The sequence below is a fragment of the Nemorincola caseinilytica genome (assembly GCF_039540515.1).
GTDB lineage: Bacteria > Bacteroidota > Bacteroidia > Chitinophagales > Chitinophagaceae > Nemorincola > Nemorincola caseinilytica.
The window spans coordinates 1-115,343 of sequence record NZ_BAABFA010000005.1; the positions used below are offsets into that span (position 1 = coordinate 1).

The 115,343-nt window shown below is 51.5% G+C and carries 102 protein-coding genes and 2 riboswitches (1 of these 104 running past the window's edge); of the genes, 47 read left to right on the forward strand and 55 right to left on the reverse strand.

Annotated features, from left to right (window positions below; all coding sequences use genetic code 11):
• The coding region (locus tag ABD843_RS02325; protein ID WP_345077908.1) for a beta strand repeat-containing protein at window positions 1–5,025 on the reverse strand (5,025 nt) is incomplete at its 3' end.
• Window positions 5,026–5,325: 300 nt separating this feature from the next.
• Window positions 5,326–6,876, reverse strand: coding sequence for a GH3 family acyl-acid amido synthetase (locus ABD843_RS02330; RefSeq protein WP_345077912.1), 1,551 nt, complete (start codon window positions 6,874–6,876; stop codon window positions 5,326–5,328).
• 241 nt (window positions 6,877–7,117) lie between these two features.
• Between ABD843_RS02330 and ABD843_RS02335 the strand changes: the two genes are divergently transcribed.
• The 5 genes from ABD843_RS02335 to ABD843_RS02355 all read left to right on the forward strand — a co-directional run bounded on the left by ABD843_RS02335 (window position 7,118) and on the right by ABD843_RS02355 (window position 15,369).
• A complete protein-coding gene (locus tag ABD843_RS02335) occupies window positions 7,118–9,118 on the forward strand; it encodes a T9SS type A sorting domain-containing protein (protein ID WP_345077915.1) in 2,001 nt (666 codons plus the stop codon).
• A gap of 138 nt (window positions 9,119–9,256) precedes the next feature.
• Entirely contained in the window at window positions 9,257–10,843 is a 1,587-nt protein-coding gene (locus tag ABD843_RS02340; protein ID WP_345077918.1) for a hypothetical protein, read from the forward strand.
• 81 nt (window positions 10,844–10,924) lie between these two features.
• The gene (locus ABD843_RS02345; RefSeq protein WP_345077921.1) at window positions 10,925–12,190 is read left to right on the forward strand and encodes a DUF5723 family protein; all 1,266 of its coding nucleotides are present in this window, start codon (window positions 10,925–10,927) and stop codon (window positions 12,188–12,190) included.
• Between the two features lie 259 nt (window positions 12,191–12,449).
• Window positions 12,450–12,561, forward strand: a riboswitch (SAM riboswitch).
• Window positions 12,562–12,749: 188 nt separating this feature from the next.
• Window positions 12,750–13,952 (forward strand): trans-sulfuration enzyme family protein, encoded by a 1,203-nt coding sequence (locus ABD843_RS02350; RefSeq protein ID WP_345077924.1) that lies wholly within the window; start codon window positions 12,750–12,752, stop codon window positions 13,950–13,952.
• 154 nt (window positions 13,953–14,106) lie between these two features.
• Window positions 14,107–15,369, forward strand: coding sequence for a homoserine dehydrogenase (locus tag ABD843_RS02355; protein WP_345077929.1), 1,263 nt, complete (start codon window positions 14,107–14,109; stop codon window positions 15,367–15,369).
• Window positions 15,370–15,427: 58 nt separating this feature from the next.
• On the opposite strand, the gene ABD843_RS02360 is transcribed toward ABD843_RS02355, so the two are convergent.
• Both ABD843_RS02360 and ABD843_RS02365 read right to left on the reverse strand, forming a co-directional pair.
• Entirely contained in the window at window positions 15,428–15,751 is a 324-nt protein-coding gene (locus tag ABD843_RS02360; protein ID WP_345077932.1) for a DUF3098 domain-containing protein, read from the reverse strand.
• Between the two features lie 38 nt (window positions 15,752–15,789).
• Window positions 15,790–16,647: a cell division protein FtsX gene (locus tag ABD843_RS02365; RefSeq protein WP_345077935.1), complete on the reverse strand. Its 858-nt coding sequence runs from the start codon at window positions 16,645–16,647 to the stop codon at window positions 15,790–15,792.
• 234 nt (window positions 16,648–16,881) lie between these two features.
• Here ABD843_RS02365 and ABD843_RS02370 point away from each other — a divergent pair, with 234 nt between their 5' ends.
• From ABD843_RS02370 to ABD843_RS02385, 4 genes are all read left to right on the forward strand, one after another.
• A complete protein-coding gene (locus tag ABD843_RS02370; RefSeq protein WP_345077938.1) occupies window positions 16,882–18,018 on the forward strand; it encodes an arginase family protein in 1,137 nt (378 codons plus the stop codon).
• A gap of 54 nt (window positions 18,019–18,072) precedes the next feature.
• The gene (locus ABD843_RS02375) at window positions 18,073–18,549 is read left to right on the forward strand and encodes a hypothetical protein (RefSeq protein ID WP_345077941.1); all 477 of its coding nucleotides are present in this window, start codon (window positions 18,073–18,075) and stop codon (window positions 18,547–18,549) included.
• A gap of 99 nt (window positions 18,550–18,648) precedes the next feature.
• Entirely contained in the window at window positions 18,649–19,395 is a 747-nt protein-coding gene (gene fabG, locus ABD843_RS02380) for a 3-oxoacyl-[acyl-carrier-protein] reductase (RefSeq protein ID WP_345077944.1), read from the forward strand.
• A 147-nt stretch (window positions 19,396–19,542) separates the two neighbouring features.
• Window positions 19,543–19,923 carry a hypothetical protein gene (locus tag ABD843_RS02385; RefSeq protein ID WP_345077947.1) on the forward strand — a complete coding sequence of 127 codons (381 nt, stop codon included), beginning with the start codon at window positions 19,543–19,545 and terminating at the stop codon, window positions 19,921–19,923.
• A gap of 13 nt (window positions 19,924–19,936) precedes the next feature.
• Here the strand turns inward: ABD843_RS02385 and ABD843_RS02390 are convergent, their stop codons facing one another.
• The gene (locus ABD843_RS02390) at window positions 19,937–21,427 is read right to left on the reverse strand and encodes a carboxypeptidase M32 (RefSeq protein WP_345077950.1); all 1,491 of its coding nucleotides are present in this window, start codon (window positions 21,425–21,427) and stop codon (window positions 19,937–19,939) included.
• A gap of 121 nt (window positions 21,428–21,548) precedes the next feature.
• Window positions 21,549–22,724, reverse strand: a complete 1,176-nt coding sequence (locus ABD843_RS02395; protein ID WP_345077953.1) for a thiolase family protein — start codon at window positions 22,722–22,724, stop codon at window positions 21,549–21,551.
• A 161-nt stretch (window positions 22,725–22,885) separates the two neighbouring features.
• On the opposite strand from ABD843_RS02395, the gene ABD843_RS02400 reads away from it, so the two are divergent.
• Window positions 22,886–23,368: a DUF1905 domain-containing protein gene (locus ABD843_RS02400; protein ID WP_345077956.1), complete on the forward strand. Its 483-nt coding sequence runs from the start codon at window positions 22,886–22,888 to the stop codon at window positions 23,366–23,368.
• Here the strand turns inward: ABD843_RS02400 and ABD843_RS02405 are convergent.
• On the reverse strand, window positions 23,365–24,438 hold the full coding sequence (locus tag ABD843_RS02405; RefSeq protein ID WP_345077959.1) for a DUF3810 family protein: 1,074 nt from the start codon (window positions 24,436–24,438) through the stop codon (window positions 23,365–23,367). The two genes, ABD843_RS02400 and ABD843_RS02405, sit on opposite strands and share 4 nt — an antisense overlap.
• 358 nt (window positions 24,439–24,796) lie before the next feature.
• Between ABD843_RS02405 and ABD843_RS02410 the strand changes: the two genes are divergently transcribed.
• From ABD843_RS02410 to ABD843_RS02425, 4 genes are all read left to right on the forward strand, one after another.
• Entirely contained in the window at window positions 24,797–25,102 is a 306-nt protein-coding gene (locus tag ABD843_RS02410; protein ID WP_345077961.1) for a hypothetical protein, read from the forward strand.
• Between the two features lie 210 nt (window positions 25,103–25,312).
• Window positions 25,313–25,909, forward strand: a complete 597-nt coding sequence (locus ABD843_RS02415; protein ID WP_345077964.1) for an RNA polymerase sigma factor — start codon at window positions 25,313–25,315, stop codon at window positions 25,907–25,909.
• 2 nt (window positions 25,910–25,911) lie between these two features.
• Window positions 25,912–27,486 (forward strand): hypothetical protein, encoded by a 1,575-nt coding sequence (locus ABD843_RS02420; protein ID WP_345077967.1) that lies wholly within the window; start codon window positions 25,912–25,914, stop codon window positions 27,484–27,486.
• A 170-nt stretch (window positions 27,487–27,656) separates the two neighbouring features.
• A complete protein-coding gene (locus ABD843_RS02425; RefSeq protein ID WP_345077970.1) occupies window positions 27,657–30,137 on the forward strand; it encodes an NHL domain-containing protein in 2,481 nt (826 codons plus the stop codon).
• Between the two features lie 6 nt (window positions 30,138–30,143).
• Here the strand turns inward: ABD843_RS02425 and ABD843_RS02430 are convergent, their stop codons facing one another.
• From ABD843_RS02430 to ABD843_RS02440, 3 genes are all read right to left on the reverse strand, one after another.
• Window positions 30,144–30,341, reverse strand: coding sequence for a hypothetical protein (locus ABD843_RS02430; protein WP_345077973.1), 198 nt, complete (start codon window positions 30,339–30,341; stop codon window positions 30,144–30,146).
• A gap of 78 nt (window positions 30,342–30,419) precedes the next feature.
• Window positions 30,420–31,721: a TolC family protein gene (locus tag ABD843_RS02435; protein WP_345077976.1), complete on the reverse strand. Its 1,302-nt coding sequence runs from the start codon at window positions 31,719–31,721 to the stop codon at window positions 30,420–30,422.
• Between the two features lie 187 nt (window positions 31,722–31,908).
• A complete protein-coding gene (locus ABD843_RS02440; protein WP_345077979.1) occupies window positions 31,909–33,246 on the reverse strand; it encodes a sensor histidine kinase in 1,338 nt (445 codons plus the stop codon).
• 166 nt (window positions 33,247–33,412) lie between these two features.
• Between ABD843_RS02440 and ABD843_RS02445 the strand changes: the two genes are divergently transcribed.
• Window positions 33,413–34,921: a GWxTD domain-containing protein gene (locus ABD843_RS02445; protein WP_345077982.1), complete on the forward strand. Its 1,509-nt coding sequence runs from the start codon at window positions 33,413–33,415 to the stop codon at window positions 34,919–34,921.
• Between the two features lie 11 nt (window positions 34,922–34,932).
• Here ABD843_RS02445 and ABD843_RS02450 read toward each other — a convergent pair whose 3' ends face one another.
• Window positions 34,933–36,066: a DNA polymerase III subunit gene (locus ABD843_RS02450; RefSeq protein WP_345077984.1), complete on the reverse strand. Its 1,134-nt coding sequence runs from the start codon at window positions 36,064–36,066 to the stop codon at window positions 34,933–34,935.
• 138 nt (window positions 36,067–36,204) lie between these two features.
• On the opposite strand from ABD843_RS02450, the gene ABD843_RS02455 reads away from it, so the two are divergent.
• Window positions 36,205–37,263 (forward strand): hypothetical protein, encoded by a 1,059-nt coding sequence (locus tag ABD843_RS02455; protein WP_345077987.1) that lies wholly within the window; start codon window positions 36,205–36,207, stop codon window positions 37,261–37,263.
• Window positions 37,264–37,288: 25 nt separating this feature from the next.
• Here ABD843_RS02455 and ABD843_RS02460 read toward each other — a convergent pair whose 3' ends face one another.
• The 3 genes from ABD843_RS02460 to ABD843_RS02470 all read right to left on the reverse strand — a co-directional run bounded on the left by ABD843_RS02460 (window position 37,289) and on the right by ABD843_RS02470 (window position 39,801).
• Window positions 37,289–38,500 carry a transglutaminase domain-containing protein gene (locus ABD843_RS02460; protein ID WP_345077990.1) on the reverse strand — a complete coding sequence of 404 codons (1,212 nt, stop codon included), beginning with the start codon at window positions 38,498–38,500 and terminating at the stop codon, window positions 37,289–37,291.
• Window positions 38,501–38,638: 138 nt separating this feature from the next.
• Window positions 38,639–39,073 (reverse strand): FKBP-type peptidyl-prolyl cis-trans isomerase, encoded by a 435-nt coding sequence (locus tag ABD843_RS02465; protein ID WP_425575650.1) that lies wholly within the window; start codon window positions 39,071–39,073, stop codon window positions 38,639–38,641.
• 107 nt (window positions 39,074–39,180) lie between these two features.
• Window positions 39,181–39,801, reverse strand: coding sequence for an L-threonylcarbamoyladenylate synthase (locus ABD843_RS02470; RefSeq protein ID WP_345077993.1), 621 nt, complete (start codon window positions 39,799–39,801; stop codon window positions 39,181–39,183).
• A 107-nt stretch (window positions 39,802–39,908) separates the two neighbouring features.
• Here ABD843_RS02470 and ABD843_RS02475 point away from each other — a divergent pair, with 107 nt between their 5' ends.
• The gene (locus tag ABD843_RS02475) at window positions 39,909–40,736 is read left to right on the forward strand and encodes a glycosyltransferase family 2 protein (protein ID WP_345077996.1); all 828 of its coding nucleotides are present in this window, start codon (window positions 39,909–39,911) and stop codon (window positions 40,734–40,736) included.
• A gap of 142 nt (window positions 40,737–40,878) precedes the next feature.
• Here the strand turns inward: ABD843_RS02475 and ABD843_RS02480 are convergent, their stop codons facing one another.
• The 4 genes from ABD843_RS02480 to lysS all read right to left on the reverse strand — a co-directional run bounded on the left by ABD843_RS02480 (window position 40,879) and on the right by lysS (window position 43,920).
• A complete protein-coding gene (locus tag ABD843_RS02480; protein WP_345077999.1) occupies window positions 40,879–41,382 on the reverse strand; it encodes a hypothetical protein in 504 nt (167 codons plus the stop codon).
• Between the two features lie 37 nt (window positions 41,383–41,419).
• Entirely contained in the window at window positions 41,420–41,677 is a 258-nt protein-coding gene (locus tag ABD843_RS02485; RefSeq protein WP_345078002.1) for an acyl-CoA-binding protein, read from the reverse strand.
• 19 nt (window positions 41,678–41,696) lie between these two features.
• Entirely contained in the window at window positions 41,697–42,290 is a 594-nt protein-coding gene (locus ABD843_RS02490; protein WP_345078005.1) for a DUF1684 domain-containing protein, read from the reverse strand.
• Between the two features lie 91 nt (window positions 42,291–42,381).
• A complete protein-coding gene (lysS, locus tag ABD843_RS02495) occupies window positions 42,382–43,920 on the reverse strand; it encodes a lysine--tRNA ligase (RefSeq protein ID WP_345078008.1) in 1,539 nt (512 codons plus the stop codon).
• Window positions 43,921–44,097: 177 nt separating this feature from the next.
• Between lysS and hscA the strand changes: the two genes are divergently transcribed.
• From hscA to ABD843_RS02510, 3 genes are all read left to right on the forward strand, one after another.
• Window positions 44,098–45,945 carry a Fe-S protein assembly chaperone HscA gene (gene hscA / locus ABD843_RS02500; RefSeq protein WP_345078011.1) on the forward strand — a complete coding sequence of 616 codons (1,848 nt, stop codon included), beginning with the start codon at window positions 44,098–44,100 and terminating at the stop codon, window positions 45,943–45,945.
• Between the two features lie 236 nt (window positions 45,946–46,181).
• Window positions 46,182–47,447 carry an aspartate kinase gene (locus ABD843_RS02505; protein ID WP_345078014.1) on the forward strand — a complete coding sequence of 422 codons (1,266 nt, stop codon included), beginning with the start codon at window positions 46,182–46,184 and terminating at the stop codon, window positions 47,445–47,447.
• 202 nt (window positions 47,448–47,649) lie between these two features.
• Window positions 47,650–50,121, forward strand: a complete 2,472-nt coding sequence (locus ABD843_RS02510; protein ID WP_345078016.1) for an AsmA family protein — start codon at window positions 47,650–47,652, stop codon at window positions 50,119–50,121.
• A 7-nt stretch (window positions 50,122–50,128) separates the two neighbouring features.
• Here ABD843_RS02510 and ABD843_RS02515 read toward each other — a convergent pair whose 3' ends face one another.
• The gene (locus ABD843_RS02515; protein ID WP_345078019.1) at window positions 50,129–50,728 is read right to left on the reverse strand and encodes a hypothetical protein; all 600 of its coding nucleotides are present in this window, start codon (window positions 50,726–50,728) and stop codon (window positions 50,129–50,131) included.
• Between the two features lie 328 nt (window positions 50,729–51,056).
• Here ABD843_RS02515 and ABD843_RS02520 point away from each other — a divergent pair, with 328 nt between their 5' ends.
• The 7 genes from ABD843_RS02520 (at window position 51,057) to ABD843_RS02550 (ending at window position 59,644) form a co-directional block, all read left to right on the forward strand.
• Entirely contained in the window at window positions 51,057–52,055 is a 999-nt protein-coding gene (locus ABD843_RS02520; protein ID WP_345078022.1) for a DHH family phosphoesterase, read from the forward strand.
• Window positions 52,056–52,087: 32 nt separating this feature from the next.
• Window positions 52,088–53,056, forward strand: a complete 969-nt coding sequence (locus ABD843_RS02525) for an FKBP-type peptidyl-prolyl cis-trans isomerase (protein WP_345078026.1) — start codon at window positions 52,088–52,090, stop codon at window positions 53,054–53,056.
• 64 nt (window positions 53,057–53,120) lie between these two features.
• Window positions 53,121–54,428 (forward strand): FKBP-type peptidyl-prolyl cis-trans isomerase, encoded by a 1,308-nt coding sequence (locus tag ABD843_RS02530; RefSeq protein ID WP_345078029.1) that lies wholly within the window; start codon window positions 53,121–53,123, stop codon window positions 54,426–54,428.
• Between the two features lie 123 nt (window positions 54,429–54,551).
• On the forward strand, window positions 54,552–55,355 hold the full coding sequence (locus ABD843_RS02535) for an energy transducer TonB (RefSeq protein WP_345078031.1): 804 nt from the start codon (window positions 54,552–54,554) through the stop codon (window positions 55,353–55,355).
• Between the two features lie 77 nt (window positions 55,356–55,432).
• The gene (locus ABD843_RS02540; protein ID WP_345078034.1) at window positions 55,433–56,374 is read left to right on the forward strand and encodes an MBL fold metallo-hydrolase; all 942 of its coding nucleotides are present in this window, start codon (window positions 55,433–55,435) and stop codon (window positions 56,372–56,374) included.
• Between the two features lie 69 nt (window positions 56,375–56,443).
• The gene (locus ABD843_RS02545) at window positions 56,444–56,956 is read left to right on the forward strand and encodes a GtrA family protein (RefSeq protein ID WP_345078037.1); all 513 of its coding nucleotides are present in this window, start codon (window positions 56,444–56,446) and stop codon (window positions 56,954–56,956) included.
• Window positions 56,957–57,043: 87 nt separating this feature from the next.
• On the forward strand, window positions 57,044–59,644 hold the full coding sequence (locus ABD843_RS02550; protein ID WP_345078040.1) for a M1 family aminopeptidase: 2,601 nt from the start codon (window positions 57,044–57,046) through the stop codon (window positions 59,642–59,644).
• A gap of 140 nt (window positions 59,645–59,784) precedes the next feature.
• Here ABD843_RS02550 and ABD843_RS02555 read toward each other — a convergent pair whose 3' ends face one another.
• The 4 genes from ABD843_RS02555 to ABD843_RS02570 form a co-directional block, all read right to left on the reverse strand.
• Window positions 59,785–60,066 (reverse strand): hypothetical protein, encoded by a 282-nt coding sequence (locus ABD843_RS02555; protein WP_345078043.1) that lies wholly within the window; start codon window positions 60,064–60,066, stop codon window positions 59,785–59,787.
• Between the two features lie 152 nt (window positions 60,067–60,218).
• Entirely contained in the window at window positions 60,219–61,544 is a 1,326-nt protein-coding gene (locus ABD843_RS02560; protein ID WP_345078046.1) for a hypothetical protein, read from the reverse strand.
• A gap of 121 nt (window positions 61,545–61,665) precedes the next feature.
• Window positions 61,666–63,372 (reverse strand): tetratricopeptide repeat protein, encoded by a 1,707-nt coding sequence (locus ABD843_RS02565; protein WP_345078049.1) that lies wholly within the window; start codon window positions 63,370–63,372, stop codon window positions 61,666–61,668.
• 42 nt (window positions 63,373–63,414) lie between these two features.
• Window positions 63,415–65,811 carry an alpha-ketoacid dehydrogenase subunit alpha/beta gene (locus tag ABD843_RS02570; protein WP_345078052.1) on the reverse strand — a complete coding sequence of 799 codons (2,397 nt, stop codon included), beginning with the start codon at window positions 65,809–65,811 and terminating at the stop codon, window positions 63,415–63,417.
• A gap of 185 nt (window positions 65,812–65,996) precedes the next feature.
• Between ABD843_RS02570 and ABD843_RS02575 the strand changes: the two genes are divergently transcribed.
• A complete protein-coding gene (locus ABD843_RS02575) occupies window positions 65,997–66,635 on the forward strand; it encodes a 4'-phosphopantetheinyl transferase family protein (RefSeq protein ID WP_345078055.1) in 639 nt (212 codons plus the stop codon).
• On the opposite strand, the gene ABD843_RS02580 is transcribed toward ABD843_RS02575, so the two are convergent.
• The 7 genes from ABD843_RS02580 to thiS form a co-directional block, all read right to left on the reverse strand.
• Window positions 66,628–67,047, reverse strand: coding sequence for a response regulator (locus tag ABD843_RS02580; protein WP_345078058.1), 420 nt, complete (start codon window positions 67,045–67,047; stop codon window positions 66,628–66,630). The genes ABD843_RS02575 and ABD843_RS02580 overlap by 8 nt on opposite strands.
• Before the next feature lie 48 nt (window positions 67,048–67,095).
• Complete coding sequence (locus tag ABD843_RS02585) at window positions 67,096–67,866, reverse strand: thiazole synthase (protein ID WP_345078060.1); 771 nt, start codon at window positions 67,864–67,866, stop codon at window positions 67,096–67,098.
• Window positions 67,867–67,868: 2 nt separating this feature from the next.
• The gene (gene thiE / locus ABD843_RS02590; RefSeq protein WP_345078063.1) at window positions 67,869–68,588 is read right to left on the reverse strand and encodes a thiamine phosphate synthase; all 720 of its coding nucleotides are present in this window, start codon (window positions 68,586–68,588) and stop codon (window positions 67,869–67,871) included.
• On the reverse strand, window positions 68,585–69,370 hold the full coding sequence (locus tag ABD843_RS02595; protein WP_345078066.1) for a hydroxymethylpyrimidine/phosphomethylpyrimidine kinase: 786 nt from the start codon (window positions 69,368–69,370) through the stop codon (window positions 68,585–68,587). Before ABD843_RS02595 ends, thiE begins: the two co-directional genes overlap by 4 nt.
• Before the next feature lie 2 nt (window positions 69,371–69,372).
• Entirely contained in the window at window positions 69,373–69,750 is a 378-nt protein-coding gene (locus tag ABD843_RS02600) for a GxxExxY protein (RefSeq protein WP_345078069.1), read from the reverse strand.
• A 67-nt stretch (window positions 69,751–69,817) separates the two neighbouring features.
• Window positions 69,818–71,656: a phosphomethylpyrimidine synthase ThiC gene (thiC, locus tag ABD843_RS02605; RefSeq protein WP_345078072.1), complete on the reverse strand. Its 1,839-nt coding sequence runs from the start codon at window positions 71,654–71,656 to the stop codon at window positions 69,818–69,820.
• 137 nt (window positions 71,657–71,793) lie between these two features.
• Window positions 71,794–71,997 carry a sulfur carrier protein ThiS gene (thiS, locus tag ABD843_RS02610; protein ID WP_345078075.1) on the reverse strand — a complete coding sequence of 68 codons (204 nt, stop codon included), beginning with the start codon at window positions 71,995–71,997 and terminating at the stop codon, window positions 71,794–71,796.
• A 56-nt stretch (window positions 71,998–72,053) separates the two neighbouring features.
• Window positions 72,054–72,151, reverse strand: a riboswitch (TPP riboswitch).
• A 115-nt stretch (window positions 72,152–72,266) separates the two neighbouring features.
• On the opposite strand from thiS, the gene ABD843_RS02615 reads away from it, so the two are divergent.
• From ABD843_RS02615 to ABD843_RS02630, 4 genes are all read left to right on the forward strand, one after another.
• Window positions 72,267–72,773 carry an LptE family protein gene (locus ABD843_RS02615; RefSeq protein WP_345078078.1) on the forward strand — a complete coding sequence of 169 codons (507 nt, stop codon included), beginning with the start codon at window positions 72,267–72,269 and terminating at the stop codon, window positions 72,771–72,773.
• A 12-nt stretch (window positions 72,774–72,785) separates the two neighbouring features.
• A complete protein-coding gene (locus ABD843_RS02620; protein WP_345078081.1) occupies window positions 72,786–74,162 on the forward strand; it encodes a tetratricopeptide repeat protein in 1,377 nt (458 codons plus the stop codon).
• Window positions 74,159–74,449, forward strand: coding sequence for a preprotein translocase subunit SecG (secG, locus tag ABD843_RS02625; protein ID WP_345078084.1), 291 nt, complete (start codon window positions 74,159–74,161; stop codon window positions 74,447–74,449). Before ABD843_RS02620 ends, secG begins: the two co-directional genes overlap by 4 nt.
• A gap of 133 nt (window positions 74,450–74,582) precedes the next feature.
• A complete protein-coding gene (locus ABD843_RS02630; protein ID WP_345078087.1) occupies window positions 74,583–75,173 on the forward strand; it encodes a hypothetical protein in 591 nt (196 codons plus the stop codon).
• Here the strand turns inward: ABD843_RS02630 and ABD843_RS02635 are convergent.
• From ABD843_RS02635 to ABD843_RS02645, 3 genes are all read right to left on the reverse strand, one after another.
• Window positions 75,170–76,441, reverse strand: a complete 1,272-nt coding sequence (locus ABD843_RS02635) for a serine aminopeptidase domain-containing protein (RefSeq protein ID WP_345078090.1) — start codon at window positions 76,439–76,441, stop codon at window positions 75,170–75,172. The two genes, ABD843_RS02630 and ABD843_RS02635, sit on opposite strands and share 4 nt — an antisense overlap.
• Before the next feature lie 115 nt (window positions 76,442–76,556).
• Window positions 76,557–77,585, reverse strand: coding sequence for an ATP-binding protein (locus ABD843_RS02640; RefSeq protein ID WP_345078093.1), 1,029 nt, complete (start codon window positions 77,583–77,585; stop codon window positions 76,557–76,559).
• A 7-nt stretch (window positions 77,586–77,592) separates the two neighbouring features.
• Window positions 77,593–77,937: a hypothetical protein gene (locus ABD843_RS02645; RefSeq protein WP_345078096.1), complete on the reverse strand. Its 345-nt coding sequence runs from the start codon at window positions 77,935–77,937 to the stop codon at window positions 77,593–77,595.
• A 172-nt stretch (window positions 77,938–78,109) separates the two neighbouring features.
• Here ABD843_RS02645 and ABD843_RS02650 point away from each other — a divergent pair, with 172 nt between their 5' ends.
• Window positions 78,110–78,502, forward strand: a complete 393-nt coding sequence (locus ABD843_RS02650) for a response regulator (protein WP_345078098.1) — start codon at window positions 78,110–78,112, stop codon at window positions 78,500–78,502.
• Between the two features lie 57 nt (window positions 78,503–78,559).
• On the opposite strand, the gene ABD843_RS02655 is transcribed toward ABD843_RS02650, so the two are convergent.
• From ABD843_RS02655 to ABD843_RS02670, 4 genes are all read right to left on the reverse strand, one after another.
• A complete protein-coding gene (locus tag ABD843_RS02655) occupies window positions 78,560–80,137 on the reverse strand; it encodes a DHA2 family efflux MFS transporter permease subunit (protein WP_345078101.1) in 1,578 nt (525 codons plus the stop codon).
• A 135-nt stretch (window positions 80,138–80,272) separates the two neighbouring features.
• Window positions 80,273–81,370, reverse strand: coding sequence for an HlyD family secretion protein (locus ABD843_RS02660; RefSeq protein ID WP_345078104.1), 1,098 nt, complete (start codon window positions 81,368–81,370; stop codon window positions 80,273–80,275).
• Between the two features lie 61 nt (window positions 81,371–81,431).
• Entirely contained in the window at window positions 81,432–82,784 is a 1,353-nt protein-coding gene (locus ABD843_RS02665) for a TolC family protein (RefSeq protein WP_345078107.1), read from the reverse strand.
• The gene (locus ABD843_RS02670) at window positions 82,774–83,403 is read right to left on the reverse strand and encodes a TetR/AcrR family transcriptional regulator (RefSeq protein ID WP_345078110.1); all 630 of its coding nucleotides are present in this window, start codon (window positions 83,401–83,403) and stop codon (window positions 82,774–82,776) included. The genes ABD843_RS02665 and ABD843_RS02670 overlap by 11 nt, the downstream gene beginning before the upstream one ends.
• 219 nt (window positions 83,404–83,622) lie before the next feature.
• On the opposite strand from ABD843_RS02670, the gene ABD843_RS02675 reads away from it, so the two are divergent.
• A complete protein-coding gene (locus ABD843_RS02675; protein WP_345078113.1) occupies window positions 83,623–84,087 on the forward strand; it encodes a hypothetical protein in 465 nt (154 codons plus the stop codon).
• 79 nt (window positions 84,088–84,166) lie between these two features.
• A complete protein-coding gene (locus tag ABD843_RS02680) occupies window positions 84,167–84,649 on the forward strand; it encodes a hypothetical protein (protein ID WP_345078116.1) in 483 nt (160 codons plus the stop codon).
• On the opposite strand, the gene moeB is transcribed toward ABD843_RS02680, so the two are convergent.
• The 4 genes from moeB to ABD843_RS02700 form a co-directional block, all read right to left on the reverse strand.
• A complete protein-coding gene (gene moeB / locus ABD843_RS02685; protein WP_345078119.1) occupies window positions 84,646–85,704 on the reverse strand; it encodes a molybdopterin-synthase adenylyltransferase MoeB in 1,059 nt (352 codons plus the stop codon). The two genes, ABD843_RS02680 and moeB, sit on opposite strands and share 4 nt — an antisense overlap.
• Window positions 85,694–86,824, reverse strand: coding sequence for a 2-iminoacetate synthase ThiH (gene thiH, locus ABD843_RS02690; protein ID WP_345078122.1), 1,131 nt, complete (start codon window positions 86,822–86,824; stop codon window positions 85,694–85,696). Before thiH ends, moeB begins: the two co-directional genes overlap by 11 nt.
• A gap of 69 nt (window positions 86,825–86,893) precedes the next feature.
• On the reverse strand, window positions 86,894–87,757 hold the full coding sequence (locus tag ABD843_RS02695; RefSeq protein ID WP_345078125.1) for a hypothetical protein: 864 nt from the start codon (window positions 87,755–87,757) through the stop codon (window positions 86,894–86,896).
• 63 nt (window positions 87,758–87,820) lie between these two features.
• On the reverse strand, window positions 87,821–89,272 hold the full coding sequence (locus ABD843_RS02700; RefSeq protein ID WP_345078128.1) for a hybrid sensor histidine kinase/response regulator: 1,452 nt from the start codon (window positions 89,270–89,272) through the stop codon (window positions 87,821–87,823).
• 136 nt (window positions 89,273–89,408) lie between these two features.
• On the opposite strand from ABD843_RS02700, the gene ABD843_RS02705 reads away from it, so the two are divergent.
• Complete coding sequence (locus tag ABD843_RS02705) at window positions 89,409–89,717, forward strand: rhodanese-like domain-containing protein (protein WP_345078131.1); 309 nt, start codon at window positions 89,409–89,411, stop codon at window positions 89,715–89,717.
• A 35-nt stretch (window positions 89,718–89,752) separates the two neighbouring features.
• Complete coding sequence (gene trxA, locus ABD843_RS02710) at window positions 89,753–90,058, forward strand: thioredoxin (RefSeq protein WP_345078133.1); 306 nt, start codon at window positions 89,753–89,755, stop codon at window positions 90,056–90,058.
• A 175-nt stretch (window positions 90,059–90,233) separates the two neighbouring features.
• Here the strand turns inward: trxA and ABD843_RS02715 are convergent, their stop codons facing one another.
• The 3 genes from ABD843_RS02715 to ABD843_RS02725 form a co-directional block, all read right to left on the reverse strand.
• Window positions 90,234–91,934, reverse strand: coding sequence for an STN and carboxypeptidase regulatory-like domain-containing protein (locus tag ABD843_RS02715; protein ID WP_345078136.1), 1,701 nt, complete (start codon window positions 91,932–91,934; stop codon window positions 90,234–90,236).
• 160 nt (window positions 91,935–92,094) lie between these two features.
• Window positions 92,095–93,114 carry a FecR domain-containing protein gene (locus tag ABD843_RS02720; protein WP_345078140.1) on the reverse strand — a complete coding sequence of 340 codons (1,020 nt, stop codon included), beginning with the start codon at window positions 93,112–93,114 and terminating at the stop codon, window positions 92,095–92,097.
• Window positions 93,115–93,126: 12 nt separating this feature from the next.
• A complete protein-coding gene (locus ABD843_RS02725; protein ID WP_345078143.1) occupies window positions 93,127–93,687 on the reverse strand; it encodes an RNA polymerase sigma-70 factor in 561 nt (186 codons plus the stop codon).
• Between the two features lie 347 nt (window positions 93,688–94,034).
• On the opposite strand from ABD843_RS02725, the gene ABD843_RS02730 reads away from it, so the two are divergent.
• The 4 genes from ABD843_RS02730 to ABD843_RS02745 all read left to right on the forward strand — a co-directional run bounded on the left by ABD843_RS02730 (window position 94,035) and on the right by ABD843_RS02745 (window position 101,570).
• On the forward strand, window positions 94,035–94,547 hold the full coding sequence (locus ABD843_RS02730; RefSeq protein ID WP_345078146.1) for a DUF421 domain-containing protein: 513 nt from the start codon (window positions 94,035–94,037) through the stop codon (window positions 94,545–94,547).
• Entirely contained in the window at window positions 94,528–95,292 is a 765-nt protein-coding gene (locus tag ABD843_RS02735; protein ID WP_345078149.1) for a DUF72 domain-containing protein, read from the forward strand. Before ABD843_RS02730 ends, ABD843_RS02735 begins: the two co-directional genes overlap by 20 nt.
• Before the next feature lie 10 nt (window positions 95,293–95,302).
• Window positions 95,303–95,797 carry a CinA family protein gene (locus ABD843_RS02740; protein WP_345078152.1) on the forward strand — a complete coding sequence of 165 codons (495 nt, stop codon included), beginning with the start codon at window positions 95,303–95,305 and terminating at the stop codon, window positions 95,795–95,797.
• Window positions 95,798–95,939: 142 nt separating this feature from the next.
• Window positions 95,940–101,570 (forward strand): S8 family serine peptidase, encoded by a 5,631-nt coding sequence (locus ABD843_RS02745; RefSeq protein ID WP_345078154.1) that lies wholly within the window; start codon window positions 95,940–95,942, stop codon window positions 101,568–101,570.
• Between the two features lie 42 nt (window positions 101,571–101,612).
• Here the strand turns inward: ABD843_RS02745 and ABD843_RS02750 are convergent, their stop codons facing one another.
• The 6 genes from ABD843_RS02750 to ABD843_RS02775 form a co-directional block, all read right to left on the reverse strand.
• Window positions 101,613–102,443, reverse strand: coding sequence for a hypothetical protein (locus tag ABD843_RS02750; RefSeq protein WP_345078157.1), 831 nt, complete (start codon window positions 102,441–102,443; stop codon window positions 101,613–101,615).
• Window positions 102,430–102,969 (reverse strand): heavy-metal-associated domain-containing protein, encoded by a 540-nt coding sequence (locus tag ABD843_RS02755; RefSeq protein WP_345078160.1) that lies wholly within the window; start codon window positions 102,967–102,969, stop codon window positions 102,430–102,432. The genes ABD843_RS02750 and ABD843_RS02755 overlap by 14 nt, the downstream gene beginning before the upstream one ends.
• A gap of 105 nt (window positions 102,970–103,074) precedes the next feature.
• Window positions 103,075–103,407, reverse strand: a complete 333-nt coding sequence (locus tag ABD843_RS02760; RefSeq protein ID WP_345078163.1) for a heavy-metal-associated domain-containing protein — start codon at window positions 103,405–103,407, stop codon at window positions 103,075–103,077.
• 45 nt (window positions 103,408–103,452) lie between these two features.
• On the reverse strand, window positions 103,453–104,172 hold the full coding sequence (locus tag ABD843_RS02765) for a heavy-metal-associated domain-containing protein (RefSeq protein ID WP_345078167.1): 720 nt from the start codon (window positions 104,170–104,172) through the stop codon (window positions 103,453–103,455).
• 100 nt (window positions 104,173–104,272) lie between these two features.
• Complete coding sequence (locus ABD843_RS02770) at window positions 104,273–104,842, reverse strand: helix-turn-helix domain-containing protein (RefSeq protein ID WP_345078170.1); 570 nt, start codon at window positions 104,840–104,842, stop codon at window positions 104,273–104,275.
• Between the two features lie 129 nt (window positions 104,843–104,971).
• Complete coding sequence (locus tag ABD843_RS02775; RefSeq protein WP_345078172.1) at window positions 104,972–105,367, reverse strand: HYC_CC_PP family protein; 396 nt, start codon at window positions 105,365–105,367, stop codon at window positions 104,972–104,974.
• 169 nt (window positions 105,368–105,536) lie between these two features.
• On the opposite strand from ABD843_RS02775, the gene ABD843_RS02780 reads away from it, so the two are divergent.
• Complete coding sequence (locus ABD843_RS02780; protein ID WP_345078175.1) at window positions 105,537–106,064, forward strand: TlpA family protein disulfide reductase; 528 nt, start codon at window positions 105,537–105,539, stop codon at window positions 106,062–106,064.
• Window positions 106,065–106,333: 269 nt separating this feature from the next.
• Entirely contained in the window at window positions 106,334–106,981 is a 648-nt protein-coding gene (locus tag ABD843_RS02785; RefSeq protein ID WP_345078178.1) for a response regulator transcription factor, read from the forward strand.
• A 6-nt stretch (window positions 106,982–106,987) separates the two neighbouring features.
• On the opposite strand, the gene ABD843_RS02790 is transcribed toward ABD843_RS02785, so the two are convergent.
• Complete coding sequence (locus ABD843_RS02790; RefSeq protein WP_345078181.1) at window positions 106,988–107,671, reverse strand: porin family protein; 684 nt, start codon at window positions 107,669–107,671, stop codon at window positions 106,988–106,990.
• A gap of 88 nt (window positions 107,672–107,759) precedes the next feature.
• On the opposite strand from ABD843_RS02790, the gene rluF reads away from it, so the two are divergent.
• Window positions 107,760–108,554, forward strand: a complete 795-nt coding sequence (rluF, locus tag ABD843_RS02795; protein ID WP_345078184.1) for a 23S rRNA pseudouridine(2604) synthase RluF — start codon at window positions 107,760–107,762, stop codon at window positions 108,552–108,554.
• Window positions 108,555–108,602: 48 nt separating this feature from the next.
• Here the strand turns inward: rluF and ABD843_RS02800 are convergent, their stop codons facing one another.
• The 3 genes from ABD843_RS02800 to ABD843_RS02810 all read right to left on the reverse strand — a co-directional run bounded on the left by ABD843_RS02800 (window position 108,603) and on the right by ABD843_RS02810 (window position 110,600).
• Window positions 108,603–109,061 (reverse strand): DUF1573 domain-containing protein, encoded by a 459-nt coding sequence (locus ABD843_RS02800; protein WP_345078187.1) that lies wholly within the window; start codon window positions 109,059–109,061, stop codon window positions 108,603–108,605.
• Window positions 109,062–109,219: 158 nt separating this feature from the next.
• Entirely contained in the window at window positions 109,220–110,038 is an 819-nt protein-coding gene (locus tag ABD843_RS02805; protein ID WP_345078190.1) for a hypothetical protein, read from the reverse strand.
• Entirely contained in the window at window positions 110,019–110,600 is a 582-nt protein-coding gene (locus tag ABD843_RS02810) for an RNA polymerase sigma factor (RefSeq protein ID WP_345078193.1), read from the reverse strand. Before ABD843_RS02810 ends, ABD843_RS02805 begins: the two co-directional genes overlap by 20 nt.
• 204 nt (window positions 110,601–110,804) lie before the next feature.
• On the opposite strand from ABD843_RS02810, the gene ABD843_RS02815 reads away from it, so the two are divergent.
• The 3 genes from ABD843_RS02815 to ABD843_RS02825 are packed head-to-tail and all read left to right on the forward strand — an operon-like array spanning window position 110,805 to window position 114,356.
• Window positions 110,805–112,697: a hypothetical protein gene (locus ABD843_RS02815; RefSeq protein ID WP_345078196.1), complete on the forward strand. Its 1,893-nt coding sequence runs from the start codon at window positions 110,805–110,807 to the stop codon at window positions 112,695–112,697.
• A gap of 41 nt (window positions 112,698–112,738) precedes the next feature.
• Window positions 112,739–113,128: a hypothetical protein gene (locus ABD843_RS02820; RefSeq protein ID WP_345078199.1), complete on the forward strand. Its 390-nt coding sequence runs from the start codon at window positions 112,739–112,741 to the stop codon at window positions 113,126–113,128.
• Between the two features lie 25 nt (window positions 113,129–113,153).
• Window positions 113,154–114,356, forward strand: a complete 1,203-nt coding sequence (locus ABD843_RS02825) for a hypothetical protein (protein ID WP_345078202.1) — start codon at window positions 113,154–113,156, stop codon at window positions 114,354–114,356.
• A 9-nt stretch (window positions 114,357–114,365) separates the two neighbouring features.
• On the opposite strand, the gene abc-f is transcribed toward ABD843_RS02825, so the two are convergent.
• Window positions 114,366–115,343, reverse strand: the 3' portion of a protein-coding gene (abc-f, locus tag ABD843_RS02830) for a ribosomal protection-like ABC-F family protein (RefSeq protein WP_345078206.1). Its footprint extends 906 nt past the window's final position; only the last 978 of its 1,884 coding nucleotides appear in the window; its start codon lies beyond the right edge, outside the window; its stop codon occupies window positions 114,366–114,368.

Consider the following 115,343-nt stretch of genomic DNA (forward strand, 5'->3'; position numbering starts at 1 on the left):
CGAACCTGTTGCGGGGCTGCTGCTGCTCCATGTACCACCTGCTACTGTGTTGGCCAGTGTTGTAGTGGCGTTCTCACAAACGGCTGCTATGCCGGTGATGGGAGTAGGAGTGGTGTTCACGTTCACGGTATGAGTCACATAGCAGGTAGGGTTCACCATATAAGTGATGATGGCCGAACCTGTGCTCACACCCGTTACAAGCCCTGAAGCGTTGTTAACTGTAGCTTTTGCGGTAGCGCTTGAGCTCCAGAGGCTTCCGCTTTTTGGGTGGCTGAGCTGTATTGTATTGTCCACACAGGTGTTTGTAAGACCGGTGATGGCGGCCAGTGGTTCTACGGTCACTGTTTTGGTGACGTAACATCCGGAGCCTGGCATTGTATAGCTTACAGTTGCCGAACCGTTGGCTATGCCTGTTGTTCTGCCATAGTTGTAAGTATTGGGTATTACCTGTGCTACGGTAACGTAAGCAGTATTGCTGGAGCTCCATACGCCTCCCCATACTGTTTCAGAGATAATTATCGAAGAGTTAGGGCATACTGTATTAGGTCCTTCGAGGGAGTCAGGAGTAGGGTGAACGGTCTCTGTCCTTGTCCTGTAGCAACCGTTAGGCATGGTATAGGTGATGGGTATGTATGCCGGGTATGATACGGTCGTTATCTTGTGGTTGGCACTGATGAGTCCGTTCTGGTCCAGTACTATGTAAGTAGTATCAGGAGTAGACCATACACCGCCGGGAGTACCGTTATCGAGATCTACAGAGAAGTCTGTGCAGACAGCGGTGGCACCTGTGAAGTAGCCTATAGGCAATACGGTCACATCCACTGTATCAGGCTCACTGGGGCAACCAAAACCATTATAGCCTATGGCTTTGTAGTTTACGGTAACGGTGGGTATACCTGTAGATGGTGTAGCTGTTACAGGGCTAGAGCTTGTGATGGTAGAGATACCATTGTTGGCATACCAGGTGAAGGTACCAACGCCGCCGGTACCTGTAAGCGTCACCGACTCGCCATTACAGATGGTGTCATCCGATGTCGCGGTGCTGATATAGAATGGGTCGGGCTGAGTGAGTGAGCCTGAGGTAGAGTCGATACAGCCATGGCTGTCGGTAACAAAGAACTCGAAATCACCTGCGGTCATACCGCCGTGTACGCCGGTATTATAGTAAGGGGCCGTACCACCTGTTGCTGTCACATTGGTGCTGCCGGTAGCGCCCTTGTTGCAAAGCAGGTTGAAGCCTGAAGCAGCGATGGCAGGTATATTGGATGCAACGAGCAGAGCAGGCTCTGTTACCGTGGCTGATATATTAGAGGTACATCCGTGGTCATCGGTAACGGTATAGTTGTAAGTTGCGGGCGACAGTGAGCTGAAGGTACCTGTGCCTGAGTAGGGGGAAGTACCGCCAGTGGCGCCTATTATTACAATACCATTGTTCTCGTTCTTGCAACGTACGTTAGTCACTGTTTTGTTGGCCACCAGTTGTGTGGGCTGGCCTACAGTGCCTGTGGTAGTAGCCGTACAACCGTTACCATCGGTCACTGTATAGCTGTATGCTCCTGCTGTCTTGCCGCTGAAGGTACCTGTACCTTCATAGGGCGATACGCCGCCTTCAGCGATCACGGTAACACTACCTGTGTTGCCACCATAGCAAAGTACATTGCTCACGGTGCTGGACACTGTAAGGCCGCCTGCCGGCTGCGATACTGTGGCTGAGATACCGGCCGTACAGCCATGAGAATCGGTAACGGTATAGTTATAAGTACCTGCGATCTTGCTGCCATAGGTGCCCGTGCCCGAGTAGGGAGAAGTGCCGCCGCTGGCGCTCACTGTAACACTACCGGTATTGTTGCCGTAGCAGAGTACATCGGTAACGCTCTTCGACGCTGTCAGCAGGGTAGGCTCGCTTATGCTGCCTGAAGCCGTGGACGTACAGCCGTTCGCATCGGTAACGGTATAGCTGAACGGACCTGCTGCCAGGCCTGTCTTATTACCTGTACCTGAGTACGGAGTGGTACCGCCTGTAGCGCCTACCAGTACACTGCCATTGCTTTCGCCGTAGCAGTTGGCATCTGTTATCGACCTTGTAGCTATGAGCATTGCCGGTTCCGATACGGTACCTGTAGTAGTAGCTGTACAACCGTTGTTGTCGGTCACTGTATAGCTGAAAGGACCTGCTGCTTTGCCTGTGAAGTTGCCTGTGCCTGAGTAGGGTGATGTGCCGCCTGTAGCAGAAACTGAAACACTACCTGTGTTGCCGCCCTTACAAAGTACATTGCTCACAGTGTTGGATGCAGAGAGCGGAGATGCCGGCTGCGATACTGTGGCCGAGATATCGGCTGTACAGCCATGGTCATCGGTAACGGTATAATTATACGTGCCTGCTATCTTGCTGCCAAAAGTGCCTGTGCCCGAGTAGGGAGACGTACCGCCGCTGGCGCTCACTGTAACACTACCGGTATTGTTGCCATAGCAGAGTACATTGGTAATGCTCTTATATGCCATTAGCTCTGTAGGCTGACCCACGCTGCCTGTAACTGTAGCAGTACAACCGTGGGCATCTGTAACTGTATAGCTGAAAGGACCTGCTGCCAGGCCTGTCTTATTACCTGTGCCTGTATATGGTGGGGTGCCGCCGGTAGCGCTTACCAGCACACTGCCGTTGCTCTGTCCGAAGCAGTTGGCATCGGTGACGGTACCTGAAACTGTAAGCTGTGTAGGCTGGCCTACGCTGCCGGTAACTGTAGAGGTACAACCATTGGCATCTGTAACTGTATAGCTGAAAGGACCTGCTGCCAGGCCTGTTTTATCACCTGTGCCGGAGTATGGGGTGGTACCGCCGGTGGCGCTTACCAGTACACTACCATTGCTCTGTCCGAAGCAGTTGGCGTCGGTGATGGTCTTTGAAGCTGAGAGCGCTTCTGGTTCCGATACGGTACCTGTGGTGGTAGCTGTACAACCGTTGTTGTCGGTGACAGTATAGCTGAACTCGCCCGCTGTCAGCCCAGTGAACTCGCCTGTACCTGAGTAGGGCGATGTGCCGCCTGTAGCAGAAACGGAAACACTGCCTGTGATGCCGCCATTACAGAGTACATTGCTCACTATGCTGGACACAGAGAGCGGAGATGATGGCTGCTCTACGATGGCACTTACATCTACATAACAACCATTATTGTCGTAAACAGTAAAATAATATGAGTCTGCGGGTAAGCCCTCGAATGTGCCCGTGGGGTAATAAGGATATGTACCGCCTGATGCAGATATTTCCACACTGCCGGTATTACTACCATAGCAGAGCGCGTCGGTAACATATGCCGATGCCGAAAGAGGTGCTTCGGGGCCATGCACTGTCACTTCTTCCGTCACAGAACCACATTCATTGCTGGCTGTATATGTATACGTTCCTGCAGGCAGCCCCCATACATATGGAGTGGTATATCCATTGCTCCACTCCCACGATAGGTATTCGCCATTTACATTCGGATATATCGCTCCCGTGTTCTCTCCATAGCAATATACATCACTTACATAGGGCGCCCACATAATGCTGGGAGCTAAGCAGGAAAATTCTATCTCCAACGTGTGGTTGGCATTTACACCTGTCATTACATAGCGGGCATAGAATGGGTCAAAGTAGTAATCGATACCTGGCTCCAGGCTATGGCCATCCAACTTTATATCTGTAACACTGTAATGGGGGAGCGGAAACATTTCGATAACAAAGTCATGGCCTTCACAAATATCTTCAGCCGCATAGCTTAAGGTGCCTCCAGAGTTCGATGTTACGTTGATATGGTGCGTGCTAACAGATGGTACCATTTCATATGCTTCCACGCCGTACCCAGATGGGTCATTTCGCGATACCAAAGGCCTGTTATCGGCATTGAAGGCAAGACTGTAGCCGTTAGTATAAGTTATCCTCGGAATGTATGGGGTGCCTACTTCTTCCAGGTCGGTACCATTGAATTTGTATACCCTGGTACCTTCTGTTCCCCAGTTAAAAAAGCCGCTGGCCATGTAAGGGGTTCCCAGGTCATCCAGTTCCATTGTCAGGCTATACATATATGCCATGCCGGCAATAGAAGACCATTCACCATCAACCAGAGAAAAAAGGTGGCCATTAGTTATCGTCATCCAGAAAGCGCCGGTGTAGTTCGTAAAAGCTATATAGGGTACTCCGCTACTATTGAACCTGAATGCTATGTCGCCCTTTCGTCCATATTCCGGGTGCGTATACATTATTGCTGAAAAGCTCGTATCGCCAACATATGTCCAGGTGTCACCATCCAGTTTCTTTACAGATATCTCTCTGTCGGCTTCAAAATAAGCAACGTATGGGATGCCGCCATATGCCTGAATAACCGGGTTGCTATGCACATGGGCTGCTTGTACGCTGCCCAATGGTTCCCAACTGCCTTCGTTGTTGGTAACTGCCTGAAATCCGCTCGCCGTAGCATATGCTACATATATCCGTCCGGTAGCGTCAATGGTCATCGATGCCGGGGGATAGCTTCCGCCTTCGTTGTATGACAATGAGGAGTATGAGACGATCCCGCTTTCTGTTCCCACATCTTCCCAGCTGCCGGAGTTATAGCGCTTCATTTTCAGTGCGCCTTCTGTCTCACTTGAGTACATAACGTAGGGCGTACCATCGTATATCTCTATGCTTACGTTATCAACGGTCGATGAAGAGATCAGGCTGCCCACGTCCACCCACGAAGAACCATTGTATTTTCTTACGATAAGACCTGGAGAGGTAGTGTTAAAAACAGCTATGTATGGTGTATTGCTGACTCTGTCCATCTTCATCGGGCATGTGCGGTCAGACGTAAAGCCAAGGTCGCCTCTCTTGGACCAGCCGGGAGGGCATTCCGATGCAGCAGCATTTACCGATGCAGGTAAAAAGGCGGCGGTAAGAAGCAGTATCGTCACCAGGCAATACCGTTGCAAGCCGCTTGACAACTTGCGTGGCGCAGGTGTACCGCTGAGGATCGACAGATCCCATTTTTGTAATATTCCTTGTTTCATCAGGGGGTGATTTTGAGGGCAAATGTACATTCACGTTTTTACCTCTTATCAAGATCTAATAATAATTTATATTTACATATGTTATTCTATTTAATGAATAATGAATTGTTTTGTTATGTTCTATGCGCATATATTTTCAAATACTAAAAGATGTTTTATGTTTTAACATTATTTGATGGGTCTTTGTATAGTAATGTATAAAGTAAAAAGAGGCTGTTTCAAACGAAACAGCCTCTTATGTGTAATAAAAAATATTTCCAATGATCAATGAACAGGCCTTGATATGGCCGTTCGCTCAGCTTATGCCGTCACCGCCTCTTTCAGCTTTTGTTTGGTCAGGTACTGTTCCCAGTCCTGCAGTTGCTGCCCCTTCAGTACGCGGGGAAATTTGCTCATGGCTCCCAGTTTTCCTTTCGCTTGCAGATAGCCTATGAAAGCCTCGCTAGGCAGTATATGCACAAACACCTCCTTCAGCGCCGATGAGCGCTCTACCTCGTAGTCATCGTTCAGCTTGCACAGGGTCTCATCCAGCAGCTTGCGCAGTTGCACGGGGTTCACATCGTTGTCGCAGCCTATATACCACTGGTGGGCGAACAGGTTCTCGTACTTCATGCCTGCCACGGTGAACTCCCGTATCGTTATGTTCATTTGCTTCGATACCGTCTCTATGGCCTTGTTCATATTGTCTACCGACAGGTGCTCGCCACACAGGCTCAGGAACTGGCGGGTGCGGCCCGTTATGGCTATCTCGTATTCGGCCGCATTGGTAAAGCGTATCACATCGCCTATCAGGTAGCGCCATGCGCCTGCACATGTGCTCAGCAGCACGGCATAGTCCACTCCTTCTTTTACCTCGCTTATAGTATAGGCCTGTGCATTGGGTCTTACATTGCCATCCTCGTCAAAGTTCTCGCCGGTGAACGGTACGAACTCGAAGAACACGCCTGCGTTCAGCACCAGCTTTATGCCGCCGCCCGGCCTTGCCTGGAAACCGAACGAGCCCTCCGATGCCATATATGTTTCTATATATGTCACCGGCTTGCCGAATATCTTTTTGAAGCTCTGCTTGTATGGCTCCAGCGATACCCCGCCATGTATATATACGCTCAGGTTGGGCCATATCTCGTGTATGTTCTTGGCACCGTAGCGCTCCATTACGCGTTCCAGCACTATCTGCACCCATGCAGGTACACCGCATATGGTGCCTACGTCCCAGGTAGGTGCCTTTTCCACTATCATCTTTATGCGGTCCTCCCACTGCGGCCTGCGCGATATCTTCTGGCCCGGCTTGTACAGCAGGGACGATATCCACCTGGGCATGTTCTTGGCGCTTATGCCGCTCATGTCGCCCTCGTAGTATTCGCCCCGCTCAAAGAGCGATGTGGTACCGCCCAGCATCAGTACGCCTTTGCCAAAGGAAGCGGCCTTTATCTTGAAGTTGGCCATGCTGTACAGTTGCTTGAAGCCTACCTTCTTGATGGACCTTATCATATCCTGTGTCACAGGTATATGTTTGCTCGCCGATTCGGATGTGCCTGAGCTGAGCGCGAAGTACCGCACCTTTCCCGGCCACGATACGTTCTCCTCGCCCTTCTGGCAGCGGTGCCACCACTGGCTGTACATATCTGTATAGGCATGTACCGGTACCCGCTCGCGGAAGGCCTTTACCAGGTCTATCTCTTTGCTTAGTATATCGCCAAAGCCATAGTGCTTGCCGAAGGATGTATATTGGCCGCGCTCCAGCAGCTGGCGCAGTGTATGTTTTTGATATACCTGCGGCGGTGCCACAGGCAGGTTGAATTTCTTGCGGAGTTGTAAAGACCGGGCTATCAGATTGCCTAATATTGCCATTAGTGCTTATGTTGCTATTTATCTTTTTCTGAACTTGAACGGGCAAATTTACGTTTTACTTTGGTTATGGTATATATATAGGTCTTTCTCTCTCGTTCACTCTAGTTATGTGCTGGCCTTTTTTAACGAATGTTTATACCCATTGCCCGGTACAGCGTACAAACAAATATGAATTAAATGCTTCATTATGGTAGGTATACTGTATTTTTAAAGTAAAGAACCACATAGCTATCATCCACCCATGAGAACATTTTTTACTGTCCTTTCCTTTTTTTGCTGTTTGCTTGCTGCCCATGCGCAGGCCACCAAAGACCATGCGGTGCAGCTTACCGCTACCACGCAGCTCACTCCTCCGGCCATCAGGCTAAAATGGAGGACCATTCCCTATGGTACGCCTGTATATTATGTGTTCAAGAAGGCGGTCACAGCCACATCTTGGGGCAGTGCCATAGGCACCATCACCACCGGCGATACTACCTATACCGATAATGCGGTCATTGCCGATTCGGCCTACGAATACTCTGTAACGGCCAGCGGCACAGGTATATCTCCCTCTCCTGCGGGTTACATCTATGCAGGTATCCGCGCGCCGGCCATTCACAGCAGGGGTACGCTGGTGCTGCTTGTCGATACCACTTTTACCGACTCCTGTGCTGCCGAGCTTACCACCCTCATGCAAGACCTGAATGGTGATGGCTGGCAACTGGTGCGGCACGATGTGGGCCGCAGTGTGCCCGATACCGTGGTGAAGGCCATGATAAGGCAGCACTATACCGATATGCCCGATGTGAGGGCGGCGCTCATAGTGGGCCACATAGCCGTGCCCTATAGCGGAAACCTGAATCCCGACGGCCACCCCGACCATCTGGGCGCGTGGCCTGCCGATGTCTTTTATGGCAGCATGGCAGGGATATGGAACGATGTGAGCGTGAACAATGCTACCGCTGCCAGTCCCGTCAATCACAATATACCCGGCGATGGCAAGTGGGACGATGTGCTCATACCCACCGGCGGCGTGCAGCTGCAGGTAAGCCGCATAGATATGTGGAACATGCCCGCCTTTGCCGCTACCGAGGTGCAAATGATGCGCCGCTACCTGCGCAGGGCCCACATATACAAAATGGATTCCCTGCCTATGCGCAAGCGGGCGCTGATAGATGATAATTTCGGCGCTTTCAGCGGCGAGGCCTTCGCCGCCAATGGCTGGCGCATATTCGCACCCATGGTGGGGTACGATAGTATGGTCACCATACCGTTCATAGCCTCGCTGGCGGCAGGGCCTTACCAGTGGGCCTATGCATGTGGTCCCGGCTCCTACACCAGCGCGGGCGGTGTAGGTACCACTGCCGATATAGCTACCTCAGGCACTGTCAACGGTATTTTCACCGCGGTCTTCGGCAGCTACCTCGGCGACTGGAACACCGCCAATAATTTCATGCGTGCGCCCTTGTGCGCCACGGTGCCGGCCCTTACCAGTTGCTGGGCCGGCCGCCCCAATTGGTTCATGCACCATATGGCGCTGGGGCAGAACATAGGCTATGCCCTTCGCCTTACGCAGAACAATATGACCCCCTCCATCATGTACCAGCCCACAGGCGTAGGCGCGGGGTGGATACATGAGGCACTCATGGGCGATCTCTCCCTTCGTACCGACTACATAAAGCCTGTACCTGATGTTACGGCCACTGCTGTACCCCTGTATGGCGCCACCGTCACCTGGGCGGCCTCTCCCGATGCTGCTGTTCTGGGTTACTACGTTTACCGTGCCGATAGCCTGTGGGGGCATTACGCCCGCATATCGCCCATGGTATCCGGTCTTTCCTTCATCGATACTGTAGGCGTCAATGGCCTCAAATACTATATGGTGCGCCCCATAAAGCTGCAGGCCACAGCATCGGGCAGCTATTACAACCTGGGCCTCGGTGTTACCGATACTGCCATCGTTACTTACCCTGTACCTCCTACAGGTATCGCAGCAGTAGGGACAAAGCTCACCGCAGAGGTGTACCCCGATCCTGCATATACCTCGCTGAACGTAGCTATCGCTACCGATGTGGAAGGTATGGCCGATATGTGCATGGTCGGTATGTCTGGCCGGCGCTACCTGCCTGCCACACGCATGTTGAGGGTAGGGGAGAATATCTATAGTGTAGATGTGAGCGGCCTGCCTGCAGGTACATATATAGTACAGGTGCGCACCGCCAATGGCGTATACATCAATAAGGTGTGGGTAAAATTGTAGCGGTTCTTTTCTCTGAATGCAAACGTTTTTCTAAAAATATGCGCCATATGACTGTGTCGCTAGCTACATATGGTGTATTTTTAGCCCCGAACAAGATAGTTCGCACATATTACATTATTATAAACCACTGATGTTGTTATGAAAAAAATAGCAGGTCTGCTTGTGTTCGCGGGTATCATTGCCGCGGCAGGATGCATCAAAAAGAAGGACTTCGACTTCAAGAACCTCACCATAGATAACTGGCAGCCTGATTGGGCGCTTCCGCTCATCTATTCCGACCTCACGCTCAAGAACATCGTGCAGACAGGTACCACCATATCCGAGAACTCCGAAGGAACATATTCGCTTCATTACTCCGGCGATCTTTTCAGCGCCCGTGCTTCAGACTATATCCGCATACAGGACCAGTCCTATGCTACAAGCGGCATTACGCTCTCTATTCCGCAGAACCTGCCCTCTTTCTCGGGTAGTTTTTCCGATTCCACATCCGGCAACTTCAGCTTTGCCGATGACAATGGCTCACAACTGGCCCATGTCAATGTCAAGTCGGGTTCCATCACCCTCAATGTCACATCTACCTTCAGGCACAATGTGAACGCGGTGCTTACCTTCCCTACGGTAAAGAACAATGGTATGCCGCTGCAGGTAACGGTAGCCATAGGTTATCCTGCTACCAGCAATGCCACAACTATCAGCCTGGCGGGTTATTCCTTCGATCTTACCAATGGCGGTACCGCCAAGAACTACCTGCCCTACAAGGTGCGTTTCACACTTTCAGGTACAGGCCAGTCTATCAGTGGCACCGACAACCTATCGGCCTCTATCAGCATCAAGGATATACAGTATAGTTTCATCGATGGTTTCCTCGGCTCATACGATATACCCATACCTGCCGATACCATATATGTAGGTGTGTTCGATAATACACTGTCGGCCAATATCTACATCCGCAACCCTATGATACACCTGTCTTTCCACAATTCCATAGGCCTTGGTGTAGCAGCCAAATTCGATCAGCTCTTTGGCCGTACCAACAAGGGTACCAATGTCAATATGCTGTTGCCCGATATCGCTGTGCCCGGCGCCATAGTACCCGGAGAGACCGCTACTAAAACGCATACTATAGACAGTAACAACAGCTCTGTTCAGAACATGTTCAACCCTGCGCCCAACGAGGTGATATATGCCGGCCGTGTCCGCATCAACCCCGGTGGTACAGGCACCACTACCAGCTTTGTTACCGATAGCAGTAGGGTATCCCTGGTGGCCGAGGCCGAGCTGCCCGCATGGTTCCGCATCATCAACTTCGCCCTGCAGGATACCGTTAAGCTCACCCTGCCCGAGGATTCCAGCCTCGTTAGAACGGCACAGTTCAAGATGCTTATGGATAATGCGCTGCCGCTATATGGCGCCGTACAGGTATACTTTGCCGATGAGAATTATAACTTCGTCGATTCTCTCGTACCCACAACCAACGATATAATAGGTGAGGCTCCTGTAGATGCCAATGGCAAGGTCACAGGCAGGAAACAGGCCGTAACCACTTTCGAGATGACGCATGACGAATACAACGCTATGGCGCCAAAGGTGAGGTATGCTGTTCTGCGCGGCAGGCTCAAGACCAGTGGTGCAGGCGATGTGAAGATACAGTCGTCCAATAATTTGATAGTGAAACTTGCTTTCAGGTTCACACTCAATGTTTCATCTACAGACATAAAGAACTAACCTCACATGAAAAGAAGCATCTTAGCCTTACTCCTCGGTTCCTCCCTGGCTTCTCACGCACAGGATTCATATACCATGAAGTTGTTGCCACAGTTACACCAGTCGCAGTGGTTCAATGCGTCCAACCAGACCGATGTAAAGATATCTGTAGGTCTGCCTGTACTCTCAGGTACGTCCTTCTATATATTCAACTCAGGCTTCACCTACAACAGCCTTTTCCATAGGGTCAACGACTCTACCATGAGCATTCATCCTTCCAGCTTCATAGACAAGCTGAAGAACAGGAACATGGTGGCCTTTGGTGCCAATGTATCTATACTCTCTGCTAATGTAGCGTTCGAAAAGTATACCATCGGTTTCTCTGTTACCGATAGGGTAGATGCCCGCTTTACATATCCCAAGGACCTCTTCCGGTTCGCATGGTATGGCAATGGCGCCTACATAGGCGAGTCGCTCAATATCGGCAACTTCGGCCTCAATGCATCATGGTATCGCGAGTACGCCCTGCATGGTACCTACAACTATGGCAAGTGGGTATTCGGAGCCAGTCCCAAGCTGCTTTTCGGCAAGACCAACATCAACACCAAAGAGTCTTACCTGCAGGTATATACCGATGCCGACTACTATGCCATCACCGCCCAGACCGAGATGAACATACAGACCAGTGGCTTTGCAGATAGTGCCGATAGGGCCGAAGGCCGCATGGCATTCCCCGGTTATGCGTTCAATTCAAAGAACATGGGCCTGGGTATAGACCTCGGCGCCAGCTACCAGCTGAATGATAAGATAAAAATAGCAGGCGGTATCAACAACCTCGGCTACATCAAGTGGAAGAGCAATATCCATGGCTACAAGGCAGGGCCCAAGTCCATCACCTTCGAGGGCTTCGACCTTGCCAATATGCTGCAGGGCGATAGCTCTGAGTTCATATCTACTTCACAGTACCTCGATTCTGTGAAGAACATGCTCAAGTTCACCAAGAACACCGATCCCTACAAGACCTCGTTGCCTGTAGAGTTCTACGCTGTTGGTAGTTATGACATCAACAACAAGCATACCGTAGGTGCGCAACTAAGCATACAGAGCTTCAGCAAGAGGGCTCTCTTCGCTACCACGGTCTACTACAGGCTCAACCTCAGCAAGCATTTCTCGGGTGTGCTTACATACACGCTCAAGTCCGCCTCGCCCTTCAACCTGGGCGGCGCTATAGTGGCCCGTTTCGCGGGTATGCAATGGTACCTGTCCACCGATAATTGGTGGGCGTCCATCAGGCCACTCGATAGCAAGAACATGAATGTGAATCTTGGAGTGAACCTGGCCTTCGGCGACAGGACAAAAAAAAAATAAGATAGTTCCAGATGTCATGACACCCATCGATCACCGCCCCGCCGCAGAGCGCATGGGCCTCGGTGACGATGCCGAAGACGATACGAACATGAAGCCATCGAAGAGTGCAAGACCAGATGGCGAATGATATGCACGCAGTTTTTTGTGTGCTGAGATCTGCTACAGTAAAGGGTCTGAGCACTATCTGGAATTTTGTTCGCGAAAAAATATTTGGAAAGATCGCGAGGGCTCATATACCTTTGCACCAGTTCTTTAACATCACTTATCAAGAAAGGCAGAGGGTCATGGCCCGATGAAGCCTTAGCAACCTCCCCCCGCGGCAGCGGAGGAGCTGGTGCTAATTCCATCCCTGGAAAGGGGACAGATAAGTCAGACGCAAAAAGTAAAAGTCGATACCGCACCAGCGGGTCCACCATACACAAGCTCCTCTGATCTCTGTCGGCGGAGCTTTTTTATTTCCACTATCTCGAGCGTGTGGACATATGAAAGCACCACCGGCAGCGCTTTCTCGATAAGTGTTTTTTAAGAATGTTTTTTTCACCTTCTAAAAACACAAGACATGAGCAACGCAACACAACTCATCCACAGTATTCCCGTCGATAGCCTTACAGGTTCCATATCGGTACCCATATACCAGACATCCACCTTCGTACAGGATGCTCCCGGCCAGCACAAGGGCTACGACTATGCCCGCAGCAACAACCCCACCCGCGAGGTGCTGGAGCGCACCATCGCAACATTGGAAGGCGGTACCGCAGCATCGGCCTTTGCCAGTGGCCTGGCGGCTATAGATGCCGTGGTAAAACTGCTGCGCAGTGGCGACGAGATACTGGCCGTAGACGACATATACGGTGGCGCTTTCAGGCTGTTCACACACATTTACGAGGGCTTCGGTATCAAGGTCAATTATGTAGATACCACCGATGTGGCCAATGTCATAGATGCCTTTACCGATAAGACAAAGCTGGTATGGCTGGAGACCCCCACAAACCCTACGCTGAAGATAAGCGACATAGCTGCCATAGCAGCGGTGGCCCGCAGCAGGGGCGCCCTGCTGTGTGTGGATAACACCTTCGCATCGCCCGCCCTGCAGCAGCCCATAAAGCTGGGTGCCGATATAGTGGTACACAGCGCCACCAAGTATCTTGGCGGTCACAGCGATCTTATTGCAGGCATAGTGGTAGCCGCCGATGCCGAGGTAGGTGCACGCATAAGATTCATCCAGAACGCCAGTGGCGCCATACTGTCCCCGCATGATAGCTGGCTGGTGATACGCGGTGTGGAAACCATTTACCTGAGGGTAAAAGAGCACTCTGCCAATGCCCTGAAGGTGGCTCGTTTTCTCGAAGATCATCCTGCTGTAGATAAGGTCTACTACCCGGGCCTTACATCGCATCCCGGGCACAAGGTGGCCAGCCGCCAGCAGAGCGGTGGCTATGGTGGTGTAGTGTCTTTCACCCTGAGGGAAGATACAGGGGCCGCAGCCACGAAGGTGGTATGCGCTACGCGGCTCTTCAAGCTGGCAGAAAGCCTGGGTGGGGTAAAGAGCCTGCTGTGCCACCCCGCTACTATGACACACAAAAGCATACCTGCCGAAAAACGCCGCAGTGCAGGCGTTGCCGATAGCCTGGTACGGTTGAGTGTAGGTCTGGAAGATGCGCAGGACCTCATCAATGATATTGGCCAGGCGCTCGATCTGCTCATATATGGCCGTAAGAACGCAGCGGCCAAGGCCCCGGCTGCTGCTGCATTGTGGCTGTAACGAAACTAGAGTAAGTAAACTATTTCCATCATCAACAGACAACCCACCTCCTTCTCCTTGCACCACCGCTAAAGCTAAGGCAGCACACGGTTGGAGAGGCCTGCCTGCCGATAGGCAGGGGAGGGAAGATCTTTTCAAAAACAAACAACATACCATGTCTATACACAACAACGGAACAGAATTGACCATAGGCCTCTTCGGCTTCGGGGTAGTAGGCGCAAGCCTGTACCAGGTGCTGGCACATACACCTTCACTGAACGCCCGTATAAAAAAAGTGTGCATAAAGCATGCTGATAAAGAAAGAGCCGCACCCGCAGCGCTTTTTACCACCGATGCCGATGCATTGCTGAATGATGCCGATATCAATGTGATAGTAGAGCTCACCAGCGATTCCGATGTCGCCCATCATATCATATCCACCGCGCTCAGGAAGGGCAAGGCAGTGGTGACGGCTGGCAAGAGCGTCATTGCAAAGCATCTGCCCGAGTTCATAGCATTGCAACAACAGTATGGTACACCCTTGCTGTACGAGGCCGCCTGCTGTGCCAGCATACCCGTTATCCGCAACCTGGAAGAGTATTACGACAACGATCTGCTGCATAGTGTAAGCGGTATAGTGAATGGCTCTACCAACTACATACTCACTCGTATGGCCGAAGCAAAACTATCCTTCGGCGATGCACTTGCCGAGGCACAGCAGGCAGGCTTTGCCGAGGCAGATCCATCGCTGGATATATTGGGCGTAGATGCCGCCAATAAACTCACCATATTGCTCACGCATGCCTATGGTGCGCTGACGGCCACATCGCAACTGGTATATACCGGTATCACCGACCTCCATGAGGCCGACTCATTGTACGCCCGCGAAAAGGGGTATGAGATAAAGCTTGTGGCGCATGCAGGCAAGTTGCCTGATGGGCGCATAGCGGCCTTTGTACTGCCACAGTTCGTAGGGGAGGGGAGCCGGCTAAAGGGGGTGAAGAACGAATACAATGGGGTAGAGATAGAAAGCAGCCTCGCCGACAGGCAGTTCTTCTACGGCAAGGGCGCCGGGGGCTTTCCCACGGCATCGGCTGTCCTCAGCGACCTCTCTGCATTGCGCTACAATTACCGCTACGAATACAAGAAACTACAGCGCGGCGAACCCACCGCGCTCACTCACGACCTCTATTTCCATGTATGCATCAGTTTCCGTAGCCTGCTGCATGTGCGGCACGAGCAGTTCGCACGCATAGACGAATGGGTGAGCAAAGACCAGCGGTGCCACATATCGGGCATCATACACTGCAGCAAACTTGTGTCCTCAGACTGGTGGAAGCAGAACGGCACATCTCTTATACTGTATCCACAGGCCATACAGCATGGTTTTGTAGAGACCGCTAAAAAGGCAGAGATAAATGAACTATCGCTGGTATGATAAAAGAAAAGGGGATAGCCATTAGCTATCCCCTTGCATTTAGTGCCTATTCAGTATCTTATTGCTGCTCTTTAGGTTTCTTCATTATGGCATACGCCTCTATGCCAAAACCTACCAGCAGCAGTATGGGTGCCAGTGTTATGCGGCGAAAGCTGTATAACTCCTCGTAGTGGAACTCATTGGGGTTCGCGGCCTTTCCGCCCGCCATCAGTATGAACGACAGGAATATCACGGCCAGTCCTATCAGCATCCACTTATAGTTCTCCTTATCAAAAAGGAAAGGTTGCGCGGGTCGCCTGTTCTCCGTCTTGGCCGCAGAAGCTGCTGATGCAGGCGGAGCAGGACGTGGTGCAGGTGCATTCGTTTTGAGGGGTGTAGACATCAGTTATTTTTTATAAGAGGTCAAATATACGTTGTTTATCAATACAGATCGTCCACATGCATTTTCAGGTATTTCACCACCGACCTGTGGGTGCTCACCATGGTTATTATCACACCCAGTAGTATCATGCCGCTTATCAGCAGTGTCAGCAGTCCTGCATCGTTCAGCAGGTCCAGCACGGGTAGCTGTGCCTTGGCGAAAGACATTACCAGCCACAGCCCCAGTACCGCTATTACGCCACTGGTGAGGCCGTTCACCAGCGCCCTCAGGTCGAATGGTCGCGTAATGAACGATTGTGTGGCCCCCACCATCTGCATGGTCTTTATGATGAACCGGTTGCTGAACATGGCCAGTCGCACAGTATTATCTATCAGGAATATCACCACTATCAGCAGTATCACCGTTATACCGCCCAGTATTATCCCTATCTTCCTGAAGTTGCTGTGCATCTGGTCTACCACCATATTGGGCCATGTCACATCGCGCACCACATTGCTCTGCATTATGAACTGGCGTATCCTTTTCAGGCTGTCGGCGTTCACATATCCCTCCCTCAGCTTCAGCGATATAGATGTGAACAGGGGGTTATACCCCAGGAACTCTACTATATTGCTGCCCTCTACCTGGCTTTGCATGGCTGCGGCCTCATCCTTGCTTATGATGCGGGTCTTGCGCACAAAGGGCTGGTTCTCCAATATGGCGCGCATCTTGGCCACGTTCTCGTCGCTCACATTGTCATGAAAGTCCACGTTCACTTCCAGGTCTTCTTTGAATGCCCGTGTCAGGGCCCTGCCATTTATCACCAGCCAGCCCAGCACCCCCATCAGGAAGAGCACCAAGGCCACGCCCATTATGGCATTTATATATGTTGGTTTCGATCGTTTTCCTGTTGCCATACTGTATCGCTGCGCACAAAAGACACCTGCTATGGGCAAGTGCGCATACCTGCCAAAAATAGACAAAACGATGGTTATTTTTCCCAATAAAAGTAAGATGCCCCCATTTTTAACAATGAGTGGTCGCCTTTGAGGCACATACTTCTCACAGCATACCTCTCTCGTCCATATGTCTTGCTGCCGAACAGCAACATTTATGTATTTTTAGCGCACCATACCAACTATACCGATACAATGAACGACATACATATATTTCTCGAAGAGGAACATTTCATAGACTCAAGGCTGGAAGGCGTTTACGAGCCATCGCAGGTGGGTGGTTCTATCCTCCATCCCGGCATGCCCGATTTTGACGTTACCACTGCCGATGTAGTGCTGATAGGCTGTGCCGACTGGACCGGCGCCGATAAGAAGCGCGGGTATGGCAATGGCCCCGATACCATACGCGAGCATTTCTACAAGATGTATCACTGGCACGATAATGTGCGCATAGCCGACCTAGGCAATATTCGCCGGGGCGCCACATCGGCCGATACCCGTTCGGCCCTTGTGACCGTGCTACAGGAGCTGCACAGTGTGGGTAAGACCGCGCTGGTATTGGGTGGTGCGCACGACCTGATGCTGCAGCAGTACGAGGTATTTCGCCGGGCAGAGCAGACCGCCGTGGCCACGGTAGTAGACATGCTCATCGATCTGGATGAGACCGAAGGCCTGTCAGATAAGGGCTTCCTCATGGAAATGCTTACCGAGACCCCCAATTTCATATCGCATTACGATCACCTGGGCTTCCAGATATATTATTCGCACCCCCAAATGGTAGATACGCTCAATAAACTGAGCTTCGACCTGTACAGGCTGGCAAAGCTGCGTGAGGATTGGGAAGAGATAGAGCCCGTGGTAAGGCGCAGCAACCTTATGAGCTTCGATATGACGGCCGTAAGGTATAGCGATGCCCCAGCCAACAGGAACGGATCGCCCAATGGACTGAATGGAGAAGAGGCCTGCATGTTCGCCCAGTTCGCAGGCATGTGCGACAAGCTCTCTTCCTTTGGCATATATGGCTATGACGAGGCCAATGATGTGAACGATATGACGGCCCGCCTTATATCGCAAATGATATGGTACTATGCCGATGGCTGCCAGGTACGCAAAAAGGGCATCACGGCCGATAATACCGAGGATGTGTACATGGAGTTCAACCTGTCGCTGGATGAGGTGGAGACCGTTTTCCTGAAGAACAAGTACAATGGCCGATGGTCGGTGCGCCTGCCGCAGGGTACTATATTGCCCTGTTCCTACCGAGACTACCAGGTGGCCAGTACCGGCGAATTGCCCGAGCGCCTCCTGCGCGAGCTGGAACGCCTGGCATAGCGGCATCATTGAACTATATCATCGCCATTATTATCTTTGAGAAAATTACATTTTATGAAACATGTGTTACGATCGCTGGCGGTCATCTGTGGTTCCGTTTTTCTTTTCGGCTGCCCGTACACCAGTTCGGTGCCGGTAAGTATGCCCACCTCAGCCCCCGATCCGAAGTTCCATGGCATATGGATAGCCGATGATGGTGTACGCTATGTGGTGAAAACAAAGGACAAGATGTACGATATAATGGCCTACGACAGGGAGAACACCTCTTCAGAGCATCTGAAGGGTTATTTCTCTGTGATAAAGGGCGCAACATTCATGAACCTTACCAATGCCGACAAGCCAAATAGCTCTTACCTGATATTCAGGGTCGAATTCAAGGATGAGGATAACATAAAGCTCACCGAGATGTCGGAGGATATAAAGGACAAATTCACCAGCCCCGACGCCCTCAGGGATTACATAGAGAAGAATATGAACAACCCCACCTTTCACAAGGCAAGTGTGCCCCCTACATTGCTACAGAGAGAATAATGCATGAAGGGCCACAGATGCCGGAACGGCCATAGAGAACGTCAATATTTCACTACTTCGGCCGCAATCATTACTTTAGCCGCATAAACGAACAGAAAGATGAAACTACTGGAAAATAAAGTGGCGCTGATAACAGGCGCAAGCCGCGGAATAGGAGAGGCTATAGCGCTGAAATTTGCCGAACATGGCGCCAATATAGCGTTCACTTACCTGTCATCGGAAGAAAAGGCCAAAGCGCTGGAAGACAAACTGGCAGGTATGGGCGTGAAGGCCAAAGGCTACAAAAGCGATGCCGGCGACTACAAAGCCGCCGAGCAGCTTGCTGCCGATGTATCAAAAGAATTCGGTACTATAGATATATGTGTGAACAATGCAGGCATCAGCCGCGACAACCTGCTGCTGCGCCTCACCCCCGAGCAGTGGGACGAAGTGATGCAGGCCAACCTGAAGAGTATCTACAACCTTACCCGCCAGGTGATAAAACCCATGATGAAGAGCCGTGCAGGCAGCATCATCAACCTTAGCTCTATAGTAGGGGTAAAGGGCAATGCAGGCCAGAGCGCCTATGCGGCCAGCAAGGCGGGTATCATAGGTTTTACCAAAAGCATAGCAGCCGAGATAGGCAGCCGCAACATTCGCTGCAATGCCATTGCCCCCGGCTTTGTAGAGACCGATATGACCCACTACCTGAAGGATGGTGGCGCAGAGAAGTGGTTCGAGAAGATACCGCTGGGCCGTTTTGGTAAGACGGAAGACATAGCAAATGCCGCCCTCTTCCTGGCATCGGACATGAGCCAGTATGTGACCGGCCAGGTACTGAGCGTATGCGGCGGTATGAGCATGTAGTGAGTTCTAATTATACTGTCTTGATATTTATGTACCGCCCGGGCATCTGCTCCGGGAGGTATTGTCAATAAATACCTGCTATTGTCAAGAATATAACGCGTTCTATCCCAAAGCATTCGTATCATGCCGCTATAATTATCTATAGCCATGAGTATAGGAAAGGGAGTGATAAAAGTACTTTTGGGGCTTGCATGTATCACATTGGCGTCATGTATAGACCGTGGCCTGATATATACCTACCGTATCCATAACAATGCCGACACTACCATAAGTGTGCATGTAAAAGAGGGATCGACCATTGATACCACTTTTATAACACCAGGAGAACAAAAGGTAGTACATACGCATGGCTACCTGGTAGGTAAGAACGCCAGGTACACCCACCATGATGTGAGCCGGGATATGAAATACATGTTCGTCATAAAACGCGGTGATACATCGAAGCGCAACTACCTTGATAATAATTCGTGGAGCTTCGATGCCAATACTGGCACTTATTCTGCCACCGTTACGGCCACAGAGTTCTGATAGCTGTTACGGTTCAGAAGCGCACACCATATATACCTGTATACTTCTGCTTTATATAGTTCAGGAAGTATGTGGGGTCCAGCCTTTTCCCGGTCACCAGCTCGCATAGTTCATCAGAGTAATAGCGGCGGCCATGGCGGTGTATATTGGTGCGCAGCCATGCCAGCAGGTCGCTTGTTTTTCCGGCTGCTATGTCGGTAAGGAGGGTAGGTATGGCTTCCTGTGCTTTTATATAGAATTGGGCGGCATAAAAACTACCCAGCGTATAAGTAGGAAAGTAGCCAAAACTGCCATGGCTCCAGTGTACATCCTGCAGTACACCGGTCTTGTGGTCGGGAGGGGTGATGCCCAGGTATTTCTGGTAGGCCTCGTTCCATGCTGCCGGCAGGTCCGCTACCTGCAGTGTTCCTTCTATCAGTTGTTTTTCTATTTCGTACCGTATCAGTACATGAAAGTGGTATGTTACTTCATCGGCCTCGGTGCGTATGAGGGATGGCTCTACCTTGTTGCACGCCTTGTACAGGTCGGTAGCGGTCACATCGGCCAATTGCTGCGGGAACACCGCCTGCAACTGTGGATAGAAATATTGCCAGAACGCCTCGCTGCGGCCCACACAGTTCTCCCACAGGCGTGACTGTGATTCGTGTATGCCCAGCGATGCTGCTGCACCCAGCGGCAGGCCATATTGCTCTTCGGGCAGGCCCTGTTCGTAGAGGGCATGACCGCCCTCGTGTATGGTACTCCACAGCAGCGATGCATAGTTGTGTTCATCTACCCGCGTGGTCACCCGTACATCGGTAGGGGCAAAGGAGGTGCTGAACGGGTGTTCCGATATATCCTGCCTGCCTGCTTCCATATCGTAGCCCATGGTCTTCAGTACAGCTACCGAAAAGTCCCACTGCTGCTGGCGCGGGTAATGGCGGTAAAAGAGGTCATCATTCACCTGCGGCGCGGCCTTGATAGTGGCCAGTATGGGGGGCAACTGCTGTTTTATGCCATCGAACAGGCGGTCGAGCATGGCCACATTGGCGCCGGGCTCATATTCGTCCACAAGGGCATCGTATGGGTGGGCCTTATACCCATAAAGTTCTGCCTGCCGCCTTTTCAGCGCCACCATTTTGGTAAGCGATGGCGCGAATATGCCGAAGTCGTTCTGCCTGCGTGCCTCTATCCATGCGTTGAAGCACTCGCTTGTCAGCAGCGACAGTTCTTCTACGAAAGCGGGTGGGAGTTTGCTGTTCTTGTCATGGTCCTCATTGCTGCGTAGTACGTTGGCCTTTTGCAGTTCGTCAAGACCTTTATCTGTTCTTAGCTGGGCCAGTAATTCGCTCATGCGTGGGCTTGTTACCAACTCGTGCGACAGGGATGCCAGTGTGGCCAGTTGCCTGCCGCGAAAGGCAGCGCCCTTTGGTGGCATATAGGTCTCCTGGTCCCACCCCAATACCGCTGCTGCATTATTTATATCTGCTGCCTTTTGCAGCAATTGTACATATTCTTCGTACATGAAGTATGAGTTATGAAGTATGAGTTATGAAGTATGAAGTAGTGGGTATTGGGAATTAGGTCTTTAGCGTTTGGAATTTGGGGTCTGGGATCTGGAGTTTGGAATTTGATCTTTGGAATTTTTACACTCTTTCTATTATTCCCGCTATGCCCTGTCCGCCGCCTATGCAGGCGGTCACTATGCCATATCTTTTGTTCAGGCGCTTCATATCACTCAGCATTTGTATGGTCAGTTTAGCGCCGGTACAGCCCAGCGGATGCCCCAGCGCTATAGCGCCACCGTTCATGTTCACTATTTCGGGGTCAAGGCCCAGCTCCCTTATCACAGCCAGCGATTGCGATGCAAAAGCCTCGTTCAGCTCTATGAGGTCTATTTTGTCGAGCGTCATACCTGCCTGCTGCAGTACCTTGGGTACAGCCTTAATGGGGCCTATACCCATTATGCGCGGGTCTACACCTGCACTGGCACAGTTCACCAGTCGCCCTATGGGCGTCATGCCCAGGCTATTGGCCAGCCGCTCGCTCATCACTATAGTGAAGGCAGCTCCATCCGATGTTTGCGATGAGTTGCCGGCCGTTACCGAACCTCCCTGTGCGAACACGGCAGGCAGTTTTGCCAGGGCCTCTGGTGTAGTATCGGCGCGCGGGCCCTCATCGGTATCTATGGTCACTGTGCGTTCTGCACGTTTGTTCTTCTCATTCACATATACCTCTTTTACTGTTATGGGCAATATCCCGTCCTTGAAGTATCCCTCCTTTATAGCATTGAGCGCGCGCGCGTGCGACCGCAGTGCGAACGCATCCTGGTCCTCTCTCGACACCTTATACTCTTTTGCCACCTGCTCTGCCGTAAGGCCCATGCTCAGGTAATAGTCGCCATTGTCTTTGGTATACTCATAGTTGGGCATGGTGCGCCAGCCGGCCGTAGGTACCATGCTCATGCTTTCGGTGCCACCGGCAATGATGCATTCGGCCATGCCGCTCTGTATCTTGGCCGTGGCCATAGCTATGGCCTCCAGCCCCGATCCGCAGTAGCGGTTCAGGGTCACGCCGGGCGCCCATTCGCCTATGGCTCTGTTGGCTATGATACGGCCCACCTGCAGGCCTTGTTCGGCCTCAGGCACGGCATTGCCTACTATCACATCGTCTACCAGCTTGGGGTCCAGTTTCGGGTTGGCTGCAAGCAATCCTTTTATCACATCTACGGCCATGTCGTCGGGACGGTAGTTCCTGAAGCCTCCACGTTTCGACTTGCACACTGCCGTGCGCAGGCCTGCTACTATATATGCTGTCTGCATTTTTCTGTGTTTAAGAAGGTAAAGCGGTCCGTACAGACCATATACCCATAAAATTAGTGAAGGAAAGTGATAGTTGCAGGCCTCTTTTGCCATATGGCGGGGCAGTTTAACAAGATGATATTCTGCCGACGTAACTTTAGGGCCTTATCCATACACCGCATATGCAAGACCTGTTGCTGGATACCGAAGTGATACTGCAGAAAATGCAGATGAAAGGCGGCTGGACATATGCCCTGCTGCCACCTGTATTAAAGGTTGGTAAAAAGAACTTTGGCTGGACGCGCGTAGATGCCCTCATAGATGAGTGCGAGCTGAAGAACACCAGCCTGATGCCCATAAAGGGAGGCCAGCTCTTTATAGCCGTAAAGGCCGAGATACGGAAAAAAATAGGTAAGGAGGCCGGTGATACCGTGCGTATAAGACTATATGGCCAGAAACCTATAGAAGAAAGTGTTTCTGAGGATGACTTTCGTACAGCATTGGCCGATGACCCTGAGGCTTTGGCCAATTTCCAGCGTTTCCCGAGGAAAGAGCAGCAGGCATATATCACCTGGATATTCTCTGTTACCGATACCGACACGATAGTAGAACGTATGGCCACGGCCATAGGCGATATAGCCATGGGGAAGCGGTTCGGTCGCTAAAATATCCTTATTACTTTTTTCAAGCCTGTTTTGCGTGCCTGTTCCAGCGCCCAGGCCTCGCGTACCACATTGCCATAGCTGCTGATGCCCTCTTGCTGCTGCATACGCAGATAGCCGTCATATATATCGGATGTATAGGCCGACACCGCACCATGATACCTGCGGTATATCTCTTCCAGCGTATCTATATGCCTGCGGGTGATGGTGGGCAATGCCCCTTCCAGTTGCCGGGCCAGTACAGAGTCTTGCCGGTACAGGCGGTGGCTGGTATAGAGCCACAGGTTCAGGTAGGCCGAATAGCGGAAGGTGTGGTCGCTGACGGATGTACACAAAGCATAGGCCAGCAGGTTGGCATCGCCCTCGGCAGCTATGCCTGCCTGGTGGGCCATCTCGTGGCATACTATGAATGGCATAAGGAACAGCGGCTGGCGCATATTGGCCTGTCCCTCGCCGGTAAAGGGGTTGTAATAGCCATCTACCCCCATGCGCAGCATCAGCGGGGCAAAAAGGGTAGGCTTTATCCATACACCATTCTCCTTTACCTTGCTATCGGTGAACTCGCGATAATAGGCCAGTGCGCGCTCGTTGATGTAGGTGGGTGTGAGTGGCGTATACTCTGTAGCATAGGTGGCCAGCCTGCCTGCCAGGAACCGGGCAAAGTCCTTTACATCCTGCTTGTGCTTTGCGATTCGCACCTCTTTGGGTAGTTTTTTGCTTGTGGGCAGGCCCCAGCTTTTTGCCAGTGGGTCTTTGTAGTAGTTGCCACCCCATGCCAGCAGGAAGACAAGGTATATGCACAGCAGCACATTGAGGGTATTGAGCACAGAGCCCAGCAGGCGGTCTTTATGTATGCCGAAACGGCGCAGGTAATATACCCAGCGCAATAGAGTGAGCAACAGCCAGAGGCCGCCCAGTATGTACAGCACATCGCCCACACTGAATGGGATGATATGGAACAGTGTGCAGCGTGCCGATTGCACCAGGGGGTATACCCCATTGCTGTAGAACGATACGAACCCCCTGACCTGCGAAAAAAGAAAGATAAGCGACCACAAAAGAAGTACCTGCAAGACAAGTATCCATAGTTTCTTGCGGGGCGGCATCATATTTTTGCTAGGGTAGTGTTTTGGCTAAAATACGATATTCGCCATGAAGAATGTTAATATCAGCTCCTGCTGCGGCCATATGCCTTCCATTTTTTCCTGAAAGGCATTCTCTATGAACTTAAAATAATTATTTTTGAACATCATGAGCCGTATAGCCTGCCTAATATCGATATCGTTCTTGCTTTTGGGCTATTGTGCACAGGCGCAGCAGCCGAAAACGGATAGCAGACCGGCACCGCATAAAAAGCTGCTGGTACCACAGGCGTATATTGGCAATTCCGATTACAAAGGCGGCCCAATAAAAAAAGATGAGCTGCGGAATTTGTTACAGCAAGGCCTTACCGCACGCGACTCGACAGGTAATAAATACAAAGTAGCCGGTTTTGAACTGGGGTATGCAGAGAGAATGATATATGAAGATTCCCTGGGCAACCTTGTGACACTTATGGACCGCATGAGCCATTACTGCCTCGGCGATACGCTATCGGCAGGAGTATCTTCCAGTATCTACGAAAGGTTCAAATTGGGAGATACGCTCTACATAAACAGGGTGACCGTGCTGAAGCCTTCTGGCGCAACTACCACAGAGATAGCCGGAAAAGGTATGATATGCATTCTAACGAAATGATAAAATAGCATCTTCAGGTCGTTCTTCTTTACCTCGCAGTTGATAATATATTGTTATCCCTGATCATTTTCCGTAACTTTCCTAACATTCATTATGCGTTATACGCCTATTTTCCCAAGTGGGCAACTGGCTATTGTATAATGGATAGAATATAGTAGGCAGAGTTAGTAAGGTTGCTGTATCTGTCTTACCCGGATAAAACTTGTATGAGTGGCTAAAGCGATAGATGTGAGTGGTCATTTTCCTACTTCAGGGCATAGTTTGTCGGCACACGACGAACTGAGGTTACTGATAAAGGAATGTATTGCCCTGTCCAGACCATCGCAGAAAAAACTATATGAAAAATATTCGCCTGCAGCCTATGGTATCATCAGGAAGTATGTGAGCAATGATGAGGCGACCGCAAAAGAGATACTGAACGATGCGTTCTTTAAAGTGTTTCGCGATCTGCACCAGTATTCTTTTCAGGGGGCGTTCGAAGGGTGGATAAGGCGGATAGTGGTACATGCCATAAGCGACCATATGCGCAAGAATGTGAAGCCGGATAAGAATTTCAGGGAAGTAAAGGCCGAAGACGCCTATGTGAACAGCGAGCCGGTAGAGAATCTTTCGCATAAAGAGCTACTGACCATCATAGAGACATTGCCCGATGCGCAGAGAAACGTATTCAATTTGTTCGTATTTGAAAATTACTCGCACAAGGAAATAGCCAAAATGCTGAACATGCAGCAGAACAACTGCAGATGGCACCTGAACGATGCCCGCAGGAGGCTGAAAGAAAAGATAAACGCACTTATAAATAAATAAAGGTGGATAAGAAACAGAAACATATCGATGACCTCTTCCGCGACAAGCTGGGGACCTATACCGAGGCGCCACCCCCCGACGCCTGGTATGATATGGGGAAAAAGCTGGATACACTGGTGCCACATTCGCCTGTGCAGCCATACCGCTGGCTGGGTCATGTGGGTATAGCATCGCTCATAGTAGCGCTGGGTGTATCGGTAGTGAGCCGCTTTGTAGGAAATAATGAGGGTAGTGTAGCTGTAGCAGATAACAAGCAGGTTATCAGTAATATAGATAATGCTGCTACTGCAGATGTAAGTACTGCTGCATCTGCCTCGCCAGAGGCTGCAGTATCTGAAACGCCTGGCAACAAGAACGAAGGAGAGGATAAGTATATAGCCGTGAATGCAAGGACGGCCGATGCTTTAGGGTTTGGGGAGAGTTATTCTGAAAATGCTGATAATGAATATATTGAGGGTGTTACTGAAATAAAAAAAGAAAGCGCGCATGATGATATGAGCAGCCAGAGTGGTAATGGTACCGGGGCATACACCAGTGCCATTACCACTACCCGCAACGATACATATGGCAATGTTTATAACAGTACACATGGTACAGGTGGCAATGAGGATGCTGTGACAGGTAGTCTGTACAATACATCAAGTGAGCAACGCAAGTCATATGAAGATCAAGAATTTAATTCTAATAAAAACGAACTTACACCTTCAACGAAAGTAAATGATATAGTGAGTACAGACGACCATTTTATTGCACCGAAAAATGTGGCTGATATAGCCCGGAAAAATAAAATGGCCGGTATAGAAAGGTGGGAAATAGGGGTAAAGGCCGGTTATGAGCGCGGGTTCGATAATGTGGCCGCTACGGCCTATGTGGTGTCTCCCTATGTAAGCTACAAGGTTTCGCCAAAGGTGGCCATAATGGTGCAGCCCGCGGTGAAGATGGCACATGCCCGGGAGCATAATATAGGTAATACCCAGAGCTATTATAGGGTGAACAACGATACCCGGATAACGGCAGTGGAGAGTTTCACTACATCGCGGGTAGAGGGTACGAGTGTGGTATTTTACAACAATACCCGCTTCCGCTATACGCAGACGCACGATGAGGTGACAAAGGCCAACAGGACAGGAGGCAATTATATGCAGTACGAGCTGCCTGTACTGCTCAACTACAAGATCACCAGCAAGCTGAGCGTTTATGGTGGTGCCAATATGGTATACAGTAAATTACAAGGAGTTACAGAGCATACCTCAATGAACGCTGGCATTGTAAGAACGGTGGATACCCTCATTACTGCACGGAATACACCGGTAGCGCCTGACGCAGGTGATGTTATCACCTATACCGGAACACCCATTTCAGAATATGCCGGCCCCGTTTACCCTGCTACCCGAGAGAGCCAACTGAGAATAGGTGCAACAGTAGGTATAAGTTATGCATACAGCAACAGGTGGCTGGTAGATGCCATGGTGCAAAAGACCCCTGCCCCTGCTAATGTGAAGAATGGATACAATATCAATGCGCCGCTTTCGGCGCCCGGTTTCCGTGTCTCTATTGGTTATAAGATAAAAAAATGACCTGCCTGTGAACCTTATCTTTTTCCACATTGATACCGAAGCTGAATTTTACCGTTATGTAAATTCAGAGTAAATTTGATAGCAGAACATAACCGGACCCTTCCGGAGCGACGAATAAGAGAACCAGATAAACTATGAACAGATGTCTATACTGCCTGTATCGTATAGTTATGTTCATTGTCTTGCCGTTTGCCGCTCCTGCGCAGATCATTTCAAATGTGGCCGGTAACGGTACCGTAGGGTATTCAGGTAATGGGGGAGATGCCACAGTGGCCCGTCTCGATTCTCCTACATGTGTTGCCCTCGATGGATCGGGTAATGTATACATAAACGATCAGCTCAATCACAGTATACGCAAAGTAGACCCTGCCGGTGTCATTACGACACTTGCGGGGACAGGTTCATTTGGCTATGGCGGCGATGGCGGCCCGGCATCTGCCGCCCGCCTGAATGGTAACTGGGGCGTAGCTGCCGATGCCGCAGGCAATGTATACATCACCGACCAGTACAACTACCGAGTGCGCCGGGTGGGTACATCGGGCACCATCACTACTATAGCGGGTACGGGTGCCAATGGCTATTCGGGCGATGGTGGGCCGGCGGTGAGCGCTACCTTCCGCAAGCCCCTGGGCATAGCGGTAGATGATGAGGGCAATGTATATGTAGGCGATGCCGATAATTACCGCATCAGGCGCATATCTGTGGCAGGTAATATCACTACTTATGCAGGTACAGGTACATCGGGCAATAGTGGAGACGAAGGCCCTGCTACCGACGCCCGGCTGGGCTATGTGTGGGGATTGGCAACAGGCAAAGATGGCAGCCTGTATATATGCGATGGTACCTATCACAAGATCCGCAAAGTAACACCCGATGGCATTATACATACTTTTGCAGGTACGGGTACAGCAGGCATCAGCGGCGATAATGGCCCGGCCACAGCGGCCAGGTTCAACTTGCCGGTTGGCGTAAGTGTGTTGCCCAATGGCACCGTAGTGGTAACAGATTGCCGCAACGACCGCATACGCAAAATAGGTACCGATGGTATAGTGCGTACTATAGGTGGCACGGGTGTAGCAGGTTATAATGGCGACGGGATACCTGCCACAGCAGCACGGCTGCACAGCCCCGTTGGTATAGCTACCGACGCCAGTGAGAATATCTATTTTGCCGACATGGGCAATGTACGGGTGCGAAAGATCGCCAATGTGCTGTATTTCATAAAAGGCGATGATACCGTACTGGATGTTTGCCAGAACTCCATTCCTGTCTCCATAAACCATTTGCTTGCCGTTCGCGATATATATGTAGGCCTTACAGATGTATGGACCCTGCAGACAGCACCCGCGCATGGTACTGCTGTTGTAGGTCATTCAGCTACATCTACAGGTGGCATTACCACTCCTGCGGGTATTACCTATACCCCCGATGCCGGTTATAATGGCACCGACTCTTTCGAGATAAAGGTGGCGAATTCTATTACCAGTGATGTGATAAAGATATATGTGAATGTTGCCCCGTTGCTATCGCCCGGTACTATAGAAGGGCCGGATATGGTGTGCCTTGGCGAAACCGTATGGCTTTCGAATCCTACGGCAGGTGGCGGGGTATGGTCGGTAGTGGGTAGTAAGTTGAGTGTTGCGGTGGCGGGGGGCATATGTGTGGTAAGGGGCGAGGGTGAGGGCGTGGATACCGTACGGTACCAGGTGACCAATGCCTGTGGTGTAGCTACCACCACAAAGGCCATAACGGTGAACCCACTGCCCGATGCAGGTACACTTACAGGGCCTGCGGCATTTTGCAAAGGCAGCACGGTGGCCTTCATAGCCTCTGTGCCCGGTGGTATCTGGAGCACCAGTAACCCGAATACCGAAGTAAATGTGCTGGGCCAGGTAAAGGGCCTGCAGGGTGGGCCATCTACGGTTATATATACCGTCAGCAATGCATGGTGCCAGGCGGCGGCCATAAAAATGGTAGTAGTAGAGGTATTTCCTGAGGCCGGTGTGATAGAGGGGCCCATGGGGGTTTGTCTGCACAGCGAGGTATTGCTGAAAGACACCATAGAAGGTGGGGTATGGAGCAGCACCCTGGGCAATGTGTCTGTGAGCAATGGTAAAGTACGAGGCTTGGCCGTAGGGAACGATTTTGTGAACTATAGCATTACCAATACCTGTGGCACCGATGTGGCCTCCTTGCCCATAATGGTATACCCTGTACCCGCTGAGCCAGACGTAACAGTGATACAGGGCGTACTATATGCCACAAAAGGCTACCCCTCTTACCAATGGCGCATCAATACGACCGATATTCCCGGAGCTACGGCCGATACATTCTATGCGCAGGAGACGGGCATATACGAGGTAGTAGTGAAGAACACCAGCGGGTGCAGCGCCGTATCGGCAAAGCTGAACTATACCGGTTGTGATCCGGGAGATATGGAAGTGATGCCCAATCCTGTTACCGGCGAACTGACAGTGGTATGGTGCAAAAAAGTGACCGCCATATTGCTGACGATAGACGGCCGCTATGTGGGGCAGGCCGATGAGGTGAGGAAAATAATATTCAGAGACATACCATCGGGCACATACATACTGAATGTGTATGACAATGAGATGGAGAAAGTACGGTCGGTGAAGATAGTGAAGCTGTGACGGGCATCATTTCCAGATGCGCCTGTTGTACCAGTTCTTGCGGTACCATTTCCTTTTATACTGGTTGTAATGCTCGGTATGTGCCTTGCCGTCCTCGTCCCTGAAGGTAGAATAACGCCTGCGGTCGAGCGCGCAACTGGAATTGCTAATGATAATGACCACTATTATTGCTACCAAACACAGTAAAGTATTCTTGTTCTTCATGCACGAATGAGTTGTGAGCCCGGGAAAATACCGGGTAAATATACAAAAAGATCGGGTTTGCGGCTTATTAAGGCTTTATCAATTGGTCTGTACCAGTTTGTTCTCCAGTTCCAGCACCTGTGTCTCATTTACCTTCACATTGTATTCGGCTGTGTATAGCCTTATCAGGGCCAGCACATAGTCGTTCTCTGCCTGCCTCAGCTCCAGCGTGGTTCCGGCGCCCAGCTTGAAGCGGGCGCTCTGTATGTCCACTGCTTCTTTGGCATAGCCTATATTGTCATTGGCCAGCCGGTAGGCAGCTATAGAGAATGTGTAGCTGCGCCATGCGGTACGGTACTGGCGGCCTACAATGGTGTTCTGCCTTTCGTATAGTAGCTCATCGCGCATGGCCTGTAAAGAGGCTACCCTAGCCTGGCGGCGTATATTGCCACCCATGAACAGGGGAACACTGAGGTTAAGCGCACCATTGGCGCCATAGGTCTGCGAAAAAAGTGCGAAGCCCGTAGCGCTGGTACTGCGGCTGTATATATATCCTCCGTTGAAGGTGAGGGTAGGCAGGGCGTAGGTGCGGGCGATATCGGCAGAGATATGAGATATATCGGCGCTGCGCCTGAATGCGCTCAGCGAAAGGTTGATGTCGCGCAGCCTGTCCTTGTCGGTGGGTTGCAGGCGCATGTTTATCTGCAGGCTGTCATCTACCCTGTATAGTTTTCCTTCGTTGGTACCCATAAGCACGCTCAGCGAATCGCATGCCTGTGCGAACGTGGCCAGGTAGGTAAGAGAGTCGTCGCGGCGGGCGCTGAGGTCTACAAGGGCGGTCACATAGTCGAATTTCGCGCCTGCTCCTGTGCGGTATTTCAGGTCGGCCAGTTTCAGCCGCTCCTGCGAAAGGCGCAGTGCCGTATCTACCGCTATGAGGCGTTTTTGCTGCAGGGTCACCTGCGCATACATCTGTATGGTACGCGATACCATGGTCTGCATTTGTGTCTTTAGCTGTATATCGCCCAGCGCCTCCAGTTCATTCAGTTGCTTTTTTACCAGGAACATGCGGCCTCCATCGAATATCGTCCAGTTCACCGTCAGCACGGGGTTCACATTCGTGTTCACAGCGTTAGGGTTATTCTGCTTCGAGCCATTGGCAAGATCGCTCTGTACATTGTTGCGGCTGCCCGATACTGTGACGCCCGCAGCTACCGAGGGCGAGAACCCGGCATTTCCCAGTGTGTTGTTGCGAATGGCCTGTTCTTTGGCCACATTGGCTATCTGGATATCGAAATTATGCTGAAGGGTACGGGCTATAGCATCCTGCAGGGTGAGTCTTTCCTGTGCCTGTGCGCCACCTGCGACCAACATCGCCAGCAGCAATATGTACTTATTCATCAGGTTATGCTTTGAGCAGATCAATTATATCTTCCGAAGCCCGGTATTGTTGCTAAGAGATGTGACCGGGAGCGCATCTTTGGTGTAAAAAACTGCTTATCAAAAGTGACGATAATAGCGCAGAAAAGCAAAAAAGAGTACATACATACATTTTTAGAAGCGCAATTTTAACACTGCGCGTTGACAACTATACAGGGAAATAAAGCTTGAAGGTAGCGCCCTTATCGGGTACGCCTTCGCCCCTTATGTAGCCCTCGTGATTGGCCATTATACGCTGGCATATGGCCAGGCCCACACCCTTACCCTCGTACCTGGAGCCCTCTGTATGAAGGCGCCTGAACATTCGGAAGATATCGGATATGTGCCTGTTGTCGAACCCTATACCATTATCGGCAATGCTGATGCAGTGGAACTGCTGGTTGGGCATCGGCCGGCCGCCATCTGCTAGTTCGCTCTCGGGCACTATCCTGTAGCTCACATATATCTCGGGTTTCGTATCCTCTTTCACAAATTTCAGCGCATTGTCCATCAGCGCCCTGAAGAGTATGGTCATTTGCGAGCCATAGCATGTGATGGTAGGCAGGTCTTCTACCCGCACCACTGCATTATTTTCTTTTATGGTATCGTTCATGTCCGATACTACCTGTTCTATTATCGTATTCAGGTTCACCGATGCCTTTTGTTCATCGATGCGCGTAAGGTTGGTAAGGCTCTCAAGGTCGGCTATGAGCGATCGCATCCTGTTGGCAGAGCCATATATGCGTGTCAGTGTGTCCTTTGTGCCATCATCTTCGGCGCTATTGCTTTTGCGTACTATAAGCATGTTGCTGAACACCTGTATCTTCCGCAGGGGCTCCTGCAGGTCGTGAGAGATAGAGTAGGCTATATCCTGTAGTTCGCTGTGCGATCGTTCCAGATCTATGATCTTGGCTTGTAACCGTTCCTGGTATAGTATACCGGCCCGCATCAACCTCATAAGCAACAGGAACAGGAACAGGGTGATCATGCAGAAGATGGCGAGCAGTGTTTTTATGGTACTGGTGGTCAGCTTCTGGTAGAACACCTGTTTGTCCTGCCTTTCTTTCAGCAGTCTTATCTCTGTGGCATGCATCACGCGGAAGAGGCGGTTGGCATTGACGGTGAGTTTTCGTCCTTCAAAATAATAGGGCGAAGCCTCTTTTGCATGGCTGGTATCGATATAAGAGAAATTTTCGTGCAACGACCGTATCCTCGACCCTATGGTCTCCCGCAGGTCTATCATGTTCCGCGACTGGACCGCATTGTCCGACAATAGCGCATCCAGGGAGTCGAGCATTTGCACCAGGCTGTCCGATGCACCGTTTATGGCGCGTATATACCCGGTATCGTTGGCCAGTATATATCCCCGTTCCCAGCGGTCCACGTCTTTAAAATACACCTCGGCACGGTACAGGGTGCGTATCACCTTATTGCTGTGCGATACGGCATTGGAGTGGTTGGTAAGTGTGGTGAAGCGCCCGATGGAAAAAAGCGAGAGCGCTATCATGGATATGAAAGAAATACAGAAAGCTACGAAAGTTATTTTCAGTCGTTTCTTCATGGGGCTCCAAAACTACAGGTTGTAACGCTATTTTTTTGTCTTTTTATTTTAACATAGTGTACCTCTATAAGCTACAGGCCATTTTGTAATTTGCGCAAAACAGAGCGAACAGATGAACCCGAGGAACATAGTGTTCTTTTTACTGCTTTTTGCGGCATTGCCATCGCTGGCGCGTATCAATGCCACTGTAGGGCATACCATATACTACAAAAAGAGTGCCGCAGGTGTGTACCGGCCTGCTCCACAGGTATACTGGCAGGTAGATCCCGGCTCGTTGCGCTTCTTTACCAACGATAAAAAGCAGATAGTGGCACAGATGCGTACCGATATAGTGTTCTCTGATGCCGGTGGGATGCTGCATGAGGACCATTTCGTGCTGCGGACACCGCCACGCGCCGATGTGCAGGGCCTGAGTACTCTTAATATACTGGAACAGAGGCAATATGTACTGGAAAGGCCCATACAGGGAAAGGTGAGGATGTATATGGTCATAACAGACATGAGCGACACCTTTAATGCATATACTTTCACAGACAGTATGGATGTATCTGCCGATACCTCGCGCCCGTTCTTCAGCGGCCTTAAACTGCTGGCCATAAATGATAGTGCAGGACGTTCCATACCGCTGTGTGCCAACTTTCTGGACGATGCGCAACGTACCCTGTACTACAACGCAGAGCTATACAATGCCGGCGCCGATAAGATAAATGCATCGGCATACCCCATTGTCCGCAGGGTGCGCCTGAGCAAAAAGCCGAACGAGGTATTTCTGCCCGAGCTGATGGTGACAGACACTTTCACCGCCAATGTACCTGCCGCGGCATGGGGAGCCATACCGATAGGCAGGCTCACATCGGGCAATTATTATCTGAATATCAGCATTGAAGACAAGTACTCTGTCCCTATAGCCTCGCGCAGTATGTTCTTTCAGCGGATGAACACCCACCCCGACAAAGTAGAGGAGGTAGCTACCAGGAGCATGACCGAGATACTGAAGGACACAGGTATGGAGAAGGTAACGGTGCTGAACATGGAAAAGACCTTCCTTGCCAAATACAATATGCAGCAGCTACGATCTATACTGAAGATGCTGCTGCCGGTATGCGACGCCATGCAGACCAATACTATAAATGGCTTTCTGAAAAAGCCGGATGAGATGTATATGAAATATTTCATCTTCAACTACTTCCAGGATAAGGACCCGAAAGACCCGGCAAAGGCGTGGAAGGAGTATTCGGAAAGGGTGGTAGAGGTGAATAAAAAATTCAATGCGAACGGCAATGCAGGCTATGAGACCGACAGGGGCTTTATATACCTGCGCTATGGCAAGCCTACTGACGTAATAACTGTTACAGGCGAGTCGGGCTCGCTGCCATACGAGATATGGCAGTACAACAATCTTACTCAATTCGGTAACAAGAAGGAGCTGGCCAATTCGCTGTTCCTTTTCTACAAGCGCTCGCAAGCCATGACAGACTATATGCTGCTGCACTCTACGGTGCCGGGCGAAATGATGAACCCTGCGTGGCGCAATTATCTTTTCACCGGTAATGGTGCGTCCAATGCCGGTTTCAGCATGAACTCGCGTGCAGAGCAATACTTTGGCGCCACCACCAGGTAGCGTTCAGACGGTCATATGGGCATCTTTACACCCAGTACTATATGGTGCATTTTTATGAGCATGGCATGTAGCTGGGTCTTGCTATGGGCATTCCTTTCTATGTAGTAGATGGTATCGCCAAGTACTTTTGTCATATCGTTCATGCCTTCGAACGATAGTTTGGTGCCTGCGAGTTTCCTTACGAATTCGGCCTCGGCGGCCTGCAATGCTATGGGCGCATTGGGGGCATAGCGCGCCTTTATGGCATGTTCCAGCAGTTGTATGATGTAGTGCAGCAGATCTTTTTGCTGTTCCCTTCCGGCCTTAGACCAATCCTCTACGAATTTGGAGACACCGGCACCATTGTTGGTGAACAGGATGTTGAACATTTGCCTCACTTCGGGGAAAAGATCGTTCTCGCTATGGCGAATGAGGCGCAGGGCCTCAGTATAGCTACCCATGGCTATCTGGGCTACCTGTGCGGCTATGGAAGGATCGGTGGCGGTGCGTGCGGTAAGCGCATCGGCTATGTCTGTGGCAGGTATGGGTACCAGCCTTACCTCTTGCGTGCGCGACCGTATAGTGGCCAGTATATTCTCGCGCTGTTCGGCCACGAATATCATTATCGTGTCCTGCGGCGGCTCTTCTATCAGCTTCAGCAATATATTGCCCTCCTTGCCCAGGTATTCGGGCCGCCACATCAGCAATACCTTTTTACCCCCTTCGTATGAGCGCAGGTAGAGGGTCTCTATTATCTCGCGGCATTCGTCGGCGGTGATGTTGCCTTGCTTGTTCTCGGCGCCTATGAACTGCAGCCATTCGAAGGTGGTGCCATAGGGTGTCTGCTTCACAAATTCCCTGAACTCCTGCATATGCTGCTTGCTCATGGGTTTTACCCCCGGCCTGTGCGATATGGATGGGAAGCTGAGGTGAAGGTCGGCATGTTCCAGCCGGGCCACCTTGCTGCATCCGGGGCATTTGCCGCAAGAGTCGAATTCGCTCTTCTGCTCGCAGAAGATATACTGGGCCAGCGCCAGTGCCAGTGGCAGGCCGCCGGTACCTTCGGCGCCTGTGATAAGTAGTGCATGGGGGAAAGTATTGTTTCCCCACATTCTTAATAACCCGTTCTTTGCTGCCTGCTGGCCTACTACACTTGCGAAATTCAAAACAACATACTTGGTGTGAAATAGTAGGGCAAAGCTAATTAAAAAACGAGAGCACGGGTTCTAACACGGGTGCATAACTTAAAGTTCCGGATAAGGAGGAAACACTTATTTTTAAACACACAAGTACTTGACCATATCATGTTCCTGCAATTCGATATAAATAAGGATGCCAATGATGAGCTGGTGCACCAGAAGCTGGCACTGATAAACGAGGAAACATCGCCGCTGATGCGTATGATGTGGATATACAATGCCGACGAGCCCAACCGCCGCACATTTGAGAACAATATATGCACCTTTCATATAGGTAATGGCTACTTCCTGAGCGTGGCACACAACCTGAGGATGCAGGCAGGCTTTGTACGGTCGATAGATGCCGACCTGTACCGTGCCGAGATACTGCAGAAGCTGGACGGATCGCAGAACCGGCTGATGGAACAGCACTATTTTACCGATGAATATACCCGCAAGCGCTACCTGGCCAATAGCGATCCTGCGAACCTGCATACCATCACCAATATACTGAAGCAGAAACGCTTTGATACCCGGTGGGTGACACTTGCCCAGAAAGGCATATGTACGCCGCATGTGATATTCCAGTTTCGCGAGAACATGTTCTATAAGGATGCCGACATTACCCGCCAGTTCGACGCCAATATGCAACTGTACGATGCCGATGCGCATAAGTATACCTTTATGCTGCCTGTAGAACTGGTGGCCGCCTATTATACCGAGGATGTGGCGCTGTACCGCATAGTGGATACCCCGGCCGAAGTGATAGCAAAGATACCATCGCTACCGGTATGCTACGACCTGCTGGAAGAGGACAATGCAAAGCTATACTGCCTGCAGAGCTCGCCCGGTGGCGCAGTAGGGCGCCTGCTGAACATAGCACGCATAGAGGGCCTGCTGGACCATTTCGGGGTATTCCAGGACGATATAGGTGGTAATTATCTTTTTGAGCGATACCGCTACCTCATAAAGGGCTATTTCCGCTTCGGGTCGTCGGGCGCACCATACCTGTATTACAACAGCGCCCGCAATAGTTTTGTGATAAATGCCATACAGAGCGAGGCCAGCGGCGTGCAGCTATCTATAAAGAACGACCGCGAGGGCAACTACCAGTATGTGAACGCCATAGCCACACCCCTGCATGTACTGAAAGATAGCCTGCAAAGCCATATAGGCAGGGTATGACAATGCATAAAGTGTAAGAAGGATATCAGTTGAGCGGTATACCCATCCAGGTGTACTTGTAGAACATGCTTTTGCGACCGGTCTTGCCCTTGCTGAGGTATTTCTGCAAAAAGTCTTTCTGCTCTATAAGGGTTCGGTTCACTTCGTCCATATTCTTTTCCAATGGGCCTGCCAGCTCGTCTATTTTGACATCCTGCCCGCGTATGCTGTTCAGCTTTACCTGTACGCGCAGCATTTTGCGGTCCACGGTATCTAGCATGCCTTGTATCTCGGCATCTGTGCGGGCCGGTGTGAACTGCCTGTTGCGATAATTGATGAAATTGTTGAGGTCGCGTACGCCGCTGTTGAGGTCGGTAACGGCAGCATTGTATACATTCACCAGGCGGTTCTGCCGTTCTACATCTATATTGTGCTTCAGGTTAGAGAAATAATTGAACGCCATGGGTGTTTTTATGCCGTTCTGTTCCATACGGCGGGCCTCGGCCTCGTACTGCTGCAGGCGTGGCAGTTTCTCGTGAGCGGCTATGCTATCAGGGTAGCTGAAAAAGGGTTTTGATCTGTTCACTTCTGTTCTGCCCTCTGCAAATTCCTGGGTGGTGACAGGGTAATTGAGGAATTGCCACATGGGATCGAAGGGCATGTGCGTTCGAATGATGTCGGCAGGCAGGCTCATGAAGTAGGTATTGTCTATGCGCCGCGTGAATTTGTTGTTGCTGATGTAGCCCGAGCCCCAGGTGGGGTCGAAGATGTAGTACTGGCCATCTACCTGTGCAGCGCACCATTGATGCGGCAGATCGGAAGTTTGGCCATTGTGGCGGGTATAGCCGCCTATGAGCCATGATGTGAGCCCGCATTTCTGGCACAGATCGTGGAAGACGGCCGCATAGTTCTCGCAAATGCCTTTGCGCAGCCTCATTATCTTGTCTATCTTATCCTGCTCTTTCTCGTGAAAGTTGAGGGCGTACATGTTGTCTACATCATACTCGAAACTAGATGCCGTCCAGATGAATATGGCCCTTATCTTTTCCTTTTGCGTGCCGAAGCCGGAGTTTATATAGCGTGCGACACCCTGCGTGGTGGTGGCCTCGCCGGCAGGTATCTCCAGCGCTTTTTTGTCTATGGTCGCATATTCACTGGCCGCAGGCGTGGCAGAGGGCTTAGGGGGTGATGTCCTGGTCTGTCCATTGCCGGTATATGCCAGTACAAGCAGCAATAGCAAATTTATGGTCGTTCTCATGGGGTATTATCGCAGGTGGTAAAGTTACAGGCATATGGGCAATTACCCGAGGTACGAAATACAGATATTCCCAAGATAATAACACCCGCACGATTCGGGGACCGTGCGGGTGTGTTGTTTATTGAATGAGCGTGTTATTTAGTTGATGCTGATGAGCTCTACATCGAATACCAGTGTGCTGTTGGGGCCTATGACCGGGCCTACCTGGCGGTTGCCATAACCCAGGTGTGGCGGTATGAAGAAACGCCATTTGCTGCCGGTACCCATAAGCTGCAGGCCTTCGGTCCAGCCTTTGATGACCATGTTGAGCGGGAAGGAGGCAGGCTTGCCACGGTTCACAGAGCTATCGAACACGGTACCATCTATGAGTGTGCCATGGTAGTGGCAGGTAACGGTATTGAACTCGGTGGGCTTTGGGCCGCTGCCTTCGGTGAGTACTTCGTACTGCAGGCCGCTGGGCAGTTCTGTAACGCCCGGCTTTGCTTTGTTGGCAGCCAGGAATTCCTGGCCGGCCTTGAGGTTCTTTGCTTCTGTATCGCCCTTTAGCTGTGCGAGTCTGTCTGACAAGTTCATTGTAGATGTGTTTTGGCGCAAAAATAGGCAAAGAAGTCGTTAGTCGTTAGTAGATAGTCGTTAGTCGCGACCCGGCAGAGGTATTTCCGTCCTGAACTGTCAATAGCTTATCCCAGCAGGTGCTCCCACGGGCCGGCGCCCTCGCGTATGAGGGTAGGTGCGCCCTGCGTACAATCTATGACGGTAGATCCCAGTATATGTCCGGGACCGCCATCCACCACTATATCTACCAGGTGGCCGAAGAGGTCGTACATCACTTCAGGATCGGTATAGTACTCTACATGGCCATCCATGGGCAGAGAGGCGCTCATGATGGGGTGTCCCAGATCTTTTACTATGGCCTGGCAAATGCGGTTATCGGGTACGCGTATACCAACGGTGTCCTTTTTGGTCTTGAGGAGTTTGGGTACCTGCTTGCTGGCCTCTAGTATGAAGGTGTATGGGCCGGGCAGGGCGGCCTTCAGCATACGGAATATGGGGGTATCGACACTGCGGGCATAGTCTGACAGGTGGCTGAGATCGGCACAGATGAAGGAGAACTGGGCTTTTTTTACATCCACGTTCTTGATGCGGGCTATGCGGGTGATGGCATCGGCACTCTGTATAGAGCAGCCGATACCATAAATGGTATCGGTAGGGTAGATGATGACCCCGCCATTGCGCAGGCACTCTACCACGGTGGCCAGGTTGCGTGGCTGAGGGTTGTCGGGGTGGATATGCAGCCGCATAGGGATGGATATTTATATAAAGTTACGAACGATATGGCTAAGTAGGGTATTCGGTGCGGGTTTTCAGTGGCAACTTTATACTTTTGGTGTGTTAATAAATATTCGCTTTGCAGCTATCTATCATCATACCTACCTGGAACAACCTGGCCTTTGCACGACTGTGCGTGGAGAGCATAAGAAAGAATTCGGCATACCGGCACCAGGTGATACTGCACATAAATGATGGCAGTGACGGCACGCTGCAATGGGCGCAGCAGGAGGGTATAGACCATACCTATACGCCCGATAATGCGGGTATATGCATGGCGGTGAACGAGGCGGGCGGACTGGCAAAGCACGATCATATAGTATACATGAACGATGATATGTATGTGTGCCCCGAGTGGGATGTGCATATAGCGGACGAGATAAGGGCGGCGGGCACGGACTGTTTCATGTTCTCCAGCACTATGATAGAGCCCATAAACTACCACAACCCATGTGTGATACACCGCGACCATGGGCAGACGATAGAGACCTTTGACGAGGCGGGCCTACTGCGAGAATGCAATACCATACCCAAGGCCGACTGGACAGGCAGCACATGGCCGCCTACCATTGTACACCGCAAATACTGGCTGATAACGGGCGGCTACAGCATAGAGCTGAGTCCGGGTGTGAGCAGCGATGACGACTTTGCGATGAAGATGTGGGCCGCGGGCTGTCGCATATTCAAGGGCATAGGACGGAGCAGGGTGTATCATTTCCAATCGAAATCGACACTGCGGATAAAGAAGAACGATGGCCGCAAACAGTTCCTGATGAAGTGGGGGATGAACCAGTCGACCTTCAATAAGTACTATATAAGGCGGGGCACACCATATACCGGGCCGCTGAAGGAGCCGCAGGGGCTGGGCTGGGAGCGTTTCAGGGCGTGGGTGAAGCGGAAGTTGTGAACCTTTTCTGAACCTTGATTTGAAGGATGGAGGGATGAGCTTGATCGAGTGCTTGGCCGGTCTGGAGACCGGCTGATCTGTATAGACACGAGAGCGCTGCGCTAACTCTCGCGCCAGTGGTATCCAGGTTTTAGCAACGATGTTATGCCCAGCTTAGGAAATGGAAGGTGTTTCCTTTGAGGATGAGGTAGCCGAGGCGTTGGCGGATCATTACTTTGTTGTCGGGGGAATATGAAATTGAATAGTGGTCTTGCTGCGAACCGGTATTGTTGGAGAAGCATTGAAGGTCTACGACGCAACGTATACCACCTTCCTGTTTGAAAATGGCCACTCTTTTGACGCTATATGCCGATGCCCGTTCGCCATGTTCGATGTGGGAAATGATGGTGTCTGCCATCGCCATGCCGAGCTTTATCTTGTCTTTTGTGGGGATGGGCAGGCCTTTATCGATGGTGAAACTTGTGGTATCGATATGGATGGGATAGAGCCATTTGTTGTCGGCGAAAAGCTGCCGTACATGGTCGGGTGCGGTAGTGTCGGCGGTCTCTGCCTGTACCTCTGTGTTGTTGCCGGTAGCATTGCCATCCTTGCAGGCTATCGCAAATAGGGCTAATGCCAGGATAGATCCTTTTGTATATTTGTTCATAGTTCGTGATGGTAGTAATAGATGTAGTGATGGTATATCATCCCCTCAGCTTATTCACAACATCTATGTACTGCTGCATAGCCGTGTCGGCAGATGTGCCGTCGAGTGAGGCCCAGGCGTTGTACTTGGCTTTGGCTACGAAGTCGAAGGGGTTGGAGGGGCCATCGGCAGGAGCATCGCCCTCGGTGGCCTGCTTGTATAGGCTGTATAGCTGCAGCAGGGTATCGTTATCGGGGCGGGTGGTTATTAGCTTGCTGTTAGCAACGGCCTGTTCGAAAAGTTGTTTCAGTTCCATATATAAGTAGTGTGTGCTACTAATGTACGAATGTTTTTTCGCCCACGGGTATCTCTATGGGTAGTGTGTTCTCATTGGGTGGTATGGGGCAATTGAACCCTTCGGCATAGGCACAGTAGGGATTGTAGCTTTTATTGAGGTCTAGCAGAATGCGCCCTGCGCTGATGTCCTTTATGGAGAGGTCTATATAGCGACCACCGCCATAGGTCTGGTCGTAATTGGTACGGTCGCGGAAGGGGATGAAGAGGTGGTCTTTGTATACGGTGTCCTTCACAAGGTCTATACCCTGGTAGGCATGCAGGGTGTACTGCTGCCCCTTGACGGTAAAGGTGAGCGTACAGTATTCACGGAAGGGCTTCTGCTTACCACTGTGGGTGGGTATCATGAAGGGTGTGCTGCCGGGCGTTTCCCTCACTTCGGCGATAACACGATAGGTGACATCGGGCGGGAAAAAGCTGATCTTTCCTGCATCGGCCGGCTTTATGGGCTGGCGCTTTTCGGCCAGCAGCTCTTCTATGTACTTTTTGCGGTAGGTCACTATGCTATCGGAGTACGACTGCCCGAGGGCAGCCGTACCTGTTAATAGCGATATGATGAATAAGATGTTTTTCATGTTAAGGGATCTAACCACAAGGGGAGCCTCTCCCCAGCCCTCTCCGAAGGAGAGGGTGCTAATGTCCGCGCGGTCGCGCGGGTATTGCGGCTTAAGTAATACTTACATTTACAGCTGCCTGTTTTTCGGGGCGCATCTGCGGGAAGAAGAGTACATCCTGTATAGATACATTGCCGGTGAGAAGCATGGCCAGGCGCTCTATACCGAAGCCGATACCTGCCGTGGGTGGCATACCATACTCCAGGGCGCGCAGGAAGTCGTGATCGATGAACATGGCCTCGTCGTCGCCGCGCTCCATGAGGGCCACCTGGTCTTCGAAACGCTTACGCTGATCGATAGGGTCGTTGAGCTCGCTGTAGGCATTTGCTATCTCCTTACCGTTTATTATAAGCTCGAAACGCTCTACCAGGCCGGGTTTGCTGCGGTGCTTCTTGGTGAGGGGGCTCATCTCTACGGGGTAGTCGGTGATGAAGGTGGGCTGTATGTAGTGGTGCTCGCACATTTCGCCGAACAGCTCGTCTATGAGCTTACCACGACCCATAGATGCATCTACATCTATACGGTGTTTCTTGCAGAGGTCTCGAAGACCGTCTTCGTCCATATCACTAATATCGGTGCCGGTATGTTGCTTTATTGCATCGTATATGCTCACACGGGCATAGGGCGCTTTGAAGTCGATACTTGTACCATTGACCTCGGTCACAGAGGTGCCGTTGGTGGCTATGGCGGTCTGCTCCAGCAGTTGCTCGGTGGTCTCCATCATCCAGAGGTAGTCCTTATAGGCCACATAGAACTCCAGGATGGTGAACTCGGGGTTGTGGGTGCGGTCCATACCCTCGTTGCGGAAGTTGCGGCTGAACTCGTATACCCATTCGAAGCCACCTACTATGAGGCGTTTCAGGTAAAGCTCGTTAGCTATGCGCAGGTAGAGGGGCATATCGAGGGCATTGTGGTGGGTGATGAAGGGGCGTGCTGCCGCGCCACCCGGTATACTCTGCAGCACAGGGGTGTCCACTTCCAGCGCACCGCGCTCGTTGAGGAAGGTGCGGATGGCATTCTTCATCTTGGTTATCTTCACGAAGGTGTCGCGTACGCCGGGGTTAACGATGAGGTCGGCATAGCGCTGGCGGTACTTGAACTCGAGGTCGGTAACGGCATCGAACTGCTCACCATCTTTCTCTTTTACTACAGGTAGCGGATGCAAGCTCTTGGAAAGCAGCGTGAAAGACGTGGCATGTATAGATATCTCGCCTGTACGGGTGATGAAGACAAAACCCCTTACGCCTATGATATCGCCGATGTCGAGGAGTTTTTTCCAAAGCATATCGTAGGCCGTCTTGTCTTCGCCGGTGCATATCTCGTCGCGTTTTACATATACCTGTATGCGGCCGGTACTGTCCTGTAGCACAGCGAAATTGGCCTTGCCCATATCGCGGACGCTCATGATGCGTCCGGCAAATGATACTTCTTTATATTTATCTGCTGTCTCTTCGGTATAGTTCTCCTTTATCTCTTTGGCAGTATGTGTGATATGGAACAATGGGGCAGGATAGGGGTCTATACCCATGGCCTGTATCTCCGCCAGTTTTTCGCGGCGTACTATTTCCTGTTCGCTAAGTGTTGCTTGCATGATCGCAAAAATATAAGATAAAGACCTGACCACAAAGAGGCCTCTCTCCCAGCCCTCTCGCAAGGAGAGGGAGGTCTTACGTCCGCGCTGTCGCGCAGTTATATTAATGCCCCTATAAGCATACTCAATGGCAGTACGCAGGGGTTATAGTACCTTTGGCGCTTCAAAACAGAGATAATGGGCAAAGTAGCCATCAACATAGCGACCGGAAGTTTACAGACAGAAGAGATAATAGTAGGTATAGACCTGGGCACTACCAATAGCCTGATAGCCATAGTACGCAACGATACCCGCCAGCCACTGGCCCTGAAGGAGACCGATGGGCTGACACTGGTGCCATCGATAGTTCACTTTGATGAATATGGGAATACGACCGTGGGCAATGCCGCACGGGAAAAACTGGTGGCCGAGCCGGAACGTACCATATATTCGGTAAAGCGGCTGATGGGGAAGTCTTACAAGGATGTAAAGGGAGAGACGAATTTCTTTGCTTATAATGTGATAGATGATGATACCGATGCGCTGGTGAAGATACAGGTGGGGCAGAGGTTCTACTCGCCCATAGAGCTATCGTCTTATATACTAAAGGAACTGAAAGGAAGGGCAGAACATATACTGAAGACCACCATCACGAAGGCGGTGATAACGGTGCCTGCCTACTTTAACGATGCACAGCGGCAGGCCACCCGTGATGCCGGCCGACTGGCAGGGCTGGATGTACTGCGTATCATAAACGAGCCAACGGCGGCCAGCCTGGCCTATGGGCTGGGTACGGGCACCGGCAAAGAGCGTACCATAGCCGTATATGACCTTGGTGGCGGAACGTTCGATATATCGATACTGACGATAAGCAACGGGATATTCGAGGTGCTATCGACCAATGGCGATACCTACCTGGGAGGCGATGATATGGATAATACCCTGGCGCAATACTGGGCCGGGCAGATAGGCGCCGACAAGACCGACAAACAACTGATGCAGCTACTGCGTGTAACGGCAGAGGAGGCAAAAAAGCACCTTACAGATAATGATAGCTTTACCGGGGAGATAGCCGGGAAAGCGATGAGCGTGACCAAGGCACAGTTCAATGAACTGATACAGCCCCTTGTGGACCGTACCATGACGGCCTGCGCCAATGCGCTGCGCGATGCAGGTGTGCGTAAGGAACAGATAGATGCCGTAGTGATGGTAGGTGGCAGCACGCGTGTGCCGCTGGTAAAGGAGAGCGTGAAACAGTTCTTTGGGCAGGATGTGTATGACAAGCTGAACCCTGATGAGGTGGTAGCGCTGGGCGCGGCCGTACAGGCCGATATACTGGCCGGAAAGAATACCGATATGCTGCTGCTGGATGTGACGCCGCTATCGCTGGGGATAGAGACCATGGGCGGGCTGATGGATGTGCTGATGCCCCGCAACTCGAAGATACCTAACCGCGCCGGCCGCCAGTATACTACCCAGAAGGACGGGCAGAGCGGTATGCGGATATCGGTATACCAGGGCGAACGCGACCTGGTAAGGGACAACAGGAAGCTGGCAGAATTTAACCTGACGGGGATACCTGCCATGCCTGCGGGCCTGCCGAAGGTAGAGGTGAACTTCCTGATAGATGCAGATGGCATTTTGCGCGTGAGCGCGACCGAACTGCGCAGCGGTGTGGCACAGACGATAGAGGTAAAACCGCAATATGGCCTTACGGACGAGGAGGTGGAAAAGATGCTGCTGGACAGTCTGACCCATGCCAAGGAGGACATAAGCACCCGCGCACTGGTAGAGGCCACTACAGAAGCAGAGCAGATGCTGGAGACGACAGAGAAATTCATAGTGAAATACAGCGAGGCGCTGCAGCCGGAAGAGCTGACGGCCACCCGCGCACAGATGGAGGAACTGCGCAAGGCGATAGCTGCGGCTGATAAGGATGCCGTACAGCACCATACAGAACTGCTGAACGAGGTATCGCGGCCATATGCAGAGCGTGTGATGGAAGGTGCGCTAAAAGATGCTATGAAGGGGAAGAAGGTGATATAGAATTAGGAATTATGAATGGGTGTTGGGAATTAGGTATTAGGAATTAGGTATTAGGAATTGGAGGTATTGGGTAATTCAGGTTCCTGTCGTCTGTTTCATAAGTTGTTAGCATTTATATTCGCATTTCATATTCTTTTCTGCCTTACACATATTATTTCTATAGCTCGATCGATCTTGATTTTCCAATTCCCAATAACTAATACCTAATACCTAATAACCAATTCCTAATTCATAAAGTGAAAGTTTACAAATTCGGAGGGGCATCGATAGCAGATGCGGGCAGGATGACGGCCCTGTTGCCCATAGTACAGAATGAGAATGAACCATTGCTGATAGTGATGTCGGCATTGGGCAAGACCACCAATGCACTGGAAAATATACTGGCCCATGCCTGCAAGGGAGACATGAAGGCAGCACAGGCATTGGCAGATACCCTTATAGACCAGCATATGACCTATGCCCTTGCGCTGCTGGATGATATGCATTTTGAAATGGCTAAGAAGGCCCTGGCCACATTGGCCAATGAACTGAAGAAGGCGGTGGGTGATGCGGATGCAGCTTTTTATGATCAGTCTTATGACCAGGTGGTATGCATGGGCGAACTGCTGTCGACCTGCATGTTCCATCATTTTTTATTGCAAAATGGAATGGACGCGGAGTGGGTGGATGTGCGCAAGGTGATACGCACGGACGATACTTACCGCGATGCGGCCATAGACTGGAACTATACCAAGCTGGAGGCCGAGGCCATAATAGGTCGCAAGCTGCGGCAGGGTAAAATAGTAGTGGTACAGGGTTTTATAGGGTCTACAGAGGCAGGTGCATCGGTGACACTGGGCAGGGAAGGGTCGGACTATACGGCGGCCGTACTGGCGGCTATGCTGCGGGCCTCGTCGGTAACGATATGGAAGGATGTGGACGGCTTTCGCAATGCAGACCCCAAGCTATTTGCCGATACGGTGAAGATAGAGGCCATATCGTATAACGAGGTGATAGAAATGGCCTTTTACGGTGCGCAGATAATACATCCGAAGACGATAAAGCCACTGCACAATAATAATATACCCCTGTATGTAAAATGCTTCCTGGATAAGGAACTGAGCGGATCGGTGATAAAGGGCGATACGGGTAATGTAGCGTATCCGCCGCTGATAGTGCTGAAGGATAAGCAGGTGCTGGTGCAGGTGACCACTCGCGACTTCTCCTTTATAACCGAGGACAACCTGAGCCGTATCTATGCCATCTTCCACGAGCTGAAAGTGAAGATAAACCTGATACAGAATGCGGCCATCAGCTTTGTGGCCTGTATAGACGACAGGGAGGACAAGATAAAAGCACTGCTGGTGGCGCTGGGCAAGGACTACAAAGTATCTATAAATGAGTCGGTGAGCCTGCTGACGGTGCGCCATTACACGCCCGAGATATTCTTTGGGCTCACGAAGGACAAACAGATACTGCTGCGCCAGGAGACCCGAAAGACCCTGCAGGCCGTAATGAAATGATGCTCAGATAGATAGTGTGCAAAGAGGAATAGTGGCTACATACAGCCATTGTTAAAAACTGCGTAAGCGATAGTTTTCACGGTAGATAAATGGTAAATTGCATATAGGCGGCCGCTAGCAGTAGCCGGTCAGTATCGTGCGTTAGCCTGAATGACCTCCTAATAATGGGCGGTCAATGACCCTCTTCACAAACTTCTATTGCATGCGTTGGGTAAAGCTGGTACTAAAGGTCGTAGGTTCGCTGGTCGCTTTGATGCTCATCCTCTTCGTATGCATAGCCATATATGTACAGCGCAATAAGGAGCGGGTGTTCGGGTATGTACTGGAACAGCTAAAAGACAACATAAATGGTGAGCTGCATATAGGGCAGATGGAGCCGCATATACTGAGGAGTTTCCCCCATGTAACTGTAGAGTTGGAGGACGTTTCGCTAAGAGACAGCCTGTGGCAGACCCATAAGCGCGATCTGCTGCGGGCAAAGAACATATTCGTGGCAGTGGACCTGAGGTCGCTGCTATCGGGCAAGCCGCGCATACGTCATGTGAACGTGGAGAATGGCAGGGTACACCTGTATACTGATAGTACCGGTTATGGCAATGCGAGCATCTTTCGTAAAAAGGAGAAAAAGAAAGATGGCGAACAGAAAGAGTTGCCACGGCTGGGGCAAATAGAATTGACGAATGTAGAGCTGCTGATAGAGAACAAGGTGAAATTCAAGGACTTTCATTTTGTGATACACAAGGCGGCATCGGAATTGGAATACCGGCCCACAGGCTGGGATGCGCGCATACACCTGAGTGTGCATGTAAAGAACATGATGTTCAATACCAACAGGGGCAGCTTTCTGAAAGACAAACGTCTGAAGACCCATCTTACGGCATCGTACGATAACAGGACAGAGACGGTGACCGTACCCATGCGCCCCTTTATGCTGGACGATGATAAGGTAGAGATAGGCAGCACCATAGTGGTGAAAGAGTCCCCGGCCACCTTTATCATAGATATAAAGGCCAATGGCATCATGTATAAGAATGCCCTTTCCTTCCTGACGCCGCCCATAGTGAACAGGCTGGATAAGTATGATCTTAAGAAAAAGATAGATGTGCAGGCCGTACTGAAGGGGCATGCCAAGTACCGCGATACGCCCTATGTGACCGTGACATGGCAGGTGAAGGATAACACCTTCATGACGGGCGATGTGGCAATAGAGCACTGCACATTCACCGGCATCTACAATAACGAACGTGTGAAGGATGGCGGCTATAAGGACGATAATGCCATCATAGAGTTGAAGGGGCTGACAGGGCAGTGGCATGGCATACCCTTCAGGGCCGATACGATAAGCATATCGAACATAATGAGGCCGGTACTGCAGGGGCGCTTCCGGTCCACATTCGATATGAAGCAGGCCAACGCACTGACGGGAGGTAGCAGTTTCCGGTTCGACAAAGGAAAGGCCGAGGTGAACATACTGTACAAGGGCGGGGTGTACCGCAGCGATACCACACGACCCTATATGTATGGCACCATAAAGGTAAGCGATGCGGGTATGACCTATGTGCCGCGCGGGCTTATATTCAGCAATAGCGGGGCTACGCTGCGCTTTGGCGGTAGCGACCTTTTTATAGATGATGCACGGCTACAGCGTGGCAATACGGTGCTGAACATGCAGGGCCGGCTGCTGAACTTTCTGAACTTGTACTATACCGACCCACGGAAGATAATATGGGACTGGCAGCTACAAAGCCCCCAGATAGACCTGAACGAGTTCGTACCCTTGCTGGCAGCACGAAAGGCAGTGCAGGTAGGGACCAATACCACGGGTACGGCCAGGCTATCGGATCAGTTGGATAGATTTCTGGATGCAAGTAGTGTGAGGATGAATGTGCGGGTAGATAAGCTGACGTACAGACATTTTACGGCAAAACAGCTAAGGGGCGATGTGGAAATGATAGGGGCGGACATAGCGCTGAAGAACGTGAGTGTGGAGCATGCCAATGGGAAACTAAAGGTGAATGTGCATGTAAAACAGGAGGCGGACAGGATCAGCTATACCCTGAACACGACCGTGGAGCATGTGGATGTGCGGCAATTCTTCACGGCGTTCGAGAACTTTGGGCAGAGCTCTATAACCGACAGGAACATAGGCGGCAAGCTATCTACAGATATAGAAGTATCGGGAGCGCTACGGCCAAATGGCGAGCCCGTACCTTATTCCATAAACGGTACTGCGGCCTTCAGGCTGGAGGGTGGTACGCTGATCGGTTTCGCTCCGCTAAAGGCCATCAGCACTTTCGTGTTCAGGAACAGGAACCTGGATAGTATCGCCTTCCGCGATATCGATAACCGTTTTACGATACAGGGAGATAAGATCACCATTCACCCGATGTTCATAGAATCGAACGCCATAAATATGCATGTGAAAGGTACCTATGCCATAGGCAAGACGGGTACCGACATACTGATGGACATACCGCTACGCAACCCCAAGAAGGATGAACTGGTGGTAGACGACGAGCTGCGGCAGGAGCGCAGTATGCAGGGTATAGTGCTGCACCTGAGGGCCGTGGACGGCCCCGATGGCAAGGTGAAAATAAAATGGGCATCGAAGGAGGACAGGAAAGAAAAAAGCGACCGTCCTGTAAAGAAACGATCGCTATTTGGTGGCAGGTGAGGCGGCGCTACGACCGCCTGCGTTGGCCGAGTATCACCTCGCCCTCATCTTCCTTATAGTCGCTGAGCTCGTCGAGCATGGCCTGTATCCTGGTATCCCATTTGGCCTGCATAGGCTGGTTCAGCGAGTGCTGGGTCTCGCTATCGTAGCGGTCCTGGCATTCCTCCCATTCGCGGAAGTAACGCTCCAGGCGGTCGTCTATGCGGTCTATATTGCCGCGGCTCACTTCCTCGCGGAACATCTTCCTTATTTTACGCGCATACACCTCGGTTATGTCGAAATGCTTCTGTTCGTGCGAGAGGCCATAGGTACCTGCCCTGCGGTTCATCCATTCCACATCCAGGTCGCCGGAGTGTTTGGCATCGTAGTAGACCATCCATGATGAGTCGCGGTTGAAGAGTGCGGGTACCTTGTAGGTGAGCTTGTAGCCATCGGTATGGTATTCGGGTTCTATACCGCTCCATGTCTGACCTGAATATTCGTTGGTGTTCCTGTGATGGGCCACTTTCTGAAAATCCTCCATGGTGAGCTTGCGGTCCTCAGACCAGTGGATGATCTTGTTTTTCGGTTGGCCCAGCAGCATGGCCAGCATCAATAAATGTATCATATTCATTTTCCTTTTTCCTCTTTTCGGTCTTCACATAGAGCCTTCTAGGCTGGAGCCCCTCCCGACATCCCCGATGGGGAGGAGATGGGTTGTCAATTTCCAGTGATATAAAAATGGGTGTGCCGTCTTTTTTGAAGTGTATGCAAGTTACATTAGTAGTATATAATGAAATGCTAAGGTTTGTCTGAACAATGATGCGAAGGATGGAAGGGTAAGGGAAGTAAATGTGTAAACAAAACAATAACTTTTGACATAACAGGGAGAAACCATATTTTTGCAGCCCCAAACCCGGTGCTCAATAATAAAAGCGTGGGTGGGGACTACCCAGATGCTGCCGATACACGACGCTTTACCTTTACTGAAAGATCCGTGCAAAGTTTTTATCACCACCCATCACAAGCCCGATGGGGATGCGATAGGCAGTATGCTGGCGCTGTATCACTATCTGGTGGGCAGGGGCCATACGGTGACGGCTGTGGCGCCCAGCGAGGTGCCGGAGTTCCTGAGGTGGATGCCCGGCTGCAATAAGCTGGTGAACTACGAGGCGCAGTCCGACACAGCAAAGAACGCGCTGAAAAATGCCGATATCATCTTTGGGCTGGACTTCAACGACTTTAACCGTACCAAGCATCTGGAGCAACTGGTGGAAGAGCTGGACAAGCCGAAGATAATGCTGGACCATCACCTTTTTCCCAAACCGCAGTGGACGTACGGCATCAGCATGCCGGAGAAAAGCAGCACATGCGAGGTGGTGTATGACTTCATAAACCTGTGCGGCGATAATGCCCTTATAACAAAAGATATAGCCACCTGCATGTATGTAGGTGTGATGACAGATACGGGCTCGTTCAGGTTCCCGGCCACTACGGCCAGCGTACACCTGATGGTGGCCGACCTGATGACACGCGGTATAGACCATACCCGCATACATGAGGAAGTGTATGACTCGTGGAGCGAGGGGCGCATGCGCTTCTTGGGGTATGTGCTGATAGAGCGGATGGAGATCTTCCGCAAGTATGATGCGGCGCTGATAACCTTGTCGCGCAAGGATATGAACCTCTTCAATGTGCAGAACGGCGATACCGAAGGGCTGGTGAACTACCCGCTGAGCATAGCGGGCATAAGGTTCGCGACCCTCATTACCGAGCGTAGCGATGAGGTGAAACTATCGTTCCGCAGCAAGGGCAATTTCGACGTGAGTAAATTCGCCAGGCTGCATTTCGATGGAGGCGGTCACTTCAATGCATCGGGCGGACGATCGAAAATGAGTTTTGAGGAAACAATTTTACATTTTAAGAGAATTTTGTCGGATATTCACCCAAAATAACATAACAAAACAATTTAATAAAAACTAAGAACATGACAAAGAGGATCATTCCTATCGCTTTACTGGGCGCAGCTACACTTGGTATCACTTCCTGCGGCGGTGGTAAAGGTGACTTCAAAAAAGTGAACGGCCTTGAGTACAAGATCGTGAAGGATGTAGAAGGCAAGAACGCAGCCATAGGCGACATCATAGAGTTCCACCTGGTGGCAAAAGTAGACACACTGACAGTGGCCGACTCTTACAAGCAGGGCCAGGCGCAGATAACCAAGTTGGACAGCGCCCGCAACATAGGCGACCTGGTGGCGATATTCCCCCATATGTCGGCCGGCGATAGCGCGATAGTGAACATATCTTGCGATACGATACTGAGCAAAATGCCTGCCGAGCAGATAGGCCGCGTGCCAGAGTGGATGAAGAAAGGCAATACCATAAAGATATCGGTGAAGCTGGTATCGGTAAAGAACGAAGAGGAGTTCCAGAAGGAAATGCAGGCCAAGCAGGCAGAGCAGATGAAGAAGATGGAAGAGCAGAAGGCCGCGCAGATGCCGCTGGACGACCAGAAACTGCAGGAGTACTTTACGAAGAACAACCTGAAGCCGCAGAAAACAGCATCGGGCGTATACTATATAGTACACAAGCCGGGCGCAGGCGCACAGATAGCCAAGGGCATGACCGCGAAAATGAAGTATACCGGCAAAACACTGGAAGGTGTGGCGTTCGACTCTAACATAGATACTGCGATAGGTCACCACGGTACCGACCTGCTGACCTTCCAGGTGGGCATGGGCCAGATGATACCCGGCTTTGACGAGGGTGTACAGCAGCTGAAGAAGGGCGCTAAGGCCACCCTTTACCTGCCTTCGCCACTGGCATATGGTCCTAACAGCCCCAGCCCGCTGGTAGCTCCTAACTCGATACTGATATTCGAGGTAGAGGTAGCAGATGCGTCAGCGGCTTCTGCCCCATCGCCCGACATGTCTGCGGCAGCGCCTGGCAGATAGTCGATCTTTTAACAAGATGGCTAACATAACCCTTGATATATTTACACCAAATGTATTTGCTCAAATGAAGATAAGAACTAAAAAGACCCTTTTACCCCTGATGGCGGCGGTAGGCATGGCCGGCGCTGCGAATGCACAGACACCCGCAGCAGATGGTTATACCGCACTGCCCAGCGGCATAGAGTATAAGGTAATAAAGAAAGGCGATGGTACCCGCAAGGCCGGCATTGGCGACCAGGTAGAGATGTTCATACATGTATACCTGGGCGATAGCGCCATCTTCGACTCGCGCAAGATGTACAATGCTACCCAGCCTGTGCCTGTGAAGATGACCGCACCTACCCGCAACGGCGACCTGATGGAAGGCTTTATGATGCTGGCCGCAGGCGACAGCGCCCTGCTGACAGTACCTGTGGACACACTGCTGAAAGGCAATGCACCGCAGATGCCCGGCATGAAGCCCAGCGTTGGCCAGAAGATGGTGTACCAGGTACAGGTGGTATCGGTAAGGACGGCAGAGGAGCAGAAGAAGTATGACGAGGAAATGGCCGGCAAACAGAAGGGTATAGATGAGCAACTGCTGCAGGAGTACTTCAAGAAGAAGAAACTGACACCGACAAAAACGGAAAGCGGACTGTACTACACTATAACCAAAAAGGGCACGGGAGCTAATGTAGCTGCCGGGCAGATGGTGAACGTGAACTATACAGGTATGCTGATAAACGGTCAGAAGTTCGACTCTAATACCGATACCGCCTTCAAGCATGTGGAACCCTTTACCCTTACGGTAGGCAGGGGCCAGGTGATAAAAGGCTGGGACGAGGGTCTGCAGCTGCTGAGCAAGGGCACCAAGGCCACGCTCTACATACCATCGGCACTGGCATATGGCAGCCAGGACAGGAGTCCGCAGATACCTGCCAACTCTATACTGATATTCGATGTGGAGATAGTAGATATAACCGATCAGGCCAGTATAGACGAGAAGAAGATAAAGGACCACCTGGCGAAGAACAAGATAAAGGCCACCCGTACACCATCGGGGCTGTATTACACTATATCGCAAAAGGGCCTGGGCCCGAATGCCGCAAAGGGTAAGAAAGTGACGATGAACTATACAGGCCGCCTGCTGGATGGCCGCGCGTTCGACTCGAACACCGACCCCAAGTTCGGCCATGTGCGTCCGTTCGACTTCACGCTGGGTATAGGTCAGGTGATACAGGGCTGGGATGAGGGTGTGCAACTGCTGCAGATAGGCACGAAGGGCACGTTCTACATACCATCGGCACTGGGCTATGGCCCCAGCGGCAGCGGACAGCAGATACCACCTAACTCGGTACTGGTTTTCGATGTAGAACTTACAGGAATAGAGTAACAGTAATTTATTTCTTTGATATAACAGAGGCGCCGATCAGGACGCCTCTGTTTTTTTGCGTATGGCGTTTATGGAAATTCATGGGTATGCGCATCTTATGAGTGAAACCTAAAACGAACTATCATGGAGATCAACGCCCTAAAGAATGCCGACTACCTGGATATCATCTTCGACAACCGCAACAAGAGCTATGGAGGCTACCAGCTGCGCAAGAGCTATGGTCAAAGGGTAGGCAAGGCCGTGGCCATATTGTATGGTGCACTTGCCGCCATCATTCTGTATGGCCTGCTGCACAAGCAGGATGTACAGGCTACCACCGAACGAATACTGGACGGGACCATACTGACGGATGTGTATGTTGCGCCACCGCCTGTAGTGGTGCCGCCACCGCCGCCGCCACCGAGGGCTGTAATGCCACATGCGCGGCCTACAAGGCTTTTGACCGACCCTGTGGTGACCGATGAGCCCATACCGGACGACAGGCATATGGCCCATGCCAGCGACCTGACACATGCCAATGTGGGGAGAGGGAATGTGATAGGAGAAGAGGGGGACATAACCCCCGATATAAGGCCCGGCGGCAGCAACACCATAACGCCACCGGCCGATACACGGCCCGATAAACCGCTGACCTATGTAGAACAGATGCCTGCCTTCAGCGGAGACCTGCAGGCCTATCTGGCGGCCCATATCAATTACCCGCATGCGGCCAGGGAATTCGGGATAGGTGGTAGGGTGATAGTATCTTTTGTGGTGAACGAGGATGGCAAGATAACCGATGCGCATGTGGTACGCGGCATAGGCGGCGGTTGCGATGAGGAGGCCCTGAGAGTGGTGAACAGTATGCCACCCTGGAAGCCCGGCAGGCAGAACGGCAGGGCCGTAAAGGTTATCTTCAACCTGCCTGTCGTTTTCGAGCTGCAATGATGTGTGCTGTACGGTGAGGTATCGGTAACGGGGATGTATGTATTCCTGCTACCGGCATTTTTGAGTATGTTTGGTGTATGCGAAGGTACCTGTATATAGTGGCAATGATGCTGCTGGCGCATAGCGCACGGGCACAGATTTATGTGCTGGGTGTGGCGCAGGATGGCGGCTATCCGCATGCAGGCTGTATCAAAAAATGCTGCGCTGATGCATGGGCGAGCAAAGACAAGCGCAGGTATGTGACCAGCCTGGCATATGCCGACAGCGCCAGCGGTAAATGGTGGCTGCTGGAGGCCACGCCCGATATAGCGGCACAATTGCAATATTTCAGCGAGCTTACGCGTGGCAGATATAAGTATCTGCCCGATGGTATCTTCGTTACTCATGCGCACATAGGGCATTATACCGGCCTGATGCAACTGGGGCGCGAAGTGATGAATACCAGGGATATGCCGGTATATGTGATGCCGCGCATGCGCCAATACCTTACCGACAATGGCCCATGGAGCCAACTGGTGAGGCTGGGCAACATAAAGCTGGTGGACATAGCGCAGGTGATGGACAGTGCCGACATGGCCGGGAAGAAAAAAGCAGCATATGACCTGGCGCCCGGGGTGGGTGTGTACGCCTTCAGGGTGCCGCACAGGGACGAATATTCGGAGACGGTGGGACTGGGCGTATGTACGAGAGAGAAGAACTACATCTTCATTCCTGATATAGATAAATGGGAGAAATGGCAGACGGACATACGCAATGTGGCCACGGCAGCCGATGTGGTATTGATAGACGGTACCTTTTACCGAGACGGGGAATTGCCCGGTCGTAGTATGAGCGAAGTGCCGCACCCCTTTGTACAGGAGACGATAAAGTTATTCACGGAAGGTATGCCGTACCGGGCGCGCGGCAAGGTACATTTCATACACTTTAACCATACCAACCCACTGCTGTGGGATACTGCAGAACAGCAAAAGGTGATGAAAGCCGGTTTCCGGCTGGCCGAACAAGGGGAGAAATTATAGGCCCGGGCATGCGCAGATACATGCCATGTAGGGCAAATGTGCTATATTTGCGGCAATTTTACTTGAACCTTGCTGTCTGCCGCCAGAAATATCATTAATAAGACGATAGACTTCTTTCATCCTCCCTTTGCCCGTATCATACCGCTGCAGACATTCCGGTACCTGGCATGCGGCGGTACCAATACCGTACTTTCGCTTGTACTATATTCCTTTGCATTCAATATTATCCTGCGCAGGGAAAGCACGCATATATATGGCAATGTGAACATAACGGCGGCCGTAGGTGCACAGATCATATCGTTCTGCGTCAGCTTTCCCATAGGTTTCATGCTGTCGCGTTATATAGTTTTCCCCGAGTCGAACATAAGGGGGCGCAAGCAACTGTTCAGGTATGCGCTGGCCACGGCCACCTTCATCTTGCTTACCTATGTGCTCATCAAGACCTTTGCCATAATGCTGCCCATGGTACGCGCCGATATATCGTTCGTGTTCATCAGTGTCATCACGGCCGTTCTCAGCTATCTTTCCCAGCGTTTCTTCACCTTCAAGACCACGGCAGAGGAAGAGCTGGGCGACCAGTGATCCTTTTTTTGTAACGCTATCACCTTTAATAAGGGATATGGTGGGGACGGTTTTTAATTACATTTGTCTTTCTTCAAGCTACGCTCAATGATCAGAAACATATTCGCAGGCCTGCTGCTGTGTGGTCCGGTGATGCTATATGCACAGGAACCTGTAAAGGACAGTACCGTATACCTGGACACGCTGAGGATATCTGTACCTGCAGGCCCCATGCCTTACCAGGCCTCGGCCACACGCGTGTGGGACATCGTCAATACCCGTATAGCGCTCTCCTTCGACCGCAAGGAAAAGACCGCAGATGCACGGGAGTGGTTAAAGCTGCGCCCTTATTTTTACGCTACAGACACCATGGAACTGGATGCGAAAGGCATGCGCATGGATAGTGTGTTGCTGGTGAGTAAGAAAGGTAATACACCACTGCGGTATACCTATGAAAAGGACAAGCTAAGGATAACATTTGACAAGACATATGCCGCTACTGATACGGTGACGCTGTATCTTGTTTTCAAGGCTATGCCGTATGCTTCCAAAACGGGAGGCAGTGCGGCCATTACCGATGACAGGGGGCTATATTTCATAAATACCGATGGACAGGCGCCCAACAAACATGCGCACATATGGACACAGGGCGAGACCGAGGCGAACTCGCACTGGATGGTGACCATAGACAAGCCCAACAGCCGCCATACCACGCAGATAGAACTGACCGTGCCCGATAGCCTGACCACCCTGAGCAATGGCGCACTGGTGAAACAGGTAGTGATGAAGCCTACCGGTATGCGCACCGACATATGGAAAATGGATATGCCCATACAGGTATATGCTACCATGTTCGCGATAGGGAAGTACAGTGTGATAAAGGATAAGTGGAAGAACAAGGAAGTGAGCTACTATGTGGAGCCTGAATATGCGCCATATGCGCGCAAGATGTTTCAGCATACGCCGGAGATGATGGAGTATTTCTCTACCCGCACAGGAGTAGCCTACCCATGGAACAAGTACAGCCAGGTGGTGGTGAGGGACTATGTATCGGGGGCGATGGAGAATACTACGGCATCGCTGTTCGGCGAGTTCATGAACCTGACCGACCGTGAGCTGATGGACAAGGAGAACGAGGATATAGTATCGCACGAGCTGTTCCACCAGTGGTTCGGCGATTATGTGACCTGCGAATCGTGGAGCAACACTACGGTGAACGAGTCTTTTGCCAACTATGGCGAGCAACTGTGGCGTAACTGGAAACATGGTAAGGTATCGGGCGCGGAGCTGGCCTGGAACGATCTGCAACTGTATATAGCTGCATCGAGGGGCAATGATCCGCAGCTGGCGCGCTTCTACTACGACAGCAGGGAGGAAATGTTCGATGCCATATCGTACAACAAGGGTGGGGCAACACTGCACTACCTGAACCGCCTTATAGGTGATGCGGCCTTTGACAAGGCCATGAAGCTGTACCTGACACAGAACGCACTGCGATCGGCAGAGGCGCATAACTGGCGGCTGGCAGTAGAAGAGGCCACAGGGCAGGACTGGAACTGGTTCTTCAACGAATGGTATTACCATGCGGGCCACCCTGTGTTGAAGGTAGAGCACAACTATGACGATGCGGCGCAGGTGCTGAATGTAAAAGTGAGCCAGGTACAGGAAGACTCGGTATTCATGTACAGGCTGCCGCTAAAGACGGCGGTGATGTATGGAACGGAAGAGACGATAGTGGACTGGGATATAAATAAGCGTACACATACATTTTCCTACCCATACCGCAATGGTGTGCGCCCTGTAGTGATACCCGACAATGCGCATGTGCTGCCCGGCGAGATAAAGGAGAACAAGAAACCGATACATTGGGCAATGCAATATGGTGCGGCCAAAGACCATATAAGCCGCAGGCTGGCATTGAACGCGGCAGGTAAGGCTATGTCTGACAGTGCATCGCAGGCCATAATAGATATGGGCCTGAACGATAGTGTATACCAGTTGCGTAAATATGCACTGGGGCAGATAGAGCGGGCGCAGAGCGATAAATACCGCAAACGCTGGGCCGCCAGGGTAACCGATATAGCTGCCAATGATGATAACCGCCAGGTGCGCGCTGCGGCCTTTGATGTGCTGGCCGCATGGAAAACGAACGCTGCAAAGACCGTTATGCTAAGAGCTGTGAACGATAGCTCATACATGGTGGCAGGCGCTGCACTGGAGGCACTGGACAAACTGGACAAGGATACAGCATATGCGATAGCCAAAAAGCTGCTGGCCACTAAGCCCGGCGGTGCGCTGGAGAGCGTGATATGGACCCTGATAGGTAAGAAGGGGACCGATGAGGATGTGGCCCTGTATGAGGCGAACGCAGCCGGGGCGTATCGCAAGAAGATGAGTTTTGGGATGTCGCTGGGGGCGTATATGAAGAACGTGAGCAGCAATGAGGCATTTGGCCGGGCTGCCAAAGTATATGCCGACATTACGGTGTGGGAGACCAGTAAAATGACCCGTACTATGCTGGGGGGAAGCTTCTTTCAGACGGTGGGAGAGTACAAGGGCAAGCTAAAGGACGAAGATAAGGATGTGGCCGCAAGGGCCGGCACCCGTATGCCGCTGCTGAAGACCGCTGCCGGACGTATAGCCAAGATGGAAGGCGATGAGGAGCAGAAAAAGAAATATGAAGAAAAAATGAAAGAAAATTTTGAGTGATAGACCCCTAAGGGTGGCGGCATGAACGGCGGGGTAATACCGTTCAGCCGCCTATGGCTGATATACTCATAAGTATGTGAATGAGTATGCCATGGTATGAGGTGATAACGTTGCCCGTTATCGTTATGTAGTTCACAATGTCATTCTGCGGGTCGTTCGTACCTGTAATGGTCTATATAGAATGCATCTATGTCTTTATGAGTAGTGCCCGGTACTGTACCGGTATTCTCAGTTTCGTATGATGGGTCGGAGGGCATAAGCTGGTGGCTGGTACGGTAGATCTTATCATCGATCTGTGACCGTTCTTTCTCGAACCATATCCATATACCGGCTATCAGCATTAGCGCAGCTATAATAATAAGGCCGATATATGTAGCGTATCTGCGGTAGCCTAGGTGTTGCTCGCCGGAGCCGGAGGTCATGCCGCAAAAGTAGAGTGGCTATATGGGGGCTTCCAAATATTTGCCGTTACACTTGTGTTTCAGAGTGTTACAAATGCATTTCAGTGATGTTACATGGGTGTTTCAGAGAGAAATATGTGTGATGATAAGGTAGATAGTAAGTATAAGCGATGTTATAGGTCGGGGTCTATTTTATAGCCGGAGATGGTGTCATTGAAACGAAAATATCGTGTATCGAGTTCCTGGTAGGAGAAGTGGTTCCAGTTCACTATCAGTTCTTTGTTCTTCTCTGCAGCCCATGCTCTTTGGGAGGGAGTATCATCTATAATGATGGAGGCAGAATACCCGTTCTCTATTGTAGACAGTAGCCAGAACTCGTAGGGAGTGCCCCATAACATTTGAAGCGATGAAATATCCATTTTTTGACTGCCTGCTATCATTTTAGTATGCCCATGCTTTTTGAGAAATTCCCGCTCCATTTCCAGGCGTTCGGTATATGGTATATGAGTAGCATATATGCGGTAGCATCCTGTGATCATTATTGCCACCATTAGCGTGATGGCATATCGTTCTTTGATGGCAGGGAGTACATCGAATATGATGGGCAGCGCAAGAAATAGACCCAGGGGAAGGTATAGGACCTCTAAATAAAATGCCGGTGTTTCGGCAGTGGGGTAGGAGGTATTGACCAATGTGATATAACCCAAAGTGGTACCCAGGAAAAAGATCAGGTTCTTATATGATCTGTTTTTTAGGTAGAGTACCGACACGATGGCGCATATAATAGCGATCCAATAATATTTTGTTATGATGGCAGCGAGGAACCTTCTATTTGTATAGGTGTCGAAATAGTTGGGGAAAAGTTTGATGAAGTTCTTAAGCCCGCTAAGCGAATGCTTTTCATATTCTGCGCGGAAGAAAATGTTCTTTATAAGAAAGACGGTAACGAACAAAATGCACAATGTGTACAGTGTTCTTCGGTTGATGCCTGTCATATTCCTAATCAGGAAAAAGACCATAGCGTAGAAGAAGCATAGCGCCATTAGGGGATGAAAAAATACAATAGTGATCATCAGCGCTACAGTGACGGCAAATAAAGCAATGTTGGGTCGATGCAGGTCTTTGTCCCATAGTATAGATAACAGGAGCATCAAATAAGCTATGGCTTGTGGTACCTGTGCTGTAGGCCAGTAGAAAGAATGGGACACGAACAGGATATTGGCCAGTAGAATGACCAGCGCCAGCCTGTACTGTTTCAGTACCGTACCGCAGATGATATAGGGAATGAGGTATACCAGTACGGATCCTATAGAATATAACAAAGCGATGATATGGAGTGGCTGCCGCAGGCCGTATGCAGCTAGTGGAAATAACCGGGCCAGGCCGTCGCCGAAACGGAATATCTGTATAGCGAGGTCGCCGTCTTTGACGATGTGGAAAACGGCGAACGCGGCATCGAGGAATATGATGCGTTCCTTATAGAAGACCACGGACATCATCAAGAGCAAAGCATAGACACATAGGCCGACGAGATAGAGTTTTTTGTACATGTGTCAAATATAAAGACAGGGGGCCATGTTCCGATCAGTGTCGCAGGGCCTATATTCGGATAGTAGTAGATCAGAGGTCGTCTACCAGTTCTTCTATCATGCCTTCCTTGTCCATGTCCAGCTTGCGGCGCAGGCGGTGGCGGTATATGCGGATGGCATTGGCAGATATGCCCAGCATAGAGGCCATTTCCTTGGGGGATAGCTTCAGCTTGGTAAGGGCCAGAAAGCGGACCTCGGAGGGGGTGAGGTCGGGTATCTTTCTCTTGAGGTTGGCAAAGAAGCCTTTGTGTACCTTCTCGAAGACCTCTCGGAAATGTTCCCATTGCTCGTCGGTGAGAATGGTGGCCTTTTCCAGTTGTGACAGCAGTTCATTATCGGACTCCTGTACCTGCCCCTGTTTTATGCGTTCTATCTCGATGGCGAACTGTTCCAGAAGGTTGTTCTTTTCCTGTACGCTGCGTTTGAAATTGTCCAGTTGCGCCTCGGCATGATGCAGCTCTTTTTCTGCCACCGTCTTTTCTGCCAGCAGCTTTTTCTGCCGCAGGCGCTGGCGGTTGATGAACATGATGCCGATGATGGTAAGTAATACTATAGCGGCTATAAGGCTGTTCCTGATGATGAGCTGGGCGCGCTTCTGGCTCAGGAGCTGTTCGGCCTCGAGTTTTTTCTGTATGAACTCTATGCGCTCGCGGGCACGGGCCAGGTTCTCGGCATTGTGCATGGCCACAACGCTGTCTTTAGCATTCAGTGTGGAGTCGGCATAGAGGTAGGCCATGCGCATATTGCCCTCTGCAGCGTATGTCTTGTATAGCTGGCGGTATATTTTTTCGGCAAGGGCATGGTCGGGCCAGAAGGGACGTGGACGGCAGAGGCGCAGGGCATCTTCGAGCAGTTGGCGTGTTTTGGCCAGGTCGTTGCGCTCGAAGTATATGCAGGATAGCATGTAGTACGACTCGGCAGCATTGCGGATCTGCCCGGTGGCGGTGCTGAGGGTTATATCCTTTTCTATGAGCGGTATGGCCTCATCGTACTTTTTGCGGTAGAAGTAGGTGATACCTATGTTGCCCGTAGCTATACCTTCCCATGCGGGGTTATTGATCCTTTTGGCATGGTGGTATATGAGCCGGAAATAATGTTCGGCGCTGTCGTACTCCTTCATGCGGCGGTAGCAGAGGCCTATATTGTTGAGTATAGGGTCTACGAAGGCATCGTCGGGGGCGGAAGTGTTGAGTGCCTCTTTGAGGTAGCGCAGTGCGGTGCTATTCTCCTCGTAGCGATAGTACATGCCGCCAAGCTCGTATATATACTCGCGTTTTTTGGGAAATTCGGCGGCGGGTATGGGCTTGTATATGTGGTAGGCCGCCTGGTAGTTCTGAAATGCGAGACTGAGCTTGTGGAACCTGACCCAATAATGTGCCATGAGCTGCATAGCATCGGCCTCTACTGCCCTCAGCTCGTTATTGCGGGCGGTGATGACGAGCTGCAGCATTTTCTCTTCAAGCGCCGGAGATTCGGCAGATAGCGTATTTATCTCTATAGCATATTTGCGCCGACGCAGCAGGCTGGCCAGTGTTATGTCCCTATTGTTATCTGCCCAGCCGGCCTGTTGGTCGAGCATGGTCATGCGCTGCTCGTGGCTGAGGTCCCGAGTGTTCCTGCCGAGGGAATCGACATAATGCCACTGCTGTGCGTAACTCTTATACAATATGGCAGCAGGCTGCGCACTTGCTACTGCATAAAGGAACACGAAAACGGGCAACAGCAAAAAACGCATCATTTACTGTATATATGGAGAACGATATTGTTGCGATACCTGTAGCTACTCGCTCATCATCTGCTCTATGACCTGGGCTATGGTCTCGGCGCCGGGCTTAGAGAAGTAGTCGCCATCGGTAGCATAGGCCGGGCGGTGCGGCTGCGCGGTAATGGTACGCGGAGCGACATCGAGCCAGCGGTAACCACCCTGGATCTCTATGACCTGCTGGAACATATAGGCCGTAGCGCCACCGGGCACATCCTCGTCTACGAAGACGATGCGGTTGGTCTTTTTCAGCGACTCTACTATGATATGGTCCACATCGAACGGCAGCAGGGTGCGCACATCTACCACCTCGCAACTGATGCCCTGCGGCTCCAGGTAGGTAGTGATGGCCTCTTCTATGACACGCAGGGTAGAACCATATGATACGATAGTGATATCGGTACCCTGGCGTATGACCTCGGGCACGCCGAAGGGAACGGTATAGGTACCTATATTGGAAGGCATGGTCTCTTTGAGGCGGTAGCCGTTCAGGCATTCTACCACTATACCGGGCTCATCGCTCTGCAGCAGGGTATTGTACATGCCTGCGGCCTGCACCATATTGCGGGGTACGCATAGGTACATGCCACGAATAGAGTTTATGATCATGCCCATGGGCGAGCCGCTGTGCCATATACCCTCTAGCCTGTGGCCGCGGGTACGCACTATGATGGGGCATTTCTGCCCGCCGCGGGTGCGGTAGAGCATGGTAGAAACATCGTCGCTGAGGGGCTGCAGACCATAGAGCAGGTAATCGAGATACTGTATCTCGGCTATGGGGCGCAGGCCACGCTGTGCCAGGCCTATGCCCTGACCTATGATGCTGGCCTCGCGTATGCCGGTATCGGTAACGCGAAGGGTACCATACTTCTCTTGCAGGCCTGCAAAGCCCTGGTTCACGTCGCCTATCTTGCCGAGGTCTTCGCCAAAGGCAAGTACGGCAGGGTTGGTGGCCAGTGTGTGATCAAAGTACTTGTTCAGCACCTCGTAGCCATTGAGCTGCAGTGGCTCGGCATCGTATTCGGCAGGCACCTCATTCACCTTCATGGCGCTATAGCGCGATTCGGAATGCAGGTGAGAAGAGAACTTTTGTTTATTGTCGTGGCGAAGATGCTCGTAGAAGTTGCGCAGACCGCGTACGGCCTCGCTTCCCGGGGTACAAAGGGCCATTGCCTTGCTCACGGCCTGCATCACGTCTTTGCGAATGGGTTCTTTTATACCATTCAGCTCTACAGATATGGCCGCTATGGCCTGGGCATTGGCGCCGCCCTCGTATACTGCCTGTGTGCAGAGGTTCACTGCCTGTGCCACCTGCTCTTTTACAGGCGCCAGGAAATTGTCCCAGGCACGCTGCTTGGCCAGGCGGGCCTCTTCCTTAGCTTCCTGCTCTATTTCGGCCACTTCTTCCTCGGTAGCTATCTTGTTCTCGAGGATGAACTGTTTCATGCGGGCTATGCAGTCCCATTCTTTTTCCCACTCCAGGCGCTCCTTGCTCTTGTAGCGCTCGTGCGAGCCCGATGTGGAGTGGCCCTGTGGCTGTGTCATCTCCTGTATGTGGAAGATGGCGGGTATATGTGTTTCGCGTACGCGGGCTATACCCTGCTGTATGGTCTGCACGAGGCCGGCGTAGTCCCAGCCCTTGGCTGTGTAGATATTGATGCCGCCTTTTTTCTCGTCCCACTGCATGCCTGCAAGGGCGTCGGATATGGAGTTCTTGGTGGTCTGGTAGGAGCGGGGTACGGATATGCCATAGCCATCGTCCCAAACGAAGACAGCCAGCGGTACTTGCAGTACGCCTGCGGCATTGACACTCTCCCAGAAGAGGCCTTCGGAGGTAGAGGCATCGCCTATGGTGCAGAATACCACCTCATTGCCCTTGTTGGTGAATTTTTCGAAACCGGTATGCAGGTCTTCGTTATTGCGGTACATCTTGGACGCATAGGCAAGGCCCAGTGCGCGTACCATTTGCCCGGCAGTAGGCGATATGTCGCTGCTGGACTGAGGTGTGGCCATCAGGTCTTTCCATTCGCCATCATCATCGAGCCAGCGGGTACCATAGTGGCCATTCATCATGCGGCCGCCGGTAGCGGGCTCGTTAGCGATATTGGGATCGGCATATAGCTGGGCGAAGAACTGCTGTATATCGCTCATGCCGGTGGCGAACATAAGGGTCTGATCGCGGTAGTAACCGCTGCGGATATCGCCGGGCCTGATGCATTTGGCCACGGCTATCTGCGCCAGTTCCTTGCCATCGCCGAATATGCCGAATTTGGCCTTGCCGGTGAGCACCTCGCGCCTGCCTATGAGGCTGGCCTCGCGGCTGGCTACGACCATGCGGAGGTCTTGCAGGGCTTCCTGCTTGAATTCTTCGAATGATATGCGTGCGGACCTGGGCGTAGCTACAGTTGATGGCATAAGCGAATAGTATTAAATTGTCGTTGGTATAAAGCGTTGCCGACCATTATATATCAAATATGATATTTTAATGGAAAGGCTTTGCGCAAAGATAACTTTTGCGGCTCAAATTAGAGGTGCCTGTACTACATATAAGTAGTTATTAAATGAGCGTTTTGTGCAGCTACTGAATACTTTTGTGGCCTATGCCGTTGCTAAGGGAATGGGACATAAGCGACAGCGGCCTTGCCGCCGTATGGAAGATAGAGGAGGCGGAGGCTTTCTTTACCGGCCATACAGGGCTGTACCCGGAAATAAACAATGAGAAACGGCGCATGGAGCACCTGGCGGGCCGCTACCTGCTGCGGCACCTGGAGCGGGATTTTCCGCTGCACAGGGTGGTGCGCGACCAGCATAACAAGCCCCGGCTGGACGATAACAGCTTTTATTTCTCTGTATCGCACTCGTGGCCGTATGCTGCGGCCATACTGGATACCCGCGAGGATACCGGTATAGATATACAGATGTGGACACCGCGCATAGTGGGTATACAGCAAAAATTCCTGTCGGAGGCAGAGCAGGCCTTTTGCCGGAACGATCACCGGCTGATAACCCTGGCATGGTGTGCCAAGGAGGCCGTGTATAAATGGCATGGCAAAAAAGGCCTGGTGAGCTTCATGGAGCACCTGCCTATAACGTACCTGCATGAGGAAGATGGGATATGCGAGGCGCGCATAGACTTTCAACTGGCCGAGGTGGTGCCACTACCCATAACGCTGCGGGGATATGCCGCTGCCGATCATGGCTGCATGTGGGTGCAGCAGGTAGGGAGCGCAGCTATATAGCGCTGCTGTTTATCTCTATCCAGTAGTTGCGTACCGTAGAGAGGATGTTGATAAGCTGCTCAAAGCTATTGGGCTTGGTGATGTAGGAATTGGCGCCCGTCTCGTAGCAGCGGGCTATCTCCTGTATATTGTTGGTGGTACTGAAAATGATGACAGGTATCTTGCAGAAGGCTGGGTCCTGCTTTATTTCGCGCAGGGCCTCGCGGCCATCCTTTTTGGGCATGTTCAGATCGAGGAGTATGAGATGGGGCATGTTCCCCTCCTTTAGTTTTTTTTGCAGCAGGTCGGTAAGCTCCACGCCATTCTCTACGAATACAAGCGTATCGGTATAGCCGCTCTCATCGAAAGCGGCCTTTACGAGAAACCTGTCGTCAACATCATCTTCGGCAATTACGATAAGCGCCTTATCCATGCTATAAAGTTATTGCAAATGAACGAATGCACCTGTGACCAAATATCATCAGTTGAGGAAATCGGTAAGCGGGCTGCTGCTTTCGGCCTGGGTGCGTATGGCTGCGGTGCCTGCGTTGTAGGCCATACGCCCGGCCTCTACCGCCATGCGGAAGGCAGTGGCTATGCGCACGGGGTCTCCGGAAACGGCTATGGCGGTGTTCACCAGTACGGCATCGGCACCGGCCTCCATGGCCGCCGCAGCATGGCTGGGCGTACCTATACCGGCATCTACCACCACAGGCACATTGCTCTGCTCTATGATGATGTGCAGGAACTCTAATGTCTTGAGGCCCATATTGCTGCCTATGGGCGAGCCCAGGGGCATAACGGCGGCCACGCCCACCTCTTCCAGCCGCTTGCACAGTACAGGGTCGGCATGGATGTAGGGGAGTACCACGAAACCTTCCTTCACCAGCCTTTCGGCGGCCTTGAGCGTCTCTATGGGGTCGGGCATCAGGTATTTGGGGTCGGGGTGTATCTCCAGCTTCAGCCAGTTGGTCTGCAGGGCCTCGCGGGCCAGCTTTGCGGCAAATACGGCCTCATCGGCATTGCGCACGCCTGATGTATTGGGCAGGAGGTGGATATGCGGATGGTGCAGGTGGCGCAGGATATCATCGTCCTCGCCATCGATGCTCACACGCCTGAGGGCCACTGTGACCAGCTCGGAGCCCGAGGCCAGCAGGGCGTCTTCCATCAACTGGTGGTTGCCGAATTTGCCTGTGCCTGTGAACAGGCGCGATGTGAATACTTTGTCGGCTATTTTGAGTGTATCGTTCATGTTTAGTTGAATGTAATGTTGCCAATAATTTCGCCAATGCCACCAGCGATGATATCTCTTGTTTGAGCATCGCTGTTGCCCCAAGGATCGTTACTGGCAGTTGGATCATTTACAAGTTTTGTGAATTCGGCAGCTTTGGCGCTTATATCGGAAGCATTACCAATGGCGCCGGAAAGGGCGATCCCATGAATTCCTGTTTCGAAAAGAGAGGGTATATCGTAGAGAATAATACCACCGATAGCAATCACCGGCGGCAGTTTTTGACTGCTGGTGCGGAGGCTTTCCATTATATTTTTATAGCCGCCCAAACCCAGGATGGGGCTAAGGTTTTGCTTGGTAGTGGTATGGCGGAAGGGGCCGAGGCCAAGGTAGCTGACGGGTTTGTTCTTAAAGTGCAGGATATCTTCCAGCGTATTGGTGGTACAGCCTATGATGTGGCCACCTGCCAGCAGGGCGGCTTCTTCTTCGGGTGTCATGATGTCTTCTTTACCCAGGTGCACACCATCGGCATTTATGTCCAGCGCCAGGCGGGGCAGGTCGTTGATGATGAGGGTTGCATTGTATCGTTTACATACGTCCTGAACTTCCAAGGCCACCTTACGGTACTCTTCATACGAGACATTCTTGAGGCGTAGTTGAATCCAATCCACACCGCCACGGCAGGCCTGTTCGGCCAGGGCGGCAGAGGTAGTGATGAAGTGGAGCTTGCTTATCTTTCTCATGCTACTAGCGGTTTGTGGTGACCCAGCAAGGTAGGGCTGCTGGCAAGAAATGCCCGGGTGTACCGGTTGGCACGCTCTGCGGCAGTGGGCAGGTCGTGACCAAGGGCCAACTGTGCTGTAAGGGCCGCACTGAGCACACAGCCGCTGCCATGCTTGGCGCCATTGGGTATGCGGTCGTTGGGGTATACATAGGTATGGTCGGGTACGAAGAGCATATCCATTACCGTATCGCCCTCGCTGTGGCCACCCTTCAGGTAGATGTTCAATGTTTCGCTTTCCTCCTCAAGGCGTGCGTGCAGGTCTTCGCTGCCAAAGAGCCACTGGGCCTCGGGTATATTGGGTGTGATGCAGTATAGTTCTTTCAGGATGTTTCTGAATGCAGAGGGATCGTGATGAAATTCGAAACCCGCACTGGCACGGATGATGGGGTCGTAGACAATGACCAGATCCTTTATGCTTGCCTTCAAGAAACCTACCAGCCTGGTCAATACTTCTGCGTTCTCTATCAAGCCTATTTTAATATACCGTATATCGAACCGGCGTAGGAGTACGGTGACCTGTTCTGCTATGCGGGCCACATCCACCCATTCCACGCGGTCGAACTCCACATCGTTCTGCCATGTAAGTGCAGATACTACACCCATACCGTATACACCATTGGCCTCAAAGGTCTTGATGTCGGCAAGAAGGCCAGCACCGGCTGAGGGATCGAAGCCGGCGATGGAGAGTAGTATTGAACCTTGATTTATTGGATTAAAAGATTTACTTGATCGGGTAAACATGATTAACCTAATATTTTATTATTGTGTACTCTTTTGAACTGTAAACTTCTTCCGCCAAAATTGATCAGCAAGCCTACTTCCATATTGTATGCTTCCAGATAATTCATAGCCTGCGCTAAATGAACATCATTAAGCTCTGCCACCGCTTTCAGTCCCACCATTATTTTATTTTCTACAAAAAAATCTACTCTTCTCGTTCCTATCTGAACATCTCGATAATATATCGGTAATTCACGTTCTCTTTCGAAATTGAGCGTTGATATCGACATCTCTATCTCCAATGCTCTTTGGTAGATCACTTCCTGAAAGCCATTACCCAAAGCGCTATGTACCTGCATGGCTGCACCAATTATCTTTTCGGTCACTTCTTTATATAACATCAGATATGGTCAATTGGAAATATTCTTCATCAAGGCCATCAAGCCATCCTATGGATCAAGGTTCAACTCAGGAATATATCTCACTTCCCGCATCTACGAATTCCTTCGACTTTTCTTCCATACCCTTGAGTGCATGTTCGCGGATGTCCTGCGTTATCTTCATGGAGCAGAAGTGGGGGCCGCACATAGAGCAGAAGTGCGCCACCTTGGCGCCATCGGCAGGCAGCGTCTCATCATGGTACTCGCGGGCGGTATCGGGGTCCAGGGATAGATTGAACTGGTCTTCCCAGCGGAACTCGAAACGGGCCTTGCTGAGGGCATTGTCGCGGAACTGCGCGCCGGGATGGCCCTTGGCGAGGTCGGCGGCGTGGGCAGCTATCTTGTAGGCTATCACACCGTCTTTCACGTCTTTTTTATTGGGCAGGCCCAGGTGCTCCTTGGGGGTGACGTAGCACAGCATGGCCGTACCATACCAGCCTATCATAGCTGCGCCTATGGCCGATGTGATGTGGTCGTAGCCGGGAGCTATATCGGTAGTGAGGGGGCCCAGGGTATAGAAGGGGGCTTCGGCGCAGCACTCCAGTTGTTTGTCCATATTCTCTTTTATGAGGTGCATGGGCACATGGCCGGGGCCTTCTATCATCACCTGTATGTCGTGCTTCCAGGCTATTTTGGTAAGCTCGCCAAGGGTCTCCAGCTCGCCGAACTGGGCGGCATCATTGGCATCGGCTATAGAGCCGGGGCGCAGGCCGTCGCCAAGGGAGAAGCTGACATCGTATGCCTTCATTATTTCGCATATCTCTTCGAAGTGCGTGTAGAGGAAATTCTCTTTGTGATGGGCCAGGCACCATTTTGCCATGATGCTGCCCCCGCGCGATACGATACCGGTGACACGTTTGGCCGTAAGCGGAACATAGCGCAGCAACACGCCTGCATGTATGGTAAAGTAGTCTACACCCTGCTCGGCCTGCTCTATGAGGGTATCGCGGAATATCTCCCATGTAAGGTCTTCGGCCTTGCCATTCACCTTCTCCAACGCCTGGTATATGGGTACCGTACCTACGGGTACAGGGCAGTTGCGGATGATCCATTCGCGGGTCTCGTGGATGTTCTTGCCGGTAGAGAGATCCATAAGGGTATCGCCACCCCAGCGGCAGCTCCATACGGCCTTTTCCACCTCTTCCTCTATGCTGGATGTGACGGCAGAGTTGCCTATATTGGTATTGATCTTCACCAGGAAGTTGCGGCCTATGATCATGGGCTCGCTTTCGGGGTGATTGATGTTGGCGGGTATGATGGCACGGCCTGAGGCTATCTCGCTGCGCACGAATTCGGGCGTTATGTATCTGACAGGCGTATTGGCGCCAAAGCTGTGGCCCGGGTGCTGCGCCCATAGCTCGCTGTTGTTCATCACCTCGTCTATACGCTGGTTCTCGCGAATGGCGATGTACTCCATTTCGGGGGTGATGATGCCTTTGCGCGCATAGTGCAGCTGCGTAACATTCTGACCCGCTTTGGCACGGTAGGGCATCTTTATATGCTCGAAACGCAGCTCGTCGAGCTTTTTATCGGCAAGGCGCTCGTTGCAGTAGTCGGATGAGAAACGGTCCAGCAGATCCACATCGTTCCTGTCCTTTATCCACTGCTCGCGCAGGCGGGGCAGGCCTTTGGTGATCTCTATGGTGGTATCGGGATCGGTATATGGGCCGCTGGTATCGTATACGGTCACAGAGGGGTTGGGTTGTAGCTCTTCCACCCCGAAGGTCTTTGTCCGGGTAGGGCTTACAGATATCTCACGCATGGCCACTTTTATATCGTGCAGCTTGCCGGCAACATATATCTTTTTAGACGAAGGAAATACTCCTGTACTGATGGTTCCTTCCTGTGGTGTCCTTTCTTTCCGCATAGCTTTTTATTTTGAATGATGAATTTTGAATGATGAATTGGGGGAATTAGTTATTAGAGATTTGGTATTAGGAATTGGGTTTTTGGATGTTTGGAATTTGTTATTTGGAATTTGATCTCTGGAATTTGCTATTTTTCTTATCCGCCTTGTGTGGCTTTTATTATCATTACTTTGTCGTTGTCTCTAAGGGTATGGGTGGGCCAATGGGGGCGTGGTATCACATCACTATTTACAGCTATGGCGGTGCCGTTCTGCGCGGGTATGCCCAGCGTGTGCAGCGCGGCCGCTATGTCGCAACCGTCGGTAAGGTCGCATGGCCTGTTGTTCACATATACTATCATAACAGCAGTTTTCGGTGCAGCAGGGGAGAACAGTATGGCACAGCCGAAATGCTGTAAAGGAGATCGGTACTTTTCCCATTCGCAGGCATTACCCTGATCAGGTACAGAGGGTATCATCTCAGCCGGTGGTATACTGGCACCCCTAAAGTCTGTAACAAAATTAAGGGATATGGATGTAATAATGCCGGTAAAATATCCGTTGAGGCGTATGTGTATGAGTATCATATATCCCGCCTGTCACATTATTCATTAATTTTGCCCACTTTGGTATGAGGGGTGCTTTATCTATATGGTCGTTGCTGTGCATTTTGCTGCTGCCGCTGGCAGGCTGCAAGGTATATAGCTTCTCAGGGGCCACCATAGAAGGCAAGACCATAAACATACACCAGCTGGAGAACAAGGCACGCAATGTGGTGCCCAGCCTCAGCGCTACCCTGAGCCAGAAGATACAGCGGCGCATACTATCGCAAACGGGCCTGAAGCCTGTGACCGATGATGATGCGGACTATGATATGACGGGCCAGATAACGGCCTACGAGGTAACGGTGACCGCCGCACAGGGTGTGCAGGTGGCTACGAAGAACAGGCTGACGATATCGGTACAGATAGAGTTCAAGAACAGGCTGAACGAGAAGGCGAATTTTTCGCAGACATTCACCCGTTTTTCCGACTTCAATGCATCGCAGATGCTGCAGAGCGTAGAGGGGGCACTGATAGAGGATATAGGAAATCAGCTGGCCGATGATATTTTTAATAAAGCTTTTGTAAATTGGTAGCCCTGTAGAAGAATGACAAAACAAGCCTCCATAGCATATATATCGGACCTGCTGGAGAATCCCGGTCGCATAACAGAGCGCGACCATAGCGGTATAGCGGGGTTCAGGCAGTCGTTCCCGTATTTTGTGCCGGCGCGCTACCTGGAGGCATACATAAAGCACCAGGCCGCACCCTATGCCCCGGCCATGCTGTCGGCAGCGATGCCCTATGTGGGCAACTGGGTACTGTTCTGCGACCTTCTGAACGCCGGTGCGGCCACAGTGCCCCGTGGCCGCAAGGCAGGTGATATAGCCGATAGCCGTGCTAATGACAGGCCTATACTAAAGGCACAGAAGGTGATAGTAGAGCAGAAGGAGCCTGCAGCGCCTGTGCAAGAGCCGGAAACAGTAGCCGCCGAGGTAGCAGCAGTGGCCGAAGAGGCGATACAGGAGCCCAATGCAGAGGTGAACGGATCTGTAGCCCCTGTGGCAGAGGAAGTGACCGAAAAGGCAGCAGAGATAGTAGCAGTGGCAGAAGAACCACAAGATGTGACCGCAGATATGGTAACGCCCGTAACACAGGTGCCCGAAATACCCGTGCCGGAAGTGTTGCAGCAACATGCGGCGGCTACCATGGCCGAAATAGAAAAAGAGAACATTATAGCCGAGCCTGTCCCTGCTACGGCACCATCGGCAGATGAGGTGATAGATAATAAGGAAGTGCTGGAGGAACTGGAGAGCCGGCATAACAACTTCTGGACACAGGGAGAAGGGGAGGCAGAGCCGCAACAGGTAGCAGCAGAGGCAGCCGAAGAGAAAAAGGCCGGTGATACAACGACCGTGGAAAGTACCCCGGCGGCGGTAGTAGAAGAGGACACATATGCCGAGGCTGAGGAACTGGACGAAATGCCTGCCTATGTACCGCACAAGAACGAGAAACCACTGATATACCCTGTATATACGGAAGACTACTTTCTGCAGCAGGGCGAAAAGATATCGACCGAGATACCCGATGAGCTGGACAGTCTGCGTACACAGGATGCCGCTACGGCGCTGATGGTGCAAATGAGCTTCTCGGAATGGCTGCTGCACTTCAAGAGCACTACCGAGCGGCAAAAAGAAGAGAACCGCGACCAGAAGGCGCTGAAGACCATGTGGCAGAAAGAAAAACTGGCCGCTGCGATAGAAGAGGAGAACGAGGAGATACCCGAGAACGTCTTTGAGATGGCGGTGAACTCTATAACCAAAGAAGATGGGCTGGCGAGCGAATCGCTGGCGGAAATATATATAAAACAGGGTAAGTACGACAAGGCGGTGGATATGTATCGCAAATTAAGTTTGCGAAATCCTCAAAAAAATGCGTACTTTGCCCGCAAAATAGAAGAGATCTTAAAGGAAAAACGAACATGATCACCATAATTACTATACTCATACTGCTTGCTTGTGTTGTTCTGGCATTCTTCATACTGGTGCAAAACCCCAAGGGCGGTGGCCTGCAGGGTTCTTTCGGCTCTGTGAGCTCGCAGGTAATGGGCGTTAAACAGTCGAGCGACGTGATGGAAAAAGGTACCTGGACACTGATAGGCATAGTTTGCGGCCTGAGCATACTTTCTGTGATGTTCTTTCAGAAGCCCGAGGCTGCGCTGAAGAGCAAGGCCGCCCAGCAGAAGACAGCACCTGCCAAAGCGAAGAAATAATTCTCTGTACATACCTTGTACCGAACATATTGGACGTGTTCTCATGACAGCATGAGAACACGTTTTTTTGTGCCTGTATCATACAGATATACTGCCGAGGTTTTTTTATATGAAATTTTCGTAGCTTGACCGTATGGCGCAAAAAGCGATACGCGGCGTTGCGGTAGTTCTCTTTCTGCTGGTGAATACTTTTTACTTCTGGCAGGGAGCGGCAAGTTTTTTTATGTTCCTCTTTATGTTCCTGCTGTTCGTAGTGCTGTCGGTGCTACTAGTGGCACAGGTTGGGAAAGCCATCATAGAACGCTTTGGCGATCGCAGGCGGCTACTAACGGTAGCTATCTTGTGCATAGTGCTGGGGAGCGCTGTATACGCTCCGTTAGGGCTGATAAACTATGATGCACTGCAGGGAGATGACATGCTGGTGGCCGAGCGGGAGGGTGTGGCAGGTTGCCTGACCAGGCTGCGGCTGAAAACAAATGGCAAATACCTGAAGACAGTAGGGTGTTTTGGTGTGACCCGGCATAAAGGGAACTATACTATAGTACACGATACTATCTTCTTTGACAAGGGGGCTACGCACGACAAGATGATGCATGACCTCGCCATAGTACGAAGAGATACGATATTTGGCGATACGCTGATGCGTCTATACTATGCCGATGATACAGATGCCTATGAGATGCGCATTACACAAAATAAGCTTGTACCCCTAAAGCAGGACTAAGACCGGGTAGAAGCACTGATGAACGCTGTGATGGCACTCATAAGGCCCGGGGCAAGTGGTAACTTGGGTTCGGTATAGGTGGCCATGTTCTGCTTGCGGTCCATGGGGGCTTTTTTCAGCACATGGTTCATGTCCTTTATAACGCTGAGGGTAGCTTTGGGATATGCTTCCTTCAGGGTAACGGCCTCACCTTCGGATACCTGTATATCGGTGGTGCCCTGCACTATGAGCACAGGTATGTTCAGCTTCTGTATCTCGGTGCGTGGCTCGTACTTCATCCACGAGCGCAGGTAGGGCTGCACCGATGGCCTGAACAAGGTAGCCAGCTCGGGGTCGGTATTCTCTATCTTCTTTCCTTTGTTCATGCTATCGAGCATAAAAGCGGCCTTGAGCGACAGCTCTTCAGACTGTGCGGCTATCTGCCGTATCAGTATCTTGTCGGCACTATTGGCAAGGCCAGACACCGATATGTAGGCATTCACAGGCTCCTTTATGGCGGCCAGCATGCCCACCAGCGAGCCCTCGCTATGGCCCAGTATTATAACGGAGGAGAAGCGTTTATCGGTCTTCAGCATGGCGGCTATACCGGCGGCATCGTTCACCATATCCTCAAAGCGCATATCGGCCTCGTTCTTCAGGGCGCCACTGCTTTCGCCTATGCCCCGCTTATCGTAACGTACAGATGCTATACTGGCTTTTTTCAGTGAGTCGGCCAGCATTTTGTAGGTATCGCCCTTTACCGACAAGGTCTGGTTGCCATTGCGGTCGGTAGGGCCTGAGCCTGCTATGATGAGCACCACCGGAACGCGTTTGTCCGTTTCGGGCATAGAGAAGGTGCCATATATCTTTCCCGCAGGGCTTTTGTATACAAGGTCGGAGACCTTGTCCTTGTCCTGCTCGTCCTGCCAGGGCATGAAGCGGAAAGATTCCAGTTTTTTATCGCTATTCTGCGATATTGCCATTGTCATACTGCTCTTTTCGAAGTCGGCCTTATAGAAGCTGATACCCTGTTCCTGCTTCACGAAGGAATACCCCTTCATGTCGCCTAGCTGCTGGTGTAGCTGGGTCATGGTCTGCGTGGTCTGTTCCTGCGGCATGAGGGTCTTTATCCTGTCGGAGAACATATTGAAGATGTCTTTGGACGCCTCATTGTTGTACAGTGTCTGGAACTTGTTGACGGTGACATCGAGATCGGAATGATCTTGTGCACGGGCAGCAGTAAGGGCACACAGTGCCAATGATACGGACAGGAAGCTCTTTTTCAGCATACGGGTGATATTATGGGAGAATGCGGCAAAGATACATTGGCGGCAAGATAATGGGCCATGGCCTTCTGTCTTTTTAACATCTGTACCTGTGCGTATCTATTAGGCGTATCGGCGATCAGTTTTGTTGGTTGCTGCCCAACTGTATGAAAAAAGTAGTGCCTGCCTTCTCTGCGCTCTGGAACCATAGGAAGCCATCGTGCTGCTCTATTATCTGCTTGGTGATGTAGAGGCCCATGCCTATAGAGCGCTCTCCTTTGGTACCCATCCGTTTGGCCTTGGTGAATTTGTTGAATATGTATGGCTGCGTGGAAAGAGGTATGCCGATGCCGCTATCCTTTATCTTTATCAGCAATTCGTTGCCATCCTTTACCGATGTGATGCCTATGGTGCCGTTCTCGGGGGTGAACTTGATGCCGTTGGAAATAAGATTGTTGATGGCCCTTTTCAGCTTTGACCTGTGTATGGGCAGGAAATAGTCTTCGGGGGCCAGTTCGTTCACCATCACTATGTTCTTGCTTTCGGCCAGTGTGTGCATGCTTTCCAGGCATTCTTCGAGGAAGGAGTTTATCTCCGTGAGCTCGAATTCGTTCTTCTCGTCCTGGTCGCCCTCCAGTTGTGGTATCAGCAGCAGGTCGTTTATTATTTCAGAGGCATACTGGCAGGCCTTATCGGTATAGTCGAGCAGCTCTATATTCTCTTCTTTCATCAGGTTGCTTCTGAGCAGGGAAGAAAGGCCCATGATGCTGCTGATGGGGTTTTTGAGGTCGTGCGCAATGCTTTGTACTATGGTCTTTTGCTCATCTATGATCCTGGACATGAATTCTATGAGGTCGTCATAGCTGATGAGGCCTACAAAAGAATTGTTCTCGCACACGGGTAGTATGCGGAATTTCGATCCGCGCATGACATAAAGCACCTCGTTGATAGAGTGTGTAGGTGTGACCGTAGGCTTGGGGGAAATGCAGTCTATGACCAAGTTGTGCGGACGCGACAGGAGGTCGGTGGCGGTGAGGATGCCATGTACGGTGCCGTTTTCCATTACTACAACGGCACTACGCTCTATGACAGCATCCTTTACGGACTGTGTGCTTGCGTAGGGCCCTGTGGTTATGTAGTCTTTTTGTATCAGGCTCCTGATGATCATATTCTATCTATGCTTCGTACTCGACAGTATTAGCGCTAACATCTATTTTTACGTCCACCTTCAGCAACTCGCCTTCCGATACGAAGGGAAACACTTTTTTGCTAAGGGCCAGTATCATTTTTTCCTGCGATATTTTCTTCAATACCTGCCTGTTTATATAAACGGCCTCTACATTGCCTTCCTGAATATCGATGGTCTCAAAGTGATCGGGGGCTAGCAGTTGTAGCGCGCGCGCCAGCCCGGACCGGCCATGCTCTGCCCCCTTTCCCAATACTAGTATATCGCGGAAAGGTGGTAGCTGTATGGTCTCGAACGACAGCCTTATGGCGTATTTGGCTTCCGTATCACTCATCGATCGAATATTTTATCGACGCAAATTTAAAATGTTATGTGCAAGATAATGAAGAACATCTGGACAAGATTTTTTTATTTATGCGTTTGTGTTAACAAAAAATATTTATTACATTTGGTATTCGTTAACAGATAAGAATTCCATAGTTCTTTCAGATCAATCATATTAAAGAATGTTTAGCACAGTATTTGTGATAGATGACTCGCCGATAGACAGGACGCTTACCACGGTCATAATTCAGAAGAAGGCCCTGGCGAAGAATGTTGTCGGTTTCAGCTCGGGCGAAGATGCGCTGGCATACATAGCAGAGAACCGCAATGACCCATCGAGGTTGCCGGAGATGATATTCCTGGATATTCATATGCCTACTATGGATGGCTTCGGTTTTCTGGACAGCTATCTGGAACAAGAGATGCATGACCTGGGCAGGCCGCTGATATTCATAGTTTCCTCTTCTACCTTCGACAGCGACCATAAGAAACTGGGTGATTATTCCATAGTAAATCGATTCATTCCCAAGCCGCTGACCTTTGATGCACTAACAGCAGCAATGGAAAGCTTATAAAGTAAAAGACCTGCTATGTAGCAGGTCTTTTACTTTATGCCTATTTATAAGATCCGGTCAATGCATGGCCTCTGACATATCTACAGGTTTGTTCTGCTTTGCCTTTACCATAAGTACGAACGGTATGCAAATGAGGAACATGATGCCTATGTAGAGGAACACATCCATGTAGGACATTACGGCCACCTGTTTCATTATCATACCTTCCATGGCCTTGTAGGCGCTTTGCAATGCTACATCGGGCGGGAGGCCCTTGCCTATGAAGGAAAGCTCCATGCCATGCAGCCTTTGCTGTACCGCAGGGTCGTTGGCCTGTACATGGGCCAGCAGGTCGTTGCGATGCACATTGTTCTGGTGGGCCATAAAGGTGGTGATGAGGGCAATACCGAACGATCCGCCCAACTGGCGCATCATGCCCGTAAAGGCGGCCCCCTGGCCTATCTGCTGCCCCTTGAGGGTAGAGAGCGACAGGCCCGTGATGGGGATGAAGAGCATACCCATGCCTATACCACGGAAAATGAGCATCCAGAAGAAGGCATCTTTACCGGTATCGGGCGTGAGTACCTTGTAGCCCCAGAAGCTGTACAGGAAGAAAATGAGCATACCTATGGCCACCAGGTACTGCGGTTTCACCCCTTTTTGCAGCATGTTGCCTATCAGCGGCATCATAAAGGCCGTGGTGATGGCCGCGGGCACCATGAGCGCACCGGATTGCTGGGCCGTCCACCCCAGTATGCTTTGTGTGTAAAGCGGTATGATGAAGGTAGAGCCATAGAGGCCAAAGCCCAGTATGAAGGATAGTATGGTGCCCACACGCAGGTTGCCATTGCCCAGCACGCGCAGCTCTACTATGGGGTTCTTGGTGGTAAGCTCGCGCCAAATGAAGAAGAAGAAGCTGAACACGGATACCACAGCGAGCATGGTAATGGTGCTATTGGCGAACCAATCTTCCTCCTGACCACGCTCCAGTACATACTGCAGGGAGCCTACGGCCACGGCCAGCAGACCTATACCTGCCCAATCCACATCCCTGCCCGATTTTTTCTCGGCATACTTGGGGCTGCGCACATATTGCAGTGTGAGGATGGTGGCAATGATACCTATGGGGATATTGATATAGAAAATGTAGGGCCATGAATAGTTGTCTACTATGAAACCGCCAAGGGGTGGGCCCAGTGTGGGGCCTATGATGACACCCATACCATATATGGCCTGTGCCATGCTGCGTTTTTCGGGCGGGTAGCTCTCGGTGATGATGGTCTGCGAGGTAACGAGCAGCGCACCACCGCCTATACCCTGCAGGAAGCGGAACAGGACGAGCTCCCATATATTGGAGGCATTGCCGCAGAGAAAGGAACAGATGGTGAAGATGATGATGGAGGCCGCAAAATAATTGCGCCTGCCGAACTGTGCTGCCAGCCAGCTGGTCATGGGTACTATTATGACGTTGCCGATGGCATAGGCCGTAATGACCCATGCTATCTCATTGAGCGTGGCGCCCAGGTTGCCCTTCATTTCGTTGAGCGCCACGTTCACGATGGTGGTGTCCACTATCTCCAGCAGGGCGCAGAAGATGGCCGTGATGGTGATGATGACCCGCCGTGAACCGTATTCTACAAGTGACTCTTGTTGCATATAGTTAAAGATATTCTGAGTTCAAAAGGCCGGACCCGGACCGCCGAGCTAATGGTCCATTTCCTTTTCTGCTATTGGGTGATATGGTCCCGGTCCATACCTTTTGAACTGTGGTTCTGAGATGGTAGATAGTAATTAGTTGATATGCACGTCCACATCCACGTTCATGCCGGGGCGCAGTTCTTTTACCATTTGGTCATTTTGCGCAAACTCTATTTTCACAGGCAGGCGCTGTACCACTTTCACGAAGTTGCCGGAGGCATTATCGGGAGGCAGTAGTGCGAAACGTGAACCGGTAGCAGGTGCGAAAGAGGCCACTTTGCCATGGAACTCGTGACCGGGGAAGGCATCGACCTTTAAGGTGACCTCCTGGCCCTCGTGCATCTTGTTGATCTGTGTCTCTTTGAAGTTGGCCACTACCCATGGCTGGTCGTCGAGCACTACGCTGAACAGGGACTGACCTGCCTGCAGCAACTGGCCTAGCTGTACTGTCACCTTTGATACACGGCCATCCTGCGGGGCAGTGATAACGGTATAGGAAAGGGTGAGCTTTGCATTGTCCAGGTCTGCCTGGCGCTGCTGTATGTTGGCATTCACCACATTTACCTGCAGGGCTGTAGCATTGCTTTGTGATGATGCAGAGCTGGCCTGGCGTATCACGGCATTTTTCTGGTCTATAAGCACCTGCAGCTGGCGCTCGGCAGTGAGCTTGGCCGCCTCGGCCTGCTCGTACTGCTGCTGGGTGATGGAGTGGTCCTTTATAAGGTTGGCATAGCGCTCATAGTCTTGTGTGGCGCGGCGCAGGGTCACTTTAGCGGCCTCTATCTGTGCATTGGCAGTAGTGACATTGGCCTCGAAGGCGGTAACATTGGCGCGGGAGGCCGATGTGCTGGCATTTGCCACAGACAGGTTGTTCTCGGCAGCTTTGAGGGCAGCCTCCATCTGGGCCACATGTATCAGTTCGTTACGGTTGTCCAGCACTATCAGTGTGTCGCCTTTCTTCACTACCTGGTTGTCCTTTACCCTAACGTCTGTAACATAGCCCGATATGCGTGGTATGACAGGGCTGATGTGAGCATCTACCTGCGCGTCATCGGTCTCTTCGTGGTGCTGTGCATGTATGTATTTGGTGATGCCGAATGCGCTACCTCCCAGTACCAGTACTGCGAGAATGATGATGAAACGCATGTTCTTTTTGGGTGCTTCGTTCTCGGTATGCTGTTTGTTGCTCATAATATGTGATTGATATCGTTATTAATATGGTCGATCGTTCTTTTTATGATGGTATGATGTTTTAGTTATTGCTGCCCAGTACACCTGCTGCGCGCTGTAGTTTTTTGTAGGCCAGCATGGCATCGGCACGGGAAAAGGCATAGTTGAGCTGGGCCTGCAGTTGTGCCACATCGGCATCGAGGAGGTCGGTGGTGGTGACGAGGTTGTTGTCGTATTTGTTTTTTGTAATGCGGAAGTTCTCGTTTGCCTGCTCTATCGACTTTTTGTATACCGTTATCTTTTTCAGGCTCAGCAGGTAGCCCTGGTAGGCATGGTGTACTTCCAGCCGTACCTGGTCGGCTATTATGCCCTCGGTGGCCTGTGCCTGGTGCAGGCGTGCCTTGGCGGCATCCAGCTTGGCGCCGGTCTTCCACAGGGCGGCTATATTGTATTGCAGACCTATACCGGCATTGAAGGCATTGGGTATGGTGAGCAGGTTGGGCACATCGGCGCCTATGTAGCCGCCGGTGAGGGCAACGCTGGGCAGGTATTCGCCCTTAGTGGCCTTTATGCCCATATTGGCGGCATTGATGCGGGCATTGAGTGCGGCGCGGTCCTTGCGCTGCTCCAGTGCTATCTGCTCCCACTGCGCTACGCTGCCGGCCTCGGGTGTGGCCTCCATGCCGGTAGAGTCGGGAATGAGATCGCTGTCTTCGGGCAGGCCCAGTTGCAGTGCCATATTGATGTTTGTGATCTTTAGGTTGTTCTCGGCCTCCATGAGCGCCAGCTCTACATTGGATTGCTGTAGCTGGGCCTTGAGCAGGTCGTTGCGGGCCATGAGGCCGTTCTGCTCCAGGTTGCCGAAGTCCTTTACGCGTTTCTCTTCGCGCTGCAGGTTCTCCTTTACCAGCTCTACCGACCGTTTGGCCTTGTAGAGGTTGAGGTATGCCTCTATGGTGTTCTGTATCACTTCTTCCCTGTCCTTCTCGGCATCGAGGCGGGCGGCTATCTCCAGGTAGCGGGCCGATTCTATGCCATATTTTATGCGGAAGCCCGAGAATAGGGGCAGGGTAGCGGTGGCCATGCCATAGGCTACCTGGTCTACCTTGGGTGTGCCGCCGCCACTCTGCTCGCCGCCACCTTGCTGCTGGCTGCTGCCGGTGTTGAGCTTGAGGGTGACATCGGGGGTATTGAGGCGCATGTAGGCGCCCTGTACCTTCAGGTCGGGTAGGCGACGGTCCTTGGCCTCGTGCAGCCCGGCATTGGCCTCATCGGCCTTTGCATAGGCTATCTTCATTTTGCCACTGTTCTGCAGGCTTAGTTCTATGGCCTCGTTGAGCGAGAGGCTGCGGGTCTTCTGCGCCTGTGCGGGGGCAATGGCCGCCATTGCTAAAATGGCCGCTGCTAACAGGTTTATCTTTTGTTCATGCTTCATTGGTAAGTATCATTTTAAAAAGGTTCTTGAGATATACTGTGAGTTTTTTGCGTATGTAATTATTGTATTCTTCTTCCGAGAGGTGCTCGAGGTTGTTGACCTCGCGGTAGAACCTGCGGGCTATTATCATCTGGCTCACTACACCCACAAGGGTGCTCATCATCAGCACTACGTCTATGTTCTTTTTGAACTCTCCCTTTTTCTGCCCTTCAAGTATCAGTTTTTTGATGGATATGTGGTTGCGTTTTTTCAGGCCCAGTATCAGGTCGGCCACGCCGCCGGGCTTGTCCACTATCTGTTCCAGCAGCATTATCTTGTGGAACTGCGGGTTGCTGAGGAATTTTTCCACATAGTCTTCCAGCAGTATGTTCACCTTTTCGCGGGTAGTCATTTTCGTGTCCTGCAGCAGGTTCTCTACCTTCAGGCGCATTTTTTTTGTCTTTTCCTCGAAGACGGCCTCCATCAGTTTTTCCTTACTGCCGAAGTAGTAGGATATCATGGCCACGTTCACCCCTGCCTCATTGGCTATATCTCTTACAGATGTGCCCTCGAAGCCATTGACAGAGAAGAGGCGCTCTGCCGCGGCTATGATAGACAATTGTTTTTCGCTGAATTCCATTTTTATCTCTCCTTATTTCCGGCACAAAATTAAACGTTTGTTTGAAATTAAACAAACGTTTGAATAATTTGTTGCTATGGGGGTATAGAGAGTAGGTGGGTGTATTTTGTGAAAAATTAATATGTCACAGTGCCAGGTAGCGAACAAGAGAGACATAGGTGAAGGAGGCCATATTGATTATTAAAAGATCTTGAGTTATCTTAGCGCAAATATCAAAGCATGAAGAAATTCTTGGTTCCGGCAGTATTGGCAGTAGTATGTGGTATAGTAGCAACAGGGTGTAATAAGAACCGTGGATATGTAACAACAACGAACCCGTCCATGACGGCCGATATAGGTACCTTCAAATTCATATCGTCGGCAGTAAGGACGGCCACTATAGCGCCGCAGCTGCCCGATACGCTGAGGGGTATCATCATTACCGGTTATACATCGGATAATGTGAACCCATACGACAGGATAGTGCTTTATATAAGGAACTATAAGGGCGAGGCCGGTACCTACTCTATAGTACAAGGCCAGGCAAGCGCCATATACTATCATGGTGGGCTGGTAGACTCTGCGCTGGGTGGCGTGATAGCTATCTCTAATGTTACCAGTCTGGAGACCACAGGTTACTTCAAGTTCAACACCAAATACGGTGTGACGGTGAACAATGGCAACTATGTGGCCAATAACCCATAAGGCGCCTGCGATCGTTGCCGTATAATGACCGAACACTAAAAAGGAGCTTTTTTGCGTTAATACCGATATTCCCTTAGTTATGAGAAGGCTTCTGTTGATGACCATAATAGCCGGCCTGGCGGCCATGGGGGCTTGCAGGAAAAAGAAAGGTCCTGCGGACGTGGATACAGCAAAGCCTGACAGCAGCCTGCTGTCGCAGCTGAACATGAGCGCCCTGGTGAATACCGTAGAGTGGAAGACAGATTCGGCATATAGCTATAAGGTGGTCAATTCCGGTGGAGATACGTCTATCTTCAACCTTATGGTGATAGCCACACAGGAAAAGGATAACCAGCGCAGTACCATAAACATCAGCATCACCGATTTCAAAGGGAAGGGGACATACAAGATAGACCCACCTATAAATACCGCTACTTACTATAGCGGAAATATTCGCCACTATGCATCTACAGGCAACTTTGTGGTTGTCACAGATACAGGTTCGCTATACAAGGGTACTTTCAACTTTGTGGCAGATACGGTATCGGTGATAGATGGCAAATTTTCGATAGCTAAACCCTAGCGGCCGATGGCGGCCATTCCTCCGCGCAGGTCGTATACCAGGCTGAAGCCGTTCTGAGCTAATGTTTTGGCAAAGAGCGCACTGCGCACACCCGAGGCACAATATACGGCTACGGGAAGCGAGGGTTCTAATTTCCCATAACTATTGGCAGAGAGAGGTAGGTTGATACCGCCTATATTGTCTATAGCATGCTCTTCTACCTCCCGCACATCTACCAATTGCAAACCTTGTACAGTGGCCAGCATATGCTGCAATGTGGCGTGATCGACCGGGATGACCTGTATATCGCAGGCCATGGAAAGGGTAGGCAGGCTTGTGATAAGGAGATTGGTCTCGTTCAGCCTGAAGTTGAAGGTATGCATGGACATGCCGAGTGTATCTATGACCAGCAACCTGCCTGATAATACATCGCCGATACCGGTGATCATTTTTATGACCTCATTGGCCTGTGTGGTGCCTACTATGCCGGGCAGTGTGGCCACAACGCCTATATCGGCACAATTGGGCGAATCGCCTGGGCCCGGAGGCTCGGGGAAAAGGCAGCGGTATGTGGGGCCTCCCTTATAATTGAAGACCGATACCTGCCCTTCGAACTTGTATATGGCGCCCGATACCATGGGCTTGCCCAGCATGACACAGGCATCGTTGACGAGGTAACGTGTGGCAAAGTTGTCGGAGCCGTCTACCACTATATCATATTCCCTGATAAGATCGAGCGCATTGCTGCTGTCTATAAAGACGGGGTGGACATGGAAATGTACATGAGGGTTAAGGGCGGTGAGCTTTTCGGCTGCAGTGGCGGCCTTGCCCTTGCCTACATCGGCAGTGGTATAGAGTACCTGCCGCTGCAGGTTGCTGATGTCCACATTGTCGCCATCGGCTATACCAAGGGTGCCTATACCTGCCGCAGCAAGGTACTGTAGTACAGGACAGCCCAGGCCACCGGCGCCTACTACCAGTACGCGTGCATCACGAAGCCGCTCCTGGCCGGCAGGGCCTATCTCGGGCAGTATGGTCTGCTTGCTGTATCGTATATGCTCCTGCTCAGACAGCATGTGATATGTGTTGGTTCGTCTCGAAGCGGTCCCAGTCCTTCCACACAGGTTTGTAGCCTTTGTGCTGTATCATATCGCGTACCTGTGCCACGGTACGGTCGTCGTCTATAGAGAACTGCTCCAGCGACTCGGGCTCTACAGCATAGCCACCGGGATTGGTACGCGAGCCCGCACTGATGGTGGTAGCGCCGAGCTGAATGATATGATCGCGGAAGAGGGCGCTTTCGCGGGTAGAGATAGAAAGCTCCAGCTCTTCGTTGTAGATGCGCCATGCGCAAATGAGCTGCACCAGCTCCTTGTCCGATATGGCCACCTTCGGTTCTATGAGTCCCTCGGCGGGGCGTAGCCTGGGAAAGGAAATGCTGTATTTCGTTTGCCAGAAATTGCGCTCCAGGTAACTGATGTGCAGGGCTGTGAAGAAGTTATCGGCACGCCAGTCCTCAAGGCCTATGAGCACACCCAGGCCTATCTTGTGTATGCCTGCATTGCCCAGGCGGTCGGGGGTGGCCAGTCTGTAGTCGAAGTTGGACTTCTTGCCTTTGGGATGGTATTGTTTGTAATTGTCTTTGTGATAGGTCTCCTGATATACCAGTACGGCGTATAGCCCCTCGGCTATGAGTTGTTCGTAATCTTCCTGGTCCAGGGGCTGTACCTCTATGGATATATTGGCGAAGTGGGGCCGCAGCATGCGTATGGCATTGCGCAGGTAATCTACCCCTACGGTCTTGTTGGCCTCGCCGGTCACGAGCAGTACATGGTCGAACCCCTGCTGTTTCAGGTATTCTACCTCCTGCATCATTTCCATACCGGTAAGGGTCTTGCGGCGCAGCTTGTTATCGAGGCTGAAACCGCAATAGGTGCAGATGTTCTGACACTCGTTTGAAAGGTAGAGAGGGGCGTACAACTGTATGGTCTTGCCGAAACGCTTCTGCGTGATGCGGTGGCTCAACTGTGCCATCTGCTCCAGGTAGGGAGCCGCGGCGGGCGATATAAGGGCCATGAAGTCGTCCAGGCCTCTTTTGCGTGTGTTCAGCGCATGCTCTACATCGGCCGCTGTCTTTGCGTATATATCACGCAGCACATCTTCCCAACTATACTTTTCGAATACCTCTCTGAACATCTTGCTGTATGCTATATGCACTGCAAAAATAGCTATTTCCGATGTAACGGCCACAGGAGCAGATGCCTGCTACCGCGCCGTGGGTGCTACATCTTCATGCGTTTCGGGAATGCGGGTGAAGAGCGGGTTGTTCCGGGTGGTAGGCAGTATGGCCCCCAGGCTTAGTATGAGCTCGTATGTACCGAACGCCTGCCGGGCACGGCCTTCGTATACCTTCAGGTGGCTATAGCGGGCATAATCGACCTTCTGTGCGAACTCGAAGTAGGCATAGCGCATGAAGGTGACACGTAGGGCGGTCTCCAGCCCGGTGTTCCAGCCGCCCAGCTGGAAGCCTTTATCGTTCTTTTTGCCAAAGAGACTGTTCTCTACATGCGGCACCACGGGGCCTATGCCGGCCTTGCCTGTGAGGTCTACATACAGGTTCCTGTCTTTGGTAGTATAGAGGCCCACACGTTTCACTATATTGAAACAGAAGAAATTGGCGCCATTGTTCAGGAAGTAATAGAAGCCTTTGGGACCCGAGAACCGGATGTTCTCGTTGGTATTCACGCCGTTCAGCATGCCTTTGAGCTGCATATCCTGCTCGTCGGCAATGATGTACTTCACATGGTCGAAGTTGATCTCTATGGCCAGGTCCTGCTTCTTGTTGAAGTACATGCCCAGGCGGTAGTTGTACTGCGGTATGGTGAGCTGCTGGTGGAATAGGCGGTGGTTCCAGCCCGGGTTGTCGTGGGCCTTTACTTTTACCATTTCGTAATTGCTGGCCAGGGCTGGCTGGTCTATCTTCACCGTAGAACGTGTGTACCAAGCTGTGTTGTATCCCCAGCTAAGGTAGAGGGCCCTGTTGCGGACCGGTCTCTTCTTATCCTTTGCCACTGCCGTACCCCCGCACAGCGACAATATACCACATGCCAGTACAATGCACTGACGCATATGTCTTTGTATCATTTGCCTGTTCTTTGAAACGCGGGCAAAGTTACGGCTTACTACCGAACATCACGCGTCATTCTTTGCCTGTGGAAAGGTGATGGTAAAGGTGGTGCCATTGCCCGGGGTAGAGCTGACATCGAGCGTGGCATTGTGCGCCCGAATGATATTGAGCGTAAAAGCAAGACCCAGGCCCGTGCCTGTACGCTTGCGGGTGAAGTAGGGCTCGAATATGCGGTCTATATGCTCTTCACTGATACCGCAGCCATTGTCGCTGATTGATAGTACGGCATCATCGTCCACCACCGAAAGATCGAGGGTGAGGCGGCCGGTATCCTCGGTCATGGCCTCTATGGCATTTATCACTATGTTCAGCAGGGCTATCTTCAGGTTCTCCCTGTCGGCGGGTATGTATATGGGTGTATCGGGTGTAGTGGCGCTGTGCTGTATCTTCTTCAGCGTCAGGCGGTCCATGGCGGTGGTGAGCACCTCGTTCAGTATGTCCTGCATGCAACTGCTGCGGCGTGCATTGTCTCGTGGTATGTGCGAGTGCAGCAGCTCGGTTATCAGGTTGTTGATGCGAACACTGTTGCGCTTTATGATGTCGAGGTACAGATGGTGGTCCTCTGCCGCCGATGGGTCGCCCAACTGTTCGGCAGACATGGTGATATTGTTCAGCGGGTTGCGCACCTCATGTGCCAGTGTGCGTACCAGCCTGCTGGTAGCGGCCAGTTTTTCGTTCTGCAGGGTGGTGAGCTCGGCCTTGCGCACAGTGGTCATGTCGTGTATCATGCCATGTACTACCTTTTCTCCATTCTCATCGGCATCGCAGGAGAATGATAGGGTGCAATACAATTTACCGCCATCTTTTTTTTTCATGGCCAGGCTCAGATCGGTAACAGAGGTGCCTTTTTCCAATGCAAAGTGCAGATACCGCCTGGCATCTTCGTAATAGACGATATCGGGCAGGGGAGTACCATACAGTTCGTCAGGGTCGAAGCCGAGCATGGTAGCCACAGCCTTGTTGATGTCGGTGATGCGGAGGTCGTTATCGGCCACAAAGATAATGTCCTTCGACCTTTCGAATATGCTGCGGTATTTTTTTTCGCTATCGCGCAGGGCCCGCAGGTTGTTGGCACGGTCTATGGTATAGCGAATGCAGCGCTCGGCCTTTTCGGCATTGAGGTCGGCCTTTATGAGGTAGTCCACAGCGCCCAGCTCCATGGCCTCGAGGTCTACCGAGTAATTGCCCTGGCCGGTGAGCAGCACTATAGGAGTATCAAGCTGCAGGTCGCGGGCATCTTTCAGGAAATCGACACCCGATCGCGCACCGAGGCGATAATCTACAAAGGCTATATCGTACTTGTCGGTAGATAGCTGTGCCAACCCTTCGCTATAGGTAGGGGCCCAGGTGATGCTGAAGGTATTGGCAGGCACATCGCGCAGGTAGCCGGAAAGGATGATATGGTCATCCTCGTCATCGTCCACTATCAGTATGGCTGCATTGCGATATAGTTTCATGTGAGCAAGCGTCTGTAACAAAGATACTTTGTTGCAGCTACATAGTATATGGGTAGGGCTGATCGTGGTCATTTAACATACTTTTTCCGGTAATAGTCGTTACATCGGCAGAACTTTGCATGGAAATACACAACAGATGATAGGTTTATTAAAAAGACTGTTCGGCCCCAAAGTGGATATGGGTGCGCTGATAGCTGCCGGAGCTACTATAATAGATGTAAGGACACCGGCCGAGTATGCCGGAGGCCACATAAAGGGTTCTAAGAACATACCGCTGAACACACTGGGCAGTAAAGTGAATGAACTGGATAAGAGCAGTACCATCATTACCTGCTGCGCTACAGGTATGCGCAGCGCTGCTGCCAGGGCCATGCTGCGGTCGGGTGGGTTTACCGATGTGTACAATGCAGGACCGTGGTTCACACTGAGGAAGTATGAGCAGTAGACCCTGGAGTGTAACATCCTATAAAAAAATGAACTATGGCAACGAGATCTTTTGCAGAACTGATAAATAGCGATAAGCCGGTATTGATAGATTTTTCGGCAGAATGGTGTGGCCCCTGCAAGATGATGGCCCCTATACTGAAGCAACTGAAAGACAGCATAGGCGATGCGGCCACTATACTGAAAATAGATGTGGACCGCAACCAGGAGCTGGCCGGAGCGTACAATATACAGGGTGTGCCCACGCTTATGCTTTTTCGTAATGGGAAGATGCTGTGGCGGCGGTCGGGCGTGGTGAACGCACAGCAGCTAAAGGCAGTGATAGAGCAGCATAAGGGGTGAACCTTGATGGCCAGAAGGATCACCTGATGGCCATGATGGGGTATCGGGTCATCCTTCGGGCTGATGTCCTTTTATTCTATTTATGCCGATTCTATTAAGCCTCACCCCAGCCCTCTCCGAAGGAGAGGGAGGTGTTACCTACTGCCAGACGACAAAATTCAATGTTCAATTTGTATCATAACTTGAATTGCAGGCCACCCCTGTAGCCTATACGGAACTCGGAAGGGCCGGCAAAGGTGTTGCCGCGCCAGAGTACATTGCCATCAAGCGCAACGGTCTCGGGACGGTCTTTGGTGTAGTAGGCGAAATTGATGCTGGGCCCGGCGAATACCTCGAAGCGGCCTATACGATAGGCAGGCAGCAGGCGTATGGCATTGTCGAAGAATTGGTTATCGGCAATATTGCCTAAGGCAAGATAAGTGATCTCGGCACTGACACGGAAGTGTTTGGAAAATGGCAGGTGCGCACCGATGCCAGCCTCTGTAGCCAGCATAGGGTATTTACTGTCGGTATGGAAATTGGTACCCACACCAAGCAGGCCATATAGTATGCGCCCACCCGAGCGAAGGGCCACCATAGTAGTGCCCAGCTCATCGACAGTAACGCCAAGCGATGCATCGCCATTGCCTATGATATTGATGAGGCCTATGGGGCAGTCGCTGCTATCGGCTATATTGATGAAGCCGGCGAATTGCACACCCTTTACTTTTTCTGCCAGATTGATGAAGCCCGCCAGTTGAAACCCCTTTACCTCTTCTGCCACATTGATGAAGCCTGCTACCTGCGCGCCATCCACATCGCCGGCTATATTGATGAAGCCTGCGGTCTGCACATTGGAGGCCTCTGCTATATTGATGAACCCCGCTACCTGTGCGCCCTGCACAGTATCGAAGGCAGCATTGAAAAAGCCCGCTACCTGGGTGCCATCCACATTGCCTGCCTTGTTGAGGAAGCCTGCTACCTGCGCACCATCCACCCTTTTTTGCACATAGTTGCTGAAGCCGCCTATCTGCGCGCCCTTGCTGCTACCTGCCACCACATTCAGGAAACCACCTATCTGTACATACTGGGCATCTTTTTTGTTTATATTGAACATGCCGCCTATCTCCAGCCCACGGGTGCCCGCAGTATAGCCGCCTACGAGGTTGAAGGAGAATTTATTATCTACCTGTCCACTCATGCGGCCATGAGTGCCGAGGCCGGGTATAAGGGAGAACTGGTAGGGCTTATCGACAAAGAACTTGGCGAGGTTCATGTTCTGCGTGCGCATGCGCGACGAAACCAGCAACTTGCCGAACCATGTGCGCTCCATGTGCGAGTTCTGTGTCACCACCAGGTCGGGCAGGGAATAGGTCTGCGGGCTTATGGAAAGGGATAGTTCCTGGTCGAACCCCTTGATGAGCGACAGGGTGGTATCCATATAGAACCCCTTGCTGATGGTGATGTCGGCGGTGTTGAAGCGGCCTTTATCCTTCAGGTGCAGGCGGAAATAACCATCCTTGCCTGTGATGGCCGATGCCAGCTGGTTGCGCTCGAAGATGCTTACATCTTCCAGCGCCAGCCCGGTAGAGCCATCGGTAATGAACCCGCTGATGATGTAGGATCTTTCCTTCTCATCGGTATGAATGATGATGTATTTATCGGTCTCGGTATAGCGGTATCTGTCGCCCAGCAGGCCGTCCAATGTCTGTTTTACGGTCTTGTTCTTTACCGTTACCGATACAAGGCTGTCCTTTTTCAGGATGTTGCCATTGTAGGAAAAGTAAAAATTCCCTTGCTTGCTTATGGTATTGAGCACCTCGCTAAGGCGTTGCTTGCGGGCGTCTACAGATACCGTTTTTTGCAAAAGCGACTGCGCATGGCCTACGATGGCCATGTGCAGCAGAAGAATGGATAATATTGTGCGGATGCGGTGAGTGGGGTGCATGTGCGGCAAAAATATCATTATTTGAAAGATGTACATAATGCAGGCATGTACAGCTTTGCGGGAATAGCACCGGGGCGACCTTTTTGCGGCCGCCCCGGTACTCTTATAGTTACCTGGCCCTGAATTTTATACTGTTACCATTCTGTTCCAGGTATAGTACATCTTTGAATGTCTCTTTGATAACGTCGAGGTTCTGCCCCAGGTCGTTGGTATGCAGTGTAGTATGAATGGGTAATGAGGCCAGTTTGGGATCTGCTATCTCTATATGCACATTGTATGCCTCGTTCAGTATGTTCACCACCTTGTAGAGCGCTATACCGTTGCACACGAATTCGTTGGTGCGGTAATACCGGTAAAGGTCGTCGGTGGTCTGTTCCATAACGGGGGCGTCGCTGGCAGATGTTACTGTGGCCTTCTGCCCGGGATTGAGGCGGACGGCCTTTTGTTTCTTTGCCACCTCTACTATACCGCTTTCCACTATCACCTCTGTGATATCCTTACGGGTCTTCACATTGAAGGAGGTGCCTACTACGGTGACCGAAGAGTTGCCTGCATCTATGATGAAGGGTTTGGTCTTATCGGGGGTGACATCGAAGAATGCCTCGCCGCTGAGGGTGACATTCCTGGTCTCGCCGGTGAATGCGCCGGGATAGGAGAGGGTAGAGTTCCTGTTGAGGGTGACCACGGTGCCATCAGGCAGGGTATGCTTCATCACCTTGTCGGCAGAGGCCAGTGTTACCTGGTCGCCGGTGCCGGTGATGCTGTATATAAGCCAGCCTGCGCCCACCATCAGTACCAGCATAGCTGCCACGCGCATCAGCGACCGTGGCGACCATAGCGGTATAGTGCGCGATGGCCCCGGCGATGCCGGTGGCGCTATAGTGGCCTGCTGTTCCTCGCGCTCTACCCGCTGCATGAACCTGCCCCATGCGGCATCTGTATCTACGTTAAGGGGCGCATCCAGCTTTTTGCTTTCGTCCCATATCAGTTTAAAATGCTCGTAATACCTGCGGTTGTCGGCACTGGCGGCTATCCACTGTTGTACCTCCTGGCGTTCCTCGGGTGTGGCCTCGCCCAGCAGGTGCTTCACAAGCACATCATCACTCATGTTCTGTTGTTTATTGTTCACGTTGCCTGTTGTTTAGAGGTTGAATAAAAAAATGAAGAATATAGGTAGCAGGTCGGCCAGTTTGCTGCGCAGCAGCTTCAGGGCCTTGCCCATCTGGTTCTCTACCGTTTTTACCGAAATGCCCAGCCTGCCGGCTATCTCCATATACTTCAGTTCTTCGAAACGGCTCATCTGGAAGATGGTGCGGCACTGTTCGGGCAGCTCTTTGAGGGCTGTTTCCAGCTTTTCTTCCAGTTCTTTTAGTCTTAGCTTGTCGGCTGCATTATTCAGGTTCTCCATAGCTCTTGCTGCATGCGCCTGGTAGGCGGCCTTTACTTTAAGGTGTTTCAGATGATTGAGGCATTCGTGGTATACGCTGCGGTACAGGTAGGCAGATATGGACCTGTCTATGCCCACGTCCTCCCTGTTCTTCCACAGTTTGTAAAATACGTTCTGCACCATTTCCTCTGCCATAAGCTCGTCTCTTATGATAGTATGGGCATATCGCAGCAAGCCCTGGAAATGGGACTTGAATGCGTCCTCTACCGCTTGTGTGCTCAATGCCCCTGTAATGAATGTGGTCTCACTTCCCATTCCTGCTGTTTTGGTATCTGGTATCAAAAATATCGCTTCTTTCCGGGTGCTCACTATATCATAGACAACCGAGAAAGAAGATACCCCTATGCGAGCGGAAAATATTTTTAGAAAATTTTAAGAAATATGTGATTAAAAGTGAGATGTCTCCGTGTTTAGCCCCTCCGGGCCTTCCCAGATGTGGGTGAGGTCGAATTTTATAGTGAAACATTTTTAATGTGTTAAATGGCAATGACAATAGTTATCCATTTACATAACTGCTGCATTCCGTTACATAGTTCACATACAGGTGGCTAAGGTGCCGTACTCTGGTGGTAACTTAGAAGTAACGATCAAAAATGTGAGTTATGGATGATCTGTCATTTCTGTGGGAGAAGAACGACCATCTTACGACTTCCCAAATGGTGTGCAGGGGTGCTATCATTTTTTTTGTGGCGCTGGTGCTTATCCGTATATCGGGCAGGCGGTCTTTTGGTATGGGCACACCCCTGGGCAACATCATAGCGCTGCTGCTGGGCTCTATACTCAGCAGGGCCGCTACCGGGGTATCGCCCATGATGCCAATAGTGGTCACATGTACGGTGCTAGTGGTACTGCACCGGTCTATGGCATCGGTAATGGTACATAATGAACGGATCAGCAGGCTGGTGGAGGGGAGCAGGATATTGCTGTACGAGAAGGGAGCATTCATAGAACGCAATATGGTGAGGGCCCTGGTATGCAAGGACGATATAATACAGGCCGTGCGCCAATTGCTTCATACAGAGGTCATGGATGATGTAGATACTGTACATATGGAGCGGAACGGGAAAATAAGTGTGGTGACAAAAACTGCGAAAAGTGATACGGCCGACAGGTGAATTTTATTGTGGTACCAGCAATGTGGTATTGCCTGTGGCAGGCAAGGCGCAGTTCCCCATAGCGTACAGGAGCAAGAGCAGGCTGCACTACTATGCTACTTTGTTCAACAGTGTAGAGATAAACAGTACTTTCTACAAGATACCCATGCCAAAGACGGTAGCACGATGGAGCGATGATGTGCCGGAGCATTTCAGGTTCACCTTCAAGCTGTGGCGGGGTATGACCCATGTGCGGGAATTGGTATGCGAACCGGCCGATGTAGGGCGCTACATGGAAGCCATAAATATGGTGGGCACCAAAAAGGGATGCCTGCTGGTACAGTTCCCCGCTAGTATAAAGGCATCTTATATGCGCCATGTGCAGCGGTTGCTACAAGATATACTGCAGAGCGGGAAAGCTGATGGCTGGGCGCTGGCGGTAGAGTTCAGGGACAGGTCGTGGTACCGAGATGAGGTATATGAGATGCTGGAGCAGTATAGGGCAACGATAGTGATACACGATATGCCGCGGTCGGCCACGCCGGAGATAGATATGCAGACCGATACGGTATACCTGCGTTTTCATGGCGAAAGGGGCGACTATAAGGGCGACTATGAGAACGATATACTGCGCGGGTATGCCGACAAGGTAAAGGACCACATTGCAGAGGGGAAGAACGTGTATGCCTATTTCAACAATACCCTGGGTGCAGCGGTACACAATGCTATGATGCTGCAGGCACTAGGCAGCGCTACCATTAAATAACACTATGACTATGCTGAATGAGAAGAAAAGCGGTGTGATAAGAGACCATTTGGTGCAACATGAAGAGACCGTATCGGTGGCTGAAAGTGTGACTTCGGGGGCGCTGCAGTTCCTGTTGTGCGGTATCGCCGATGCCGAACGATTTTACCAGGGAGGTATCACTGCCTACAATATCGGTCAGAAATACAGGCACCTGCGGGTGGAGCCGATACATGCCAAGGCCCATAACTGTGTATCGGCAAAGGTGGCAGAGCAGATGGCGGTGAATGTATGCGGGATGTTCGATAGTGACTGGGGTATAGGGGTAACGGGCTATGCTACGCCCGTACCGGTCTCGGGCAATAAGCTGTTTTGCTACTTTGCGGTAAGTTATAAGGGTATCATACAGGTGTCGGAAAAAGTAAGCTGTAAAAAGATGCTGCCCGAAAAGGTGCAGCACTTCTTTGCGCGTAAAGTGATGGATGCTTTTTATAGGTACGTTCTGTATACCTCGCAACGGTTGTGAAGCCTCTCCCAAGGAGAGGGAGCGTTGATGTCCGTGCGACCGCGCGGATACTATATATACATATGGCGACATTATTAGCTAAAAAAGCGTGATATTTATACTACGATAAATAACCCTAAGGTTTCGTAGATAAAAAATGACGATGAAACGTTCATACTGCCTCATACCCTATACTATACTATTATGCTTTTTTACTCTTATTGCCCATGCACAACAGCAACGGCCGGTGGATGCCATACGGCTAAGAACGGGCGATGTAGTACCGGTGGCCGCCAATGCCACATGGACCGATGAGGTGAACAGCGCTCCACTACCGGCACAAGTGCTGGTACATTTCTCGAAGATGCCTTCATTGGTTGAACGGGAAGCGCTGTCCGCGAGTGGCATTACACTGCTGGACTATGTGCCGGACAATACTTTTACCGCAATAATAAGACAAAGGGTAGACAAGGTCCGTACCACTGCGCTGCCGGTACACAGTGTGTTACCGGCACAGCCCGAATGGAAGGCCGATAGCTACCTGTGGCGAAAGGCCGCTGTAGAAAGGGGGGATGTAAAGGTGCTGCTATCGGTATATGAGGGAGTGGATGTGGCTGAAATGCGACAACTGGTACTGGCACTTGGCGGCAAGATGGCCGATGCCATGGAGTATGGTTGCTATATAGTATCGGTACCGGCGACAAGGCTGCGCGACCTGGCAGGCTGGTATGGGGTACGCTATATAACACCCCATATGGAGCCGGTGCCGCTGGACAAACAATCGATACCGGCAGTGAAGGGCAGTAATGCCATAGCTACGTCCCTCTGGGGCGGCTATGGGCTGAATGGTGACAGCGTGACCGTAGGCGTAGGAGATAATACAGCGGGCATTTTTCATAACGACCTGCGCGACAGGATAGTGAACTACAACCCGGCGCAGGTGACCAATCATGGTATACATATAAATGGTATAGTAGGTGGGGCCGCGATAGTGAACCCACTGGCCGCCAGTATGACACCAAAAGTGAAGCTGCTGGATTTTTTCTTTAGTACTGTGCTATCGGCCACAGGGTCTATGCTGCAGCAGCACAATATGACCATCACCAACAACTCTTATACCGTAGTGGCGGGCGACTGTGAGTACTTCGGTACCTACGACCTTTATTCCCGTTTCCTGGATACGATGGCATTGCAATATCCTACGGTGCAGCATGTATTTGCCGCAGGTAATGATGGCAATATGACCTGTGCTCCCTATCCGCAGGGGTATGGTACGATGGGTGGTGGGTACCAACCAGCGAAGAACACACTGGTGGTGGGCAGTACCACGCACAACCTGCTGCAGGCAAGCGACCAGTCGCGTGGGCCGGTAAGGGATGGGCGCATACGGCCCGATATAGTGGCCGTGGGGGCAAGTGTGTTCTCCTGCCTGCGCTACGATACCTATAGCTGGGCGGGTGGTACCAGCATGGCATCGCCGCAGGTAGCCAGCGGGCTGGCCGTACTGACGCAGCACTACAAGCGGCTGCAGGGCGCCCAGCCCCGCGCCGACCTGCTGAAGGCCATCATGATAGCTACTGCCATGGACCTGGGCCAGCCCGGGCCGGACCATAGCTTCGGGTTCGGGATGATGGATGTGGGCAGGGCGCTAAAGGTACTGGACGATAACAGGTATGGGACAGGCGATGTGAGCGCAGGCGAGCAAAGGGACATAACTATAAACATACCTGCAGGCATAGCCGGGGCGAAAGTGACCCTGTACTGGAACGATATACCTGCCAGCCCTACGGCGGCCACACAACTGGTGAACGACCTGGACCTGGCAGTGACCATGCCGGGAGGTGTGCAAAGGCTGCCACTGGTGCCCGATGCCACACTGGCCAACCTGCTGAACCCGGCCACCGAAAGGGCCGACCACCTGAACAATGTAGAGCAGGTGACGATAGATGCGCCCACGGCAGGGGCATATACCATTACCATAAAAGGGCATTCTGTTCCGTTCGGTCCGCAGCATTTTGTGCTGGTGTACGACCTGTTGCCGAAGGAGGTGCAGCTTACCTATCCTATAGGTGGCGAGCAGTTGTCGAACGTGGATAGCATACGCGTATTCTGGAACGCGGTGAGCGATGGCAACAGTTTTAAAGTGGAATTCTCGCCTGATAATGGCGATAACTGGAGTGTGATAGATGGGGCTGTACCGGCATGGAAGCGGTATTGCGGGTTCGTAACGCCGGGCTTCAACTCGGGTAACTGTAGGGTACGGTTGAGCAGGAACGGTACATCGGAAGTAGCGACATCGGAAAGGTTCGCTATAACGGATACGCCGCATGTGGTGCTTGCAGCCTCGCAATGCCCCGGCTATGTGAACATACACTGGAACCCCGTACCCAATGCCACAGCATATGAGGTGTTACGGAAAACAGGTCCATGGATGGCGATAGCAGATACGGTGAGCGATACGGCCTATTCGTTCGCGGGTATGTCGCTGACAGAAGTATCGTTCGTGGCGGTGCAGCCTATTGTCAATGGTCTGCGCGGGTACCGCAGCCTTGCCGTCACGCGCAGGGCCGGTGATGGAGATTGCGCATCGACAGCATCTACAGGAGACCTGATGGTGGAAAGAGTGGTGTCGCCGAGGAGCGGTCGGTTGCTTACCAGTACATCGCCGGGGGCTACATCGAACCTGATAGTGCAGGTGCGCAACCTGTATAGTGTGCCCTGCGGCAACTATACTTTTTCCTACAGCATCAATGGTGGTGTATGGCACACATTCGCGAACCCCTCGGGGGTATTGGCCGCCAATGCTACTGCCGTGGTAGATATTCCCGGCCTGCCGCTGGCTATGCCCGGTGTGTACAATGTGCTGCTGGCCATACACAACAATGCAGTGGCCGATCCGCAGCCACGCAATGATACACTGGCCTATACCTTCAAGGTACTGGCAAATACGCCTGTGGATCTTTCAACTCCGTTCATAGATGGTTTCGAAGATGTGGGAGAATTCTCTGTTGTACATGATTCATTGGGTATATCGCCCAATGGGCATTGGGACTTTTATAATGATGATGATTCGGGCAGGGTGCGGTCGTATGTATATGACGAGGTGGTGATAAGCGGCAACCGCTCCATGAGCCTGGACCAGTTCATGCCTATGAACCAGGGTAGCAACAATATGCTCATCGGTACCTTTAACCTGACAACATATGATACTGCTACCGATGAGGTGCGTATGGATATAGACCATGTGCTGCATGGAATTCCCAACCGGGAGGCAGGCAATGTGATACGCGCGCGCGGCGTGGACGCGCTGCCGTGGGTGGATATGCACAAGTACGACATGTCGGTGTACCCGGGTACGACAAACCGTGTGCGCTCGCTATCACTGACAGATGCTGTGCGGAAGGGGAACTACAATTTCTCTGCCAGTACACAGGTGGCTTTTTGCCAGAACGATACCACGCTGATAGCCGGTCGTAACTATGGCAGCGGCATCACGTTCGATAACTTTCGCATCTATACCGTTACCAATGATGCCATGCTGGCCGGTGTGGTGTCGCCGCAGCCCAATAACTGTGGCCTGCCCGGTACCATACCACTTACCGTAAAAGTGCGCAATGGTGTGAACCACCCCCTGGCGAATGTACAGGTGAACTATACGCTGGATGGCGGCGCGGTGCATAGTGGCATCATCCCGAGCCTTGGGGCGAAGGATTCTGTGAATTTCATCTTTGCCGACCAGATGGATATCTCTGCATCGGCCACGCACAAGCTGAATATATGGCTGACGGCAGCAGGCGACAGCTACCAGCCCAATGACAGCATCATGGGGTATGAGTTTCTCAATAGCCGCATTGTTTCTTCGTACCCCTACCTGGAGAATTTCGAGAATGGTGATGGTGGGTTCTATACATCGGGCTTTATGAGCTCGTGGCAATATGGTACACCTGCGGCAAGCCGCATCAACAAAGCCGCCAGTGGTACAAAGGCATGGAAAAGCAACCTGACCGAAAGGTATAACAGCCTGGAACGTTCTTACCTGTATTCGCCCTGCTATGATATAGCAGACCTTGCCGAGCCGATGCTGAGCCTGAGCATGGCGCAAGACCTGGAGAACTGCGGGAATATACTATGCGATGGCGCCTACCTGGAATACTCCTTCGATGGCGTAGAGTGGCGCAAGCTGGGGGCGGCGGGCGATGGGTTCCATTGGTACGATGCACCTTTCAGTATATGGAACAGCCAGGGCTTTACGCGCTGGCATGTAGCTACTATAGCATTGCCGCAGCCACCTGCGGGAAAGGTGCTGCATCTGAGGTTCATACTCTTTGCCGATCCTGCCGTGACCTTTGAGGGACTGGCGATAGACGATATCCATATCTATGACAGAGGGCACCCCATTTACCCCCTGAATGAACAGATGGTGAGCCTGGGCGAGAACCCTGCCAGCGGCGTATGGACAGAATACCTGGCGCAGGGTGGGCTAGTGGCTGCGCTGCGCCCTGCGAATGACCTGGGCAATGTCATAGTTACTCTTTATGGCCATGATACTTTGTGGAACACAGGGCGCACACAGTATATAATGCCCCGCAGCTATGCCATCACATCGGCAGTGCCGCCTGCCGATAGTGTGCGCACGATGCTATACATAGAGGATGCCGATATAGTAAAGGTGCTGGAAGATACCACATGTCCTTCCTGTGCGCCGCTGACAGATGCATATTCGCTGGGTGTAACGCAATACTATAACAACAACGATCATAGTGCCGAGAATGGGACGCTGGACGATGATACAGGTGGCACTTACGTTTTTCATCCGTACAAAAAGGTACAGTGGGTGCCTTATGAAAAGGGGTACCGTGCAGAGGTGAGTATAAAGCCTTTCTCGGAATTGTGGGTGAACGATGGTGGACCTACGCGCGAACTGCCAGCCAATACAGATGCGGTGAATTTTGTAGCCTACAGGAACAGTGAACGCAAGCCAATGATAGAATGGGTATCGCTGATAGATGTCTCGGTGAATACATACATGCTGCAACGGTCTGACGACGGCTACAACTTTGCGGACATTTACCAGGCGAATGCGGTACATGCCGCTAATGCGCGATACAGCTATGCCGATACAGCTGCAAAAGCATTGGGGCAGGTAGTGTATTACAGACTGCGATACCTGCTGGCAGGGAGCGACAGGGTGTGGTATTCGCCCGTAAGGCGGCTGGATATTACAGATGTGCCGGGCGCACTAGTGACGCTGGATGCACATATGGTAAGCAGTGGCCGTGCCGCAGTACAATGGACATCGTGGATAGATGGTGTGGCGGATCACTATATACTGGAACGGGCCGTGAACGATGGCGGCTATACAGTGATAAATGACCGTAAGGCAGAGAACAGGTATGGGCAACGATATACTTATATGGACATGCCGGGTGATATAGGTACAGGTACGCCGGTACATTACCGGCTAACGGCTGTGATGAAAGACGGTAGCCGGTTCGTAATGCCTATACGCACTATTTATTGGGTGAACGATGCGGCCGTGTACATGGTGTATCCTGATCCATCGCCGGATGGTGTGCTTACCATTCGCTGGAATGCCGATGCCGGGAAGATGATGCATGTGAGCATCATGGACATAACAGGTAGGGTAGTAGAGCGCATGGATGTGACAGCCGATAGCTGGGACAATACCACTACGCTGCATACCACAGCTAAACCGAGCGGCCTGTATATGGTGCGCTTCGATATAGAGGGATATAGGTATATAACGAAGGTGGTATTTGGTAGAGGCAGATAAAGGACCACCGACCACCTGGAAAGGCGATCGGTGGTCCTGAGGTCACTTTTTACCCAGGCTGAAAAGCAGGTATTCCACTCTTATCAGGAGTCCATTGGGGGCGGTACGCGTCATATTGCTGTATAGCTGCTGACGGTAGCCAATATCCAGCCGTGCCTGGCTCATGAAGATGAACTGTATGGACGGCGCAATATCTACCGAGTGCAGCCCAGCCTGCGGCAGTGATTGTCCTATCAGCTCGGCCATCAGGTTCATGTTGGTCTGCTTGTAGCTCTTGTACTTCGTGGGCAGCATCAGCCGCCCTGCCGATAGTATATAGTTCACCGCTTTATCGGCCATGCCTGCAGGTAGCTTGCTTTCCTTACCCCCGAAATTGTCGAATGCCTGCTCGTAATAGGCCGTTACCGACAGGGCGGTCTTGTGCAGCAACTGTGTGGCTACCACACCTGCCTGGTAGCCGGTGTTGTGGCCGTTCACCTGTATGGTCTGCTGGTGAATGTCGGCATTGTTGGTGGCCACGCGGGCAAAGGCAGCAGCACGGAAATGACGGTAAATGTCATCGTGGCTCAGGAAGCGGTATTTGGCATATGCGCCCACACCCTCGGCAGCGAGTGTGCCGTTCCTGTTGCTGATGAAGCCTTCGGCATGTATCATCAGGCGTTTGTTGACGCCCCACATCAGCTCGGGTATCATGTGGTAGTTCACCTTGCTGGCCTCTGTTTCATCCATCATCCAGTTGGTAAGGCGCAAACCTGTGGACCGTGCCGGCATATTGCTGGCAGGCTCTGAGTACACAAAGAGCTCCTGTGTGCGGCCCGCATATGCTGTCAGCAGCAGCAGTGCGGTAGAAAGCAGCCCTCTATATCGTAACATGGTATATCCGTTTTTGAGCGTCAGCGCCACCGGGGCAGCATGCGGCCGCATGCCCGGTTTCGAAGCAGGTGAGTTTTGTGTGCTTCGTGTACTTCTTCCTGTCTTTGGCAGGCAGGAAATCCTTGTCTATCACCGTTATGGTCTTTTCGCCATTCACTACCTGTTCGGGTACATTCACGAAGTGGAACACCGAACCGCCTAACTCCAGGTGTGTATCGTTGGCCACTTTTGTTTGGGTAAAGGACGCGGTGACCTGTAGCGAGGCCACGAAGAAACCTGCATTCTCTACGGCTGCCTTTATCTCGTCGAGCGATATGGTGGCACCGTCTTTGAAGGCAATAGCGTAGCTGGATCTTTCTATGTCCACATCTACGGCCTTTACCGAGGGTACTGCTTCCAGCGCTTTGAATATGGCCTTGCTGCACATGCTGCATGTGAGGCCGCTGGCCACCAGCGTTGCCGACCGGATCTGTGCTATGGATGGTGTGCTCCACAGGAGGATGCATACGAATATTATCTTTTTCATTTTCTGAGCTTTTTGAATGTTATAGATGTCTTGTGTTCAGCCCCTCCCGGCCTCCCCAGAGGGGAGGTGATGTTCTGTTGAATGTTATGAAACACATTTTACATGCTACCTTTTGTTGTCGTACTGGCAGCACTCGTGCAGGTTCTTGTACACCTCCATATCGGCCGTGTACTTCTCGGTGTCGTAGCCTACCGATGCCACTTTCTTCTGTATGCCGTCGTTAGTTGTTTTGGCCGCATCATAGGTCACAGAGAGCACCTTGGTCTTTTTGTCCCATGTGGCCTTGGTGGCGCCGGCATCTTTTGCGGCCGTCTCTATCTTTTTGGCACACATGCCGCAATTGCCCGATACTTTTATCTTTTCATTCTTTGTCTGTGCCATGGCAAAGGTCGCTGCCAGCATCAGCAGTATGGTCGTTACTATTTTTATGATGTTCATTGTTGTTCGTTTTTTGACAGTTCAATAAATGTTATTGTTCGGGTGCTATAATGCAAGCACCAGCATTATGGCGCTCATCACTACCATCAGCAGGTCTTCGAAAAGTGTGACCTTGCTGAGAGGCAGATCTATAATTGTGCCCAGGCAGGCGCACCGTATAGCTTTCTTTTTTGCAAGGCTTTGTACCACACCTATAGTGCTTACACCCATTATCACCAGTGTAGCGATATTGGTGGCCAGTGGCGCGAGGTCCATGATGTAGGATATTCCCAGCGCCAGCTCTATGAAGGGGTATACATAGGCATATCCCGGTATGGCCCGCGCTACTATGTCGTAGGTGCGGTAGCCATCGGCGAAGGCCTGTAGCCGCAGCATTTTGAAGAAAGAGAACACGATGAAGAACCCTGCCATGAAATGGCCCATCCAGTGCATGAGGTGGAAACCGCCACCGGCCAGTTGTATGAGCAGGGTAATACCCGCTATGTAGCCGAATATGAGAAAGATAGGGTAGTAAGAGTCTTTCTTCGTTTCGGTATCTACGGCGGATGGCATGGTGGTCTGCGCATCGGTGATGGTATACTTGCCATTGCCCAGCGCCTCTTGCAGTACTGCGGTAGGTATGTGCTTGTTCATAGTAATGGCGGCCTGTGGTGCGGTAAGCGATATCTCGGCTTCCATAATGCCCGGTACGGCAGATAGTTTCTGCTTTACAGAGCTGATGCAACCGGTGCATGTCATGCCCGTTATGTTATACTCATGTTTCATTTTTGCTTTGTTCGTTTTTTGTTGATACAAAGGTAGAATGGAAGGACAGCCTGCTGTTTACAGCATCTTGTACAGATCTTTCGGAATTATGGACAAACGCTTATTTGCCTACCTCATCGAGCGGTTTGCGGTGGTGTATACCCAGTTTTTTGAACTCGCTGGGCGACATGCCTGTCACCTTTTTGAACTGGGCCGATAGATGTGCCACACTACTGTAGCCCATCATCTCGGCTATCTGCCCCAGCGACAGCTCGTCGTATACCAGGTATTCCTTTACCTTCTCGGTCTTCTGGGCTATGATGTATTGCTCTATGGTGATGCCTTCTACCTCGGAGAACAGCTTGCTGAGATACGAATAGTCGTAGTGCAGCTCGCGCGATAGTATCTCGCTGTATTTCTCGCGAGGTCTGTCGTCGGTGTAGTGCACCAGGTCTACTATCACGTTCTTTATGCGTTCTATCATCCGGCCTTTGCGGTCGTCTATCAGCTCGAAGCCGGTCTGCGATAGCTTGCCGGCTATCTGCTGCAGCAGGGCAGGCGCAATAGCATCATCGGCCACTACCACCTCGCCCAGCGATATGCTTTGCGGGTGTATACCTGCGGCCTCGAATATGCCCTGTACAGATGCCTTGCACCTGTTGCATACCATATTCCTGATGTAGAGCGTCATGCTGATAATGGTTTTAAGCCTTTCCCCGGCCCGGCCTACCGGCAGGCAGGCCTCTCTCATATAAAGAGGTGGGGCGTGAGTACCGTGAAAGCGATAGAAGTGTAGCGATACATTTTGCCTGTATCAGTATCACAGGCGCAGTACGCGTATGAACAAATATAGAGGAATGCCCTGCAGTAAAGGAGGTGCAGGGCCTTTGTAGAAATGACCTGTAGCAGCGGTGGCTGTAAATGTGCGACCGGTATGACGCAGGTATCGTATGGCGGCAGGTATGAGCGCAGGCGCATCTTTTGCCAGTAGTACCTTGAAGGCCGAAGGAGCATGGTCGTCTTTGTACTTCGCGCTTACTACTGTGGTATGGCAGCAGCCATCGGTATCTTCGCTTTCGCCGCAGCAGTTCTTCTCTACATCGGCGGTAAAGTGGACACCCTCGTACTCGCCGCCACAATAGTGGAAGGAGCAGGAGAACCCCACGGCCGCAGCCATGTAGAGCACCATCAGCAGAGATGTGACGAACCGCTTCATGCTGCGGCAAAGGTACTGAAAACAGTGGGCATGGTGTTGCAACATATGCGTGTTAAAGCTATGTTATATCATGTTCTCAAATACGTTGTATGCTGGCAGGTGGTGGTAAGTGGCACATTATTTGACCTTCTTACTCTATATTTACAACATAAATAACCGATAGGACAAAATGAAGAAACTGTTATCGACACTCGCACTGGCTGCCGGTGTCATATTCTCGGCAAGTGCGCAGTATGAGAATACCGTGATAAAAGTAGGCATGAAGGCACCGGAACTGGCATTCCCCGATCCGGAAGGAAAGACCTTGAAGCTGTCGGAGCTGAACAAGGGCCGCTATGTACTGGTAGATTTCTGGGCTTCGTGGTGCGGACCCTGCCGCATGTCCAATCCAGGGCTGGTAGCTATGTACAAAGAGTTCTCGGGCAAAAAATTCAAAAATGCCAAGAACGGCTTCACGGTACTGAACGTATCGCTGGATAAGGACAAGAACGCATGGATAGGCGCCATAAAGCAAGATAACCTGACATGGCCGAACCATATGAGCGACCTGGGCTTCTGGAACTCGAAAGCAGCGGCCGCATATGGCATACAGTATATACCACAGGCCTTCCTGATAGGCCCTGACGGCAAGGTGCTGGGCGCCTACAACCGCTCTGAGGAGGCTAAGGCTATGCTGGAGAAATTCGTGACAAAGTAGTTCTTCGGAATTATGAGTTATGAATTGTTTTTTTGATGGTGAGGGGTCAGGAATTGGGTATTAGGTATTGGGCTTGTTCCTTGGAATCTGGAATTTGAAGTTCGAGTTTTGGAATTTGATTTTTTACGATCTTGAATGATATAGACCGATGGCATACCACAACAGGTATGCCATCGGTGTTCTATGCCGGGAGGGTAATGAAAAATACTACTTTTGTGGGAGTGGTATCGCGGATGCCATCGGTACTTTTACATCATTGCTTTTTGGGTATGGGTACAATAAAAGTTGCGGTCATAGAAGATCAGGCACAGACGCGACAGATGCTGATGGCACTGATAGACGGGCATGGCGGGGAATATAACTGCGCAGCGGTATTCGAGAACACCGAGGATGCTGTAGCGGCCCTGCCGGGCATGGGTATAGATGTGGCCCTGGTGGACATACATATGCCGGGTGGCATGTCGGGCATAGAGTGTGTGCGCCAACTGAAGGTGCGTGCGCCGAAGACAGAGTACATAATGTGTACCTCGCTGGAGGATGCGGACAATATATTCAATGCGCTGCAGGCGGGAGCAACGGGTTACCTCACCAAATCGACCGCGCCCGATAAGATACTGGAGGCCATAAAGGATGCCCACAATGGCGGATCGCCCATGAGCAGCCAGGTGGCCCGTAAAGTACTGGGGCATTTCTACAATGCCGATACCCGCAAGAAAGAAAATGAACTGGAAAAACTATCGGCACGAGAGCAGGAGATACTAGACCTGCTCTCTAAAGGATACCGGTACAAGGAGATAGCAGCTAAACTTTTTGTGAGCGTAGAGACCGTGCGCAAGCATATACACAACATATACGAAAAGCTACAGGTGAACTCGCGCACCGATGCACTGAACAAGGCTTACAGCCACAAACGGTAATGATACCTACTTTTTTTCCTGCTGTTTTACCTCTTTGCCCTTGCTTGTCTTGAACAGGTAACCTATGGTAAGCCCATAATTGTTGCTTGACAGGAAATAAGTATCATCTATCGGCGCGGGATTGAGATTGGTGAGGCCGCGCTGGTAGTGCGCCCTTACAAAAAAGCCGCTCTTCAGCTGGTAGCCGGCATTCAGCCCCAGACCATAGCTCATTCTCCTGGCATCATTCGGATATTCTTTGCCATAGCTCAGCCTGGGTCTCTGTGTTTCCAACACATTGCCCCAGAGGTCGGTATAAGTGATGGTAGCATGCCCGCCTACATTTATATCGGCAAATACACCGCCGCTGATGAAGAAGTGGCTCTGGTGCTTCATGCCCATGTGCCAGGACAGGAACAAGGGAATATCTATGGCATGTATACTGACAATATGATCAGGCATACCGGGTATGGCGCGCAAGAAGCCATTGGTAGTGAAGAGCGCACCCGTCTGCAGATGCAGCCTGCGCCTCAATGGAACATCCGTTACCGCGCCTGCCCTGATATTCGGCCTGCGGTATACATCGTCCTCCATGCTTGTGCCATAATAGCGAGTGAACTGTAGACCTAATGCTGGCCCGACGGTCACCTGGGCACTGGTATGAGTGGGCAGCATAGAGGCCGCACATAATAGAATGAATAGGTATCTCATATAAGGTGGTGTTGTCGTAAATGTACAAATATCTGACGGTTGTCCTGCAGGAGCGGTATATCTGTGCTGTTTTGAATATTTTTGCGCCATGGGTCATGAAGAGGGTATAAGCCTGAACAAATACATAAGCGCTACTGGTTTCTGCTCCCGCCGGGAGGCCGATAAGCTGATAGAACAGGCGCGTGTGACCATAAATGACGAACTGGTACTGCCCGGCGCAAGGGTACATGCCGGCGATAGGGTAGCCATAGATGGCGAGCCGCTGAAAGGAGCCGCAAAGAAAAGGCCCATATATATAGCCCTCAACAAGCCGGTGGGCGTTACCTCTACCACCGACCTGAAGGATAAGACCAACATCATCGGCTTTCTCAATTATCCGAAGCGCATATTTCCCATAGGGCGGCTGGACAAGGATTCGGACGGGCTGATATTCCTGACCAATGATGGCGATATAGTGAATAAGATACTGCGTGCCAGTAACAACCATGAGAAGGAGTATATAGTGACGGTGGACAAGGCACTGTCGCCGGAGTTCGTGGCGCAGATGGGCAATGGTATACCTATGCTGGGCACAGTGACGCGCAAATGCTTTGTAAGGCAGGAGGGTGGCAGGCGTTTTCGTATAGTGCTGACACAGGGGCTGAACCGCCAGATACGCCGTATGTGCGAATACCTGGGCTACAAGGTGGTGACACTGACGCGCGTGCGCATAATGAACGTGCAACTGGGAGACCTGCCCGTGGGCAAATGGCGCTACCTAAGCCCGCAGGAGATAGATAAGATGAACGCACTGGTGGCCACATCGGCAAAGACGGATGAGGAGAACAGGCCTGCAAAAAAGAAAGCTCCCGGCAAGCCACCGCATAATATCCGCAAAAAATAACACCTGCGTGCCATTAGGCAGCGCAGGTGCGTTTCATGGATAAATGCATCAGTGTTTCTGTGTAGTGGCCGTTGGCTGATCGCCTGCCGGCTTGGGCTTTACATTGCCACTTATCCGCAGCGCCATGCTCTGCTGCTGCGCATCAGATATGATGGACACTACCTTGCTCATGGCGCCCGGCCTGCCCGCACTATGGAAGGTGACCTTTATCTTGGCTTGCGTACCCGGTAGTACGGGCTCGTGCGGCCATTCGGCCACGGTGCAGCCACAGCCCGCCGTGACATTGCGTATGAAGATGGGCTTCTTGCCATCGTTGCTGAATGCGAACTCATGTGTGAGGTCGGGGCCTTCTGTCACCTCGCCGAAGTCGAAGGACTCTTCTGTGAAACGGAAGCTGCCTGCATCGGCAGGGGCCTGCTGTGTGGCGGGCTGCGCTGTAGTGGTCTGCGCATGTAGGGCTGTGCTGCTTATGGCCAGTATGGCCAGTGCAATTGCTGTTCTTTTCATTGTTGATCTTGTTTTTTAAAAAAGTGATAAAATGGAATTATGGGTACATGATGTGTTCTCTTTGCGTGGTCGGGTCATATGGCAGGTATAGGCAAAGGGTTGCCGGGCAAGGCCATTACAGCCTGTGTTGCCAATATCTTCTAGTATATGGTCGGGGCTTATTCCAGTATCACATTACCGGCATCGCTTTCTACCTTCAGGCTGCCGGGCCTGTGCTTGTTGTCGCAATCGGTCTTGAATATGCCTGCCAGCAGACTGCATTTGGTGTCTCCGGTAAGGCAGTTGAACAGGTCTTGTGCCGTGGATGGGCTGGAGTGATCGTTCAGCACTATCATTTCCCCGGTGGCCACACGTTCCAGGCTTATCTCCGATACCGTCACGTTGCAGTTCCTCTTTACGATCTTGTCGGTGCCTATGCGCATCTGCCTGGCCTGGTCGGGATCCAGCACGCTGCAACTGGTAACGGTAGATGGTGCCTGGTCGCTGCATCGCAGCATCTGGGTCACACATATCTCTATGGGACAGGGTGTACTATTGCATACGAACTCGCCTGTGCGGCGCAGGCCATCCTGTATCTGCTGTTGCAGTGCAGGGTCGGCAGGTCTTGCGGTCACATTGTTAGTGCTCCTGTCCACGGTACTCACTATAAGGCGGTCGCGTTGCTCGGGCCTTATGTTAGCAGACCTTTGCGGCATATCGGGTATCACCCCTGCCTGCGCCCAATTGGCAGGAGTATCGTGCCGATGTGTAGTGGCCACTGCGCTGCCGGTGCTGTTATCGTGGTTCATTACCCATATCATACTGCCTGCGGCCACAAGCAGGGCTATGGCAGCGGCCATGGGCCATATGGCGCGCTTGCGTGCAGGTGCGGGATGCAGTTTTGCGCGCAATGCTTCCCATTCAGCATTTTTGTCAAAGCCCGGCATCAACTCACCGAGCGATGCTTCCTTCATCCGTTCATCCAATGGCGTTTTCATTGCTTTTCGTTTGTTGTGATATCTGTTTCTGCAACAGCGCCCTGGCCCTGTGCAGTTGCGATTTTGATGTGCTTTCCGAAATGCCCAGCATCTCTGCGATGTCCTTATGGGTCATATCTTCGAACACATAGAGGTTGAAGACCATTCTGTACCCATCTGGCAGCTCGTGCAGCAGCCGCAGTATCTCTTTTGCGGCCAGTTGGCCCAGTATATCATCGCCGGCCTCTTTATGTTCGTATTCTGTAGTGTCGGCTACCAGTATGGTATTGCGGTCCTGCTTTCGCAGGTGCATGAGACAACTGTTCACCATCACCTTTTTCATCCATGCCTTTACGCTGCCCTCGCCACGGTAAGAGAACGAACCGATACCGCGAAAGAAGCTAAGGAACCCATCCATCAGGGCTTCTTTGGCATCCTCGTGTTGCGCTATATAGCGCAGGCACAGTATCATCATATCCTCTACATACTTGTTGTAAAGTATATGCTGGGCGGCGGGGTCGTTGCGTTTGCAACATTCCACCAGGTATGCCTCATCGGTCGTGCCGGACAGGTCTATTCGCAATTGATGCTTGTTTGTCTTCTATTAAATATAACTAATTTATTCCTGCCGGCAATGAAGCATCGCCCTATATCATACTAAATGCACAGAGGTATAAAAGGGTTGCAGGGATATAGAAATTCTTTTTCTGCATACCTATAAGCCGTACCTTACATCAGGAAAATAACTTACCCGTATTTGAAAGACAATAACCCTATTCGTTCTGAAATGCCGGTAACTACCGGTGATATAGACAGCAGGCCGCAGCGCGGCAGGCTGGTGGTGTGCATACTCATTTCGCTGCTGTGTTGCGGCTTCGACTTTGCCCCCGATGTGGGGATAGGGCTGGATGCCTCGTGGATGCGCATCATGAACGAGGCGCATATGCACCATTGGGTGTTCGGGCGAGATATAGTGTTCACATACGGGCCGCTGGCCATGCTGGACACCCATTATTCTACCGACCTCAGGTGGCTCATACTGGGCGCAGACCTCTCCATAGCTTTCGGGTACTGCTACCTCATGTACAGGTATATGCCCCGGGGAAAACTGTGGCTATTGCTGCTGCTGCCTGCCATCATCATCATGCGGTATGGACATTTTGCACAGCTTGCCCTGCTGCTGTTCATATTGTACATAGGTATACTGCTGTTGCGGGAAGATGCCAACAGGCTGTGCGCTGTTCTCTGTGGGTTCTATGCCGGTACTGTCTTTTATGTAAAGGTAAATTACGGGCTTATAGTACTGTTCCTGCTGCCCATTATGATAGCCATACTGCTGTGGCAGCGCAGGCGGTATGCATGGTGGGTGCTGGGCGCTTTCGTGGTGGTCTTTGGCAGCATCTGGCTGATGGTAGATATAGACATGGTGGGGTACATAAAGAACAGCCTGCCCATCATTGCCAATTATGAGGAGGCCATGTTCGCGCCCGTGCAGCCGGGCAAGATCACCTATAAGCATGCTATGTACCTCTTTGTACTTACCGGCTGCATGCTGGCAGGCCATATGTATGACGTAGTAAAGAACCGGAAGAACATAGTGGCATCTACTACTTTTATGGCGTTGTGCCTGTTGTATTGTTTTCTTGCATTCAAGAACTCCTTTGTGCGGTACGACCTGCTGCATTCGCGGCAGTTGTTCGCTACATATCCTTTCCTCTTTATGTTCCTGTGCGGCATATTGGGGTATGGCCGTAGCACTGTTGCCATTATCGCATCATGTGTGGTCATAGCACTTTCGGCATGGGCGCTGCCGGGTGATGATGCTTCTCTTTCCCGGCTCTCCCTCAATGATATGAGCTACCATGCATGGCCGGAAAATTATTATAAGCAGTTATTCTCGGCACCACGAACAGCTACATACCCCGAGGTGGCCATTGGCAAGGATACCTTGCCGGAGTTGGAGACGGGTACAGTAGACATCTTTCCGCATGATGCGGCCTACCTGCTGGTGAATGGCCTTCATTACCGCCCGCGACCCATACCGCAATCGTATAGCGCCTACAGTGCCTCGCTGGATATGATGAACGCCCGGCATTTCGTTTCGCACAAGCGGCCGCAGTATATACTGGAACGGAACGCCTCGCTGGATGGGTCGCGATATGCCATATGGGACGAGTCTGTGACGAAGGCGGCGCTTCATCTCAATTATACCATACACCGCCTGGTAGATATGGGTAGCGGTGCGGAGAAAAGCGGGTTTGTGATGCTGAAAGAAAAGGCCGATGTACATGAGCTGCCCCGGATGAAGGAGGTGGGCCGTGCAACAGGCCATATAGGCGATACCGTGTGGGTGCCATACAAGGAGGGGAAGCCACTGTATATGACGGCCGATGTGAGGTATACACTGCTGGGAAAGGTGAACAAGCTATTGCTGCAGCCCATGCCTGTACACATCACGCTGATTATGGACGGCCATACCGAGGAATACCGGCTGGTGCTGCCGATAGCAAAAGGCCCTGTACTCATTAGCCACCTGGTAGATAATGACCTGTCGTTCTCGCGTTTCCTGTCGGGGGAAGTGCAGAACAATGAACGTATACGCGGCTTCAGGATAGATACGCACAACAAGGAGATAGAGCGAGATGTGCCTATCGTATATTATGTGTTCGACAATTACTGATCTGCCCTCCTTTGCGATCTATTCACTTTCTTTGCTGTGCAATGTCTTTTAAGAACACAGCAGTATTGGTATGCATAGGGGTGGCGGTAGCACTGGCCACTGCTATGTATGTGGAACGAAGCAGACAGACCACCATGACCGATATGCAGAAACAGGTAATAGCGCTGCAGGGCATGACGAAGGTATTGCCACCGGGTGCGCAAATGAGTTTTTCCTGCCCCGACAATAATGCCGAGCTGTATGCCATTTGCCGTTATACGCTGGCTCCCATGTACCTCTCATTCGTGCAGGGCGAGCATTTCGATACTGCACTGACACTGCTGCGGGTGAATGCGGCTGATAGCACGGTGCAGGTCGTGACGACCGGCCGCAGGGTACTGTGGCAGAACACTGATGATACATACCGGTATTACCTGACATGTAACCCCTAATATGCAGCGTACACTATTATATATCATGTCTATAGGCATTGCCGCCGGGGCGCTGAGTATGGTGTTCTTCCTGCTGCTGGCGGCAGGGGTGCCGTTCGTGGGTATAGTGCCGGTGGTGGGTATAGCGCTTTGGGCATACTGGAAATATGGTGTGGCAGCAACAATGAAATGGGTGGAGGATGATGGCAGCCGTCCGTTCTTCTCCCTCATCATACTGGCTGTGGGTATGGCTACCATGGTGGCAAAAAGCTACCCACTGACCGAGCGATATGGCGGATGGGATGCATGGGCAATATGGAACCTGCAGGCCAAATACCTGGCCAGCGATACCTGGCGTACCCTGTTCCTGAATGTGCGGCACGGGCACCCCGATTATCCGCTTCTGGTGCCGGGCATAACGGCTTTTTTCGCGCGCATACTGCCCATGTGCCGTATAGAGGCCATTGCTTTTGTGCCTGCTTTTTGTTTCATGCTGTTCATCCCGGTGCTTATATACCTGCAATATGCAGGGCGCAGCATCATTGTGGCTACCTATGTGCTGTTCATGCTGGCTACAGATAAGTTCTTCCTGACACTGGGTGTATCTATGTATGCCGATACGGCGCTAGCTTTCTTTTTCCTGTGTGCACTGGCAGCCATGAAGCAGCAACTGGCAGGTAATAGGCAGGTGGCTATCGCCGCAGCGGCACTGGGCTGTGCCATGTGGACCAAGAACGAGGGTGTGGTACTAAGCGCTATATTCTGCCTGTTCTACTTCCGCGAACTGTTCCTTGGTGGCAGGTACAAGTATTTTGCCGCGGCTATCGCCCTGCCGGTACTGACGTTGGTGGTATTCAAGCTGGGCTTCGCTCCTGCCAATGATATGGCCCATGGTCTATCGGGCGACACATGGCACCACCTGACCGATATGGAACGGTACCGGCAGATATTCACTTCCTTCAGCGATAATATAGAGAAGAACTTCGGCTATATACGAATGGGTGTACTGCTATATGGCATAGTATGCCTGTGGCGCAGGCAGTGGCCGGGCAAGGATATGCTGATGATAGTATGCTGCGTGGCCGCTTACTTCATGATATATGTAGTATCGTTCATGGACCTGCAATGGCATCTGCTCACATCGGCCGACAGGCTGTTGCATCAACTAATGCCGGCACTGGTGTTCGTTATAGCCGATAAGCTGGCAGGTAATGGCAACCGCATGTCGTTCGTGATAAGAAGAGGGTAGGAGCTGCCGTTATTCGGCATACTCGCTCAGTTCCAGCCAGCGCATCTCCTTTTCCTCAAGCAGCATGGTTATCTCTGTTATACGCGCGCTGATGCGCTGTATCTCTTCATAGCTCACACCGGGTTCCGACATTCTGTTGGCAATGGTGGTCTTTTCCTGTTCCAGCGCAGGCAGGTCCTTGTTCAGTTGTTCCAGCTCGCGCCTTTCGTTAAAGGAGAGCTTCTTTTTGTCTTTCGCTACAGGTTTTGCTGTGGTCTCTGCAACTGCCTGTGCAGGAGCCTCCTTTACCTTGTCCTTGCTGCGTTCTTCTATACGGTACTGCGTATAGTTGCCGGGGAAATCGCGTACCACACCATCGCCCTCGAAGACGAAAAGGTGATCTACCAGGCGGTCCATAAAGTACCTGTCGTGCGATACTATGATGAGGCAGCCCGGGTATTCGCCCAGGAAATTCTCCAGTACCGACAGGGTAGGGAGGTCCAGGTCGTTGGTGGGTTCGTCCAGTATCAGGAAGTTGGGGTTACGGAAGAGTATGGCCAGCAGTTGCAGGCGTTTTTTCTCCCCACCGCTCAGCTTTGATAGGTAAGTATACTGCTGCTCTGGCGGAAAAAGGAATAGCGTAAGGAACTGCGATGCGCTAAGGGTGCCGCCATTGGCCAATGGGAAATTCTCGGCTATGTTCTTCACGAACTCTATCACGCGCATGTCTTCCCTTATCTCCAGCCCGTGCTGCGAGAAATTGCCGAACACTACGGTATCGCCAATGTTTATCTTGCCGCTGTCGGCAGGCTCTATACCCTGCAGCATGTTCAGGAAGGTGGTCTTGCCTGCGCCATTCTTACCTACTATACCTACGCGTTCGCCCTTTTTGAACGTATAGTCGAAACCGCGCAATATGGTCTTGTCGCCATAGCTTTTGTATACCTTCTTTAGCTCTGCAACCTTGCCGCCTATGCGGTTCATCTTCACCTGCAGCTCTATCTGGGT

Excerpts from the sequence above, each read along its gene's own strand:
- ABD843_RS02330 (WP_345077912.1), bottom strand. The coding sequence starts at position 6,876 with ATGGCAATATTAGGCAATCTGATAGCCCGGTCTTTACAACTCCGCAAG.
- ABD843_RS02335 (WP_345077915.1), top strand. The coding sequence starts at position 7,118 with ATGAGAACATTTTTTACTGTCCTTTCCTTTTTTTGCTGTTTGCTTGCT.
- ABD843_RS02340 (WP_345077918.1), top strand. The coding sequence starts at position 9,257 with ATGAAAAAAATAGCAGGTCTGCTTGTGTTCGCGGGTATCATTGCCGCG.
- ABD843_RS02350 (WP_345077924.1), top strand. The coding sequence starts at position 12,750 with ATGAGCAACGCAACACAACTCATCCACAGTATTCCCGTCGATAGCCTT.
- ABD843_RS02355 (WP_345077929.1), top strand. The coding sequence starts at position 14,107 with ATGTCTATACACAACAACGGAACAGAATTGACCATAGGCCTCTTCGGC.
- ABD843_RS02360 (WP_345077932.1), bottom strand. The coding sequence starts at position 15,751 with ATGTCTACACCCCTCAAAACGAATGCACCTGCACCACGTCCTGCTCCG.
- ABD843_RS02365 (WP_345077935.1), bottom strand. The coding sequence starts at position 16,647 with ATGGCAACAGGAAAACGATCGAAACCAACATATATAAATGCCATAATG.
- ABD843_RS02370 (WP_345077938.1), top strand. The coding sequence starts at position 16,882 with ATGAACGACATACATATATTTCTCGAAGAGGAACATTTCATAGACTCA.
- ABD843_RS02375 (WP_345077941.1), top strand. The coding sequence starts at position 18,073 with ATGAAACATGTGTTACGATCGCTGGCGGTCATCTGTGGTTCCGTTTTT.
- fabG (WP_345077944.1), top strand. The coding sequence starts at position 18,649 with ATGAAACTACTGGAAAATAAAGTGGCGCTGATAACAGGCGCAAGCCGC.
- ABD843_RS02385 (WP_345077947.1), top strand. The coding sequence starts at position 19,543 with ATGAGTATAGGAAAGGGAGTGATAAAAGTACTTTTGGGGCTTGCATGT.
- ABD843_RS02390 (WP_345077950.1), bottom strand. The coding sequence starts at position 21,427 with ATGTACGAAGAATATGTACAATTGCTGCAAAAGGCAGCAGATATAAAT.
- ABD843_RS02395 (WP_345077953.1), bottom strand. The coding sequence starts at position 22,724 with ATGCAGACAGCATATATAGTAGCAGGCCTGCGCACGGCAGTGTGCAAG.
- ABD843_RS02400 (WP_345077956.1), top strand. The coding sequence starts at position 22,886 with ATGCAAGACCTGTTGCTGGATACCGAAGTGATACTGCAGAAAATGCAG.
- ABD843_RS02425 (WP_345077970.1), top strand. The coding sequence starts at position 27,657 with ATGTTCATTGTCTTGCCGTTTGCCGCTCCTGCGCAGATCATTTCAAAT.
- ABD843_RS02430 (WP_345077973.1), bottom strand. The coding sequence starts at position 30,341 with ATGAAGAACAAGAATACTTTACTGTGTTTGGTAGCAATAATAGTGGTC.
- ABD843_RS02435 (WP_345077976.1), bottom strand. The coding sequence starts at position 31,721 with ATGAATAAGTACATATTGCTGCTGGCGATGTTGGTCGCAGGTGGCGCA.
- ABD843_RS02440 (WP_345077979.1), bottom strand. The coding sequence starts at position 33,246 with ATGATAGCGCTCTCGCTTTTTTCCATCGGGCGCTTCACCACACTTACC.
- ABD843_RS02445 (WP_345077982.1), top strand. The coding sequence starts at position 33,413 with ATGAACCCGAGGAACATAGTGTTCTTTTTACTGCTTTTTGCGGCATTG.
- ABD843_RS02455 (WP_345077987.1), top strand. The coding sequence starts at position 36,205 with ATGTTCCTGCAATTCGATATAAATAAGGATGCCAATGATGAGCTGGTG.
- ABD843_RS02460 (WP_345077990.1), bottom strand. The coding sequence starts at position 38,500 with ATGAGAACGACCATAAATTTGCTATTGCTGCTTGTACTGGCATATACC.
- ABD843_RS02465 (WP_425575650.1), bottom strand. The coding sequence starts at position 39,073 with ATGAACTTGTCAGACAGACTCGCACAGCTAAAGGGCGATACAGAAGCA.
- ABD843_RS02470 (WP_345077993.1), bottom strand. The coding sequence starts at position 39,801 with ATGCGGCTGCATATCCACCCCGACAACCCTCAGCCACGCAACCTGGCC.
- ABD843_RS02480 (WP_345077999.1), bottom strand. The coding sequence starts at position 41,382 with ATGAACAAATATACAAAAGGATCTATCCTGGCATTAGCCCTATTTGCG.
- ABD843_RS02485 (WP_345078002.1), bottom strand. The coding sequence starts at position 41,677 with ATGGAACTGAAACAACTTTTCGAACAGGCCGTTGCTAACAGCAAGCTA.
- ABD843_RS02490 (WP_345078005.1), bottom strand. The coding sequence starts at position 42,290 with ATGAAAAACATCTTATTCATCATATCGCTATTAACAGGTACGGCTGCC.
- lysS (WP_345078008.1), bottom strand. The coding sequence starts at position 43,920 with ATGCAAGCAACACTTAGCGAACAGGAAATAGTACGCCGCGAAAAACTG.
- hscA (WP_345078011.1), top strand. The coding sequence starts at position 44,098 with ATGGGCAAAGTAGCCATCAACATAGCGACCGGAAGTTTACAGACAGAA.
- ABD843_RS02510 (WP_345078016.1), top strand. The coding sequence starts at position 47,650 with ATGCGTTGGGTAAAGCTGGTACTAAAGGTCGTAGGTTCGCTGGTCGCT.
- ABD843_RS02515 (WP_345078019.1), bottom strand. The coding sequence starts at position 50,728 with ATGATACATTTATTGATGCTGGCCATGCTGCTGGGCCAACCGAAAAAC.
- ABD843_RS02520 (WP_345078022.1), top strand. The coding sequence starts at position 51,057 with ATGCTGCCGATACACGACGCTTTACCTTTACTGAAAGATCCGTGCAAA.
- ABD843_RS02525 (WP_345078026.1), top strand. The coding sequence starts at position 52,088 with ATGACAAAGAGGATCATTCCTATCGCTTTACTGGGCGCAGCTACACTT.
- ABD843_RS02530 (WP_345078029.1), top strand. The coding sequence starts at position 53,121 with ATGAAGATAAGAACTAAAAAGACCCTTTTACCCCTGATGGCGGCGGTA.
- ABD843_RS02535 (WP_345078031.1), top strand. The coding sequence starts at position 54,552 with ATGGAGATCAACGCCCTAAAGAATGCCGACTACCTGGATATCATCTTC.
- ABD843_RS02540 (WP_345078034.1), top strand. The coding sequence starts at position 55,433 with ATGCGAAGGTACCTGTATATAGTGGCAATGATGCTGCTGGCGCATAGC.
- ABD843_RS02550 (WP_345078040.1), top strand. The coding sequence starts at position 57,044 with ATGATCAGAAACATATTCGCAGGCCTGCTGCTGTGTGGTCCGGTGATG.
- ABD843_RS02555 (WP_345078043.1), bottom strand. The coding sequence starts at position 60,066 with ATGACCTCCGGCTCCGGCGAGCAACACCTAGGCTACCGCAGATACGCT.
- ABD843_RS02560 (WP_345078046.1), bottom strand. The coding sequence starts at position 61,544 with ATGATGTCCGTGGTCTTCTATAAGGAACGCATCATATTCCTCGATGCC.
- ABD843_RS02565 (WP_345078049.1), bottom strand. The coding sequence starts at position 63,372 with ATGATGCGTTTTTTGCTGTTGCCCGTTTTCGTGTTCCTTTATGCAGTA.
- ABD843_RS02570 (WP_345078052.1), bottom strand. The coding sequence starts at position 65,811 with ATGCCATCAACTGTAGCTACGCCCAGGTCCGCACGCATATCATTCGAA.
- ABD843_RS02575 (WP_345078055.1), top strand. The coding sequence starts at position 65,997 with ATGCCGTTGCTAAGGGAATGGGACATAAGCGACAGCGGCCTTGCCGCC.
- ABD843_RS02580 (WP_345078058.1), bottom strand. The coding sequence starts at position 67,047 with ATGGATAAGGCGCTTATCGTAATTGCCGAAGATGATGTTGACGACAGG.
- ABD843_RS02585 (WP_345078060.1), bottom strand. The coding sequence starts at position 67,866 with ATGAACGATACACTCAAAATAGCCGACAAAGTATTCACATCGCGCCTG.
- thiE (WP_345078063.1), bottom strand. The coding sequence starts at position 68,588 with ATGAGAAAGATAAGCAAGCTCCACTTCATCACTACCTCTGCCGCCCTG.
- ABD843_RS02595 (WP_345078066.1), bottom strand. The coding sequence starts at position 69,370 with ATGTTTACCCGATCAAGTAAATCTTTTAATCCAATAAATCAAGGTTCA.
- ABD843_RS02600 (WP_345078069.1), bottom strand. The coding sequence starts at position 69,750 with ATGTTATATAAAGAAGTGACCGAAAAGATAATTGGTGCAGCCATGCAG.
- thiC (WP_345078072.1), bottom strand. The coding sequence starts at position 71,656 with ATGCGGAAAGAAAGGACACCACAGGAAGGAACCATCAGTACAGGAGTA.
- thiS (WP_345078075.1), bottom strand. The coding sequence starts at position 71,997 with ATGATAGTATATGTGAACAACAGGCCATGCGACCTTACCGACGGTTGC.
- ABD843_RS02615 (WP_345078078.1), top strand. The coding sequence starts at position 72,267 with ATGAGGGGTGCTTTATCTATATGGTCGTTGCTGTGCATTTTGCTGCTG.
- ABD843_RS02620 (WP_345078081.1), top strand. The coding sequence starts at position 72,786 with ATGACAAAACAAGCCTCCATAGCATATATATCGGACCTGCTGGAGAAT.
- secG (WP_345078084.1), top strand. The coding sequence starts at position 74,159 with ATGATCACCATAATTACTATACTCATACTGCTTGCTTGTGTTGTTCTG.
- ABD843_RS02630 (WP_345078087.1), top strand. The coding sequence starts at position 74,583 with ATGGCGCAAAAAGCGATACGCGGCGTTGCGGTAGTTCTCTTTCTGCTG.
- ABD843_RS02635 (WP_345078090.1), bottom strand. The coding sequence starts at position 76,441 with ATGCTGAAAAAGAGCTTCCTGTCCGTATCATTGGCACTGTGTGCCCTT.
- ABD843_RS02640 (WP_345078093.1), bottom strand. The coding sequence starts at position 77,585 with ATGATCATCAGGAGCCTGATACAAAAAGACTACATAACCACAGGGCCC.
- ABD843_RS02645 (WP_345078096.1), bottom strand. The coding sequence starts at position 77,937 with ATGAGTGATACGGAAGCCAAATACGCCATAAGGCTGTCGTTCGAGACC.
- ABD843_RS02650 (WP_345078098.1), top strand. The coding sequence starts at position 78,110 with ATGTTTAGCACAGTATTTGTGATAGATGACTCGCCGATAGACAGGACG.
- ABD843_RS02655 (WP_345078101.1), bottom strand. The coding sequence starts at position 80,137 with ATGCAACAAGAGTCACTTGTAGAATACGGTTCACGGCGGGTCATCATC.
- ABD843_RS02660 (WP_345078104.1), bottom strand. The coding sequence starts at position 81,370 with ATGAGCAACAAACAGCATACCGAGAACGAAGCACCCAAAAAGAACATG.
- ABD843_RS02665 (WP_345078107.1), bottom strand. The coding sequence starts at position 82,784 with ATGAAGCATGAACAAAAGATAAACCTGTTAGCAGCGGCCATTTTAGCA.
- ABD843_RS02670 (WP_345078110.1), bottom strand. The coding sequence starts at position 83,403 with ATGGAATTCAGCGAAAAACAATTGTCTATCATAGCCGCGGCAGAGCGC.
- ABD843_RS02675 (WP_345078113.1), top strand. The coding sequence starts at position 83,623 with ATGAAGAAATTCTTGGTTCCGGCAGTATTGGCAGTAGTATGTGGTATA.
- ABD843_RS02680 (WP_345078116.1), top strand. The coding sequence starts at position 84,167 with ATGAGAAGGCTTCTGTTGATGACCATAATAGCCGGCCTGGCGGCCATG.
- moeB (WP_345078119.1), bottom strand. The coding sequence starts at position 85,704 with ATGCTGTCTGAGCAGGAGCATATACGATACAGCAAGCAGACCATACTG.
- thiH (WP_345078122.1), bottom strand. The coding sequence starts at position 86,824 with ATGTTCAGAGAGGTATTCGAAAAGTATAGTTGGGAAGATGTGCTGCGT.
- ABD843_RS02695 (WP_345078125.1), bottom strand. The coding sequence starts at position 87,757 with ATGCGTCAGTGCATTGTACTGGCATGTGGTATATTGTCGCTGTGCGGG.
- ABD843_RS02700 (WP_345078128.1), bottom strand. The coding sequence starts at position 89,272 with ATGAAACTATATCGCAATGCAGCCATACTGATAGTGGACGATGACGAG.
- ABD843_RS02705 (WP_345078131.1), top strand. The coding sequence starts at position 89,409 with ATGATAGGTTTATTAAAAAGACTGTTCGGCCCCAAAGTGGATATGGGT.
- trxA (WP_345078133.1), top strand. The coding sequence starts at position 89,753 with ATGGCAACGAGATCTTTTGCAGAACTGATAAATAGCGATAAGCCGGTA.
- ABD843_RS02715 (WP_345078136.1), bottom strand. The coding sequence starts at position 91,934 with ATGGCCATCGTAGGCCATGCGCAGTCGCTTTTGCAAAAAACGGTATCT.
- ABD843_RS02725 (WP_345078143.1), bottom strand. The coding sequence starts at position 93,687 with ATGGGAAGTGAGACCACATTCATTACAGGGGCATTGAGCACACAAGCG.
- ABD843_RS02730 (WP_345078146.1), top strand. The coding sequence starts at position 94,035 with ATGGATGATCTGTCATTTCTGTGGGAGAAGAACGACCATCTTACGACT.
- ABD843_RS02740 (WP_345078152.1), top strand. The coding sequence starts at position 95,303 with ATGCTGAATGAGAAGAAAAGCGGTGTGATAAGAGACCATTTGGTGCAA.
- ABD843_RS02745 (WP_345078154.1), top strand. The coding sequence starts at position 95,940 with ATGAAACGTTCATACTGCCTCATACCCTATACTATACTATTATGCTTT.
- ABD843_RS02750 (WP_345078157.1), bottom strand. The coding sequence starts at position 102,443 with ATGTTACGATATAGAGGGCTGCTTTCTACCGCACTGCTGCTGCTGACA.
- ABD843_RS02755 (WP_345078160.1), bottom strand. The coding sequence starts at position 102,969 with ATGAAAAAGATAATATTCGTATGCATCCTCCTGTGGAGCACACCATCC.
- ABD843_RS02760 (WP_345078163.1), bottom strand. The coding sequence starts at position 103,407 with ATGAACATCATAAAAATAGTAACGACCATACTGCTGATGCTGGCAGCG.
- ABD843_RS02765 (WP_345078167.1), bottom strand. The coding sequence starts at position 104,172 with ATGAAACATGAGTATAACATAACGGGCATGACATGCACCGGTTGCATC.
- ABD843_RS02770 (WP_345078170.1), bottom strand. The coding sequence starts at position 104,842 with ATGACGCTCTACATCAGGAATATGGTATGCAACAGGTGCAAGGCATCT.
- ABD843_RS02775 (WP_345078172.1), bottom strand. The coding sequence starts at position 105,367 with ATGAAGCGGTTCGTCACATCTCTGCTGATGGTGCTCTACATGGCTGCG.
- ABD843_RS02780 (WP_345078175.1), top strand. The coding sequence starts at position 105,537 with ATGAAGAAACTGTTATCGACACTCGCACTGGCTGCCGGTGTCATATTC.
- ABD843_RS02785 (WP_345078178.1), top strand. The coding sequence starts at position 106,334 with ATGGGTACAATAAAAGTTGCGGTCATAGAAGATCAGGCACAGACGCGA.
- ABD843_RS02790 (WP_345078181.1), bottom strand. The coding sequence starts at position 107,671 with ATGAGATACCTATTCATTCTATTATGTGCGGCCTCTATGCTGCCCACT.
- rluF (WP_345078184.1), top strand. The coding sequence starts at position 107,760 with ATGGGTCATGAAGAGGGTATAAGCCTGAACAAATACATAAGCGCTACT.
- ABD843_RS02800 (WP_345078187.1), bottom strand. The coding sequence starts at position 109,061 with ATGAAAAGAACAGCAATTGCACTGGCCATACTGGCCATAAGCAGCACA.
- ABD843_RS02805 (WP_345078190.1), bottom strand. The coding sequence starts at position 110,038 with ATGAAAACGCCATTGGATGAACGGATGAAGGAAGCATCGCTCGGTGAG.
- ABD843_RS02815 (WP_345078196.1), top strand. The coding sequence starts at position 110,805 with ATGCCGGTAACTACCGGTGATATAGACAGCAGGCCGCAGCGCGGCAGG.
- ABD843_RS02820 (WP_345078199.1), top strand. The coding sequence starts at position 112,739 with ATGTCTTTTAAGAACACAGCAGTATTGGTATGCATAGGGGTGGCGGTA.
- ABD843_RS02825 (WP_345078202.1), top strand. The coding sequence starts at position 113,154 with ATGTCTATAGGCATTGCCGCCGGGGCGCTGAGTATGGTGTTCTTCCTG.